This is a genomic window from Streptomyces sp. Je 1-79 (assembly GCF_025195125.1).
In the GTDB taxonomy this organism is placed as follows: domain Bacteria; phylum Actinomycetota; class Actinomycetes; order Streptomycetales; family Streptomycetaceae; genus Streptomyces.
Genome location: NZ_JAMGSL010000005.1, coordinates 283,886 through 395,061 on the forward strand (window position 1 = coordinate 283,886; position 111,176 = coordinate 395,061).

Here is a 111,176-nt window from a genome sequence, read left to right on the forward strand (position 1 = left end):
CCTGGCCGCATGGGCGGGCGTGAACGGGTGGTCGTCCAGGTACCAGGCGGCGTCGTACTCCGCGTGGAGGTGCAGCCGTCCGGGCGCCGCCCGCTCGCACTCCGCCAGCATCCGCCGCAGCCAGCTCTCCGCCTGGGCCGGGGTGATCCGGTCCGGATCGGGGTGCGGGTCGCCGGAGAACTGGTTGATCTCGTTGCCGAGCGTCATGCCCAGGAAGTTGGGGCGGTCGGCGAGGGCCGAGGCGAGGGTGCGCAGATAGGCGGCCTGGCCGTCGAGCACCTCGGGGTCGGTGAAGAGGTTGCGCCGGTGCCAGGTGAGCGTCCACGAGGGCCGGAAGTCGAAGCTGGACAGATGACCCTGCAGTCCGTCGACGGCGACGCCCAGGCCCCGTTCGGCCGCCGCGTCGACCAGGGTGGCCAGCTGGGCGACCGCACGGGGGCGGATCAGGGTGCGGTTCGGCTGGAAGACGGGCCACAGCGGGAAGACCCGGACGTGGTCCAGGCCGAGGGCGGCGATGGAGTCCAGGTCGGCGCGGACCGCGTCCAGGTCGAAGTCCAGCCAGTGGTGGAACCATCCCTGGCTCGGCGTGTAGTTGACGCCGAAGCGCGGGGCGTCGCCCGGAGCGGGCGTGCGCGCAGGAGTCGTGCTCGGCATGGGGTCCTTTCCACAGGTCATCCCTTGATGGCGCCTTCCTCGACGCCCTTGAAGAAGAACCGCTGGAGCGCGGCGAACACGGCCACGATCGGCAGGAACGCGATCATGGTCCCGGCCGCGATCAGCCGCGGGTTGGCGGTGAACGTGCCGTCGAGGTACTGCAGCCCCACGGTGAGGGTGTACCGCGAGGGATCGTTGAGGACGATCAGCGGCCACAGGAAGTCGTCCCACGCGCCGATGAAGGTGAAGATCACGACGACGCTCAGCATGCCCCGTACGTTCGGCAGCCCCACGTGGATCAGCCGCTGCCACACGTTCGCGCCGTCGACCAGCGCGGCGGCGTCGAGCTCGGGCGGGACTGCCTGGAAGGCCGTGTACATCAGCAGGACGTTCAGCATCGCGATCGCCCCGGGCAGCGCCACCCCGATCAGGGTGTCCGTCAGGCCCATGCTGCGGACCGTCACGTACTGGGAGACGATCGTGACCTCCCCGGGCAGCACCAGCGTGGCCACGAACAGGCCGAGCGCGAGCCGCGCGCCGCGGAACCGCAGCCGGGAGAGCGCGAAGCCCGCCAGGGTGGCCCCGACCACGTTCCCGGCCACCGCGATCGCCGCCACGGTCAGCGAGTTCAGCGCGTACGTCCACACCGGGATGGTGTCGGCGACCTGGGCGTAGTTGGAGAAGGTGACGTCGCGCGGCAGGAAGTCCGGTGTACGGGAGTAGACGTCCTCGCCGGGGCCCTTGAGCGAGGTGGACAGCTGCCAGAGGAACGGCCCGATAGTGAGCAGCAGGACCGCGGTGAGCAGGAGGTACCGGGCCGCCTTCGCGGCCGGTCCGGGTGTGCCGAAACCCCGTGACGCTCGTACGGGCATGGTCAGGACGCCTTCCGGTTCAGCCGGGCGAGGAGCAGCATCGGGCCGATGGTGATCACGAAGAGCAGCAGGCTCAGGGCGGAGGCGTAGCCGATGTGGCCGGTGAAGCCGCGGCTGTACATCTGGATGAGCATCACCACCGACATGTCCCGGCCGCCGGGGCCTCCGGTGCCGTGGGACAGGACGTACAGCTCGGAGAAGACCCGCAGTGCGGAGACCGAGATCAGCACGGAGACCAGCATCATCGTGGTCCGTACGCCGGGCAGGGTGACGTGCCAGAACCGGCGCACGGCGGAGGCCCCGTCGACGGCGGCGGCCTCGTGCAGCTCCCTGCCCACGTTCCCGAGCGCGGAGAGGTAGATGACCATGTAGTACCCGAGGCCCTTCCACACGGTCAGTCCGATGGCGCTGAACAGCAGCAGCCAGCGGTCGGTGAGGAAGTCGACGGGCCGGTCGGTGAGACCGAGCTGCCCGAGCAGACCGTTGAGGAGGCCGCGGTCGTCGAGGAGCCAGCCCCAGATCAGGGCCACGACGACGGCCGAGGCGACCACCGGGGTGTAGAAGGCGGTACGGAAGAAGGTGATGCCCGGCAGCTTCTTCTCCACCAGCAGCGCCAGCAGCAGCGGCAGCAGCGTCAGCAGCGGCAGGCAGATCAGCAGATAGACGATGCTGTTGATCAGGGCGTCGGTCAACTGCTCGTCGTCCAGGGCCCGTTCGTAGTTGGCGAGACCGGTGAAGCGGCCACCGCCCAGTGGCTTGGCGTTGGTGAACGACAGGATCACGGTGTTCACGGCGGGCCACAGGTTGAAGACGACGAGCCAGACGACGGCCGGCCCGGCGAGCAGCCACGGGGTGAACCAGCGCCGGTGTGTCATGGGGTGCCTTCCGGGAGTGGGGAGCGGCGCCGGGGGAAGACGGCGCCGCTCCGGGCCGCTTCTCAGTCCTGCAGCATCTGGTTGGCGCGCTCGACGGCCGTGTCCAGCGCCTCCCGGGAGCCGGCCTGGCCGTTGAGGGCGAGGGCGATCTGCTGGTTGATCACCGTCTTGACCGCCTCGTTGGCCTGGACCGGCTCCAGCATCCGGGCCTTCGCCAGCGAGGCGAACGCCGTGACCTTGGCGTCCCCGGCGTTCGTCCCGTCGCTCTTGCTGAAGAAGGCGTCCGATGCCGAGGCCTTGGTCGAGGGGAAGATGCTGGTGAGATGGGCGAAGGCGGCCTGGTTCTCGGCGTTGGTGACCCAGCGGGCGAGCGCGAGCGCGGTGGCCCGGTTCTTGGTCGCCTTGGAGACCGACAGGCCCTGGACGTACAGCGGCGGGGTGCCCATCGCGGGGGAGGAGACCACCTTGGGCGCGAGGCTCGGGTTGTCGGTGGCCAGCGAGGTGATGTAGTTGCCGCCCGCGGTCGTCCAGGCGGCCGTGCCGGACGAGAACAGCTTGGTGTTGCCCGCGTACGTCTCCGTCAGCACGTCCTTGGGCAGCAGCCCTTCCTTGAACGCGCCGCGATAGGTGTCCAGGACCGCGGCGGCCTCCGGGGTGTTGAAGGTGAAGGTCCTGCCGTCGTCGGACATCAGCTTCACCCCGGCGTTGGCGAAGTCCATCAGCCCCGGCTTGCGGCTCATCAGATAGACCGAGCCGCCGGACTTCTCCTTGACGGTCCTGGCCGCCCCGATCAGCTCGTCCAGCGTCGCCGGCGGCTTCTTCGGGTCGAGGCCGTACCGGGCGAGCAACGTGGAGTTCCAGTAGTTGACGTCGGTGTTGAGGTACCAGGGATAGCCGTACGTACCGTCGTGGCCGGCGAAGCGGTAGGCGGCGGTGCCGCCCTCGACGTAGTCGGCGTCCAGCTTCGGATCGGCGCCCGCCACGTCGAGCAGCATGTTCTGTCTCACCAGCGGCAGCGCGAAGTCCGGCGGCAGGTTGACGACATCGGGCAGCGAGCCCCCGGCTGCCTGGCTCAGTACCTTCTCGGAGTAGCCGTCGCCCGGCTGGTCGAGCCACTCCACGTCGACGCCCGGGTGCTCCTTCTCGAAGGCGTCGATCACGCCCTCCATGTACGCGGTGAACTTCGGCTTCAGGGCCCAGGTCTGGAGCGAGACCTTCCCCTTGACCCCGCCCCCGCCGACGGCGCCCGCGTCGTCCGTGGCGTTCGGGTCGCCGAGGCCGCAGCCGGCGAGTGTCACCGCGGCGACCGCGGCCACGGCCGGCCGTATCCAGTGGCTGCTTGTTCGCATATGAGAGGTCTCCCGGTCTGTTCTGGCGAAGGAGGCAGAGCTACTAAACCGGTCTAGCGATGGGGGACTATGCTCCCGCTACACTCCGCTGTCAAGACAGTGCGCGAGACCGAAGGGGCGCCGCGTGGCCAGACCGACGATCGCCGACATCGCCCGCAGGGCCGGGGTGTCGAAGGGCGCCGTGTCCTTCGCGCTCAACGGCCGGCCCGGGGTGAGCGACGCCACCCGCGAACGCATCCTGCGGGTCGCGGAGGAGATGAACTGGCGCCCCCACAGCGCCGCGCGCGCCCTGGGCGGAGCCCGGGCCGGGGCGGTCGGCCTCGTCCTCGCGCGCCCCGCGCGGACCATCGGTCTCGAACCGTTCTTCGGCCACCTGCTCAGCGGACTGCAGGCCGGGCTCTCCGTGCGCGGCACGGCCCTGAACCTGCTGGTCGTCGAGGACACGGCGGCCGAGATCGAGGTCTACCGGCGCTGGACCTCCGAACACCGCGTGGACGGCTTCGTCCTGGTCGACCTCCAGGTCCGCGACCCGCGGATCCCCGTCCTCGAAGAGCTCGGCGTCCCCACGACCGTGATCGGCGGACCCGGCCGGCACGGCAGCCTGCCGAGCGTCTGGGCCGACGACCGCGAGGCGATGGTGTCGATCGTCGACTACCTCGCCGCCCTCGGCCACCGCCGCATCGCGCACCTGGCCGGACTACCCGCCTTCCAGCACACCCAGCGCCGCATCCGGGCCGTGCGGGACAGCGCCAGGCGCCTCGGACTCACCGAGGCCGTCTCGCTGCCGACCGACTTCAGCGACGCCGAGGGCGCCGCCGCCACCCGCGCCCTGCTCGCCCGGCCGCAGCGGCCGACGGCGATCATCTACGACAGCGACGTGATGGCCGTGGCCGGGCTCGGCGTGGCCACCGAGATGGGGGTGGCCGTCCCCGGCGAACTGTCCATCGTCTCCTTCGACGACTCCGCCCTCGCCCGAATCGTCCACCCCTCGCTCACGGCGCTCTCCCGCGACACCTTCGCCCTCGGCGAGCAGGTCGCACGGGCGCTCCTCGCGGTCGTCGACGACCCGGCGGCGGCGCGGGACGTCAAGAACCCGACACCCCGGCTCACGGTCCGCGAGTCCACCGCGCCGCCCGCCCTTGACCCGGCCAACTAAAGCCGTTTAGCCTCCCGGGGCGAGACGGGCGCCGGCCACGCCCGCCCGGGCCCAGCGCCCGGGCGAGGTCGTAACCGCCCGCCGCGCTCCACCGCGCACGCCCGTACGACCGCACCACGGGGCACCTCCGTGCGGGCCGCACGACAGCACCCCGGCACCACCGCGCCCGCCCGCACCCCGCGCCACCCCTGTGCCCGCCCGCACCACCGCACCCTCCCGCGTACCGACCGACCGCGCACGCTCGTACCACCGCACCTTCCGTACGCCCAGCACCCCCACCCCTCCCGCTGGACCGGAGTATCGGATGAGACGACACCTCCCCCTGCTGACGGTCGCGGCGCTCATCGCCGCCCTGCTCGGCCTCGCCCCCCTCGCGCCCGTCACGGCCCTCGCGTCCGAGGCGCACGCGGCCGCCCAGGCCCCGGCGGCCGCGGGCGATCAGCCGTACGCCTCGTACTGGCACCCCCGCACCCTCCTCGACTGGGACCCGGCCACCGATCCCGACGCGCGGTTCAACCGCTCACGCGTCCCGCTGCGGCCCCGCGTCTCCGACCCCGCGCTGAAGGCCAACGCCAACGCCCGCGCGGGTGAGGGGAATATCGCCGCCCTCGTCTCCTTCGGCCCCACCTCGAACAACCCCTCGCAGGGCTCCGCCAACCCGCACTACTACGCCTTCGGCCACTGGCAGTACATCGACAAGCTGGTCTTCTGGGGTGGTTCCGCGAGCGAGGGGCTGATCCTCGCCCCGAACGCGACCGTCATCGACGCCGCCCACCGCAACGGCGTCAAGGTCTACGGCACCGTCTTCTTCCCGCCGACCGCCTACGGCGGCCAGATCCAGTGGGTGCGCGACTTCGCCACCAAGTCCGGATCCACCTACCCGGTGGCCGACAAGCTCGCTCAAGTCGCCCGGCACTACGGCTTCGACGGCTGGTTCATCAACCAGGAGACGGCGGGCGGCGACGCGGCCCTCGCCACCGAGCTGCGGAACGAGATGCGGTACGCCCGCTCCCTCGGGCCCGTCGAGTTCATGTGGTACGACGCGATGACCGAGTCCGGCGCGGTGAGCTGGCAGGACTCGCTGACCTCCGCCAACGACTCCTTCCTGCAGGAAGGTTCGCAGCGCACCTCGGACTCGATGTTCCTCGACTTCGGCTGGAGCGCCTCAGGGCTCGGCTCCTCGCGCTCCCTCGCCCGGAGCCTCGGCCGCAGCGAGTTCGAGCTCTACTCCGGCATCGACACCGAGGCGAACGGCTACAACACCTCCGTCCCCTGGGCCTCGGTCTTCCCCGCCGGGCAGCCGCATGTCACCTCCCTCGGCATCTACCGTCCCGAGTGGACCTTCACCTCGTCCGCCGGACGCGCCGACTCCCACGCCCGCGAGGCCCGTTACTGGGTCGGCGCCAACGGCGACCCGTCGAACACCACGACGACCTCCGCCTGGAAGGGACTCGCCCACTACGTGCCCGAGTCCTCGGCCGTCACCGCCAAACCGTTCGTCACCTCGTTCGGCGCCGGGCAGGGCGACTTCTTCCACTCCGGTGGCGTACGGGTCTCGTCCACCGGCTGGAACAACCTCTCCCTCCAGGACGTGCCGCCCACCTACCGCTGGCTGGTCGCCTCCAGCGGCTCCAGGCTCACGCCGTCCATCGACTTCACCGACGCCTACGAGGGCGGCTCCTCCCTGCGTCTGACCGGCACCCTGGACGCCGCCAACACGGTCCGGCTCTACCAGACGAAGCTGCCGGTCGCCCCCGACACCCGACTGTCCGTCATCCTGAAGACCCCGGCCGCCGGGCCCACCCGGCTCAAGGCCGCCGTCTCCTTCACCGACGCGCCGACGGCTTTCACCACCCTCGACCTCGGCTCGACCACCACCACAGGCTGGGAACGCAAGACGCTCGACCTGTCGGCCTTCGCCGGCCGGACCATCGCCCAGATCGGCCTGGAGGCCGCCGGCTCTGTCCACTCGTACGACATCAGGGTGGGACAGCTCGCGGTCCACGACGGAGCCGTGGACACCGCCGCCGCACCGACCGGGTTCACCGTCCTGGGCGCCACCGACGTCAGCGCCGGCGCCAAGTCCCTGCGCCTCGCCTGGACGCCCTCCGCCTCCGGATCGGTCCACCACTACGAGGTCTACCGGCGGAACGCCGACTCCTCCCGTACCTTCCTCGGCGCCACCCCCAACGACGCCCTCTTCGTGCCCCGGCTCGACCGTGCCGGTACGGAGACGTCGACGACCCTCGACGTCGAGGCGGTCTCCACCGAGTACGGCCGCTCGCCGGCCGCCACCACCACGGTCGCCTGGGCCCCTGGCGGCAGCGAGTCCAACCTCGCCGTCGGCCGTCCGGCGACCGCCTCCGGCCAGTGCAACAGCGGCGAGACCCCGGCCAAGGCGGTCAACGGCTCCGTCTCCGGCGGCACGGCCGACAAGTGGTGCACCACGACCTCGGCGAAGTGGCTGGAGGTCGACCTCGGCGCGGCCCGCGCACTCGACCGGCTCACGGTGAAGCACGCGGCGGCGGGCGGGGAGAACGCGTCCTGGAACACCCGGGACTTCACCCTGCAGGTCCGGGGCTCCACCACGGACCCCTGGACGACGGTCGCGACCGTCACCGGCAACACGGCGGCCACCACCACGCACCCGGTGTCCGCCACGGCACGCTACGTACGTCTGCAGATCACCCGGCCCGCCCAGACGACGGATCCCGCCGCACGGATTTACGAATTCGAGGCCTGGGGGTCTTGACCGGGGAGAAATAAGGAGGAAAATCCCATATACACCAGAAAACCAGAGCGAGCCGCACTCGTCGGCGAAGACGTTCGCCGACCCGCGTGACCCACTCGCTGGCTCTGGCCAGGCCCCCGGCAGATCCTCCCGGAACTCAGGCTTTTCGGCGACGACCGAAATGCCCGAGTGCGGAGACGGACTACCGGGGACTGCATGTGTGGGGGCCTTTTCGAACCGGAGCGGGATCGCGCTTGGCCGGTGTCCCCGCGATCACCGTCAGCCACGCAGCGACTTGCCCTGCTGCTCCAGCGTCTCGGAGATGATGCGTACGGCCTTCGGGCCGACTCCGTGCATGGCCAGGAGCTCGCGCCGCGTGCGCCGCGCCACCTGGTCCAGGGTCTCCAGTCCCGCGCCGAGCAGAGCCCGCGTCGCCGGCCTGCCGATGCCGGGCGGCAGGTCGCCACCGGGTTCGTCGGCCGCGGCCTCCGCGGCGGCCGGCGATGCCGCGAGTCGCTTCGGGGCCCGGCCGAACCAGGCGGCCCGGACCAGGGCGTTCAGGTCCTTGCCGTCGATGTCGGCCAGCGGCACGCGGAAACCGATCGGCCTGCCCGCCCGGGCGAGGTGTTCGCCGGTCGCGTGCGCGGTCAGTGCGGCTTCGGTCTCGTCCTGCGACAGTCGCAGGGTGACGTGGCCGTCCTTCGCCGCCGACACGAAGCCCTTGCCCCGCACGGAGAAGGCGACCCGGCCGCCGGACGTGCCCTCCTCGACCTCCGGGAGGGCCAGCGCGTACGCGCGCAGGTGAGCCAAGGTAGTCACCCGCGCAGTGATCCACGGCCGAGCGGACAGGGGGCTCAGGCGGTCCGGGCGCGGTAGAGGTCTCGTAGCAGCGCGATCTCGGCGCCGTGGTGCAGGACTTCCTGGTTGACCCACCAGACGACGTCCAGGAAGGGGTCCTCCGGATCGCTCCCGTGCGGATACGTGCTGTGTCCGACGGTGTCGAGCGCCGTGTCGTCGGCCGCGAGCAGCGCCTTCCGCCACGCCTCCGCCCCCGCCTCGAACGCCTCGACCGCGCCCGCCGCGTCGCCGCGGCTGCGGTAGTCGTCCCGGGTCAGGCCGTGGGTGCCGGCGGTGTGGTCCGCGCGGAGCGTGAGGAGCTCGCTCAGGTGGCTCAGCCGCCACGCGATCGTGGTGAACGGCGGCGGAGCGGGATGCGGAGGAGGGGTGGCGTCGCGCCCCCAGTCCCCGGCGCCGGTCAGCACGGTCGCCCGCGGGCCGGGCCCGGCCTCGCGGCGACGGACGGACCAGCACTCCGGAACGGGCTCCCAGAGGTACTCCTCGTCCGTCATCGGGACGACCTCGACGTCCGTGCCGTTCCCGCTGTCCACGAACGGCCCCGCCATCCGGTGCCGGAGCCTCTCGCGCGCGAAGTCGAACTGTTCCAGGAGCGGGATCAGGCGGGACGGCAGGGGCATGGAACGTCTCCGGGTGAGAGGGGCGAGGCCGCCCGTACCCTGGCACACCCCGGCCGCGCGGCGCGCCCGGTTTTCCTGCCGTCCGGATTCAGGGGGTGCGCACGGTCAGTTCCAGCCACTCCAGCGCCGCGTCCGCCCGGAACTCCGCCTGCCCGCCCGGGAAGAGCAGATCGGCCGTCCGGAACGCCGGATCGTCGGCCGTCGCCGTCACGTACGGCAGTGCCACGCACCGCATCCCCGCCGCCCGCGCCGCCATGGCGCCGGGCACCGCGTCCTCGAACACCACGCACCGCGCCGGTGTCGTGCCGAGCCGCCGCGCGGCCTCCAGGAAGATGTCCGGCTCCGGCTTGCCGCGCCCGACCTCCTCCGCGGAGACCAGCGTCGTCAGAAACGCGCTCAGGCCGGTGCCGGCCAGGACCGCCTCGATCGCGGCGCGGGACGAACCGGAGGCCACCGCCATGGGTACGCCCGAGGCGTGCAGGCGCTCCACGAAGGTCCGCATCTCCGGGTAGACGGGGGTGGAGGCCCGCGCCAGCTCCAGATAGCTCCGGTTCGTGGCGTCGAGCAGCTCGTCGACGGGCGCGTCGATCCCGTACCGCTCGCCCAGGATCTCCAGCGTCTCCCGGGTCCCCGTCCCGATGAACCGGGTGTGCCGCTCCCAGTCGAAGTCCGTGTCGCCGGCGAACGCGGTCAGGGTTCGCCAGGTGGCCTCGTAGTAGTTCGGCTCGCTGTCCACCAGCGTTCCGTCGAGATCGAAGATGACCGAAGCGGGGGAAGTGCTCATGAGGTCAATCATCTCAATTCGCCCGAGTCGCGCGATCGGCCCGCCGCGAACCGCCCGCCGGGATGGGCCCGCGGGGACGGACCTGCCGGGATGGCCCGCGGGGCGGGCCGGCCGTTCAGCTCTTGCGGGCCGACGCCCGCCCCACCGACTCCACCAGCGGCAGCAGCCGGTACGGCACCCGCTCGCGCAGCGCCATCTCCGTACGCGTCCTGACCACCCCCGGCAGCTGGATCAGCCGCTGGATCACGTCCTCCAGGTGGCCGTTGTCCCGGGCCACCACCCGCGTCAGCAGATCCCCGCCGCCGGTGATCGAGAACGCCTCGACGATCTCCGGCACCGCGGCCAGCGCGTCCCCGACCTCGTCCAGATGGCCTTGGGTGACCTCGATGTGGACGAACGCGAGCACCGGGTGGCCGAGCGCGGCGGGGGAGAGGAACGGACCGGTCGCCGTGATCACGCCGTCCCGCTCCAGCCGGTCGATCCTGGCCTGCACCGTGCCACGGGCCACCCCGAGGATCCGCGCGTACTCGCGCACGCTGGTGCGCGGCTGCTCGATCAGGAGCCGCAGAATCCGGGTGTCGAGCTCGTCCAGCGCCATGGTCCGTTGGCTCCCTTCTGGCCGTCGCCATCCATCGGCGACTGTACCAATGGTCCAGTGTCGCGGCCATCGGTTGAGCCAGTGGGTACCCAGGTGTTTTCCTCTGAGAACAGTAGTGAAGACATGGCGCCGCGCAGGCGCCGGACCGGCGACGAGGCCGGAACCGGACCGCGGCGCCTTTCCCATGTCCCGAGGCCGCCACAAGCAGGCCGGGGCACGAGAAGACGCGAAGAGGGTGTGTGTACGGCAGTGGGGGCGGAACAACCGTCGTGAAGAACCTCCGGGCAGCCGGCCGTCGGCTGGTCACGCTCATGTTCGTGGCCCCCGATCCGGGCCGCGTCCGGCTGCGCGTCTCCTCGCGCGCCGTCCTCGCCATCGGCCTCGCGGTCGCCGCGGCCGAACTCTGCGGGCTGTCCCTCACGGCCTCGATCACCGGCGGCCTCGCCGCCCTGCTCGCGCTCTTCACCGTCGGCGACCCCACCGTGCGCCGCCAGGCCGTGACGACCGCCCTGCTCCCCGCCGTCGGCTTTCCCGTCCTGGCCCTCGCGACCGCGCTGCACGGCGTGCCGCTGCTGCGGGACGCGTCCTGGCTCCTCGTGGTCTTCGCGGGCGTGTACGCGCGCCGCTGGGGGCCTCGGGGACACGCGCTGGGGATCTTCGCCTTCATGATGTTCTTCGTCACCCAGTTCCTGCACGCGCTGCCCGCGCAGCTGCCGGAGCTGTACGCGGCGGTGGGCCTGGCCCTCGGCGCCGCGGGAGCGGTCCGCTTCGTGGCCTGGTGCATCGAGCGGCGCGTCCCGCCGCCGGCCGCCCCCGCCCCGCTGCCCGGCAGGGGCCTGGACCGGCCCACCACCCGTCAGGCGTTTCAGGCGACCGTCGCCTGCGCCGTCGCGCTCGCCGCCGGCCAGTTCCTCTCGCAGGAGCGCTGGTACTGGGCCGTCGGCACCGCTTGGTGGATCTTCGTCAACACGGCCTCCCGGGGGGAGACCCTGGTCCGCGGCTTCCGTCGCGTCGTCGGCACGGTCACCGGCATCGCCGCCGGTTTCCTGATCGCGGTCCCGCTGGCCGGCGCGCCCGCCCCGACGGCCGCGCTGGTCGCCGTGTGCGTCTTCGGGATCTTCTACACGGCTCCGCTCTCGTACAGCTGGATGATGTTCTTCGTCACCGTCATGGCCGGGCTGCTGTACGGGCTCCTCGGCGTGCTGCACCCGGGTCTGCTGGTGCTGCGTTTCGAGGAGACGGCGGTGGGCGCGCTCGGCGCGGCCGTCGGCGTCGCGCTGCTGCCGGTGACCACGCACGCGGCCACCAACGCGTGGATCGAGCGGGCCGTGACCTGCGTGCACGCCTGCACCACCGCGGCGGCGCGGCGGCTCGCCGGTGACCCGCAGGCCGATCCGGCGCCGCTCGCCGCCGAGCTGGAGGTGCTGCTCGGCAGGGTCCGGCTCTCGCTCGCGCCCCTGGTTCACCCGCTGAGCCCGCTGCGGGCCCGCAAGGCACGCGCCCGCCGGGTACTCGCGCTGCTCGACGACTGCGCCCGGGAGATCCGGGGCCTCACGGCGGTCGCCACGGACCCGGACGCCTCGCACGACGCCCGGCTCGCCGCGGCGGCCTGGCGGGTCGAGACCGCCGTCCACGCGCTGGTCCCGCCGGTGGGCCCGGGGCGCCGCGCCACCGCCTCGGCGCCCGGCGCCCCGACCCACCACCCGGGCGCCGAGGCGGCGCTCGGCCACCTCCACGGCCTGGAACAAGCCCTGGTGGCTCTGGCGGCCCCGGTCCGCACGTCCCCCAGCGCCCCCCTGGTCCCGGCAGCCTGAGCCACCTGCGCCGCGGGGTCGCTCCGCGGGCAGGTGCGGCGCGGGGTCGCCCCGGGGGCGGGCGATCGGGCCGCCCGGGGGCACGTGCGGCGCCGAGGCCGCGTGCCCCGGGGCCGGGCGACCGGGTCGCCCCACGCGCGCGTGGGGCGCCGGGTCGCATCCCCCGGGTCGGGCGGCGGCGGGGTCGCCCCCACCGGCGCGGTGCGATGCCCCGGGCCCTGCCCTGCGACGTCGGGTCGCCCCCACCGGCGCGGTGCGATGCCCCGGGCCCTGATTGCCCCGCGTGGCGCTTCGGCGCCCACCGACCTGTGACCTGCCCACGGTGGGCTGTGCGGGCGTCCCAGAAGGGTCCAGGCGGCTTGTGAGGGCCGCCAGCGCGCCCCTGGGGCACCCACCCGGCCTGGAAGGTGCCTGGCGGCCCCTCAGGCCTCCCCGCCCGGCCGGGGGCCTTGTCGCCCTGCCCGGGCGGTCACCCACCGCCTTGAGCACGCCCACGCCACCGCGTACCGACGCTGCCCCGGCCGACGCCGCCGCGTACTCGCGCCGCCCACGCCACCGCGCCGTCCACGCCCCCACGCACCCGCGCCGCCCCGACCCGCGCGACCCCGGCCCGCGCCCCCTCACGCCCCTACGCCCCACGCCCCACGCCACTCGGCCACCTCCCCGCATGATCCAACTTGGTCTAGACCGCCTGCTAACGTCGGCCCCGACTCCGGGGCCGTCGGACGACCGCCCCTGCCGAGAGGGGAGACGCCATGGGCGGGACAGACGTGCGTGAACCGGGACGGGCTTTCATCGGGTCCTTCACCTCCGCGGGGGGCCGCGGCATCCTCGCCGCCGACGTGGACCCGGCCACCGGCGCCCTCACCGTCACCGGTGCGACGGACGTCCTCCCCGACCCCTCCTACCTCGCCCTCGCCGGCCCGCTCCTCTACGCCGTCTCCGAGGCCGAGGAGGGTGCCGTGGCCGCCTTCGACGTCTCCGGTGGCGCACCCAGGCCCCTCGGCGCCCCCGTGGCCGTGCGTGGCGCAGGGCCGACCCATCTCGCCGTCGCCGCGGGTCACGTCCTCACGGCCAACTACACCTCCGGCAGCGTCACCGCCCTGCCCGTCACGGCCGACGGATCCCTCGACGCCGCCGCCGTCGTCGCCCTGCACGAGGGTTCCGGACCCGTCGCCGACCGCCAGAGCGCCCCGCACGCCCACCACGTCCTGCCGGCCCCCGGCGGCCCCTGGGCGGCCGCCGTGGACCTCGGCACCGACTCCGTACGGATCTACGCCCTCCACCCCGTCACCGGGGCGCCGAAGCCGCACGGCGAGACCCCGCTCCGCCCCGGCACGGGCCCGCGCCACCTGGCCTTCCACCCCGCAGGCACCCACGCCTACGTGGTGAACGAGCTGGAGCCCACCCTCACCGTCTGCCGCTGGGATGCCGCGACAGGCACCCTGGAGCCGCTCGGAGAGACCTCCGTGGTCCCCGAGGGGTCCGCAGGGCCCGACTACCCCTCCGAGGTCGTCGTGGCCCCCGACGGCCGCTTCCTCTGGGTCGCCGTGCGCGGCGCCGACACCATCGCCGTCCTCGCCCTCGACCCGGGCGGCGAGAAGGCCGAGTTCCGGGCCGCCGTCCCCTGCGGCGGGCGCTGGCCGCGCGACCTCGCCCTCGGCCCGACGGGGCGGCGGCTGTACGCGGCGAACGAGCGCTCCGGCGACGTGACCTGGTTCGACGTCGACCCGGAGAGCGGCATCCCGCACCGGGCGGGGTCGGTCGACGCCCCGGCGGCCTCCTGCGTGGTCTTCAGCGGGAACGGCCGGCACGGCTGACAAGGCGAAACGGCACGGCTGACACGGCGAAACGGCGAAGGGCCCGCCACCGGACGTGTCCGGTGCGGGCCCTTACGCATCCGCTCAGTGAGCCGGGGCTCCCTGCGGCTGCTGCGGGGCGATGCCCAGCGCGGCCGTGTACTGCGAGAGCACCAGCTTGCCGATCGCCGGGTAGGCGCCCAGCGGCTCGGCGGCGGCGCAGCCCGCCTCCTTGGCGGCCGCGTCGAGCAGGCCGTCGGCCAGCTCGGGGCCGATCAGGTACGGGGCGAGGGCCAGCTGCTCCGAGCCGGAGCCGCGCAGCTGCTCGGCGATCGCGGTGATCGAACCCTCCTGGTCCAGCGCGGCGGCCATCACCGGGACGGCCAGGCGCGCGGCCAGCAGCATGCCGGTGATGCCGGCGGCCTGCACGGCCTCCTCGCCGCCGACCGTGGCGAGCACGATGCCGTCGGCGGCCGTGGCGACCGTGAAGAGCCGCGCGCGGTCGGCGCGGGCCAGACCGGCCTCCGACAGACGCACGTGCAGCGCCTCGGCGAGCAGCGGGTGCGGACCGAGGACGTCCGTCAGCTCGGCAACGTTGCCGCTGTCCATCACGGCCTGGCGGATCCGGCGCATCAGCGCGCTGTCCGGGCCCGCGAGCAGCGGGACGACGACGGCGGCCGGACCCTCGGGGGCGCTGACCTCGCGGCCGGCGGCCACGGCCAGCTGGTACCGCTCGGTGCGCAGGGCCTCGGCCCGCGCCAGCACGCCTCCCAGCGTGGGGTACTCGGCGTCGTCACCGTCCAGGTAGCCGATCGCGGCCTCCAGGCCGGGCAGCTCGGAACGGGCGATGCTCACGACCTCTTCGGCCAGCGAGCGTATGGCGGCCGACGGCACACCGGGGACAGCGAGAACCAGCGCGGGAGCGCCCTCGGGCGCCGCCACGGGTTCGGGGCGACGGTGTCGTCCGGGCTGGCGGGGTCGCGGCATTCGTACAGGCAGGCCGGAAGCAGGCCCAGTGGGGGAGCTCATGCGGCCGCATGCTACTGGTTTTGACCGCCGAGCACTGCGGTGAGGTGCAGCAGAGCGTTATCTGCCCCTCTTTGTCCGAAGCGCCGCTTACGCGGTCACATGCAACAACTTCGGCTCCACGGGCAGCTGTAGCGAATCCGTGGCCAGAGCGGCCGCGAGAGTGAGCGCGCCGGAGAGCGGATCCCCGGCCGCCGACAATTGCCGGGCGTGCGGCAGTTGCTCTGCCAGCTCGGCGCGGAGCGGTACGAGCAGGGGCTCGCCCAGCTTGAACAGCCCGCCGGTCAGAGCCACTTCGTACCCGCCCGGGGCCGGGCACACGGCGGCCGCGGCCTCGGCCACCCGCGCGGCGGCCTCCCGCAGGATCCGCGCCGACACCGGGTCGCCCTCGGACGCGCAGCCGGCCACATCGGGCGCGAAGGAGGCGAGCACCGCGGGCCGGTCGGTCCGGGGGTACAGCGCCCCCGGCAGGCCGGCGGCCGGGCCGAACCGCGCCTGCGCGCGGGTCAGCAGCGCGGGCGAACCGCCACGCCGTCCGTCGTACGCGCGCATCGCGGCCTCCAGGCCCGCCCGGCCGATCCAGGCGCCGCCTCCGCAGTCGCCCAGCAGATGGCCCCAGCCGTCGGCACGGCGCCAGGTCGTCAGGTCCGTGCCGAGCGCGATCAGGCCCGTGCCGCCCGCGACGACCGCGCCCGGCCGCTGGCCGAGCGCTCCGGCGTACGCGGTGACGGCATCGGCCGCCAGCGCCAGGCGCCGTACGCCGACGGCCTGCGCCAGGGCGCCCGGCAGGACCGCCCGCAGCTCCTCGCCGAGCGTTGCCATTCCGGCGGCGCCGACGGCGAGAGCGACGACGGGGCCGGCCCCGGCGCGGCTCCGCAGCGACTCGACGGCGGGCAGCAACTGACCGAGCAGGTGCGCCGCCTCGATCCCGCCGGGACCGGTGCGCACCGGTTCACGGGACGTCACGGTCTCCACGGCGCGCGCGTCCGAGGCGCGTGCCAGGGCGATCCGCAGCCCGGAGCCGCCGGAGTCGACCCCGACGACCCAGCCCTCGGCGGCGGCCGTCACGGCAGCCGCCAGTCCACCTCCTGCGCCCCCTGGCGCAGAAGCAGTTCGTTGGTGCGGCTGAAGGGCCGCGACCCGAAGAAGCCGCGGTCGGCGGACATGGGGGAGGGATGTGAGGACTCGATGGCCGGCAGATCGCCGAGCAGCGGACGCAGATTGCGCGCGTCACGCCCCCACAGCACGGACACCAGCGGCTTGCCGCGGGCGGCCAGCGCCCGGATGGCCTGTTCCGTGACCGCCTCCCAGCCCTTGTCGCGGTGTGCCCCGGGCTTCCGCGGCGCCGTCGTGAGCGCCCTGTTGAGCAGGAGCACCCCCTGGCGGGTCCACGGCGTCAGGTCGCCGTTCGAGGGCCGGGGAAGCCCCAGATCGGTGTGCATCTCCCGGAAGATGTTCTCCAGGCTCGGCGGCAGCGGACTCACCTCCGGCGCCACCGAGAAGCTCAGACCCACCGCGTGCCCCGGAGTCGGGTACGGGTCCTGTCCGACGATCAGGACGCGTACCTCGTCGAAGGGCTGCTGGAAGGCGCGCAGGACGTTCGCCCCCGCGGGCAGGTAGGTTCGCCCGGAGGCGATCTCCCGGCGCAGGAAGTCGCCCATCGCGGCGATGTTGTCGGCCACCGGCGCGAGCGCGTGCGCCCACCCCGGCTCGACGATCTCATTCAGCGGTCGTGCTGCCACGGCCGTCACTCTACTGGCGCAGTGTGACGTCCACTCACCCGATCACCGCCGCCCGCACGCAGAGCACGTCCGGCAGATGGTCGGCGAGGAGGCGCCAGCTGTCGCCGTCGTCGGCGCTCGCGTACACCTCGCCGTTGCGGTTGCCGAAGTAGACGCCCGCCGGGTCGCCGTCGTCCGTGCACATCGCGTCCCGCAGCACGGTGCCGTAGTGGTCGCCCTCGGGCAGCCCCGCGGTGAGCGGCTCCCAGTGCTCCCCGGCGTCCCTGGTCCTGAAGACCCGGCAGCGCCGCTCGGCGGGCACCCGGTCCGCGTCGGCGTTGATGGGGAACACATAGGCCACATCGGCCCGGTGGGGGTGCGCGGCGACCGCGAAGCCGAAGTCGGAGGGCAGACCGGCGCCGATGTCGGTCCACTTCGCCCCCGCGTCGTCACTGCGGTACACACCCCAGTGGTTCTGCAGATAGAGCCGGTCCAGGTCGCCCGCGTCCTGCGCGATCTTGTGCACGCACTGTCCGAACTCCGGGTCGGGATCGGGCAGGAAGACCGCGGACACCCCCTGGTTGGACGGGGCCCAGCTCGTCCCGCCGTCCCGGGAGCGGAACACGCCGGCCGTCGACACCGCGACCGTCACCGCCTCCGGATCCCGCCGGTCGGTCACGATCGTGTGCACGGCCTCGCCGCCCCCGCCGGGAACCCACCGGGACCGGGTGGGATGCTCCCAGAGCGGCCGGACCAGTTCGAACGACTCCCCGCCGTCCTCGGACCTGAAGAGCGCGGCGGGCTCCGTCCCGGCGTAGACGACGTCCGGGGAGTGCGCGGGCGCGGGGTGCAGCTGCCAGACCCGCTCCAGCGAAGCGCCGGTGTCCTGGGGGAACTTGACCGCCGGCTTCGCCGGCTCGGTCCAGGTGGCCCCGAGGTCGTCGGAGCGGAAGACGGACGGACCCCAGTGGGAGCTGTCACCGCCGACGAGCAGCCGCGGGGCCGTGCGGCGGGTGTCGATCGCGACCGAGTAGATCGCCTGCGCGTTGAAGTGGGGTTCGTCGAACTCCCACCGGCCGTCGCGCCTTCGGCCGATGAACAGACCCTTCCGGGTGCCTACGGTCAGTACTACGTCGGGCATGGCCGACACCTCCAGGACGCCGATGTCGCGGATACCGGCCAGTCTGCACCCGGCCACTGACAGTGGCTCCCCGTATGTGCTCCGCCCCAGGTCAGGGGCGTGTTCCGGGCCCGGAGGCGGCCGGTTCAGATCGCCCAGGCGTACGGGGTCGGCGCGTGGGTCTCGGCGCCCAGCTCGCGCGCCGCGCGGCGGGCCCAGGAGGCGTCGCGGAGCAGCTCGCGCCCGAGGAGGACCGCGTCGGCCTCCCCGTTGGCGACGATCTTCTCCGCCTGCTCGCTCTCCGTGATCAGGCCGACGGCCGCGACGGCCAGGCCGGTCTCGGCCTTCACGCGGGCCGCGAACGGGACCTGGTAGCCCGGGCCGAGCGGAATCCGCGCCGGCCCTCCGTTGCCGCCGCTGGAGACGTCCAGGAGGTCGACGCCGTGCTCGCGCAGCAGAGCCGCGAAGCGGACGGTCTCGTCGGCGGTCCAGCCCTCCTCCTCCAGCCAGTCGGTGGCCGAGATCTTGAAGAAGAGCGGCAGTTCCTCGGGCCACACCCCCCGGACGGCGTCGACGACCTCGAGGGCCAGCCGGGTCCGGTTCTCGAAGGAGCCGCCGTATCCGTCGGTGCGGCGGTTGGCGTACGGGGAGAGGAAGCTGCTGATCAGGTAGCCGTGCGCGCCGTGCACCTCGACGACCTCGAAGCCGGCGGCGAGCGCGCGGCTGGCGGCCTCGGCGAACTGGCCGGGGACCTCCGTGATCTGTTCCGTGGTCAGCTCGGTCGGGACGGGGTGGCCCTCGGCGAAGGCGAGGGGGCTCGGACCGACCGGCTGCCAGCCGTGTTCGCCGGAGCCGGCCGGGCCGCGGCCCTCCCAGGGGCGCCGGGTCGAGGCCTTGCGCCCGCCGTGGCCGAGCTGGATGCCGGGCACGGTGCCGTGCTCCTTCAGGAACCGGGCGATACGGCCCAGCGCCTCCGCCTGGGTGTCGTTCCAGATGCCCAGGTCGGCGGGGCTGATCCGGCCCTCGGGGGAGACCGCGGTCGCCTCCAGGATGATCAGTCCGGTTCCGCCGGTGGCGCGGGCGGCGTAGTGGGCGAAGTGCCAGTCGTTCGCGACGCCCGCGAACGGGCCGGCGGGTTCCGCCGAGTACTGGTCCATGGGCGCCATCCACACGCGGTTAGGGATGGTCAGCGACCGCAGGGTGTACGGCTCGAACAGGGCGACGCTCATGACGGAACTCCTCCGGCGAGGGCTTCGGGGTACTCGTACGATACTCATCGTAGTACGGCGCCTGTCAAACTACGGTGATTATCGTACAATGAAGGTTCCCGGATGAAGTGGAGCCGCCGTGACGACCGCGACCAGGACTCGCGCCCTCGACCACCCCGCGCGGGAGGAGATACGCCTGGAGGGCGTGCTGCACGCGCTCTCCGACGCGGTGCGGCTGCGGATCGTCAGCGACATGGCGCGCGAGGACGCCGAGGTGAGCTGCTCGTTCTTCGACCTCCCGGTGACCAAGTCGACGAAGACGCACCACTTCCGCGTGCTGCGCGAGAGCGGGGTCATCCAGCAGGGCTACCAGGGCACGGCCAAACTGAACGCTCTGCGCCGGGACGACCTCGACGCCCTCTTCCCCGGCCTCCTCGACAGCGTCCTCGCGTCGGCGGACGCGCAGACCGCGCGGCTGGGCGCGCGGACCGTCTCCTGACCCGCCGGTTCACCGGCCGCGGCCTCGTCGACGGTCCCGGCCGGCGCACAGGTGCCGGCCTGGTTCCCGCCCGACCTGAACAGCAGGCCCTCGACCGCGCGGAGATCGCGGTTCCCGTACGTGGTCGGCGGGTAGGCGCGCAGGCGCGCGGGTGCTCTCAGCCGCCGTCGGCCGCGGCCTCACGCGCCGCCGCCCGCAGTCCCGCCCAGTCGGGGATCTTCACGCGGCCGCGGCCCAGCGAGTGACCCAGAGCCGACTCCGCGCGTTCGATGGAGAGCCAGCCCGGCCAGGCGACCGGCTCGTGGCCCAGGTCGCGCAGCGCGCCGAGCGGATCGCCGGCCACGGCGCGCGCGGCCAGTTCCTCCGCGTCGGCGAGCAGCGAGGCCACCGTCTCCTTGGCACACGGGCGGTTCGTTCCGATGACGCCCGTGGGGCCGCGCTTGATCCAGCCGGCCACGTACTCGCCGAGCGAGGCGGAGCCGTCCCGCAGCACGCGTCCCGCGTCGTTCGGGACCGTTCCCCGGGACTCGTCGAACGGCAGCCCGGGCAGGGGGACGCCCTTGTACCCGACGGCCCGCAGGACCAGTTGGGCCTCGATCTCCTCGTACCGGCCGGTGCCCCGCACACCCCCCGCGCCGTCCGGTTCGGTCCGCTCGAAGCGGACCGCGGCCACCCGGCCGGCCTCGCCGAGCAGCTCCACCGGCCGCAGGAAGAACCGCAGCCGGATCCCACGCGCCGCGCCGTCCCCGCCGTCGGCCCCGTCACCACCGCCCGCGGCCCAGCCGCGGACGACCTCAAGGTTCCGCCGGTTCACGGCCGGCAGGCCCGAGGAGTCGGCGAACGACGGATCCAGGGCGAGGTCCGCCGGTTCCACGCCCACCCGCACGCCCGGGAGGGCGCCCAGCTCCCGCAGCTCCTTCGTCGTGAACTTGGCCTGCCCTGGGCCGCGTCGGCCCACCATGTGCACCTCGCGCACCCGGCTGGCCTCCAGCGCCCTGAGCGCGTCCTCGGGCACGTCCGTGGGCCGTAGCTCGTCCACGCCACGCGCCAGGATCCGGGTGACGTCCACCGCCACGTTGCCCACGCCGATCACGACCGCGGAACGCCCCTCCAGAGCGTTCGCCGCGCCGGCGAAGCCGTTTCCCGGAGCGTCGGGGTGCGCGCTGTACCAGGAGACGAAGTCCGTCGCCGAGAAGCTGCCCGCCAGGTCCTCGCCCGGCACCCCGAGGCGCCGGTCCCGCGCCGCGCCCACGCAGTACACGACCGCGTGGTACATCTCCCGGAGGCGGGCCGGGGTCAGCCCGCGCGCCCCGATCTCGACGTCTCCCACGAAGGTGATCCGCTCGTCCTCCAGCACGGCCCGGAGGTTCTGCTGGAGCGACTTGATCTTCTCGTGGTCGGGCGCGACCCCGTAGCGGACCAGGCCGTACGGACACGGCAGCCGGTCCAGGACGTCGACCCGTACCCCGGGCACCACCGACTGCTGGACCAGCGACTGGGCCGTGTAGACCCCGCTGGGCCCGGAACCGACGACAGCGACACGAAGCACGTCCGTACTCCTTCCCCGCCGCGGGGATGCCCGCCGAGAGGCTTCCAGCATCCCACCGGAGGCACGCGGAGGGGAGGTGCGCGACAGCACACGCGCCACCCGGAACCCGAACGGACGCGCCCGACGCGCCCGGCGGGCGCTACATCCCCCGCATCCGGTTGATCTCCGCCGTCTGCTGCGCGATCACGTCGTTCGCCATCTCCTCGACGAGCACGTTGTTCCCGTTCCCCAGCACCTCGGTGGCCATCGTCACCGCCCCCTCGTGGTGCGTGATCATCAGCTTCAGGAACAGCTCGTCGAACGCCGCCCCCTTCGCGTTCCTCAGCTGCGCCAGCTGCGCCTCGGTCGCCATCCCGGGCATCGTGTGGTGGTCGTGACCGCTCTGCTCGCGCGCACCGCCGTTGGCCTTCAGCCACCCCTCCATCGCGCCGATCTCCGGCTGCTGCGCCGCCGTGATCCGCGCCGCGACCTTCTTCACCTGGTCCGAACCGGCCCGCTCCGGTGCGAGCGCGGTCATCGTGAGCGCCTGCCGGTGGTGGACGATCATCATCTGCGCGTACGTGTGGTCCGCCGCGTTGGGCCTGTCGTCCGGCAGCAGCTTGGACGCCTCGGCGGGGGATATCCGCCGCGCCGGCTCGCCGGGCTTGCCCGGCGCCACCACCGCGGGCTCCGTGGACCCCTTGCTCTTCGGTTCGTTCCCGCCGGAGTCCGACTCGCAGGCGGCCAGCGCCAGTACGGCGACGGCGCTCAGCGCCACGGAGACGGCTCCGCGGATGCGGCGGTTCGACAAGACGACCTCCAGGGGTGGTTCCGGGGGACTGGGCCGAGGCATGGCCGGGGCACCGTTCCTAGCACGCTTCCACGAGGTGTTGATCAAAAACCTTCATTACATGTGTGTTGCCATCTGTTGAGATGTGCACGCTAAGGACGATACTGCCGAGGTCCATCAACCGTTCAACTGCGAACGGATACAAGGGAGGACGGAGTGACTTCGTTGCGAACCACGAGCATCACGCGTACGCCGCGCGCTCGGATCAGAGGTCTGGGCGTGGCGACCGCCGCTGCCGGACTGCTGGTCAGCCTGCTCGCGGCCGGCCCGGCGGCCGCCACGCCCGACCCGGGTGACGCCGCTCCGCAGGGGACGGTCTCCGCGGAACAGGCGGCCGGCGCCCGGTCGGCCGTCCAGAGCGGCGAGATACCCGGCGTGGACGAGATCGTCCACAGCGCCAACATCCAACACCTCGTGAACATCCCCAAGGACGCGCTCGCGGGCACCAACTCCGACCTGGCCTTCCAGGGCAAGTACGCCTTCGCGGGCAACTACGACGGCTTCCGCATCTTCGACATCAGCAACCCGCGGGCCCCGAAGACGGTCGCGCAGGTCCTCTGTCCCGGATCGCAGAACGACATCTCCGTCTCCGGCAACCTCGTCTTCCTGTCCACCGACTCCTCCCGCAGCGACAACTCCTGTGCCAGCGTCAGCCAGCCGGCCACGGAGAAGGCCTCCTGGGAGGGCATGAAGATCTTCGACATCAGCGACATCCGCAACCCGAAGTACGTCGCCGCCGTCGAGACCGCCTGCGGTTCGCACACCCACACGCTGGTGCCCGAGAGGCGTGACGTGTACGTCTACGTCTCCTCGTACTCGCCCAGCGCCGCGTTCCCGGACTGCCAGCCCCCGCACGACGGCATCTCGGTCATCAAGGTGCCCCGCAAGGCCCCGGAGAAGGCCGCGATCGTCTCCTTCCCCGTCCTGTTCCCCGGTGAGGGCCCGGACGGCGGCGGCAACCCCGGCGGCCCGACCAACCCGGGCGTCTCCAAGACCACCGGCTGCCACGACATCACCGTGCTGCCCGGCAAGGACCTCGCGGCCGGCGCCTGCATGGGTGACGGCATCCTCTTCGACATCGACGACCCGGAGCGCCCGAAGGTCATCGACCGGGTCCAGGACAACGTCAACTTCGCGTTCTGGCACTCCGCGACCTTCAACCAGAAGGCGAACAAGGTCGTCTTCACCGACGAGCTCGGCGGCGGCGGCGCGGCCACCTGCAACGAGGCCGTGGGCCCGAACCGCGGCGCGGACGGCATCTACGACATCGTCGGCAAGGGCAAGCACCGCAAGCTGGTCTTCCGCAGCTACTTCAAGATCCCCCGCCACCAGGCCGACACCGAGAACTGCGTCGCCCACAACGGCTCGCTGATCCCGGTCAAGGGCAAGGACCTCATGGTCCAGGCGTGGTACCAGGGCGGCGTCTCCGTCTGGGACTTCACCGACTCCCGCAAGCCCAGGGAGATCGCCTACTTCGAGCGCGGCCCGCTCTCCACCACCCAGATCAGCACGGGCGGTTCGTGGTCGGCGTACTACTACAACGGCTACATCTACTCGAACGACATCGCCAAGGGCTTCGACGTGCTGAAGCTCGACGACCGTCGTACGGACCCGGCGAAGCGCGTCCGGATGGACGCCCTCAACGTCCAGACCCAGCCCGACTACTTCGACGACTTCGACGACGACTGGGGCGACTGGGACGACGACTGACGCGGCACACGGACCGGTAACACCGAAGCCGTGAACGGCATGCCGTCGGGCGGACCCCCGTCCGGCGGCATGCCCTGCTCCCAGTCGAGTCCGTACCGCTGGAACAGCTCCGCCCGCAGCCGCGTCACCGGCATCGGCGCCCCCGGCAGCAGCACCGCCACGACCGCGCCCATCAGCAGCGCGCGCAGCAGCGGATAGTCCGCGTCCACGTTCGCCGAGCCGTACCGCGTCATCGTGTCCCGCAGCAGGAACGCCAGCCGCTGCTGCTCCGGACACTGGACGAACCCCTCGGCCTGCAGGATGCCCGCCATGTGCGTCCGCATCAGCACCGGATGGTCCACGGCCAGGCCGAGCACCGCGTCGATGGCCCGCGCCATCCGCTCCCGCCCGTCCTGCGTGCGCGGCTCGCGCTCCAGCGCCTCCTCCAGCGTGAGGTGCATCAGACGGTGCACGGCTGACTGCAGGAGATGGCGTTTACCCGGGAAGTAGTACGAGATCAGACCCCGTGCCGAACCGGCCCGCTCGGCGATGTCGCCCAGCGTCGTCGCCTCGTACCCGCGCTCGGAGACGAGCTCGACGGTCGCCTGGAGAAGGCGCTCGCGGGAGCGCCGCCGAAGCTCTTCATTGACCGATGGGCTACGCGGGGACATGCTGGACTCCTGCGTTGACTGGCTCACAGCCAATATACTCAGCGCAGCCTGCTGTCGCGCCTTCGTGGCTGGTCAGTGGGTTTGCCGTCTGTTCTGGGCGACGCGGGGGATCGTCCAGGACAGGCGGCTTCACGTCGTTTCTCCCATTCTGCTCCCGTCCGGCCCCGGAGGGTCCGCCCGAAGGGCGTTCCGCTCGTCCCGGCCGTATCGGCGGTACGTGACGATCGTCACAGAAACGATGAACCAGCCGAGCAGCCAGCCGGCCACGACGTCCGAGAACCAGTGCACGCCGAGATAGATCCGCGTCCACCCCACACCGAGCATGGACACCAGCGCGGCCACGGCGAGCACGCTCCAGCCGCGCCAGGTCTCCCTCCAGTGCAGCGCCGCCACCCAGAGCAGCAGCCCGCAGCCCAGCGTTCCCGTCATCGCGTGCCCGGAGGGGAAGGCCGCGAAGTGTGCGGTGTCGACCGGATCGGGCCAGCCGGGCCGCTCCCGGCCGACCGCCCACTTGACCCCCTGCTGCACGCCCGCCGCCAGCAGGGTCGCCGCCGTCAGCCACAGGGCGAGCCACCGCTCGCGCCGCCACCACAGCACGAGGACCGTGGCGGCGATCAGGACGCGCATCGTCAACGGATCCCACACCCAGTCGCTGAGGATCCGGTTGGCGCGGGTGAAGCCAGGCTCGGCGAGGGCGCTGCGGTGCAGCGCGTCGGCGACCGAGCGGTCCAGGGAGAGGAGCGGGGGCCAGCCCACCACCACCAGCACGAGCAGCAGCACGCCAAGAACACCGGAGACCAGGGCGGAGGAACGCATGGGCCGATCTTCCCCGGTGTTCGCGTCCGCACACCCCCGGCCGCGCTGTCCGGGCTATCCGAGAGCCTTCAGCGCGGGGACGAACGCCACCAGGACGGGCACCACCGGCACCAGCGCCGCGGCGGCCGTCAGGCGCAGCCGCCGCCCGGCGGTGAGCCGGGGTGCGGCCGCGAGGAGCCGGTTCACCCGGCCGGGAAGGTCCGCGCCGGGCGTGGAGCCGGGTCCGAACACCCCGCGCTCCTCGTTCAGTTCCACCAGCGCCAGCGCGATCGTCAGCCGCCCGAACCGCCGCGACGCGACATCGTCCGCGGCCAGCTCGACCAGCCGGTGCATCTGGTCACGGAAGGCCGCGAAGACCGGAATCCCCGGAAAGCCCCCCGCCAACGCGCCCGAGCAGTGCAGCAGCCAGTCGTGGCGCGCCCGGGCGTGTCCCTGCTCGTGGGCGAGGACGGCATCGAGCTGGCGTCCCTTCAGGCGGCGCAGCGCCGCCGTCGTGATCACCAACTGCGGCGTGGTGCCCGGCAGCCACCAGGCGTCCGGGCGTTCGCCCTCCAGGACCACGAGCGGTTCGGTTCCCGGCTCCTCACCGGGCAACAACGGGGAGCGGACCAGCAGTTCGCAGCGCCGCCGCCGGCGGCGGGCGCGTGCCCCGCGGATCTCCCGGGTGAGCATCGCGGCGGTCCACAGCCCGCCACAGGCGAGGATCACGGCGAGCGCCCCGGAATAGGGCTGGTGGGTGCCCAGTTCGTACGCCTCGATCACCCGGCTCGGCGCGCCTGCGAACACATGGCCCCGCACCCCCTGCCAGGCCGCAGCCGCGCTGAACGTCATCGACAGCCCGAAGCACAGCAGTACGGCCGCCACCACGCACTGCCACATCCACAGCGCCACCACGGGCTCGCGTTCCGCCCAGTCCGACCGCGCCAGCAGCCGTGGGGCCACGGCGGCCGTCAGGACGCCGAGCGCGAGCAACGCGAGGGAGACCAACATGCCGCCAGCCTATGAGTCCGCGGAACCCGCGGGTACGGCCGAGCGCGGCAAGTGACGTACGCCACGGAGTCCAAGGCCCGCTGGGTCGCGCTCACAGCGCGGCGAGCATGGCCAGCATCGCGAGGGACATCGACAGCCGGCACACCAGCGTGAACTCGGGCCGTACGACCCACACCGGCGGCGGACCGCCCGCGGGCGCCGCCACCGGGACGGCCACGGAGGCCGCCACCGGGACAAGCCGCGCTCCCGAGCGGAGCACGTACACGACGTAGTAGGTGAGGAGCACCCCCGTCACCAGGGGGGCGCCCCCGCCGCTCCCGTGCCCGTCGTGCGTCCCCTGCCCGGGCCACGCCATGTAGACCATCGCCAGCGACCCGACCAGATGGTGCAGATGGTGACCACCGCGCCGCACCGATCCCAGCGCGTGCAGCGCCGCCGCCCCGAAGACCGCCGCGTACACCGCCCACCACCAGGACGGTGGTGTCACGACCGCGGCCGGCAGCGCCATCGCGGCCATGCCGAAGCCCATCACGGCCTCGCCCGCCGCTGCCCTGCGCTCCTCTCCCGCGCAGCGGCGCGCCCGCAGCAGGCAGTACGCCCCGCTCGCCCCGCACAGCGTCAGCAACAGCCAGGCCCACAAGGCCGGTCCGTGCACGGCACACCTCCCGAGGTCTCCCTCCGGTCGATGCCCGCGCCCGGCCCGGCGCACGCGAGCGCACAGGCGTACGTGGGGGAGCACGCGGCGGGGGCGATACGCTCGGGGGGATCGTCAGCGCCCCCGAGGGGAGACCCGTACAGCATGGACACCGCCACGCCCCAGGACACCGACCGGATCACCTACCGCGACGCGGTGGAGGACGACGTGCCGGCCCTCGTGCCGCTCGTCGAGTCGGCCTACCGCGGTGACTCCAGCCGGGCCGGCTGGACCACCGAGGCGGACATCCTCCAGGGGCAGCGGACCGACGAGCAGGGCGTGCGCGCCGTCATCACCACGCCGGGCAGCCGGATGATGGTGGTGGAGCGGGACGGCGGCATCGTCGCCTGCTGTCAGCTCGAACACCGTGGCGAGGCCGCCTACTTCGGCATGTTCGCCGTCCGTCCCGAGCTTCAGGGCGCGGGCCTCGGGCGCCGCATCATCGAGGAGGCGGAGCGCCGGGTGCGCGAGATCTGGGGCGTGAGCGAGATGCACATGACGGTGATCTCGGTGCGCGAGGAACTCATCGCCTGGTACGAGCGGCGCGGCTACCGCCGTACGGGACGGATGACGCCGTTCCCGTACGGCGACGAGCGCTTCGGCGTCCCGCAGCGGGACGACCTGGAGTTCGAGCTCCTGGTGAAGCCGCTGGCCTGAGGCCGCCGGTCCGGGGCCGGGGTCGCGCGACCCGCGACGGGGCCTTGCGACAGGGCCTTGCGACGGGCGCCGCAGCTCTGGGCGGCGTCCCGGTCAGGCCGTGAATCGGCCGGTGCGACGGATCTCCGGGTAGTCGGTCGTCGCGCCGTCCAGCTCCAGGGCGCGGACCAGTCGCAGGTGGTCCTGGGTGTTGACCACCCAGCCGATCACCCGCAGGCCCTCCCGGTGGGCGTGCTCGACCGTCTCCAGCGTGAGGTGCTGGATGCTCAGGACGAGGGCGCCGGCTCCCACGGCCTTCGCCCGGTCCACGATGTCGTCGTCCCACTCCTCCGCTACGAGCGCGGTGCGGGCCCCCGGGACCAGCCGGGCGACCTCGGCGAGGGCCTCGTCGTGGAAGGAGAGGACCTCCACGCGCGCGACCAGGTCGCGCCGGTTCATCACCTCGGCGAGCGTCCGGGCGGCGGCCACGTCCTTGATCTCGGCCTGGAGCGGGGACCGCACCGCGTCCAGGACCTCCTCGAAGACGGGGACGCGCTCGCCGTCCCCCGCGTCGAGTTCCCGCAGCTCCGCGAGGGTCTTCTCGGCGATCGGGCCGCTGCCGTCGGTGGTGCGGGCGACATCGGCGTCGTGCATGACGACGAGGGCGCCGTCCTTGCTCAGGTGGAGGTCCAGCTCGATGACGTCCATGCCGGACCGTTCGGCGCGGACGAAGGAACGCAGGGTGTTCTCGGGCTCGACGCCCATGACTCCGCGGTGACCGATGGTGAGGAAACTCAAGATCTTCTCGCTTCCGTCGATGTCCGGGCCCAGGTCCCTCCGGGCTCCCGGTGCGGCTCGGGGCGCAGCCTAATGACTTCACCGCAAGAAGGAAGCGCATGCGCGCGTGCCATCGGAAGGAGCCCCTCCGGCGGGCGGTTCACCCCCCTCGGGGCATCCCGGTGCGCCCGTCGGCGACGGGCGCCTTCGACGCCGGCCGCCACCTTGCGCGCTGTGCGGGAGACGGGCCGCCCCGTGTGGGGGATGCGGCGGATGTGATCGCCACAGTCCTGTCGGACAGGAAATTTAGCGGTGACCATGGGGGTGTCGCAGGATAATTTCTCTTACCCCACTTGTCTGGAGGAACCGCAAACGGATACGGTGTTTTGACGCGAGGTTCTCCTGTGGAGGAAGTGACATGACGGAAATTCTTGTGCAGGACGTGACCGGTGGGGGGATATTCACCGCTGCCCCGGTGATCGAGGCCCCTGCCTGGCCCGAGCTCAAGAATGCCGTGGAGGAGATCCGGCCCTGGCAGAGCAAGGACGGGTCCATCGACTTCGAGGCCGAGGGCGCGCCGTCCCGCGCCCTCGCCGAGAGCGCGGTCGAGCGGATCGTGGCCGCGGTCGAGCAGCTCTCCCCGCTGCTCCCGCACGACGCGGTGTACCACCGCGCGCTCGTCGCCGACCTGCGCAAGTGGGTCGAGGGAGGCTTCGAGGTCCCGGACTTCCTGGACTCCCTGCTGGCCTTCCAGCCGGCCGCCGACCGCCGTGACGGGCTCCAGCACCTGGCGCTCTTCCCGATGTACACCCAGAACGGCAACCCGGACCGCAACCTCGAAGCGGTCGTGCTGCGCATGGTCTGGCCGGAGTGGCTCTCCGAGCTGGAGCGCACCCGCTACGACAACCCGCTGTTCTGCGGCATCACCTTCGAGGACTTCACCGCCGGGTACGACACGAACTCGGCCGTCCTCTTCCCCGAGACCATCGCCGTGCGCGAGGCCCCCGAGCGCTTCAGCTGGGGCGGCATCTTCTGCGACCGCGAGGCCGCGCGCTTCCGCAAGGTCACCGAGGCCTCCGTCGACATCCTCGGCATCGAGCTGCCCGAGGACATCGCCGCCATGGTCGAGGACCAGAAGCGCTGCGAGGCCGCCTTCGTGCTGTGGGACATGGTCCACGACCGCACCCACAGCCACGGCGACCTGCCGTTCGACCCCTTCATGATCAAGCAGCGCCAGCCGTTCTGGATGTACGGACTGGAGGAGCTGCGCTGCGACCTCACCGCTTTCAAGGAGGCCGTGAAGCTGGAGGCCGAGGGCAACGCCCACGGCCGCGACGTGCAGTACGCCGTGCTGTTCGACCGGATGTTCCGCTTCCCGGTCACCGGTGACCGCAACCGGAACTACGACGGTCTCGGCGGCCAGCTCCTCTTCGCGTACCTCCACAAGCACGACGTCGTGCGCTGGACCGACAACAAGCTGAAGATCGACTGGCAGCGCGCCCCCGAGGTCACCAACCAGCTCTGCGCCGAGATCGAGAAGCTGTACCGCGAGGGCATCGACCGCCCGAAGCTGGTCCACTGGTTCAAGGCGTACGAGCTCGTCTCCACCTACCTCGCCCCGCACCCCGGATCGCGCTGGGCCAAGGGCCCCGACGCCCTGGACCTGACCCTCCCGCCCCGCAAGCTCGTCGACGACGTGCTTCCGGACGAGTTTCCGCTCAGCATGTTCTATGAGGCCCTGTCCAAGAAGCTGAAGGACGTGATCGCCTCCACCAAGGGCATCACCGCCGCGAACGCTTCGCGGGCCGGGCAGGCTGCCGCGTGAACCCAGTCACGGAGGAGGAGGGGACGACCATGAACGGCAACGGGAACGGCGGGCCGCTGGAGGGTGCCGTCATCGCGGTCGCGGGAGCGGCCGGTCCGGCAGGGCGGGCGACGCTGATGCGCCTCGCCGAGGCCGGTGCCATCGTCGTCGGTGCCGACGCCGACCCGGCCCGCCTGGCCGAGGCGGTCGACGCCGCACGGTACGCCCACGGCGGCGCCACGGTCGTCGGCGACACGGTCGACCTGTTCGACCTCGGCGCGGCCCGGGAGTGGGCCGACAAGACCGAGAAGGAGTTCGGCCGGATCGACGGTCTCGTCCACCTCGTCGGTGGCTGGCGCGGCAGCGCCTCCTTCGGCGAGACCGATCTCGCCGACTGGAACTTCCTCGAGAAGCTCCTCATCCGCACCGTCCAGTCCACCTCGCTCGCCTTCCACGAGCCGCTGCTCCGCAGCGACCGCGGCCGCTATCTGCTGATCAGCGCCGCGGGCGCCTCGAAGCCCACCGCCGGCAACGCGGCCTACGCCGCGGCCAAGGCGGCGGCCGAGGCGTGGACGCTCGCGATGGGCGACGACTTCCGCAAGCAGGGGGGCGACGAGGGCCCCAGGGCCGCGGCTGCCATCCTGGTGATCAAGGCACTGGTGCACGACGCCATGCGCGCCGAGCGCCCGAATGCGAAGTTCGCGGGCTTCACCGACGTCACGGATCTGGCCGAAGAGATCGCCGCCGTCTGGGACCGGCCCGCGCAGGAAGTGAATGGACAGCGTCTGTGGCTGACCCCCAAGCCGTGACCCCGGCCCTGCCCCCGAAGACCGACGCCCGTCGTCACCACGACCCCTCGGTCCGGGGCTTCGCCAGTGACAACTACGCCGGCGTCCACCCGGAAGTGCTCGCGGCCGTCGCGCTCGCCAACGGCGGCCACCAGGTCGCCTACGGAGAGGACGACTACACCGGGCACCTCCAGCGGATCATGCACAGCCACTTCGGTCCGAGCGCCGAGGCCTTCCCGGTCTTCAACGGCACCGGCGCGAACGTCACCGCCCTGCAGGCGCTGACCGACCGCTGGGGCGCGGTGATCTGCGCCGAGTCCGCGCACATCAACGTGGACGAGGGCGGCGCCCCGGAGCGGATGGGCGGCCTCAAGCTCCTCACCGTCCCCACCCCGGACGGCAAGCTCACTCCCGAGCTGATCGACCGGCAGGCCTGGGGCTGGGAGGACGAGCACCGCGCCATGCCGCAGGTCGTCTCGATCACCCAGAACACCGAGCTGGGCACCGTCTACACCGTCGACGAGATCCGCGCCATCGTGGAGCATGCCCACGGCAAGGGCATGAAGGTGCACCTCGACGGCGCGCGGATAGCCAACGCCGCCGCCTCCCTGAACGTGCCGATGCGCGCGTTCACCAACGCGGTCGGCGTGGACGTGATCTCCTACGGCGGCACCAAGAACGGCATGATGTTCGGCGAGGCCGTGGTCGTCCTCAACCCGGACGCGGTCAGCCACATGAAGCATCTGCGCAAGCTGTCCATGCAGCTCGCCTCCAAGATGCGGTTCGTCTCGGTGCAGCTGGAAGCGCTGCTCGCCAAGGACCTGTGGCTGCGCAACGCCTCGCACGCCAACGCGATGGCGCAGCGCCTCGCGGCCGGGGTGCGGGAGGTCGACGGGGTGGAGATCCTCTACCCGGTGCAGGCCAACGCGGTCTTCGCGCGGCTCCCGCACGAGGTGAGCACCCGGCTGCAGAAGCGATTCCGCTTCTACTTCTGGGACGAGGCGGCCGGCGATGTGCGCTGGATGTGCTCCTACGACACCACGGAGGACGACGTCGACGCCTTCCTCCAGGCGCTGAAGGAGGAGCTGGCGCGATAGCGCCCTCCCGGTGGCATAAGTATGCGACCGGCCGGAAAGTCATTGACTTCCGGCCGGTCGTCTTTCTAGGGTCCCCGGCTATGGAGCTGATCCAGCAGGACCCTGAACTCTCCGCCTACCTCGCCGCGGACGAGGTCGTCGACCACGGGCACCCCGTCGTGCGCGAGACGGCCGCCGCGCTGCGCGCCCGTCACCCTGACGTATACGCATACGCCCGCGCGGCCTATGTGTACGTGCGGGACCAGATCCCGCATTCGAGCGACACCGGCGACCCCCGTGTCACCTGGCGCGCCTCCGACGTGCTCGCGCAGGGTACGGGGATCTGCCACGCCAAGGCGCACGCGCTCGCCGCGCTGCTGCGCGCGGAGTCGATACCGACGGCGCTCTGCTACCAGAAGTTCGAGGTGCTGCACGGGCTGGTCGCGATCAGGCTGCCCGGCATGGACAGCTGGCACCGGCAGGATCCGCGCGGCGGCGTACCGGGGCAGGAGGCGGAGTTCTCTCTGGAGGGGGAGCGGCTGGCCTTCCTGCCCGACCCTGAGTTCAATGAAGTGGACTATCCAGTGCTGTATTCTGTACCGCATGCGGGAGTGCTGAGCGCCATGCGAGCGGCACCGGACAGCCCGGAGCTCCTGCGGATCCTGCCGACCGACCTCTGACGCAAGGACGACGATGCCCCTCACCCTGACGGTCTCCGACGAGGTGCGCGACCTCGTGCCCGGCTTCACCCACCTCGCGATCGAGGCTCACGGACTGGTCAACGGGCCCAGTGACGAGGCCAGTTCGGCCCTGCTCGACGACGCCGCCCGCCGTCTCGCCGAACGGCTCGCCGGCCAGGCGCCGGACAAGGACCCGCACATCGCGGCCTGGCGAGCGGCGTACTCCGCGTTCGGCGCCAAGCCCTCCCGTACCCGCAACTCCGCCGAGGCCCTGGCCCGGCGCGCGCTCGCGGACGGTGGGCTGCCCCGGATCAACCGGCTCGTCGACGCCTACAACGCGATCAGCGTCGCGCACCTCGTCCCGGTCGGCGGTGAGGACCTCGACCGCATCCAGGGCGAGATGAGCCTCGTGCGGGCCACCGGCGACGAGCCGTTCGTGACCGTGGCGGGCGGCGAGGAGACCGTGGAGCACCCGGAGCCGGGCGAGATCGTCTGGCGGGACGAGGCGGGCGTCACGTGCCGCCGCTGGAACTGGCGCCAGGGGCCGCGCACCCGGATCGACGACGACACCGTCAACGCGGTCTTCCTGCTGGAGTCCCTCGTGCCCATGGAGCGGGAGGAACTCCTCGCCGCCGGCGCCGAGCTCGCCGAGTCGCTGGAGAAGCTGAGCCCCGGGGCGCGGATCACCGTCCGCGACCCGGAGACCTCGGCCTGAACGGTCCGCCCGTGCCCGGCGGGAGTGACGATTCGGCGCGGTCCGCGCCGGCGTCGCGGACGGCGGTCAGCCGGCGTCCTTGACCTCGGCCGGGGTCGGCGCCGTGCCCCCGAGGTGCGCGGGCACCCACCAGGTGTCCCCGGCGTCCTTGGGGCGTACGGGATAGGCGCGCTGCGCGGCCTCCAGGAGCTCCTGGCAGCGCTCACGCAGCCGCCGGGTGATCGCGCCGGCGTACTGGTCCGTGGGCGCCTCCATCGGCTCGCCCACCCGGATGGTCACCGGGATGTGGCTGCGCCTGAAGTTCCGCGGCCGGCCCTTGGTCCAGATGCGCTGCGTGCCCCAGAGCGCCATCGGGATCAGCGGCACCCCAGCCTCCTGCGCGAGCCGCGCCGCACCCGACTTGAAGCTCTTCAGCGTGAAGGACTGCGAGATGGTCGCCTCGGGGAAGACACCGATGATCTCCCCGGCCCGCAGCGACTCCAGCGCGTGCTTGTACGCGTGCTCGCCCTGGGAGCGGTCCACCGGGATGTGCTTCATGCCGCGCATGAGGGGGCCCGACACCTTGTGCCGGAACACCGAGTCCTTCGCCATGAAGCGCACCAGCCGCTTCTGCGGCAGCGCGGCCAGGCCCGTGAAGATGAAGTCCAGATAGCTGATGTGGTTACTGACGAGCACCGCGCCACCCGTGCGCGGGATGTGCTCCGAACCCTGCGTGTCGATCTTGAGGTCCAGTGCCTTGAACAGGGTCAATGCGGCACCGATGACCGGCCGATACACGAGTTCTGCCATCTGAGACGAACCCCTTCTTCTGTGCCTGGGGAGGGTTCTCCCGGCGGAAGTTACGCAGCCGTAGGTTTTCGGCTTTGGGCAGATCGTGCCCCATGTGGGCCCCCGTGACCAGTCCTGACGGCTTCGTACGGGGAGATAATCGTCACGCCCGGTGGCCGTGACGGGAATGGATCGGCGGACCGGGGCGCTGCACGGGGGAAGCGGTGGGCGACGAGGAACGGCAGGGAGCAGGAGACATGGCGGGACAGCCCGGGACGCCCGGCGAAGACGGACCCGGCGCCGGGTCCGGTACGGGCCCCGACGCGGCACTCGGCACCGAGGCCGCGGTCGAGCTGGGAGAGCGGGCCACGTTGGTCCAGTTCTCCACGGCGTTCTGCCAGCCCTGTCGCGCCACACGCCGGACGCTGGCCGAAGTCGCCGCGATGGTCGACGGCGTGGGCCACGTCGAGATCGACGCCGAGGAACGCCTCGACCTCGTACGGAAGTACGGCATCGTCCGCACCCCCACCGTCCTCGTCCTCGACCGTGCCGGACGAGTCGTCGTCCGCGCCGCGGGGCAGCCCCGTCGCGCCGACGTGATAGCCGCGCTGGGGCGGGCGGTCTGACGCGGTGACACATCTCCCACATCCCGGTACGCACTTGACTGCACCCGCCACCGATCGTCAGTCTGACGACGTGCCTTCAGAACTCCTTCTCCATGGGCGGGCCCACGTCGACCTGGCCCGTCACGCGAGCGCGCGCTGTCCGGGTGTCTGAGAACCCCCGGACCCGTCGAACGCCTCCCTCGCAGAAGGACAACTCCATGACGATCTCGCCCGAACTCCGCACCGTCGGCGCCCCTCGTCAGGCCTCTCCCGACCTCCTCCGTTCCGTCTTCCGGCAGCACGCCGCCGGAGTCGCGGTGATCACCGCCCAGGGCGACCGTCCCGTCGGCTTCACCGCGACCTCCCTCAGCTCCGTCGCGGCCGAGCCGCCCCTGATCTCCTTCGGCGTGGGCACCTCCTCCTCCAGTTGGCCGGTGCTGTCCGAGGCCGAGCACGTCGGCGTCCACATACTCGGCGAGCACCAGCGGGAGCTGGCGGGCACCTTCGCCCGCAGCGGCGCCGACCGGTTCGGCGCCCCGACCCGGTGGAGCGAGGGTCCCGAAGGTGTGCCGATCCTGGACGGCGTCCTCGCCTGGCTCGTGTGCCGGGTGGTGACCCGCGTCCCGGCCGGGGATCATCGGATCGTGATCGCCCAGGTCGTCGCCGGAGACCCCGCCGGGGTGGGCCGCCCGCTGCTCTATCACCAGGGACGCTTCAATGCTCTGCGTGACTGAGGGTTCCCTTCCTTCGGCGTTGTCAAGGTCACACGCCTGAGCGCTTGCTTACTGGTAACGAACTGGGTGTACTGACGAGTAATATTTCGGTCGGAGCGGTCGGACGCCCCGACCGGAAACCCGCCCTTCAGGCGCCTATGCTGCGAGCAACAAGGCAGCCCAGTTATGACGATGCAGTAGGAGAGCCGGCGTGAGCTTGAGGATCGTTGTCTGTGTGAAGTACGTGCCCGACGCCACCGGCGACCGGCACTTCGCCGATGACCTGACCGTCGATCGCGACGACGTCGACGGCCTGCTGTCGGAGCTCGACGAGTACGCGGTCGAGCAGGCGCTGCAGATCGCGGAAGAGGCCGACGACGCCGAGGTCACCGTGCTGACGGTCGGCCCGGAGGACGCCAAGGACGCGCTGCGCAAGGCGCTGTCCATGGGTGCCGACAAGGCCGTCCACGTCGAGGACGACGACCTGCACGGCTCCGACGTCATGGGCACCTCGCTGGTGCTCGCCAAGGCCATCGAGAAGACCGGCTACGACGTCGTCATCGCCGGCATGGCCTCCACCGACGGCACCATGGGCGTGCTGCCCGCGATCCTGGCCGAGCGCCTGGGCGTCCCGCAGGTCACCCTGCTCTCCGAGGTCAAGATCGAGGACGGCAAGGTCACCGGCCGCCGTGACGGCGACACCGCCTCCGAGCAGCTTGAGGCGTCGCTGCCGGCCGTCGTGTCGGTGACGGACCAGTCGGGCGAGGCCCGCTACCCGTCCTTCAAGGGCATCATGGCCGCCAAGAAGAAGCCGGTGGAGTCCCTGGACCTCTCCGACCTCGAGATCGACGCCGAGGAGGTCGGCCTGGAGGGCGCGTGGACCGCGGTCGACTCCGCCGCCGAGCGTCCGGCCCGCACCGCCGGCACGATCGTCAAGGACGAGGGCGAGGGCGGCAAGCAGCTGGCCGAGTACCTCGCGAGCCAGAAGTTCGTCTGAGGCTCGCGCGAGCCACCTGACCCGCCCCCCTTTTCGTTCGCAGGAGATTGAATCCCCATGGCTGAGATTCTCGTCTACGTCGACCACGTCGACGGTGCCGTCCGCAAGCCCACCCTGGAGCTGCTGACGCTGGCCCGCCGCATCGGCGAGCCCGTCGCCGTCGCGCTGGGTGCCGGTGCCGAGGCCACCGCCCCGGCCCTCGCCGAGCACGGCGCGGTGAAGGTCCTCACGGCCGACGCCCCCGAGTTCGCCGACTACCTCGTCGTCCCGAAGGTCGACGCGCTGCAGGCCGCGTACGAGGTGGTCTCCCCGGCCGCCGTGCTCGTGCCGTCCTCCGCCGAGGGCAAGGAGATCGCGGCCCGTCTCGCGGTCCGCATCGGCTCCGGCATCATCACCGACGCCGTCGACCTGGAGGCCGGTGACGAGGGCCCGGTCGCGACGCAGTCCGCGTTCGCCGCCTCCTTCTCCACCAAGTCCCGTGTCTCCAGGGGCACCCCGGTCATCACGGTCAAGCCGAACTCGGCCCCCGTCGAGGCCGCTCCGGCCGCCGGCGCCGTCGAGGCGCTCGCCGTCACCTTCTCGGCCCAGGCCACCGGCACCAAGGTCACCTCGCGCACCCCGCGCGAGTCGACCGGCCGCCCGGAGCTGACCGAGGCCGCGATCGTGGTCTCCGGCGGACGTGGCGTCAACGGCGCCGAGAACTTCGCCGTCATCGAGGCGCTCGCCGACTCGCTCGGCGCGGCCGTCGGCGCCTCCCGCGCCGCCGTCGACGCCGGCTGGTACCCGCACTCCAACCAGGTCGGCCAGACCGGCAAGTCCGTCTCGCCGCAGCTGTACATCGCCTCCGGCATCTCCGGTGCGATCCAGCACCGCGCGGGTATGCAGACCTCGAAGACCATCGTGGCCATCAACAAGGACGCCGAGGCCCCGATCTTCGACCTCGTCGACTACGGCGTGGTCGGCGACCTCTTCGACGTCGTCCCGCAGCTGACCGAGGAGATCAAGACCCGCAAGGGCTGACCTGCGGTTCTGTTCGGTCCGGGGGCCGCGTGGTGATCATCACCACGCGGCCCCCGGCCGTTTCGGACACCCATTGACGCGGGTCCCGACGGACTACTAACTTCGCTATACGGATTGTTGATTCCGTGCAGCGGAAAACAGGAGGATGTGGGATGGGTCAGCAGGAGAAGGTGTCGACGAGCCTCGCCGGAGCGGTCAGCGAGGGCATCAGCGCCTCCCTCGCGGCGGTGGACGCCGAACTCGACCGGCGTTACCCGGGCGACCCGGGCACCCGCCAGCCCGTCCACACCGTCTACGTCCCCGGCAACCTCTTCGACGCCGGAACCATCCGCTCCTGGGGCGACCAGGCGCTCGCCGCACTCGACGAGCACGCCCCGGACGCCGCCTCCTTCGCGGCGGTCCTCGGCCTCTCCGACGGCCTCGCCGAGGACGTGTACGGCCGCGTGCGGGCCAAGCTGGAGCGCGAGCCCATCGAGGACCTGCGGGTCGACTTCGAGGACGGCTACGCGGGCCAGGGCGGGGCAGCCGAAGACGCTGACGCCGCCCGCGCCGCCCGGCTGATCTCGGAGGCGTACGCGAACGGCACGGCCGCCCCGTACATGGGCATCCGGATGAAGTGCATGGAGGCCGCCGTACGCGACCGCGGCATCCGCACCACCGACATCTTCCTCACCGGCCTCCTGGAGCACGGCGGACTGCCCGACGGCCTCGTCCTCACCCTCCCCAAGGTCACCTACCCCGAGCAGGTCTCCGCCTTCGTCCGGCTCCTGGAGGCCTTCGAGAAGGCCCACGGCCTGGACGCCGGCCGTCTGGGCTTCGAGATCCAGATCGAGACCAGCCAGTCCATCCTCGCCACCGACGGCACCGCCGCCGTCGCCCGCATGATCGGCGCCGCCGAGGGCCGCGCGACCGGACTGCACTACGGCACCTTCGACTACAGCGCCTGCCTGGGCGTCTCCGCCGCCTACCAGGCCAGCGACCACCCGGCCGCCGACCACGCCAAGGCGATCATGCAGGTCGCCGCCGCGGGCACCGGCGTACGGGTCTCCGACGGCTCCACCAACGTCCTCCCGGTCGGCCCCACCGAGCACGTCCACGAGGCCTGGCGCCTGCACTACGGCCTCACCCGCCGCGCCCTGGCCCGCGCCTACTACCAGGGCTGGGACATGCACCCGGGCCACATCCCGACCCGCTACGCCGCCGTCTTCGCGTTCTACCGCGAGGGCTTCGAGGCCGCCGCCAAGCGCCTCTCGGCCTACGCCAACCACGCGGGCGGCGACGTGATGGACGAGCCCGCCACCGCCAAGGCGCTCAGCTCCTACCTCCTGCGCGGCATCGACTGCGGCGCCCTCGACACCGCCGAGGTCGACGCCCTCACCGGCCTGACCCGCGCCGACCTCGACCGTTTCGCGGCCCCGCGCCGGGGCGACCTGACGGCCACGGCGCAGTAACGATCCGCAGCCCCCCGCACATCACCGCCACAGGCCGCTGGATCTATCAAGACCGAGGCCGGGCAGGTCGCCGACCTGCCCGGCCTCGCCGCCGTTCCGGTTACGCGGGCGGTGGCGGGATCTCCCCCGATCCGCGGGGGATCAGCCGGGTGTCCAGGACGACACGGGCGGGCTCGTCGTCGAATCCGTCCAGGCGGCGGAAGAGCCGCTCCGCCGCCGTGCGGCCCAGGGCCGCCGCGTCCTGGGCGATCACGGTGATGCCGAGCAGGTCGGCGAGTTCGATGTCGTCGAACCCCACGAGGGCCACCGGGTGCGCGCGGCCGGCCAGTGCGCGGACCGCCGTGACCGTGACCCGGTTGTTGCCCGCGAAGAGCGCCGTGACCGGCTCCGGGCCGGAGACCATCGCCGCCACCGCCTCCCGTACCCGGTCAGGACCCGTCGGCCCCAGCGAGACCCACGACGGGTCGACGGCCAGTCCCGCGTCCTCCATCGCCGCCCGGTACCCGCGCAGCCGCTCCGTCGCCGTGTGGATGCGCGGCTGGTCGCCGATGAAGCCGATCCGGCGGTGCCCGTGGGCGATCAGGTGCGCCACGCCGTCGCGCGAACCGCCGAAGCTGTCCGACAGGACGACGTCGGCGTCGATCCGGCCCGCCGGACGGTCCACGAAGACGGTGGCGACACCGGCCTTGATCTCCGGTTCGAGGTAGCGGTGGTCCGAACCGGCCGGGATGACGATGAGTCCGTCGACCCGGCGGGCGCAGAGCGCGAGCGCCAGCTCCTGCTCGCGGTCCGGGTCCTCCGCGCTGGATCCGTTGATCAGCAGGGCCCCGTGAGCCCGGGCGACCTCCTCCACGGCGCGGCTGAGCGGACCGTAGAACGGGTCGGCGAGGTCTTCGAGGACCAGCCCCACGGACGCGGTACGGCCCTTGCGCAGCACGCGCGCGCTGTCGTTGCGCCGGAAGCCGAGCGAGTCGATGGCCTCCTGCACGCGGCGTTCGGTGTCGGGGGTGACTCCCGGCTCGCCGTTGACGACACGGGAGACCGTCTTGAGTCCGACGCCCGCCAGGGCGGCGACGTCCTTCATCGTGGGCCGATTGCCGTAGCGGTGCTCGGGGCGGCGGGCGGTGTCGGCCACAGTGCGCGAATCTCCTCGGTGTCGTCTCCGTCTCGTCCGAGCATAGGCCCTGGACAACGTTGTCAGGGCAAGAGAGACTGTACGTCACAGCGATCTACACGCTCTCGGCTCTCTGGAGACACCGCGCACATGCAGACTGACCTCGTTGCCGCCCTGGACTTCGGGGGCACCAAGATCGCCGGCGCGCTGGTGGACGGCGCCGGCGGCATTCTCGTACGGGTGCAGCGGCCCACTCCCGCCCGGGAGGACGGCGAGACGGTGATGCGGGCGGTCGAGTCGGTGCTCGACGACCTGGCGGCCTCGCCCCTGTGGGACTCGGCGCACGCGGTCGGCATCGGCAGCGCGGGCCCGGTGGACGCCTCGGCCGGTACGGTCAGCCCGGTCAACGTCCCCGGTTGGCGCGGCTTTCCGCTGGTCGAGCGGGTCCACCGGGTCTCCGGCGGGCGGCCGGTGACGCTCGTCGGCGACGGTGTCGCGATGACGGCCGCCGAGCACTGGCAGGGCGCGGCCCGTGGCCACGACAACGCGCTCTGCCTGGTCGTCTCGACGGGTGTCGGCGGAGGTCTGGTGCTCGACGGCCGGGTACACCCCGGCCCCACCGGCAACGCGGGCCACATCGGCCATATCAGCGTGGACCTGGACGGCGACCTGTGCGCCTGCGGCGGGCGCGGCTGCGTCGAACGCATCGCCAGCGGGCCGCAGATCGCGCGGCGCGCCCTGGAGAACGGCTGGCGGCCGGGTCCCGACGGCGACACCTCCGCGGCCGCGGTGGCAGCAGCCGCGCAGGCCGGGGAGCCGGTCGCCGTCGCGTCGTTCGAGCGCGCCGCACGGGCGCTCGCGGCGGGGATCGCCGCCACGGCGACGCTGGTCGAGATCGACATCGCCGTCGTGGGCGGCGGGGTGGCGGGCGCGGGCGACGTGCTCTTCGAGCCGCTGCGGAGCAGCCTGCGGGAGTACGCCACACTCTCGTTCGTCCGGGACCTCGCCGTCGTCCCGGCGCTCACCGGCACGGACGCGGGCCTCCTCGGCGCCGCGGCGGCGGCCCGCAAGGTCGCCTGACGGCGGGTCACCGGAAGCAGTCGGCTGCTGACGGGCGGGTCACCGGGTGCGGTCGGCCTGAAGGCACCGGCGGCTGGAGGTCACCGGACGGAGTGCGCCTGACGGCGGGTCGCCGGGCGCAGTCGGCTGCTGACGGGCGGGCCGCCGGGCGCCGGACCGCCGGGCGCGGTCGGCCTGGAGGCAGAGTCGCCCGGCGCGCGGCCTGGAGGCGGTTCGCCCGGCGCGCGGTCATATCCTCACCGCCGTCCCCGCCCCTGCCCTCACCACCGCTCCCACGACCGGCCTCGCCGTCTCCGCCGCCCGCTGTCGTACGACCACCAGAAACGTGTCGGACTCCAGGTCCATCACGACCTCCGCCGGAAGCCCCTCGTCCCGGCGCGCGCTCGCGAACTCCTCGGCGGGCCAGCTGCCTCGTGGGCCACCCGCGGGGAACCTCTGCAATACCGTACGGCTCATCTCCGCACCCCCTTGCCTCGCCGGTCCAACGACGGTCCGTACCGAAGTGTTACGCACCGCCCGCACGGGCGTTCGCGCCGGGGGTTTCCATGGCAGGGTGTTGCGGGCAAGCCACTGAGGGCTACCGAAGAGGGGGAATCGTGATCGTCTGGATCAACGGTGCGTTCGGCGCGGGCAAGTCCAGCACCGCGCGCGAGCTGGTCGAGCTGATCCCGAACAGCACCCTGTACGACCCCGAGCTCACCGGCGGCACACTGTGCCGGCTCCTGCCCCGGAAGCGGCTCGACGAGGTGGACGACTTCCAGGACCTGCCGATGTGGCGCCGCATGGTGGTCGACACCGCCGCCGCCCTGCTCGCCGAGGTGGGCGGTGTCCTCGTCGTCCCCATGACGCTGACGCGGCAGGAGTACCGCGACGAGATCTTCGGTGGTCTCGCGGCGCGGCGGATCGAGGTCCGGCATGTGCTGCTCGCTCCAGATGAAACGATCCTGCGGACGCGGATCGACAGCCGCGCGGCGTTCGAGGAGGACAAGGAGGGCGCCGAGCGCGCCCGCCAGTGGTGTCACGACCACGTCGAGCCCTTCCGTACCGCGCTGGGCTGGCTGTCCGGCGACGCCTACACCGTCGACAACTCCACGCTCTCGCCCGTCGAGGCCGCGGCCGCTGTCGCCGAGGCCGTCAACGCCGGCCTCGCCGCCCCGTGCGGGATCGTCCAGACGCCCGAACCCACCGGTGAGACGCTCGCCGCCGGCGTCCTGCTCTTCGACGAAGAGGACCGCTTCCTCCTCGTCGACCCCACGTACAAGCCCGGCTGGGAGTTCCCCGGAGGCGTCGTCGAACCCGGGGAGCCGCCCGCCCGCGCGGGCATGCGCGAGGTCGCCGAGGAGATAGGCATCGAACTCGACGCCGTACCCAGACTCCTGCTGGTCGACTGGGAACGGCCCCAGCCCCCCGGCTACGGAGGTCTGCGCCTCCTCTTCGACGGCGGACGGCTCCCCGCGGCCGACGCGGACCGGCTCCTGCTCCCCGGCGCCGAACTGCGCGGCTGGCGCTTCGTCACGGAGGACGAGGCCGCCGAACTCCTGCCCCCGGTCCGCTACCGCCGCCTCCGCTGGGCCCTGCGGGCCCGCGAACGAGGCACCGTCCTCAACCTGGAGGCCGGCGTACCGGTCGGCTGACCGGGACGAACCCGAGCCACGCCGCCCCGGGGGATGCCGTGCGGCCCATGCCCGCCCGTGCCCACGGCATCCCTCGCATGTCGTGCGGCCTGTGCCCGCCCGCCGGGTCCCGCTCGTGCGCACGGCGTCCCCTAGCGGGCCGCTTCGGCCAGTTGGCGGGCCGGGTCGTCCGTCACCGGGTCCCCGTGGCCGCAGCACAGCACCCGGGGCTTCAGCTCCGCCAGCCGCCGCATCGACTCCATCGCCCGCTCGCGGTCCACATGCATCACACCGAAGGTCACGCCCTGCACCGAGGCAACCGTGTCGCCGGTGAACAGGACGTCGTGCCGCGGAAGATGGACCGCGATCGAACCGGCCGTGTGCCCCGGGATGTGGACGGCCACCGCCCCGTCGCCGAAGCCCAGCTCCTCGCCGTCCTCCACCTCGTGGTCGACCCGGGTGGGCGGCGCCTCGGGCACGGTCAGCCCGTTCTCGTACAGCGGGCGCTCCCAGTCGAGCAGGTCGGGGTCGGGAACCGGGGCCTCCCCCCGGATCACCGGGGCGTCGAGGCGGTGGGCCAGGATCCTCGCGCCGAACCGGTCGGCCAGCTCCTGCGCGGAGCCCACATGGTCGCGGTGGCAGTGGGTGAGCACGATCCGGCGGATACGGGCCGGGTCCAGGCCCACTCCCCGTAGCCCCGTCTCGATCTCGTCCGCCGAGCCCGCCCAGCCGGCGTCGATCAGGGTCAACTCCTCGTCGTCCCGCCACAGATAGGCCTGGCCGATCGAGAAGTGCAGCATGTGCAGTCGCGGGGTGATCTCACTGAGTTCCATACGGCGAACCTACGGATCCCCGCAGGCCCGCCGTACGGTTCTACGCTCTCGGCGAGCTTCGCCGAACGCTTAACCCTGCTTCGAGCGGGCGTAGTTCACCAGGAAGTGCGCCTCCGCCACCGCGAGGCGCTCCAGCTCCTCCGGCGACACCGACTCGTTCACCGCGTGGATCTGCGCCTCCGGCTCGCTGAGACCGATGAGCAGGATCTCCGCCTCGGGGTAGAGCGACGCCAGTGTGTTGCAGAGCGGGATCGAGCCGCCCATGCCCGAGGTCTGCATCTCCTGCCCGGGGTACGCGACCCCCATCGCCTCCGCCATCGAGACGTACGCCGGGCTGGTGACGTCCGCCCGGAACGCCTGGCCCTGGCCGACCTGCTCGAAGGAGACCCGGGCGTTCCACGGCACACGCTTCTCGATGTGCGCGTACAGCAGCTTCGTCGCCTCGGACGCGTCCTGGCCCGGCGGGACCCGCAGGCTGATCTGCGCCCGCGCCGTCGACGGGATCGACGGCGTCGCGCCCGCCACCGGGTGGCAGTCGATGCCGATGACGGTGACGGCCGGACGGGCCCAGATACGGTCGGCCACGGTGCCGTTGCCCGGCAGGCCGACGCCCGCCAGGACCTTCGCGTCCGCGCGGAAGTCGTCCTCCGGGTACTGCAGACCGTCCCACACCGCGTCGGCCGGCAGACCGTCGATGACCGTCGAGCCGTCCTCGGCGCGCAGCGTGTCCAGGACCCGGATCAGCGCGGCCAGCGCGTCGGGCGCGGCACCGCCGAACATGCCGGAGTGCAGGTTGCCTTCGAGGGTGTCGATCTGGACCCGGATCATCGTCATGCCGCGCAGGGTCGCGGTGACCGTCGGCAGACCGAGCCGGAAGTTGCCGGTGTCACCGATCACGATGGCGTCGGAGGTGAGGAGCTCCGGGTGCGCCTCGGCGTACCGCTCCAGACCGCCCGTTCCCTGCTCCTCCGAACCCTCCACGATCATCTTGACCGTGACGGGAACACCGCCGTTCGCCTTCAGGGCGCGCAGCGCGAGCAGGTGCATGATGAACCCGCCCTTGCAGTCGGCCGCGCCCCGCCCGTACCAGCGCCCTTCGCGCTCCGTCAGCTCGAACGGCGGAGTGACCCACGCCGACTCGTCCAGCTTGGGCTGCACGTCGTAGTGCGCGTAGAGGAGGACGGTCGGCGCGCCGACCGGGCCCGGCAGTACGCCGTACACCGACTGCGAACCGTCGGGGGTGTCGAGCAGCGCCACGTCCTGGAAGGACTCGGCGCGCAGCGCGTCCGCCACCCAGTTCGCGGCCCCTTCGCACTCGCTCCGCGGAGCCACGGCCTCGTCCGCCACCGATTCGAAGGCCACGAGCTCCGTGAGCTCCGCCTTGGCGCGGGGCATGAGGCCGGCGACGGTCTCGGCTATCGGATTCGCGGTCATGGGCACGCTCCTGGTGGGTGCGACGTTGTAAGGACGTTGCCGTATGTCGGTTGTACGGCGAACGCATCGCCGATCCTACGGCGCGGGGCCCGGAAGGCCGCGCCGTAGGATGCCCGGAGACTTGGATCATCGGCCGGATCAGGAGCAGAAGCCCATCGTGAGCAGCGAGAACGCAGACGCCGAAGAGGTACGCGCGGAAAAGTCGGAGCAGGCCACGACCGTATGGGACGTGGTGGTCGTGGGCGCCGGTCCGGCAGGCGCTTCCGCGGCGTACGCGGCCGCGGTCGCCGGACGCCGTGTGCTGCTCCTGGAGAAGGCCGAACTGCCGCGGTACAAGACCTGCGGCGGCGGCATCATCGGCCCCTCGCGGGACTCGCTCCCGCCCGGTTTCGAACTGCCCCTGCAGGACCGGGTGCACGCCGTGACCTTCTCCCTGAACGGACGCTTCGCCCGGACGCGCCGCTCGCGCCGGATGCTCTTCGGGCTGGTCAACCGGCCCGAGTTCGACGCGGGTCTCGTCGAGCAGGCGCAGAAGGCGGGCGCGGAGCTCCGTACGGGAGTCACCGTCTCCCGGGTCGAGCAGCACGGCCCGGCCGTGCCGGACCGGCGCACCGTCGCCGTCGTCCTCGCGGACGGCGAGACGGTCCTGGCCAGGGCGGTCGTCGGAGCGGACGGCAGCGCGGGCCGGATAGGAGCTCACGTCGGCGTGAAGCTCGACCAGGTGGACCTGGGGCTGGAGGCCGAGATCCCCGTTCCGGCCTCGGTGGCCGAGGACTGGAAGGGGCGGGTCCTCATCGACTGGGGCCCGATGCCCGGCAGCTACGGCTGGGTCTTCCCCAAGGGCGACACGCTCACCGTCGGCGTCATCTCGGCGCGTGGCGAGGGTGCGGCCACCAAGCGCTATCTGGAGGACTTCATCGCCCGGCTCGGGCTCGCGGGCTTCGAGCCGGCCATCTCCTCCGGGCACCTGACGCGCTGCCGTAGCGACGACTCGCCGCTGTCGCGCGGCCGGGTGCTGGTCTGCGGTGACGCGGCGGGGCTCCTGGAGCCGTGGACGCGGGAGGGTATCTCCTTCGCGCTGCGCTCGGGCCGGCTCGCGGGGGAGTGGGCGGTACGGATCGCCGAGGCGAACGACGCCGTCGACGCGCGCCGTCAGGCGCTGAACTACGCCTTCGCCATCAAGGCGGGGCTGGGCGTCGAGATGGCGGTCGGGCGGCGGATGCTCGCGCTGTTCGAGCGTCGGCCGGGGCTGTTGCACGCGACGATCACCGGTCTGCGTCCGGCGTGGAACGCGTTCACGGACATCACCCGCGGCTCGACCACCCTTGCCGGTCTCGTCCGGTCGAACGGCATCGCGCGGCGGGCGCTCGACGTCCTGGACCGCCGGATGGCGCCGACCGACGGCATGACGCTCCGGGGCGCGGCCCAGTCGGGCCCGACGTCGGCTGACGCGGATGTCTCGGATCCGGCCGAGCTGACGGGTGCGGTGGGGGTGTCGGGCGCCTCGGATCTGTCGGGCCCGGCGGACGCATCGGACGCGTTGGACGCCGCATCGGACGCAGCGGACGTGTCGGCGCCGGACGCGTCGGACGTGTCGGCGCCGGATGCGCCGGGCGGGGCGGATGCGTCGGGCGTGGCGGACGCACCTGACGCCTCGGACGCGCCTGACGCGCCTGACGTGCCGGATTCCGGGGTCAAGCGGTCGGAGTGATCCGGAAGACCGGGTGCTTGGGGGCGATCGCGCGCAGCTCCGCGTCGGTGGAGTCCGGACCGACCCCGCCGAAGAAGATGCCGACCTCCGCCTTCCACCGCTTCAGGTAGGCGCGGAGGAGAGCGGGCTTCTCGTCGTCGGTCAGCTCCACGGCGGTGAAGGGCTGCGCGTGCTTGCCCAGGCGCAGCTCGCCGCCGCCGGCCACGCGCATGTTGTGGGTCCACTGGACGTGGCCGCGCGGCGCCATCAGGTACTGGGCGCCGTCCAGAGTGAGCAGGTTGACGGGCGTGGTGCGCCATTCACCGCTCTTGCGGCCGCGCACCGCGAGGACGCGGGAGCCCCAGACGCTGATGCCCCGGCGGGTCATCCACGCGACGCTCCGGTTGAGTACGTTCACCGTGAACCAGCCGGGCTTCATGACGTGGGCGCTGGGCTGAGCGGACATGGCATCCTCCGAAGGAAACTGTGAGCACTGCTCTCGCTTGAGATCAGTGTGCACGGATCGGCGATCCGAAGCAAGAGCACCGCTCTCGTTTCGCTGCGATGCTCTCGCTTTGATCCGATGCTCTCGTTTCAGTGCAGTGCTCCGGGAAGGTGGCACACTGATCTCCATGACCAGCGTTCAAGGAGCCCGTGCCCGCGCCCGCATCGAGATCACCGCCGCCATCAAGGACGAGGCCCGCGCCCAGCTCGCCGCCGAAGGTGCCGCCAAGCTCTCCCTGCGTGCCGTCGCCCGCGAGGTCGGCATGGTGTCGTCGGCGCTCTACCGGTACTTCCCCAGCCGCGACGACCTCCTCACCGCCCTCATCGTCGACGCGTACGACGCCGTCGGCGGGGCGGCGGAGGAGGCCCTGGCCGCCGCCGAGGCCCGGGGCGGCGACCACCTCGCCCGCTGGACGGCCGTCTGCCGGGCCGTCCGTACCTGGGCCCTCGCCCATCCCCACGAGTACGCCCTGATCTACGGCTCACCGGTCCCCGGCTACTCCGCCCCGCAGGACACCATCGGCCCGGCCTCCCGCGTCGGACTGGTCCTCATCACCATCGCCCGCGACGCCTTCACCGCCGACGGCGTCGCCCCGCCGCCGCTCCCCGGAGAGCTGCGGCCCGAGGCGGAGCGTATGGCCGCCGATCTGGCCCCCGACCTGCCGCCCGCACTCGTCGTCGCCCTGGTCGCCGCCTGGTCGCAGCTCTTCGGGCTTGTCTCCTTCGAGGTGTTCGGCCAGTTCCACCGGATCGTCGAGGAACGGGACGAGTTCTTCACGGCGACCGCCGCCCGCCTCGGCCGCGACATCGGCCTCCTGCCCCGCCCGTGACCCGGGCCGGACGGCTTCGCCCGTGACCGGTCGGTTCCACCCGTGACCGGCCGGCCCCACCCGTGACCGCCCGGCGGCGGACCCGCCCGTGACCGGCCGGACGGCCTCGCCCGTTCCGGCCCGCGGAGGGCCCGGTCGTTCTACTCCCACGGGAGTACGCGTGATCACCACGCCGGGCTGACGCCGATCGGGTCCGACCGCGTCTAGCGTGGCGGACATGGAAGAACAGCGCGGTCAGGGGCCAGGCGATCCGCTCCGGGCGCGCGGCGGTCCGCCGTGGGCGCTGCGCTGGGCCGATCGCGAGCCGGGCGACGGGCTGCCCTGGCGGTCCACCCTCCTCCTCGCCGTCTTCGTGATGGTGGGCTCCGGGTTCGCGGCGAGGAACCAGCCGGACCGGGAGTCCCTGGATGCCCTCGGCCGCGGGCTGCTGCTCCTCGGTTCCGCGCTGCTCCTGCTGCGCCACCGCCACCCGGTCCCGGTGGTCTTCGCGACGTCGGCCGTCACCCTCGGGTACTTCGCCGCCGGCTACCCGTACGGTCCGGTCTTCCTCCTCGTCGCCGTGGCCTGCTTCGCGGCGATCGTGCAGGGCCACCGGCGGGCGGCCTGGTGGGCGCTGGGGCTGGTGTGGGCGGGGCATCTGCTCATCGCGCACTGGCTCTATGCCCACCTCCCCCCGGACGGCGACTCCGCCGCGCCGTGGGGCCAGGAGATCCCGGTCGCCTGCTTCGTCATCGCGATCCTCGCCGCCTCCGAGCTGGTCCGCGTCCGCCGCGAGCAGTGGGCGCAGCAGCGCGCCGAACGCGCCGCGGCCGAGCGGCGCCGTGCCGACGAGCAACGGCTGCGGATCGCCCGGGAGCTGCACGACGTCCTCGCCCACTCGATCTCCGTCATCAACGTGCAGGCCGGCGTCGGCCTCGCCCTGCTCGACAGCGACCCCGAGCAGGCCCGCGCCGCGCTGACCACCATCAAGGCGGCGAGCAAGGAAGCGTTGGGGGAGGTCCGTCAGGTGCTCGACACCCTGCGCGCCCCGGGCGAGGCCCCGCGCACCCCCGCGCCCGGCCTCGACCGGCTCCCCGAGCTCGTCGAGCAGGCGGCGTCCGCCGGGCTGACCGTGGAGACCACGACGGAGGGCGCGCCCGTGGCGCTTCCGCCCGGCGCCGACCTGGCGGCCTTCCGGATCGTTCAGGAGGCGCTGACCAACGTGGTCCGCCACTCGGGGTCCCGCGCCGCGCGCGTCACGATCCGCTACCTGCCCGGCGTCCTGGAGCTCCGTGTCGACGACGACGGACCCGCGACCGGCGGCGACGCCGGTGGCAGCGGCAACGGTCTCGCCGGAATGCGGGAGCGGGCCGGAGGCCTCGGTGGCACGATCGAGGCGGGCACCCGCGAGGACGGCGGTTTCCGGGTGCGCGCCGTCCTCCCCGTCCGACCGAAGGAGACGCCGTGATCCGTGTGCTGCTCGCCGACGACCAGTCGCTGGTACGGGCGGGCTTCCGCGCGCTCCTGGACGCCCAGCCGGACATCGAGGTGGCGGGGGAGGCCGCCGACGGAGAGGAGGCGGCGGGCAAGGCGGGCGAACTCCGCCCGGACGTCGTCCTCATGGACATCCGCATGCCCGTGCTCGACGGTCTCGCCGCCACCCGCCGGATCACCGGGGACCCCGGTCTGGGAGCGGTGAAGGTGGTCATGCTGACCACGTTCGAACTCGACGAGTACGTCTTCGAGGCCATCCGCGCGGGTGCCTCGGGCTTTCTCGTCAAGGACACCGAACCCGAGGAGCTGGTACGGGCCGTGCGCGCCGTCGTCGACGGCGACGCCCTGCTCTCGCCGGGCGTGACGCGGCGGCTCATCGAGGAGTTCGCGGCCCGCTCCAAGCCCCTGGCCGCGGGGTCCGGCCTCGACGAACTCACCGAGCGGGAACGGGAGGTGATGGCCCTGGTCGGCATCGGTCTGTCGAACGAGGAGATCGCCCGGCGTCTCGTCGTCAGCCCGCTCACGGCCAAGACCCACGTGAGCCGCACCATGGTGAAGCTCGGCGCCCGCGACCGCGCCCAACTGGTCGTCCTGGCCTACGAGTCGGGCCTGGTACGCCCCGGCTGGCTGGGCTGACGACCGTACGACGTCACGGGCCACGCGGAGGCGGATTCCGGCGGTCCCCGGCCCCCCGGACCTTCACGACCAGGTGATCGCCGAATTCTCCCGCCAGATCCGGGCCAGCGACGCGTCACCCGCCACGTCGACCGCGCCCTCGGGAAGCCGGTTCCAGAGCGTCAGATAGAGGCGGTCGGCGGGGCCGGTCATCTCACAGTCCGCGGTGACGGGAAGACCGCCCTTGCCGCGGCCCGTCTCGCCCCGTCCCGTAGTGCCGTGTTCCGTAGTCCCATGTTCCGTAGTGCCGTGTTCCTTAGTGTCGTGTTCCGTGCGGGGCGGATCCTGTGACAGCCGTACGGTCCACACGTCACCGGTGTCGGTGGTCCGTACGCGCAGGATCCGCGGCTCCGGTGTACGCACCCGGCTGCGCTCGCGGGCGTGGAAGGCGCGCAGCAGCTCGTCGATCCCGTCAGCGGCGAGTGCGGGGTCCACCGGTCCCGGGTGCCGGTCCGGCAGGGCGGACTCGGCGTCCGCGCGGTGGACGGCCGTCTCGTGCGCCTGCCGCCGCGCCCAGAAGGCCAGCGGGGAGGGGGCGGCCATCAACGTCCAGCACTCCAGGGACTCGGGAGCCGCGCGCAGGGCGTCGACGAGTCGGACATGACCCTCGCGGAAGTGGGCGAGGAGCGCCTCTCCGTCGAGATCCGGCTCGCCGTCGTCGGGGTGGTAGGAGGTGTACCGCTCGGCGACGAAGCCCGTCGCCCAGCGGTGCACCATCGTCGTGTGCCGCAGGAGATCCCGTACCCGCCAGCCCGGACAGGTCGCCACCTCGGCGTCCGAGCCGGCCTCGGCCGCGGTCTCCGCCAGCGCCCGGCCCGCCGTGGCCAGGGCGGCGATGTGCTCGTCGATCGTCATGATCTCCACACGGCGATTCTTCCAGGGGAGGCCCGGAGGCGCGGCGGATTCCCACCGCCGGCCAGGACCCGGCGCCCCGCCGGAATCAGGCTGCTCCACCTGTCGGAGAGGCCTGTGCGTTCCGGACCGCGTACCCGATCAGCGCGGCGCCGGCCGCGAGGACGGCGACGGTGGTGAGGGCGAAGGGCAGGGAGAACCAGTCGGCCAGGAAGCCGATGGAGGGCGGGCCGAGCAGCATGCCGCCGTAGCCGAGGGTGGAGGCGGTGGCCACGCCGCTCGGGCCGGCCAGCGCGCCCGCCCGGGCCACGGCGACGGGGAAGATGTTGGCCAGGCCGAGCCCGGTCACCGCGAAGCCGAGCAGGGCGGCCCAGACGCTCGGGGCGAGCGCGCCGAGCAGCATGCCGGCGGCGGCCGTCGCCCCGCCCGCGACGAGGGTGCGGGTCTGGCCGAGGCGTTCGAGCAGGGCGGTGCCCGACAGTCGGCCGACGGTCATCGTCAGCGCGAAGAGGGCGTAGCCGGCGGCCGCGACGCCGGGGTGCGCGTCGAGGTCCTGTTCCAGGTGGAGGGCGCCCCAGTCGGCCAGGGCACCCTCGCCGTACGCCGTGCAGAGCGCGATGATCCCGAAGACGACGACCAGTCCGCGCGAGCCGGTCCTGCCCCGGCGCCGCTCGGCGGCCGGGGTCGCCTCCGGAGGGGCGGGGGACGGCTGCCGGAGCAGTACGGGACCGGCGACGGCCGTCAGGAGAAGCCCGACCACCGTCAGACCGAGCAGGTGCGCCGTGGGGGACACGCCTCCGGCGACCAGCCCGCCGAGACCCGCGCCGAGCATCCCGCCGAGGCTGAACGCCGCGTGGAAGGAGGGCATCACGGGGCGGCGCAGCGCGGCGACGAGGTCGACGGCGGCGCTGTTCATCGCCACGTTGATGCCGCCGTACGCCGCGCCGAAGACGAGCAGGACGAGGCCGAGGGCGAGCGGGGAACGGGTGAGGGCCGGCAGGGCGATCGAGAGTGAGAGCAGCACTGCCGTGGCGACGGTGACGGCGTGGCTGCCGTGGCGTCGGCAGAGCCGCCCCGTCAGGGTCATGGTGACCACGGCGCCGGCCGACACCCCGAGCAGCGCGAGCCCGAGGTCGCTGGCGGAGGCGCCGGTCTGCTGCTTGATGGCGGGGATGCGGACGACCCAGCCGGCGAAAAGGAAACCGTCGAGGGCGAAGAAGAGGGTCAGGGCGGAGCGGAGGCGGGACAGGGAGGAGGCGGTGTCTCCGCCGGGGCCCCCCGGAACGGCCGTCCGTACTTTGTTTAGTAGCGGCACAAACTCAGGATAGGGGCGAGCCGTACGGATTTCAACCTGCCGACCGGTGGGGGTCGGCCACGCGCCCGGCCGGGGCCGCGTGGACGCGGACGGGCGGCGATGAACCGATCAGGGGTGGCCGACTAGGCTCGATCAGGGCCGATCAGGGACCGCTGCTCAGGGACCGATCAGGGACCGCTGCTGAGGGACTGCTCAGGGGCCGCTCAGGGACTGCTCAGGGACTGCTCAGGGTTCGATCGATCAGGACTCTGCCCCCGAAGCCCGGCCCACCGAGGCGCGGACCAGGGCCGCCGCCACGACCGGCAGCTCCTCCCGGGGCACGGCGCGGGCCAGAGCGGCGGGGTCGGTGGGCAGGCCCGTGCGGCGGGCGCCCTCCAGGACGCGTTCGTCGAGGTAGGGGGCCAGTTCCGGCCAGATTCCCTGGGCTTCGCGCAGAAAGATGTCCGCCCCTGCCGGGCCGATACCGGGGATCTCCTGCAGTGCCGAGCGCAGCTCGTCCACGTCGCCGTGCGCCGCCTCCCGCATCCGGCGCAGATCACCGCCGTACTTCGCCAGAACGAGTTCGGCCTCCTCGCCGAGCTGCGTCGCCGTGCGCTCGTCGTACCGCCGGTAGCCGCCCTCGCCCAGCGCGTCCACCCGCTGCTGCCAGCTCGCCTCGCGCATGCGCCGCGGCGTGCGCATCCCCGCGTCGAACAGTGCCTCCGCCGCCGCGACGGCCGTCTCCGCGCGGATCCTGGCGCTCAGCAGATGGGCCAGGACCAGCAGCTGGTACAACGGCTGCGGGGTGTCCTTCAGTCGTATGCCGGCCTCCTGCGCGTACGTCCGGGAACTCTCCTCCTCCAGCAGATCCCGCACACGGGCCGTCGTTCCGGAGCGCGTCATGACACCTCCCGATCACGCCGCGCCGCTACCCGGACCCGGACCGCGCAAACCGGCACACCGTCCGATCATGGGAGACTCGCCCCCATGAACGGCAAGGCGACCACGACCAAGACACGGCTGGACAGAGGGCGCGGCGCGCTCGGGCCCGCGCTGGAACTGGTGCACACGGGCCGTGCGCCGACCCGTGCCGTGCTCACCGCCGAACTGGGCGTCACCCGTGCCACCGCCGGCGCCGTCGCCGCCGAACTGGAAGCGCTCGGCCTGATCCGCGTCGACTCCAACCCGGGCGCCGCCGCCGGTTCCCAGGGCCGCCCCTCGCACCGGCTCGCCGTCGACGAGAAGGGCCCCGTCGCCCTCGCCGCCCAGGTCCACGCCGACGGATTCCGTGCCGCGCTCGTCGGTCTCGGCGGCACGATCGTCGCCACCGCGCCCGGCTGCGTCACCGTCTCCGCCGACCCCGCCCAGGTGCTCGGCGCCGTCGTCGACGCCGGAGCCGCCCTGCTCCACGAGAGCGGGCGCCGCTGTGTAGGAGCCGGCCTCGCCGCCCCCTCGGCCGTCGCCGAACCCGAGGGCACCGCCCTCAATCCGCTCCACCTCGCCTGGCCGGCCGGTGCGCCGGTACGGGAGATCTTCGCCGAACGCGTCAGGGCGGCCGGGATCCAAGGGCCCGCCTTCACCGGCAACGACGTCAACCTCGCCGCCCTCGCCGAGCACCGCCACGGCGCGGGCCGCGGCGCCAGGGACCTGCTGTGCGTGGCCACCGGCCACCGGGGCGTCGGCGGCGCCCTCGTCCTCGACGGGCGCCTGCACACCGGCAGTTCGGGTCTCGCCCTGGAGGTCGGGCACGTCACGGTCAACCCCGAGGGCCGGCCGTGCCACTGCGGCAGCCGCGGCTGCCTCGACGTCGAGACCGACCCGCTCGCCTTCCTCACCGTGGCGGGCCGCGACCCGGGGCCCGAGGTGTCGCTGCTCCAGCAGTCCCGCGACCTGCTCCGCACGAGCCCCGACGACCCCGGTGTGCGGGCCGCGACGGAGGAGCTGATCGACCGTCTGGGGCTCGGCCTCGCGGGCCTGGTGAACATCCTCAACCCGGACCGGATCATCCTCGGCGGTCTGCACCGCGAGCTGCTCGACGCCGACCCGGACCGCCTGCGCGCGGTCGTCGCCGACCGTAGCCTGTGGGGGCGCAGTGGCGGAGTGCCGATCCTCGCCTGCACCCTCGACCACAACAGCCTGGTGGGCGCGGCGGAACTGGCCTGGCAGCCGGTCCTGGACGACCCACTGGCCGCCCTGGGAAGGCAAGGGGCCTGACGTTCCGCCGGCCGCCCTGGGAAGGCAGGGGGTCTGACGTTCCGGCCGCCCTGGGTAGCTAGGCGTCTGACGTTCCGCCGGCCGCCCAGGGAAGACAAGACGTCTGACGTTCCGCCGGCCGCTCTGGGAAAGGCAGCGGCCTGACGTTCCCCTGTCCGCAAATTAGGTCGGCAGACGGGTCGGGACGAACTAACGTTCCGCCCCATGACTGATTCCGATCTTCCTCCCCGCCTCGGCAGCCTGACCTTCCACGGGCCGCTCTCCCGAGACCGCGCGACCCGCATGATCGAGCGCGTCGCCGACGCCTCGCCGGCCACCGTGCTCGACATCGGGTGCGGCTGGGGCGAGTTGCTGCTCCGCGTCCTGGAGGCCGTACCCGGGTCGACCGGTGTCGGCATCGACATCAACGCCGAGGACCTGGCCAGGGGCCGGGGCCTCGCGAAGGCGCGCGGTCTCGCCGAGCGCGTCACCTTCGTGGAGGAGTCGGCGCTCGGCACCACCCGCGGGCCCGTCGACGCGATCCTCTGCCTCGGCTCCAGCCAGGCCCTCTGCGACCCGGAGCAGCCCCACGACCCGGCCGCCGCCCTGCGCGAGCTGCGCCGCCTCGTACGGCCCGGCGGCCGGGTCGTCCTCGGTGAGGGGTTCTGGGAGCGCACCCCGACCGACCAGGAGCTCGCCGGGATGTGGCCCGGGGCGAAGACCGGCGACCACCTCCGCCTCGGGGCGCTCGTGGACCTCGCGATCGAGGCGGGCTTCCGGCCCGCGTGGATCGAGTCCGCGAGCCGCGAGGAGTGGGAGGAGTTCGAGTCCGGCTACCGTCACGAGACGGAGGTCTGGCTCGCCGCCCACCCCGACCACCCGCTCGCCGCCGAGACCCGGGACCGCGTCGACCGCCAGCGGTCGTCCTGGCTGAACGGCTACCGCGACGTCCTCGGTATCGCCTATCTGACCCTCGTGCCGGTCGGCTGACCCAGCGACGCCCGTTCCGGCGCGGACACGTGGAGCACCTGGAAACGATCGTCCGCTCCGGCCGGCGGCTCGGCCCCCTCCGCCCAGAGGGTGAAGAACAGCAGCTCCCAGTGGCGGGGGTCGATGGCGAGCGCGCTCGCCACCACGCCGTCCGTACGGGCCACGCGCGCGTGCCGGGCGAGCGCCTCCGCCACGGCCTCGGCCGGAGCCTCGGCGTCCCCGAGCCGGACCCTGCGACGCGTCGCGGTCCGCGGCACGGACCCGGACGCCGGGCCCTCCTCGTACGCGAGCCCCGTCCAGTGCTGCACCACCGGCCGTCCGAAGTCGTTCACGATCCCCTGGAAACCGGGGCCCCAGAGGAAGGAGTTCATGCCTTCCGGAGTCGCCCAGAGGTAGAACGGCGCGTACTGGTCGACCGGTGATCCGTCCTCGCGCTCCCGGATCAGATACGCCTTGAGGCCGAGCCCGGCGAAGTCGTCGAGCAGATGTCCCCTGGTCGCGACGCGCCTGCGGATGATCTCCATGTCGTAGTCGGCGGGAAGGGTGATCTCGTACTGCATCGCGTGCATCGGAAGTCTCCGGATTTCTCTGGCGCGTGCTCAGGAGGTACGGGAGGTACGGGGCGACAGCAGGGAGAGCAGGCCGCGGACGGCCGTGTCGAAGGCGGCGGGGGAGCCGGAGGCCCGGGCCAGCACATAGCCGCCCTGCACGGTCGCGACGATCGTGGCCGCCAGCTCGGCCGGATCCAGGGGGCCCGCCAACTCGCCGCTGTCCAGGCCTTCCTGGGCGATTCCGGCGAGCCGCCCGCGCAGCCAGTCCAGGGTCTCGTCGACCGGCGCGCGCAGTTCCTCGCTCGCCATGACGTCCGGGTCCATCGTCAGCCGGCCGACCGGGCAGCCGCGCAACACCGCTCGCTCGCGCAGCAGATACGCCTCCACGCGCGCGTACGCGGACCCGCCACCGTTCAACGCGCCCTCGGCCGTCGCCCGCATCTCCTCCGCGGTGCGGCGGATCGCGGCGAGCGCCAGATCCGGCTTCCCGGCGAAGTGGTGGTACATGCTTCCCTGCCCCGCCCCGGCGGCCTGCTGGATCGCCTTCGGGCTCGTCCCCACGTAGCCGCGCTCCCAGAGCAGCTCACGGGTGGCCTCGATCAGTCGCTCGGACGTCGTCATGCGGCGAGTGTACATACCAGTAGGTACAGAGGTCTACGCCCGGCAGAAGGCTCTGTACTCCCCACGTCGTACGCACGAAGCCGCTGGCCGTACGACGACCCGGGCCCCCTCCCGGGGCGAGGCTCAAGACATCGGCATACGCGACACATGCGCACGAGGAGCTGAGAGACATGAACACCCTCGCCCACGCGGGCCCCGGCCCGTGGGTCCTGTTCTTCCCCCTCGTCTGGGCGGCCGTGATCCTCACCGTGGTCACCGTGGTGCGCCGCACCGGATGGCGCGGCAGGCGCGGCCCCGGCCCGCGTCCCGGCCACGACGAGCAGTCGCCGATCGCGCTCCTCGGCCGCCGGTTCGCGGCCGGCGAGATCGACGAGGACGAGTACTGGCGCCGTCTGACCGTCCTGGAGGAGCAGTTCGGCCGCACCACAGGCCCCAAGGGGCGTACGTCATGACAGTCACCACCCCCGAGACCCTCCCGTCCACGGCCCGTACCGCCGCCCGGGTCGTGGACGCCGTCAAGGTCTACGGCGGCGGGGACACCGAAGTCAGGGCCCTGGACGGGGTGAGCGTCGACTTCCCGGCCGGCCGCTTCACCGCGATCATGGGCCCCTCGGGCTCCGGAAAATCCACCCTCATGCACTGCTCGGCCGGTCTCGACAGCCTCACCTCCGGCTCCGCGTTCATCGGCGACACCGACCTGTCCGCGCTCGACGACCGGCGGCTGACGCTGCTGCGCCGCGAGCGGATCGGGTTCGTCTTCCAGGCGTACAACCTGCTGCCCACCCTCACCGTCGCCGAGAACATCACCCTGCCTCTGGACCTCGCCGGCACCGTCCCGGACCAGGAGTGGCTGGACGCACTCATCGATACCGTCAAGCTGCGCGACCGGCTCCACCACCGGCCTGGTCAGCTCTCCGGCGGCCAGCAGCAACGCGTCGCCGTCGCCCGGGCCTTCGCCGGCACGCCCGACGTCGTCTTCGCCGACGAGCCGACCGGCAACCTCGACTCCCGCTCCGGCGAGGAGGTACTGCGGCTGCTCGGCCGCGCCGTCCGGCAGACCGGCCGTACGGTCGTCATGGTCACCCACGACCCGGTCGCCGCCGCCCACGCCGACGAGGTGGTCTTCCTCGCCGACGGACGGCTCGTCGACCGCATGGCGGCGCCGACCGCCGAACGCGTCCTGGACCGCATGAAGGCCTTCGACGGCAGGTCGCGGACCGAGGCGCCGTCATGAACGCCTCCCTGAAGCTCAGCCTCTCCGCGCTCCGCGCCCCCAAGCGGCGCGATGGCGCTGCCCTTCGCCGTCGGACTCGTCGTCTGCGTCGGCTCGGCCCTGCTGCCCGCCCTGAGGGCGGGGCGGACCGCGCCGCTCGCCGCGCTGCGCGAGACCGCCGTGGACGAGTCGGGCGCCTCGCGCGTACGGGCCCTGGCAGGCACCGGCCTGCTGCTCGCCGCCGTCGCCGCCGTTCTCACCGGCGTCCTCGCGGACCCGTCCCTGTGGCTCGCCTCCGCGGGAGCCGTGCTCGCGCTCGCCGCGTTCGTCGCCCTCGGCCCGGTGGCCGCCTCGAACGCCGTACGGATCCTCGGCGGGCCGCTGCGCGGGGTCAACCGGGGCCTCGCCCGGCGCAACGCCCTGCGCAGCCCCAGGCGGACCGCAGCGACCGCCACCGCGCTGATGATCGGCGTCGCCGTCGTCTCGCTCTTCACGGTCTTCGGCGCCTCGCTGAAGGCGACCATGGACCAGACGGTCTCCCGCTCGTTCGCCGGTGACGTGGCCGTCAGCACGCCGGCGTTCGGCGCCGGAGGCAGCGGGCTCAGTCCGCGGCTCGCCCCGGCGCTCGCGGCGCTGCCCGAGGTCGAGACGGCCGTCGGGCTCGGTCAGGGCGTGGCCGAGATCGACGGCGAGGGCCGGGCCCTGACCGTCACCGACCCGACCGCGCTCGCCCGCTCCTTCGACCTCGGGGAGGTACAGGGATCTCTGGACGGACTCGGCACGGACGGCATCGCCGTCGCCGACACCGAGGCGGACAAGTCCGGCCTCACGCCGGGCAGCACCACCGAACTGGCCTTCACCGACGGCAGCCGGCACACCTTCACCGTCAAGGCCGTCTACGAACAGTCCGAACTGGCCGGGGACTACGTCGTCACCCGCGAGGCCTGGGCCCCGCACCGCGCCCAGGACTCCCACACCCTCGTCGCCGTGAGCTTCGAGGACGGAGTCACGCCGGAGGCGGGCACGGCCGCCGTGAAGGACGTCGCCGCGACGTACGGCAACCCGGAGGTGCAGACGCGTGAGGAGTACGCCGAGTCGTCCGCCGGAGGCATCGACATGATGCTCACCCTCGTCTACGCGCTGCTCGCGTTCGCCGTCCTGATCGCCCTGCTCGGAATCGCCAACACGCTGACCCTCGCGGTCCACGAGCGCACCCGTGAACTCGGCCTGCTGCGCGCGGTCGGACAGACCAGGGCCCAGCTCAGGTCCATGGTCCGATGGGAGTCCGTCCTCGTCGCCGCCTTCGGCACCGTCGGCGGCCTCGCGCTCGGAGGCTTCCTCGGCTGGGTCCTCGTCAGGGCGTCGGACGGCGCGAGCGACAGCGCGTTCGCCTTCGCCGTCCCTCCGCTGCACCTTGCGATCGTCGCCCTGGTCGGCGTCGCCGCCGGCGCGGTGGCGGCCTGGCGCCCGGCGAGCAGGGCGGCCCGCCTGGACGTGCTGCGGGCGATCGCGACGGAGTGACCCCGCGACCGGTGCACACTGCATCGCCGGCGCGCCGCCCCGCAACGGCCCCGCAATCGCCCCGCAGCCGTCCGTCAGCCCGCGAGAGCCGAGGGGGCGACCGCCGGGGCGCGGGCCGGTTCCTGTGGCGTTCCGAAGGGGACGCCCTCCAGGCTCGTGCCGTGTGCGCCGCGGAAGCGGGTGTGGCCGACGAAGGGGCCGTCGGTGGTCGCGCCGTACACGGCGTGCGCGCGCGGCGGGACGGCCACCGCGGGCATGGGCGCCGGCAGGGTGAACCAGACGACCTTGCCGGCGTCGTGCGGACGGATGCCCCAGCTCTCGCTGACGGCCTCGATGATGGCCAGGCCGCGGCCCGAGGTGGCGAACTCCTCGAAGTCGTCGGGGACCGTGCGCGCCGAACGGCCGTCGACGGCCGGTATCCGCGGGTCGTGGTCGTGGACCGAGACGGTGAGGCGGTCGAGCAGCAGCTCGATCTCGACGGTGCACATCTTGTCCGGCTGTGCGTGCCGGTGAACATTGGTCAGGAGCTCGGTGACACCGAGCGCGGCATGGTCGATCAACGCATCGAGATGCCAGTAGCGCAGATGCGCCGATACGATTCTGCGGACCTGACCGATCCGCGACGGCAGGGCTTGGAGCTCCACCGTGCAGTGCCTGCTTGGCTCGCTGATCACGGCTGCGACTCCCCGAAGTTGAGGTCCGGAAGAAGACGAAGATTCGGATCTGACATGCGTACAGCAGGGCGGCGGGCTGGATCACAGCGTCACCGCCGGTGAACCCTCGGTGAGGTGGTTCCAGCGTGAACCAGCCGTGACCGGCCCGCAACTCGCGGAGACCTTCCGCAGGTCACCGTGGTCCTCGGTGCGTCATCGGTCCTTGGTGGCCCGCTTGAGGGCCGCAAGGAAGCCCCCGGGGCCCGAGGCCCGGTCGCGCGGTCCCCGGGCGGGGCCGTCCATGGTCAGCCGGTAGCGGGTCCCGTTCATGGTCGCGACGGTCTCGTCGGGCTTGGCGAACCAGGGCCGCCCGGCGCGCACCGAGGCCACGGGGGCGCTGTCGATCTCGCTGCCGTAACTCGTCAGCAGGGACAGCCGGCCGTCCTCGATCCGGACCTCGCCCGCCCGCGTCAACGAGCGCGGCCAGCGCTCGATCCGTACGCCTGTGGCCGTGAACTCCGGCTCCGCCGTCCCGGGCTCCGCCGCCTCGAGATCCGCCATGTCGCTCCGCCCCCTTCGCGCCGGTTGTTCCCTCCAGTGTGCCGGGCGGGCCGCGAGCGCACCAGAGGCCCTTGCTGCAAGGGACTCCTATGGACCCCCAAAGCGAACGTTTGTGCAGGTCGGGGAGTTATCGTCGGCAGTGGGGGACCTGCTGCGCCGGACGAGGAGAAGGACGCATGAGCACCACGGAGAACACGGCGCGAGCCGCGGTCGCGACCGTCGACGTCGACCACAGCGACCCGGCGTACCGCGCCTGGCTGAAGGAGGCGGTCCGCAAGGTGCAGGCCGATGCCAATCGCTCCGCCGACACCCACCTGCTGCGGTTCCCGCTCCCCGAGTCGTGGGGCATCGACCTGTACCTGAAGGACGAGTCGACCCACCCCACCGGCAGCCTCAAGCACCGCCTCGCCCGCTCCCTCTTCCTCTACGGCCTGTGCAACGGATGGATCCGGCCCGGCAAGCCCGTCATCGAGGCCTCCAGCGGCTCGACGGCCGTCTCGGAGGCGTACTTCGCCAAGCTGATCGGGGTGCCGTTCATCGCCGTGATGCCTCGCACGACGAGCGCGGAGAAGTGCCGTCTGATCGAGTTCCACGGCGGGCGGTGCCACTTCGTCGACGACTCCCGCACGATGTACGAGGAGTCCGCGGCCCTCGCCGAGCGCACCGGTGGCCACTACATGGACCAGTTCACCTACGCCGAGCGGGCCACCGACTGGCGGGGCAACAACAACATCGCCGAGTCGATGTACCAGCAGCTGAGGCTGGAGCGTTACCCCGAGCCGGCGTGGATCGTCGCGACCGCGGGAACCGGCGGCACGTCCGCGACCATCGCCCGCTACGTGCACTACATGCAGCACGACACCCGGATCTGCGTCGCCGACCCGGAGAACTCCTGTTTCTTCGACGGCTGGACCAAGAACGACCCCGACGCCACCTCCGACTGCGGCTCGCGCATCGAGGGCATCGGCCGGCCGCGGATGGAGCCCAGCTTCGTACCCGGCGCCATCGACCGCATGATGAAGGTCCCGGACGCGGCGAGCGTGGCCGCCGTCCGTGCCCTGGAGGGCGCGATCGGCCGCAAGGCGGGCGGTTCCACCGGCACGGGCCTGTGGAGCGCGCTGAAGATCGTCGCCGAGATGGTCGAACAGGGCCGCACCGGCAGCGTCGTGACCCTGATCTGCGACCCGGGCGACCGCTACCTGGACAAGTACTACTCCGACGCCTGGCTCGCCGAACAGGGCCTCGACGTCGCGCCCTACGCCGCCGCTATCGACCGGTTCCTGGCGACGGGTGTCTGGCCGGAGTGAGCCGCCGGTCCAGTCGGCGCATCGCGTCCCGGAAGGACTTGCCCACACCCGGGCGGGCCAGGCGCATCGCGAACAGGCACGGGGCGGCGCCGTCGACCGCCATCGTCCAGCGGACCCTGGTCCCCGAGCCGGCGGGGGAGAGGGACCAGTCCTCCACCATGGCGCCGATGCCGGGGGCGTTGGTCTCGTCGATGCGGTAGGCGTAGCGGGTGCCCGGGTCGTGGGCGAGGATCGTCTCCTGGAACGCGACCCCGCCCCGCAGCCGGACCGCTCGGCCCGTGCCGCCGCCGGTCGGCGTCGCGGAGGCGACCGCGGTGAACCAGGTGGGCATGGAGCCCAGTTCCACCGCTATCGAGCGGAACACGGCCGAGGGCGGCGCCGCGAGTTCGGCCGTGAACACCAGCCGGACGGGCGCCGAATCGGCGAAGTCGAGTTCCACGAGCCTGAGTCGGCGAGCCATGGCCGGTCCCTCCCGAGGCGCTGATCCGAGGCCCGCCACCATAGCTGACGCGCCGTCAGCTGCCCAGTGGTCTGTGTCGGCAGCCGCCCAGCGGTCCGTGTCGTCAGCCGCCCAGGAGTACGCGCCGTCAGCCGCCCAGGAGTCCGTCCAGAGCCCGCCCGAACACCCTCCGCCCCGCCAGGGCCAGTACGGGATCGAGCGCGGCGGGAACCCCCCGTACGCGCAGCTCCTCCTCCCACACCGCGAGGGCGCCGCCACCAGGGCTCTCGTGCACTTCGATCACCGCCCGGCCGAGCACCACGCGCCCCCGCTTCTCCAGCCGGTACCTGCCCGGCCGCCCCGGTGCGGGGGGCTCCCAGGACACGACCTCCATCGGGTCGTCGAACGAGAGCCGCCCGATCCCGGTGCGGGCCACGAACAGGGTCCCCACCCCCGTGGGCCCGGGGGAGAGCACCCGGGTCCGGGTGAGCGGAACCAGGCGGCCGTGCGCGGCGAAGTCGGTGAGCCGCCGCCAGGCCTCCTCCACCGGGAGCGCCGAACGGCGCTCGACGCGGAAGACGCTCACCTCTCGTCGCCCGCCGCTACCCCGTCCCCGTCCTCGCCCGCCACCACGAGGTCCGGCAGGTGTTCCGCCATCTCCTCGCGGGCCCGCGGGGACAGGCCCGCGTCCGTCACCAGCGTTCCCACCTCGTCGAGCCGCGCGAACGAACTCAGCCCCACCGTCCCCCACTTCGTGTGGTCCGCGACCACCACCACCCGGCGGGCCGAGCGCATCAGGCGCCGGTTCGTCTCCGCCTCCGCGAGGTTCGGCGTCGAGAGCCCGGCCTCCACCGAGATTCCGTGCACCCCCAGGAACAGCACATCGAAGTGGAGCGAACCGATCGCCTGGTCGGCCACCGGCCCCACCAGCGCGTCCGAAGGGGTCCGCACCCCGCCCGTGAGCACCACGGTGGCCGCGCCCGGCCGTGCCTCGCCCGCCGCGCCTGCCTGCTGAGCGGTGTGGAAGACGTCGGCGACCCGGACCGAGTTGGTCACCACGGTCAGATCCGGTACGTCGAGGAGATGCCCGGCCAGTGCGAACGTCGTCGTACCACCCGACAGCGCGATCGCCGAACCCGGCGCCACCAGCCGCGCCGCCGTCCGGGCGATCTCCTCCTTCGCGCCCAGCTCGAGCGCGGACTTGGCCTCGAACCCGGGCTCGTGGGAACTCGTCTCGACCAACGGCACCGCGCCGCCGTGCACCTTCTCGACGACGCCCTGGCGCGCCAGCGCGTCCAGGTCCCGGCGGATCGTCATGTCCGAGACGTTGAGCCGCCGCGTCAGCTCGTTGACCCGTACACCGCCACGCCGCCGCACCTCGTCCAGAATGAGGGCGCGCCGCTGCTCCGCGAGGAGATTCTGATGGTCACTCACCACAGGGGCCGGTCCTTCCGAAGGGAACTGGGGGATGGAGGGCGGATTCCGTGAGAGCCCGTGCACCGGCGCACGGCCTCCGCGATCCTGGTTGTCTGCCGTCGAATCCTCCCACCCAGAGAGTGAGACACCGAAGTGTCCCCTGCCACACCCGCCCCGAAGAGCGGCGGCGCGGCGCTCGAACTCCTCGTCCACGGCGTCGGCGGAGCCACCCCCCAGGACATGCTCGGCGACCCGCGTACGGTTCGGGTCACCGGCGACGCGACGGCCGCGGTGCACCGGCGCACCGACGACGCCGACGCGGAGGAGTACCCCGAGCGCTACGCCGAACGGGCCGTTCCGGAGGCGTACGTCTGGTCCAATCTCACCTCCGGCAACGGCGCCCGGGCCCTGTGGCTGCTGCTCCTGCCCTTCATGGTCGTCAACCTCGCCCACTGGATGCGCCCGCCCGCCAAGGGGCACCCGCGTCTGCTCCGGTCGTACGGGATGCTGGTGCGGCTCGTCGCCCTCACGCTCACGGTGCTGCTCACCGCCGCCGCCTGCGAGGTCGCGCTCGACCTGACGGCCTGGCAGTGCGCGGGCTCGGCCGTCTGCGCGGAGGACCGCTCGTGGCTCGGCTTCCTCTCGGCCGAGCGCGGCGGATGGTGGTCCCAGCCGGGCCGCAGGCTCGCCCTCGCCGCGGTGATCCCGACGGTGCTGGTCGGTCTGCTCTGGTACCTCTCCAATCGGACGTGGAGCGCGTACGAGGCCCAGCGCCCGCCCACCGGCTACGACGAGGTCGCGGCCACGGACCCGGCCGACACCCCGGCCGACACCCCTGACAACGCCGACGCCGACGCCGACGCCGACGCCGACGCCGACGCCGACGCCGACGCCGACGCCGACGACGCCGACGCCGACGACGTGAGCGACTCCGACACCGGCCCGGCCCCCGAGGTCCGCCCCGCCCTGGGCCGTCCCGGCTTCTGGTTCGGCCGGCGACTCGTCGCCCGGCTGCGCGCCGCGCACACGGCCGCCGGCTTCCTGACCGTCGCCGCCGCCGTCACCGGTGCCGCCGCACGCCACGACCGCGAGGCCTCCGGCGTCCTGCTCGACGTCCTCGCCCGGTCCCTCCAGACGGCCTACGTGGTCCTCGCCGTCGTCGTCCTCTGGGTCGTCTGCCGCCGCGGCCGCAGCGAGAAGCGCCTCGACATGCAGCTCGAACGCGTCCTGGTCTCCTGGCTCCCCTGCACCTCGCTGCTGCTGCTCGCCCTCGCCGTCCTGCACGCCGGCTGGTCCCGCCCCGGCTGGCGCTCCGCCGGCACGCTGCCGGGCGACGCCACCTTCGGCGTCCTGACGCTCGCCCAGGGCGGTCTCGTCGTGGCGCTCGGCGTGGTCGCGGTCCTCCTCCACCGCCCCGGCTCCGACCCGCGCACCGCCCTTCACGGCCTCGGCGGCCCCGCGGTCGCCATGCTCGCGTGCGCGCTCGGCGGCGTCATGTCCGGCGGAGTTGCCCAGCGCGTCGCCGACTGGCTGGACGGCCCGCCGACACCCGGAATGGGGGCGGGCTCGACCGTCGCCCCGCCCGTGCTGCTCAGCTGGCAGGCGTCCGTCATCCCCGTCCTGCTCCTGCTGCTGCTCGCCCCCGCCGTCTACCTGGTCCTACGCACCGCCCGCGCCGCCCGCCGCCTGGGACCCGTCGTCGAGGCCGACTACGGTACGGACGACCCGGACCCGGTCCGTACGAAACGCATCGCCGCCACCCGCGCCACCGCGTCCCTCACCGACCAGGCCCCCGCCCTCGTCGGCACCGTGTCCGGAGCCACCCTGCTGCTCGGCGCCGGTTCCGTGGCCGGTGCCTGGGCCAGCGGCAACGTGCCGGGCCGGGCCTTCGACGGCGCTCACCCCGCCCTCGCCTCAGGGGCCGCCACCGCCCAGGCCCTCGGCTCCTGGATGATCGGCTTCGGCTTCCTGCTCTTCGTCACCTGGGGCCGCCGCGCCTACAAGGACGCGTCCGCGCGCCGCACGATCGGCATCCTCTGGGACGTCGGCACCTTCTGGCCGCGCGCCGCGCACCCCTTCGCCCCGCCCTGCTACGCCGAACGGGCCGTCCCCGACCTCACCTGGCGCATGAGCTCCTGGACCCGGCACACCGGAGGCCGGCTCGTCATCTCCGGCCATTCCCAGGGCAGTGTGCTCGCCGCGGCCGCCGTCTGGCAGCTGCCGCCCGCCACCCGACGGCGCGTCGCGCTGCTGACCTACGGCTCCCCGCTGGAGCGGCTCTACGGGCGCTGGTTCCCCGCGTACTTCGGCCCCGGACAGCTGCGCGCCCTGTACGGAACGATCCACTGCTGGAGCAACCTCTACCGCGCCACCGACCCCATAGGCGGGCCGGTGCGGGTGCCCGCCGCAGGGGAGAAGCCGGCCGTCGACGGCGCCGCGCTGCTCGACCCGGTCGTCTACGGCAGGACCCCCGCGCACCCGCTGCCCGAACCGATCCTGGGCCATTCCGACTACCAGGCCGACCCGGCTTTCGCCGCCGAACGGTCCGTACTCCTGGACCGGTTGCCGTGCGCCGTGCCGCGCCAGCGCGCCGACGCGCCCGCGGGTCAGGGGAGTTCGGGAAGGTCCTCCGGATAGAGCAGCGTCAGGTCGTCCGTGCTCGCGTCGGCGAGCGCGGCGACCCGGCCGGCATGCCGCTCCACCATCGACTCGAACGTCTGCCGGGCCGTGCGGCCGTTGCCGAACGCGGGCCCCTTGGGCAGCTCGGTGAAGTACTTCCGCAGCGCCTCGTCCGTGCCGGGGGCGAGCCGGTACTCATGGTCGTCCGACTGCTGCTCCACGATCCGCAGCAGCTCGTCCGGTACGTAGTCGCTGAAGGTGATGGTCCGTGAGAACCGGGACGCCACACCGGGGTTGACCGTCAGGAAGCGTTCCATCTCCGCCGTGTAACCGGCGACGATCACCACCACCGCGTCCCGGTGGTCCTCCATCAGCTTCACCAGCGTGTCGATGGCCTCACGGCCGAAATCACGCCCCGAGTCCTCCGGCGACAGCGCGTACGCCTCGTCGACGAACAGGACTCCGCCACGGGCCCGGTCGAAGGCCTCCTGTGTCCGGATCGCGGTCGAGCCGATGTGCTCGCCGACCAGGTCGACACGGGAGACCTCGACCAGATGGCCGCGTTCCAGGACTCCGAGCGAGGCGAGGATCTCGCCGTACAGCCGGGCCACCGTCGTCTTACCCGTGCCCGGATTTCCGGTGAAGACCAGATGGCGGCGGACCGACGCCGCCTTGAGGCCCGCCTCCTGCCGGCGGCGGCCGACCTCGATCATGTTGGTGAGCGTCCGCACCTCGTGCTTGACGCTCTCCAGGCCCACCAGCGCGTCCAGTTCGCCGAGCACGTCCTGGGAGGAGCGCTCGGTGACCGGCGGAGCGGGCTCGGCCGCGGGCGGCGGGGCGACGGAGGCGCGTGGCGGGGGAACGGTACCGAGCAGACCCCCCGACTGCGTCACCGTCAGTACGGTGCCGGTGTCGGCGGGAAGGCTGCGCACCCCGCTCTCGTCGCTCGTGCAGTCCTCCGCGACCGGCCCGTCCTCCGGGAACTCGTACCCCCCGCGCGCGCACCGCTCCGTACGGCACTTGCGCAGGCTGGTGCGGCAGCCGTCCATCACATGGAAGCCGTAGCCGCCGCTCCCGGTCACCCGGCAGCCGTGGAAGGAGCCCCGCCCCTCCGCGGACACGTAGAACCCGGCCTCGGCGGGCGAGGTGACCGTGCACCGCTCGATCGTCGGGTCCGCGCCCTTGGTGACGATCACCCCGGTCTGTACGGCGTCGATCGTGCAGCCGCCGAGCGTCCCGCCGCTGCCGTGGTCCCGGAACCAGGCGCCGGTGGAGGCCTCCCGGATCCGGCAGTCGTCGAGCTGCGCGGTCGCCCCGTCGCTGACCGACACCGCCGTGTTCCGCACCTGCGACAGATCGCTGTCGACGACGTCCACGCGCGAGCCGCGGTCGAGCACGAAGAGGGCGTCCGGCACGTCGTGGACCCGGCAGGCGTCGAGGACCGCGGTGGCGCCGTCGCTGATCCAGACCGCCGGATAGTCGCCCGTACTGTCGTGGATCTCGCACTGGTTGGCGTCCACGCGCGTGCCCGGATCCCACACCGAGAGCCCGTTGCGGCCGAAGCGGCGGACGGTCGAGCGGGTCAGCGTCAGCACCGAGCGGGAGCGCAGGTCGACCGCGTTCTCGGGGATGTCGTGGATGTCGCAGTCGGAGAGGGTGAGGACCGCGTCCGTGTCGAGCGTGATGCCGTCGGCCGAGGTGCGGTGCACCGAGGAGTCGACGAGATGCGCGGTGGCGCGGGCCGCGATCTGGAGACCGGTGCCCTTGATCTCGTACACCTCGCAGCCGATGCCCTCGAGCCCGCTGCCCTCGCCGGTGACGGCGATCCCCGCGCCGGACGCGTGGTGGATCCGGCAGCGCTCCAGGCGCGGATGGCCGCCGCCGCGCACCGAGACCCCGGACTGGCCGGCGGCGACGATCTCGCACTCCTCGAACACCCCGCCCGCGCCGTCGAGTACGGCGATGCCGACGCCCGCCGGATTGTCGACGGTGCAGCGGCGGACGGTGGGGCGGGCGGCGCCGCGCACTTCGAGGCCGGCGGCCGACCGGGTCACGATCCGCAGGTCGAGCAGCTCGGGGGTGCCGTCCTCGACGAGCAGGGCGGGCGCGGCCGAGTCCTGGCCCTCCACATGCAGATCCTGCACGGTCGCGGAAGCGCGCACGGTCAGCGGTACGCCGTCCACGGGCGCGATCCGGACCGAGCCGATCCCGCCCTCGGGGCCGCGCAGGGTGACGGCCCGTTCGATGACGAGGTTCTCCCGGTACGTGCCGGGCGCGACGGTGAGGACGTCGCCGTCCCCCGCCGCCTCCAGGGCCGCGGCGAGGGAGGCGTACTCGCCCGTGCGGCGCCGCCACCGCGATGTGCCGGTGTGCGTCACCTGGACCGTGCCCTGTGCCATGGGTGTGCTCTGCCCCCGCCTCATGCATGCGTCGCTGCTGATCCGATGCCCCACCGTAGCGCGCGCGAAGGCGCCGGGTTGACGGGTCAGCTGCCCGCGCCCGTACGGCCCCAGTCGGGACCGGCCTTGGCCCACGCGCGGTCGAGTCGCTGGTACCGCCGGTGTACGAGCCGACGTACGACAAGCCGCCTCGCCGCCACCACGAACACCGCGACCAGGACCGCCGAGAGGATCCCGACGACGACCGCGTGCGCCTGCGCGGTCTCCGGCCGCATCGGGGCCGCCACCGGTCGCCCGTCGCGGTCGGTCCACAGCCGGAAGGTGTCGCCCGGATCGGACAGCTCCCGCCGGGTGGCCACCGTGCCCGTACGGGATGTGCCGTCGGGGGTCGTCCAGGTCGCCACGACGGAGCGACGGGCCGGCTGGTCGCCCGGGGACTCGGGGTTCCGCAGGCCGGAGGCGGGGGCGTCGGCGAGCCGGACCACCCGGGCCGTCGTGGGCAGCCGCTGGAGGCTCTGCGCCTGGACCGCGCGCTGGAGGGAGGCGTCGGTCCGGGCGCCGGCGATCCAGCCGGCCGCGGGGACGGCGAGCACGAGCAGGACGACCGCGAGGAGCGTGGCCCATGCCTCGATCAGGTCGGTGGTCCGGCGCAGGGGGTTGTGCCGCCAGCGCCAGACTCCGGTGGCTGCGCGCACGCCACACCCCCTCGTCGTCCTGGTCCTCCCAACGAGTCTGCCCCGGGGGCGGGTTCCCCGCCCGCCGGCACGGGAAGTGTGACGCGATCGAGCGGGTTTCCGAGGGCGGTTCCCCGCGCGCTCCGCCCTCAGTCGAGGATCTTGACCTCGTCGCCGACGCGGATCGTGCCGGGGTGCTCCGGGACCAGATTCTGGCCGAAGATCAGCTTGTTGCCGTCCCTGCGGTGGGTGGCGAGCGTGCGCAGCGGCTCCTTGCCGCGCTCGCCGGTGAACTGGTCGACGGTGGTCACGACGCAGCGGCCACAGGGCTTGGCCACCCGGAACATGACCTCGCCGATGGCGAGCCGGGTCCAGCCGTCCTCGGCCCAGGGCGCGGTCCCCTCGACGACGACGTTCGGCCGGAAACGGTTCATGGGCAGCGGGCCCTCGCCGGGGTGATTCCCCTGGGCGATCAGTGAGTTGAGGGCGTCCAGGGAGGAGGTGGTGGTGGCCAGGAGCGGATAGCCGTCCGCGAAGCTCACCGTCTCGCCCGGCAGGGCGTGGGCGGGATCGATCGGACGACGGCGGGCAGGGTCGTCCATGTGGACGAGCCGGGACTCCGTCTCCAGGAACGCGCTGAACCACGCGTCGGCGGCCGGCCCGGCCGGGACCGCGTCCACCGGGGTGTCGAAGACCTCCACCCGGATCGTGGACGACGGCCGCGGCACCTCGATCGAGAGCGCGGGGTGGCCGGACGCGGACACGCGGATGCCACCGCCCGGCAGTGCCTCGGCCGCGGCCGCCGCCATCCGCGGATGACGGCGTTGGGTCACGACCTTGCCCGAGGCGTCCACCACGGCCCAGCGGCGGTCACCGGCCAGTCCCCATGGCTGGACCTCCGCCTCGGCGAGCGCGTACCCGCGCAGCGCCTTGACCGGGTGGACGTGGACGGAGCGCAGGCGAGGAGTGGACATGTCGCCAATCCTGCCAGCCGCTCCGCTCACCCGTCCGTCAGTAGCCCTGGCCCTGGTAGGGGCGGTTGTAGGGGTCCTGGTACTGAACGGGCGCCGGGGCGGGTCGTGCGGCGGGGCGCATCGCCTCGTACCCCGTGGCCGCGGGACGCTGCGGCTGCTGGGGTCCGGGGTAGCCGCGCGGTGCGGCGGGCTGCTGCGGGATGTACGGCGCCGGGGCGTGCTGCAGCGGCACGGGGGCCATCTGCTGCGCCGGCTGGGGGTAGCCGTACGAACCGCCGCCGTAGGAGGGGCTGGGTGCCGCCGGGAGGGCGGGCAGCGCCGCGGGCAACGCCGGCAGATAGCTGTTGCCGGTGTCGTACGCGGCAGGCACTCGGATCGGGGCGATCTGAGGCGTGCCCCGCTCCGCGACCAGGGAGTCGTAGATCGGGGTGTCGGGGAACGACGGCGCGGTGTAGTAACCGCCTCCGTAGGTGGAGCGGGGGGAGGTCATGGCCATAAGTTAAGCCCACGATGTGCTGGTTGGGGAGCCCGATAAGAGGGTTGTTTGACGGGTTCTGAGTGACTGTCGATCCACAATGCGAGCGAACGTGACAAAAACGGTCGCGCCGAGAAGCCCCGAGAGGGCGTCGATCTTGAAAAGGCGAGCTGGGGAGGGGTTACCCACGGGTCGCCCCGACGCGGTCGCGGTGCCCGGCATTAGGTTGACGTAAAGAAATCTTGATACGCGGAAACCGGGGTGGGGTGAGCATGTCCATGCTTAAAGGGGCCAATGTTCCGGTGTCGGCACGCACTGTGCGCGTGGAATTGGGGTGGCGTTCAGGGGATGGGGTCCCGGATGTGGACGCCTCGGCGCTACTCCTTGTGTCGGGGAATGTGCGCTCCGACGCCGACTTCGTTTTCTACAACCAGCCCGTGCACGCCTCGGGGGCGGTGCGGCACGAGGGCAAGACCTTCCCGGAAGGCTCCGACGGCGTCGCCGTATCCGGGGGACCCGTCACCGACGTCCTCGTCGTGGACCTGGAAGGCGTGGAGCCGGAGGTCGAGCGGATCGTCCTCGCCGCCTCCGCCGACGGCGGCGACTTCGGGCACGTGCCGGGGCTCTTCGTACGGGTGACGGACGCGGACGGCGGGGCGGAGCTGGCCCGTTACGACAGCGCGGACGCGACCGTCGAGACCGCGTTCGTCCTCGGCGACCTCTACCGCCGGGACGGCGGCTGGAAGTTCCGGGCGGTGGGGCAGGGATACGACTCCGGTCTCGCGGGGCTCGCCACGGACTACGGCATCTCGGTCGAGGAGCCGGAGGCCGCCGGGCCGGCCGTCGCGCCGCCCGTGACCGCCGAGCCGGTCGCCGCCACGACGGTGGCCCAGACACCGACGGCCGGGGCCCCGCCGGCGCCCGCCGCCGCGGCGCAGCCCGTACGTCTCACCAAAGTCACCCTCACGAAGGAATCCCCCACGGTCTCCCCCACCAAGGGCGCCGGCACGTCCGGCGGCGTGATGCGGGTCCACCTCAACTGGGAGATGCGCGCGGAGAAGGAGGACGACACCCGCACGAGGCGCTGGGGCCTCGGCCGCCGCCGCGCCGCCGGGCCCCAGGCTGGCGGCGGCCTCGACCTGGACCTGTGCGTCCTCTACGAGTTGGCCGACGGCCGCAAGGGCGTGGTCCAGGCACTTGAGGGCTTCGGCTCGCTGACCGAGCCCCCGTACGTCCAGCTCGACGCGGACGACCGCACCGGCGCCCGCGCCGAGGGGGAGAACCTCACCATCAACCTCGATCGCAAGGACGAGTTCCGCCGGCTCCTCGTCTTCGTGGTCATCTACGCGGGCGCGAGCGACTTCGCCGGCCTGAACGCGACCGTGACCCTCACGCCACAGGCGGGCGCCCCCATCGAGTTCTCCCTGGACGAGTGCACCGTGCCGGCGCGGACGTGCGCGCTCGCGCTCATCACCAACGAGGGCGGCGACCTGGTCGTGCGGCGCGAGGCCCGGTTCCTGGTGCACCGGCCCGGGATCTCCATGCAGCAGACCGCCGACGAGACCTACGGCTGGGGCCTCACCTGGACCCCCGCCGTCAAGTGAGTCACCGGTCGGGCGCCGCCTCGGGCCGGGCATAGGTACGCCCCTTCCAGGCGGCGCCCCGGCCCCGGTAGTGCTGCACCGCCGAATCCACCGTCATGAAGAGGTAGAGCAGCGCGGTGAGGGGAAGCGTGGGTGCGAGCCAGAGGGGCTGCCGGTAGTAGCGGAGCATCGGGAGGTACGTCCCCGCCATCACCGCCCACGCCAGCCCGCCCGCCCAGCCCGCGACCGTGTCGCCGCCGAGGAGCCCGGCCGCCACGGCGACCGGGGGAGCCAGATAGACCACGGCGAGCCCGGCGACCGTCCCGGCCAGCAGGAGCGGGTTGTGCCGCAGCTGCGCGTACGCGCTGCGCGAGATCATCCGCCACAGATCGGCGAGGTGCGGGTACGGGCGGACCGAGTCCACCCGCTCGGCGAGCCCCAGCCAGATCCGTCCGCCCGACCGCCGTACCGCCCGGGCGAGCGACACGTCGTCGATCACGGCCTGGCGGATCGACTCCGGCACCCGCGCGCGCTCGGCCGTCTCCGTGCGCAGGAGCACACAGCCCCCGGCCGCGGCCGTCGCCCGCGGACGGGGGCGGTTGATCCAGCGAAAGGGATAGAGCTGGGCGAAGAAGTAGACGAAGGCGGGCACGACCAGCCGCTCCCAGACGCTTGCCACCCGCAGCCTGGCCATCTGGGACACCAGGTCCAGATCGTGGGCGAGCGCCGCTTCCACCAGTCGGCGCAGACTGTCCGGCTCATGGGCGATGTCCGCGTCCGTCAGAAGCAGGAACTCCGGCCCGCGGGCCGAGCTGCGCGGATCCGAGGTGCACGCGTCCGAGCCCTCCATGTCCGAGATGCGCGGATCCGAGGTGCACGCGTCCGAGCCACGCGCGCGTGCGAGGGCGATGCCGTGGCGCAGCGCCCACAGCTTGCCCGTCCAGCCCGGCTCGGGCTCGCCCGGCGAGGTGACCGTCAGCGGCAGCCCGCCGTACCGCAGGGCCAGCTCCTCGGCCAGCTTCCCGGTGCCGTCCGTACTGCCGTCGTCGACGAGCAGGATCTCCGCCTCGCCCGGATAGTCCTGGACGAGCAGCGACGGCAGGCTCCGCGGCAGGACCTCGGCCTCGTCCCGCGCCGGTACGACGACGGCGACCCGCGGCCAGGTATCCGGCTCCACGCGCGCGTGGCCGGACGGCAGGCGCTGATCGGTACGCCAGAAGAACCCCTGACCCAGCAGCAGCCACCCCCAGGCGGCCAGCGAACCCATGGCGATCCAGGCAATGGCGCTCATTCGTCGCAGTCTGCCCCAGATCGGCGGCCGCGCAAGGGTGGTCGGCTAGGGTGACCGGGTGAAGATCGCGCTCATGGACTCCGGAATCGGCCTGCTCCCGGCAGCGGCCGCGGTTCGCCGACTGCGGCCGGACGCGGATCTGGTCCTCTCCAGCGACCCCGACGGCATGCCCTGGGGCCCGCGCACTCCCGAGGACCTCACCGGGCGCGCCCTGGCCGTCGCCCGGGCCGCCGCGGCGCTGGAGCCCGACGCGCTGATCGTGGGCTGCAACACCGCCACCGTGCACGCCCTGCCCGCGCTGCGGGCCGCGCTGGAGCCCCGTATCCCGGTCATCGGCACCGTACCGGCGATCAAGCCCGCCGCCTCGGGCGGCGGCAAGGTCGCCATCTGGGCGACCCCGGCCACCACCGGGAGCCCGTACCAGCGCGGGCTGATCCGCGACTTCGCCGACGGCGCCGAGGTCACCGAGGTGCCCTGCCCCGGTCTCGCCGACGCGGTGGAGCACGGGGACGCCGACGCGGTGCAGCGGGCCGTGGAGGCCGCCGCCCGGCTCACCCCGCGCGACGTCCGGGCCCTGGTCCTCGGCTGCACGCACTACGAACTCGTCGCCGAACGGATCCGCGCGGCCGTGCAGTCGGCCGACCTGCCGCCGGTGATTCTCCACGGCTCCGCCGGGGCGGTCGCCGCACAGGCGATGCGCCGCATCGGCGCCGAGCCCGCGCCCGCGGCGGCCCCGTCCGGCAGCCTGACCGTGATCCTCAGCGGCCGGACCGGAGAGCTGCCGGCCGCCGCTCTGAGGTACGCCGAAGGGCGGCTCCTCCGGGCAGCGGCAGCCGCACGCTGACGGTCCCCGGGACGGCGCCGAGGAGGCGCCGCGCGAGCGGAACGTGAGTAGGCTGCAACGCATGAGGGACGATTCCCGACATCCACGGCATCTCCACCAACGTCGGCCCCTGGACATGTACGCCCCGGTGCCCAAGGTGTGGATCGGCCGTGCCACCAACCGCATGCAGTGGGTCGCGGCCGTCGCCGGCGCGGCCTGCATGGCTCTCGGCATCACCATCGCGGTCGAATCGCCTTGGACCTCCGGCGTCACCGCGCTGCTGATGGCCGTGATCGGCTGTGTGGCGGCGGGCCTGCTGGTGCTCTTCGGCACGCTCGCCTTCGTCCATGTCGAGGTGAAGGTGGACGACGAGGCCATGGAGGTCCGCTGCGGACACATCGGCGTACCGCGCCGCCGCATCCTTCTCGCCCATGTGGTCGACGCCGACTACATCCCGAGGGTCACCCCCCACGAGTGGGGCGGCTGGGGCTACCGCTGGCGCCCCGACAAGGGCAAGGCCGTCATCGTCCGCCGGGGCGAGGCCCTCGTCCTGCGGCTGGACGACGGCCGTACGTTCACGGTCACGGTCGACGACGCCGAGTTCGGCGTACGGGTCATCCGTGAACGCCTCCAGCCGGTGACCCCGCCCGAGCCGACGAGCGCCTGAGCCTCATCGGATGCGCCCGCACGGTGACGGGCCGGCCCTTCGTGCCGCCGGAGCGGCGCGGGCGAGCCGTTCAGTCCGCCGGTGCCGGGGCGGCGCGGGCCGTCGCCAGACCCGCGAGCAGACCGGCTCCCGCCGTCACGGGTGTGAAGCTCAGCGCGTTGCCGACCGCGGCCAGGGCGGCCAGCGCCGTCAGAGTGGCCCCCACCGTGAGGGCGACCGGCGTCGCCCGGGGCGAGGAGCCCAGACCCCACAGCAGCCAGCCGTAGGCGGCGCCCAGCAGCACGACCCCCGGCACCCCTTGCTCCGCGGCCTGCTGGAACACCGCCGAATGGGGCTTTCCGTCCGCGGAGAAGGTCTCACGGGCCGTCGGGCTCAGCGCGCCGAACCGGTCGGGACCGACCCCGAGGACGGGGTTCTCCTTCGCGAGCGCGACCGCGTCCTGCCACAACAGCACCCGGTGCCGGGTCAGCTGGCCCTCCAGCGACACGGTGAGCCCCTCGGGCAGCCGCTCCTCCGCCACCGCCCACGACGCGCCCACGGCCAGCCCCGCCGCCAGGGCGAGCCCCACGAGCCCGAGGAGCCGGCGCCGCATCCGTACGGCGGCGAGCGAACAGAGCAGCACACCCGTCGACGCCACGAAGCCGACGACCGAGCCCAGCGCCAGCGCCGCTCCCGCCACCGCCAGGGCGAGTGCCCGCAGAGCCAGCCGGCCGGAGCTCGTACCCGCGGCGGACGCGGCGCAGCAGGCCGCGCCGGCGGCGAGGACGAGCAGCGCGACGGCCGCTCCCGTATGGCCGGTCGGTACGGCGCCGGCATGCGTGGCGCCCGGGACCCCTGGCGCGGAGGCCAGCGCGAGGCCGAGCGCGGCGAGGGAGGCCACGGCCGCGGCGGACACCGGGAGCAGCGTGCCGGAGATCCGGCCGCAGGCGTAGCCGGCGGTGAGTGCGAGGACGGCGAGGATCACCCCCTCGGGGCGCCCGTCCCGCCCGGTGGCGCTGACGAGCGACCAGACCACACAGGCGCCGAGGATCAGTACCCCGGCCACGTCCGCCGCCCGGCCGCGCTCGCGCACGACGGCCCCCTGAGCCGCAGATGCAGCCATTCCCGTCGACCCCCGCTCTTTCTGGCCGACACCGTAACGGCGCGGCCGGGATTTGGGGAGCGTATGCGCAGAAACGTTGCGGCAGAAGTGAAGGAAGGGTGAGGAGAGCCGGGCTCCGGCGTGCGGGGGAGCCCGGTCGGCGTGCCCGGGGCCGGGCTGCTCGGGCCCCGGTGGGGCGCCGTAGACTCCGCAAGGTGAGCACCACCATCACCCCCGTCGACGCCTCCGGCCCCGCCGCGACCCCCGAGCCCGGCCGAGCAGGCCTGCGACGCCTGGTGCGGCCCGGCGCGGCCGTGCTGTCCGGGGTCCTGCTCTTCCTGAGCTTCCCGCCCCGCCCGCTGTGGTGGCTCGCGCTGCCCGGCTTCGCCCTGCTCGGCTGGACCCTGCGCGGCCGCCGTCCGCGCGCGGGGTTCGGCCTCGGCTACCTCACGGGGCTCGGCTTCCTGCTGCCGCTGCTGATCTGGACCGGGGCCGAGGTCGGCAGGTTCCCGTGGATCGCGCTGTCGGCCGTCGAGGCGCTCTTCGTCGCCGCCGCCGGACTCGGCATCGCCGCCGTCTCCCGGCTCCCCGGCTGGCCGGTCTTCGCCGCCGCGGTGTGGATCCTCGCCGAGGCGGCACGCGCGCGTGTCCCGTTCGGAGGCTTCCCCTGGGGCAAGATCGCCTTCGGACAGGCCGACGGTGTCTTCCTCTCCCTGGCCGCCGTCGGCGGCACCCCGGTGCTCGGCTTCGCCGTCGCCCTCTGCGGCTTCGGACTGTACGAGGTGATCCGCCAGGTCCGCGCCTACCGCGCGACCGGCACCCTGCCCCGCGGCCCGCTCGCCGCGGCCGCCCTCACCGTCCTCGTCCCGGTCACCGGCGCCCTCGCCGCCCTGCCGCTCGTCGACGACGCCGCCGAGGACGGTATGGCCACCGTCGCCGCCGTCCAGGGAAACGTTCCGCGGCTCGGGCTCGACTTCAACGCGCAGCGGCGGGCGGTCCTCGACAACCACGTCGCCCGCACCGAGGAGCTGGCGGAGGCCGTCAAGGCGAAGAAGGAGCCGCAGCCCGACTTCGTCCTCTGGCCGGAGAACTCCTCCGACATCGACCCGTACGCCAACGCCGACGCCGCGGAGGCCATCGACCGGGCCGTGCGGAAGATCGGCGTACCGACCGTGATCGGCGCCGTCGTCGCTCCCGAGACGGGCAAGCTGCGCAACACCCTCATCAAGTGGGACCCGGCCAAGGGCCCGGTCGCCACCTACGACAAGCGGCACGTCCAGCCCTTCGGCGAGTACATCCCGATGCGGTCCTTCGTGCGGATCTTCAACAGCAACGTGGACCGCGTCAGCCGCGACTTCGGCCCCGGGAACGAGGTCGGCGTGTTCGACCTCGCCGGCACCAAGGTCGGCCTCGCCACCTGCTACGAGGCGGCCTTCGACTGGGCCGTGCGCGACACCGTCACCCATGGCGCCCAGCTGATCTCCGTACCGAGCAACAACGCCACCTTCGGCCACAGCGAGATGACCTACCAGCAGCTCGCGATGTCCCGGGTCCGGGCGGTCGAGCACAGTCGTGCCGTCGTCGTGCCGGTCACCAGCGGGGTCAGCGCGATCATCGCGCCGGACGGCCGGATCGTGGAGCAGTCGCGGATGTTCACCCCGGACGTCCTGGTCGAGAAGGTGCCGCTGCGTTCCTCGCTGACCCCCGCGACGCGTATGGGCACGCTGCCGGAGGCGCTCCTGGTGGCCGTGGCGGCGGCCGGTCTCGGCTGGTCGCTGCTGCGTTCGGTCCGCGCCCGCCGCGGCCGCGACGCCTGAAGGCGCGGGGCGGCAGGCCGCGCGGGGTGGCAGGCCGCGCGGGGCGGGTCGCCGCCCGGCGCTCGATCCACGGGCGCTCGATCCACGGGCGCTGGATCCACGGGTACTCGATCCACGGGGCGCTTGATCCACCGGGGCTTAGGGTCGGGACATGGGTACTCCTGACTTCATCCGCGAGATCCGGGTCAGCGCCGGCCATCAGCTGCTCTTCCTGCCGGGCGTGAGCGCGGTCGTCTTCGACGACCGCGGCAGGGTGCTGCTCGGCAGGCGTACCGACAACGGCCTCTGGGCCGTCATCGGCGGCATCGTCGAACCCGGGGAGCAGCCGGCCGCCTGCGCCGTCCGCGAGGTGTACGAGGAGACCGCCGTGCGCTGCGAGGTCGAGCGCGTCGTGCTCGTCCAGACCCTGCGCAAACCCGTCGTCTACCCCAACGGCGACCAGTGCCAGTTCATGGACGTCTCCTTCCGCTGCCGCGCGGTCGGCGGCGAGGCCCGGGTCAACGACGAGGAGTCGACGGAGGTCGGCTGGTTCGACGTGGACGCCCTGCCGGAGATGAAGCGGTTCTCGCACTTCCGGATCGAACAGGCGCTCGCCGACGAACCCACATGGTTCGACCCCATGCCCACCAGCTGAAGTATGGGTTGAGCACACATCGGTTGAGGGTGGGGTGCTTCATAGGGTGCGGAGCATGAGCGCCCCCACCACATCAGGGCCCGTACCGGCGCAGGTACCGGCACCACCCGTCCAGGCTCCCGCCGAGGGCCCCTCCGCGGTTCCCGCTCCCGGCTCCGTCCTGCTCGACCTCGCCGGTCGCACCGCGCTCGTCACCGGTGCGGCCGGAGGCATCGGCCGCGCCTGTGCGCTCCGGCTCGCGGCGGCGGGCGCCCGCGTCAGAGCCGTCGACCGGGCCGCCGAAGGGCTGGAGGCGCTCGCCGAAGCGGCGGACGGACTGCCGGGCGCGGTCGAGCCGCAGACCCTGGACCTCACCGACCTCGACGCCGCCGAGCGGGCGGCCGCCGGCGCCGACATCCTCGTCAACAACGCCGGGATCCAGCTCGTCCGCCCCATCGAGGAGTTCCCGCCGGACGTCTTCCACACGGTTCTCACCGTGATGCTGGAGGCGCCGTTCCGGCTGATCAGGGGCGCCCTGCCACACATGTACGCCCAGGGCTGGGGCAGGATCGTCAACCTCTCCTCCGTCCACGGACTGCGGGCCTCGGCGTTCAAGTCCGCCTACGTGGCCGCCAAGCACGGTCTCGAAGGCCTCTCCAAGACCGCGGCGCTCGAAGGCGCCCCGCACGGCGTCACGTCAAACTGCGTCAACCCCGGCTATGTGCGGACGCCTCTCGTCGAGCGGCAGATCGCCGACCAGGCCGCCGCCCACGGCATCCCGCCGGAGCGGGTCCTGACCGACGTCCTGCTCAAGGACTCGGCGCTCAAGCGGCTCATCGAGCCGGCGGAGGTCGCGGAGGCCGTCCTCTACCTCTGCACCCCCCAGGCCTCCTTCATCACCGGCACCTCCCTGACCCTCGACGGCGGCTGGACCGCGCACTGACGGTTGTCCACAGGGGTGGTGCTCCCACCCGTACGGCAGGTATCCCTGTGTCCATGTCCCAAGAACAGGTCTCCTACCTGGAGCTCCTCACCCGAGGCGCCGCGACGGAGGCGTACGACCGGCCCGTGCTGCTCGCCCGTGCGAGCGGCGCGGGCCCGGAGGCGTTGGCCGAAATCGAGCGGGCCAAGCAGCTCGCCCTGCGCGTCCGCGCCGAGCTGGAGGGCAGGCGGCGCCGCGAGGCGGAGCTCTCCGCGCTCTTCGAGACCGCCCACGACCTCGCGGGACTGCGCGACCTCGACGCGGTGCTCCGCGCGATCGTCCAGCGCGCCCGCTCCCTGCTCGGCACCGAGGTCGCCTATCTCAGCCTCAACGACCCGGCCGCCGGGGACACGTACATGCGGGTCACCGAGGGCTCGGTCTCCGCACGCTTCCAGCAGGTCCGGCTCGGCATGGGCGAGGGCCTCGGCGGCCTCGTCGCCCAGACCGCCCGGCCGTACGTCACCGAGAACTACTTCGACGACCCCCGCTTCCAGCACACCGCCACGATCGACTCCGCCGTGGGCGACGAGGGACTCGTCGCCATCCTCGGTGTGCCGCTGACCCTGGGGAGCCAGGTCATCGGCGTGCTCTACGCGGCCGACCGGCGCGCCCGGGTCTTCGAACGGGAACAGGTCGCGCTGCTCGGGTCCCTCGCCGCCCACGCCGCCGTCGCCATCGACACCGCCAACCTGCTCGCCGAGACCCGCTCGGCGCTGGCCGAGCTGGAGCGCGCCAACGACATCATCCGCGAGCACAGCGGAGTCATCGAGCGGGCCTCCGAGGTCCACGACCGGCTCACCGAACTGGTGCTCCACGGCGGCGGCGTGCACGACGTGGCCGAGGCCGTCTCCGAAGTCCTCGGCGGAAGAGTCGAGTTCATCGAGGGGTTCGGAGACGGATTCACCGCCGACGCCCTCGCCGACGGGCACGCACTGCGCGAGGGCGACCGGTGGGTGGCCGCCGTCTCGGCCGGCGGAGAGTCCTTCGGCGCGCTCGCCCTGCACGACCAGCCCGACCTCGACCCCGTCGATCAGCGCACCCTGGAGCGCGCCGCCCTGGTGACCTCCCTCCTGCTGCTCGCCCGGCGCTCGGCCGGAGAGGCCGAGCAGCGGGTACGGGGCGAACTGCTCGACGACCTCCTCGACGCGCCCGACCGAGACCGCCGCCTGCTGCGCGAGCGCGCCGCCCGGCTCCGTACCGACGTCGACGCGCCCCACGTCGTGCTCGCCGCACGGATCGACCGCGCCGGGGCCGGGGGAGAGGCCGACACCGGCGGCCGGGAGAGCGCCGACCGGCAGCGCCTCTGGTCGGCGGCCTCCCATCTGGCCGCCACCCGGCGGGGCCTGGCCTCCGCGCGCGACGGAGGGACGGTGCTGCTGCTCCCGCTCGGCCCCGGCGAGAGCGCCGCGGAGCTGGCCCGGCAGACCGCCAAGCACCTCGGCGGCGCCCTGCGCGAAGCAGTCACGGTGGGGGCCTCCGCTCCCCTCGCCTCCCCCCTCGCCCGGCCCGGACAGGTCGCCGTCGCGTACGACGAGGCACGCCGCTGCCTGGACGCCCTGGGCCTGCTGCACCGCTCGGGCGAGGGCGCCGCGGCCGAGGACCTGGGCTTCCTCGGGCTGCTGCTCGCCGACACCCGGGACATCGAGGGCTTCGTCGACCGCACCATTGGTCAGGTCGTCGCGTACGACCGGCGTCGCGGCACGGACCTGGTGCGCACGATGGGCGCGTACTTCGCGAGCGGGATGAGCCCGGCGCGCACCAAGGACGACCTCCATGTCCATGTGAACACCGTGGCGCAGCGGATCGAGCGCATCGGCCGCCTCCTCGGCCCCGACTGGCAGTCCCCGTCCCGTGCCCTGGAGATCCAGCTGGCCCTGCGGCTGCACGCCATGTCGGCGGCGGTCGCCCGCTAGTCCCTGTCGTCGAACACGCCGAAGGCGCCGGTCCCGAAAGGGACCGGCGCCTTCGGCGTGCGGGCAGGGATCAGACGTCGGCGCGTACGGGGGCCGGGGCGGGGACGGCGTCCTCGGCGACCTCCGACAGGTCACGGTTGCGGGTCTCGCGGGCACAGGCGATCGCGACGACCGTGAGCAGGGCGGCGGCGATCACGTAGAGGGTGATCGGGGTCGAGGAACCGTAGTCGGCGAGCAGCGCGGTCGCGATCAGCGGCGCGGGGGCGCCGGCGGCGACCGAGGAGAACTGGGCGCCGATGGAGGCGCCCGAGTAGCGCATCCGGGTCGCGAACATCTCGGAGAAGAACGCGGCCTGCGGCGCGTACATCGCCCCGTGCAGGACCAGGCCGACGGTGATCGCCAGCAGCAGCGCACCGAACGTCCCGGAGTCGATGAGCATGAAGAACGGGAACATCCAGGCGCCGACACCGACGGCGCCGATCAGATAGACCGGCCGGCGGCCGATCCGGTCCGACAGCGCGCCCCAGGCGGGGATGACGGCGAAGTGGACGGCGGAGGCGATGAGGACGGCGTTGAGGGCGGTCTGCTTGGAGAGGCCCACTTGGGTCGTCGCGTAGACGAGGATGAACGCGGTGATCACGTAGTACGAGATGTTCTCCGCCATGCGGGCGCCCATCGCGATCAGCACATCCCGCCAGTGGTGCTTCAACACGGCGACCAGCGGCATCTTCTCGACCTGCGCGGCCGAGGCCTTGCGCTCCTCGGCTGCGGCCAGCGCGGCCTTGAACACCGGCGACTCGTCGACCGAGAGCCGGATCCACAGACCCACGATCACCAGCACACCGGAGAGCAGGAACGGTATGCGCCAGCCCCATGCGAGGAAGGCGGAGTCGGAGAGCAGCGCGGTCAGCGCGGACAGCACGCCGGTCGCGAGCAGCTGCCCGGCAGGCGCACCGGTCTGCGGCCAGGAGGCCCAGAACCCGCGCCGCCGGGCGTCCCCGTGCTCCGAGACCAGGAGCACGGCCCCGCCCCACTCGCCGCCGAGCGCGAAGCCCTGCACCAGCCGCAACGCGGTGAGCAGCAGGGGAGCGGCCGACCCGACGGTCGCGTGGGTCGGCAGCAGTCCGATCGCGAACGTCGCCCCGCCCATCAGCAACAGGCTGAGTACCAGCAGCTTCTTGCGCCCGAGCCGGTCGCCGTAGTGCCCGAACACCAGCGCGCCGAGCGGCCGGGCGGCGAACCCGACGGCGTAGGTGAGGAAGGAGAGAAGGGTGCCCACCAGCGGGTCGGACTCGGGGAAGAAGAGCTCGTGGAAGACCAACGCGGCGGCGGAGCCGTAGAGGAAGAAGTCGTACCACTCGATGGTGGTGCCGATGAGGCTCGCGGCGACGATGCGCTTGAGATTCGACTCGGCCGGTGGAGCCGACGCGGGGGAGGCCATGTGCACCACTTCCAGGCGATGAACGGGGACGTTGTGTGTTGCCACACCGTAGAAACACGCAGGTCACCGGCGTATGTGGTGGGACACCATAGTTCTTTGGTCCGAAGTGCGCGTGCTCACCATGTGGGCGGGGCGGGAGCCTCTGCGAGGTGCTTCCCTTCGCCGGGGGAGCGTCAGTGTGTCTTGTGGACCGCCTCAGCGGGCTGGGACCATCCCGGCATGGAATCGCGCGTCGTCGGAATACCCGAGGTGGACGGCACCGAACAGGTGGCCGTTGTCATCGACGTGATGCGGGCGTTCACCACCGCCGCCTGGGCTTTCCACGGTGGGGCGGACAAGATCGTTCTCGCTGCCGACCAGGGCGAGGCGCTGGAGATCAAGGCGTGTCACCCGGGCTGGCTCGCGCTCAAGGACGGCGCACCGGTCAGCGGGTTCGACCTGGTCAACTCCCCTGGCCTGATCCGGGAGGCCGACTTGACCGGCCGCACCGTGATCCAGAAGACCACCGCGGGAACAGTGGGGGCCCTGGCGGTTGTCGAGGCGAAACTGGCACTGTGCGCCAGTTTCGTCGTGGCCGGCGCGACGGCCCGGGCTCTGGCGGATGCGGGCGCCGACTCGGTGACGTTCGTGGCCACCGGCGAGGACGGCCGTGCCGCCGAGGATCTGGCCTGCGCCGAGTACCTGGATCGGCTCCTCGCCGGGGATCGTCGCGACCCCGGCCCCTATCTGCACCGTGCCCGCACCTCCCCAGCCGCGGACGACCTGCGCAGCGGGCGACGCCGAGGCGCTCACCCCACCGATGTGGAGCTGTGCCTGGAGGTCGACCGGTTCGACTTCGCGATGAAGGTCGGGATCGAGGAAGGGCTGACAGTGCTGCGGCCGCTCCGGCCTCGACCACATGCGGTGTCCGCCGTACACCGCGCGCGGTAGCGGCGGCCCTGGCCCGGTCACGGGCGCGTGCGGCCGCCTCGCCGTCCCCGTGGCGCGATGCCACGATGGAGACGGAGAGCGCGAATCGAGGTGCTCGATGAAGGCTCCTTCCGGGAACCGCGCGACGGCGGGCCGTGGCCTCTTCACCGGCCGGGACCGGGCCGTCATCGCGGCAGCGGCCCTGTCGATGCTGCTCGTCCAGATGGACTGGTTCGCGCTCAACCTCACCCTTCCCGTCATCGCCCGGGACTTCCACGAGCCGACCACCGACCTCCAGTGGCTGGTCAGCGGGTACATGCTCACCCTGGGCGCCTTCATGATCACCGGGGGCCGGGTCGCCGACGTCCACGGCCGGCGGGCGACACTCGTCTGCGGACTCGCCGGCTTCGGCCTCGTCTCCATCCTCTGCGGCCTCGCGCCGTCGACCGGATGGCTCGTCGCGGGACGCGTGGTGCAAGGGGTGACCGCCGCGTTCATCTTTCCGGTCGCCGTCGCCGTCGTGACCGCCTACTTCAGGGACGACCGGCAGGGCCGGGCCGTCGGAACGGTGCTCGCCTTCAGCGCCATGGGCACCGCCCTGGGACCGTTCGTGGGCGGCACGCTCGCCGAACACGTCAGCTGGCGTGCCGTGTTCTACCTCAACGTGCCGATCTGCGCCGCCGCCGCGTTCCTGATGCTCCGCTACGTCCCCGAGACCCGCGACACCCACGCCTCGGGGCGGCTCGACCTGCCCGGCGCGGCCGCGATCGCGGCGGGGCTGACGCTGATCATGCTCGGCGTGGACCAGGGAGCCCGGTGGGGCTGGGCCACCCCGGCCACCTGGGGCTGCCTCCTCGCAGGAGCCGCCCTGCTGGCCCTCTTCGCCCGGATCGAGCGGCGCAGCGCGGAACCGCTCCTGGACCTCGGACTGCTGAGGAACGGCCCGTTCGTCACCATCACCCTCGCCGGATCCCTGTCCAACGTCGTCTACTGCCTCGTCGCCGTCCTCTCGGCGCTCTACCTCCAGCAGGCGCGGGGCCTGTCGCCCTTCACCGCGGGGCTGATCTTCCTCGCGCTCTCGGTCGGCGCGGGCACGGCCAGCTACTGCTCGGGGTACCTGGCGCACCGCTGGCGGCCCGAAGTGCTCATGGCCGTCGCCATGTTCCTCAGCGGCGCCTCGCTGCTCGCCCTGACCTGGTCGACGCCGATCGTCCTGTACGCGGCGGTCTTCGCGGTGGTCGGAGCCGGGCTGGGTCTCGGCTGGGCCCTGACGAACGTCGCCACCCAGTCGTACGTACCGGAGACACGGCTCGCCGGCGCGTCCGGCTTCGTCCTCACGTCCCTGGTCCTGCTCGGTGCCCTGGCCGTCGCCGTCGCCTCGACCGTCCTTGAGGCCCTCAGCGGTTCGGCGTCCCGTGCGGCCTCCGACGGCTCGGCGATCGAGCTGGTGCTCCGCGCGGCAGCCGTCCTCGCCCTGCTCGGGGGAGTACTCCTGCTCCACCTGATCCGCGCCCCGAGCCCGCCGAAGCTGGGGGACACCCCTTAAGGGCCGCTCTCGAAGAGCGGGGCGGCTCCCGTTATCTCCAGGAGCCGGGTCACCTGAGGGCTGGCGGCTGTGATGGTCAGAGGATGACGGTCGTCGGCGGCCTGCATGCGGGCGCGCAGCAGAGCGTTCAGGCCGATGGAGTCACAGAAGGTGACGCCGGACAGATCCAGGGCGACTCCAGCGCCGTCGCAGACGGCCAGGGCGTGGAGAAGTGTCGTGCGCAGATGCGTGACGCTGTCGAGGTCGAGCTCTCCGCAGACCTTCACAAGGACGCCACCGCCCGCGGTCGGCGTCACCGACACCGCGATGCGGCCGTCCTCCGCCTCCTGGAGCGCAGGCCGGGCAGAGTCGGGGAGCGGAGCCATGGTGACCACCTCCTGTACGAGAGGACCCAGGACGAGTGTGCCCGTCCCTCGATTACACGTCAACAATTACATGAAATGAAGCTCGTATTTCTGGGGAGGGTCGGGCATGATGCCATGTATGGCAGCGAAGAGTGGCGGCCACGCGGAGTGGACCTTCCTCACCAACCACGCCCGGGTGCTCCTGGCGATCTCCCGAGACCCCGGGGTACGGCTGCGTGAGGTGGCGCTGAGCTGTGGCGTGACGGAGCGGACCGTGCAGGCGATCGTCGCCGATCTCGAAGCGGCCGGATACCTCACACGGACACGCGCGGAGGACGGGCGGCGGAACCGCTACGCCATCCTGCCGGGTGCCGCGTTCCGGCACCCCGCCGAAGCGGGATACGAGATCGCCGGCCTCCTCGAACTCCTCGGCGGGCCCCATGCCCGCATCGGGGTCACCAGCGCGGCGTCCCACTCGGCCGGCATGGCGTGATCGTGCCGGCGACGGGGAAGCGCCTCCTCGGCAGGCGGGCAGGCGGGCAGGCGGGCAGGCGGGCAGGCGGGCAGGCGGGCAGGCGGGCAGGCAGGCGGGCGGCGACGGCTCGGCGCCCGTAGAGTCGTAGCCATGCCGGACCTTACGCTCGACCAGGTCGAGGCGATCGCACGCGAAGGCCACGCCCACCAGAAGGACAAGACGGGACGGCCCTACCTGGAGCATGTCCAGGCCGTGGCTGACGGGGTGCGGAAGCGGGGAGGCTCCGACGAGCAGATTGCCGCCGCCTGGCTGCACGACACGATCGAAGACGATGTCCTCTCCCGCGAATGGCTGACGACCGCCGCACTTCCGGAGCATGTGAAGGACCTGGTCGACGCCCTGACCAAGCGTCCGGACGAGAGCGACGAGTCGTACACGCGACGGATCCTCGCCACACCGGGCGCCCGCCTCATCAAAGAGGCCGACCTCGCCCACAACGCCGACCCTGCCCGGCTCGCCCTCCTCGACGAACCGACCCGGACCCGGCTCGGAGAGAAGTACGCGAGGTTGCGACGGCTGCTCGGTCTCCAGGAGCCGTCGGGATCGCGCGACGGTGCCTCGCCCTGACACCGGCGCTCTCGGGGTATGGCCCTGCTCCAGTCGGGCGGTCTCCCCTCTCATCGAGCGGCAAACCCCTCGCCGAGGGTAGGTAAGGGCTAGGGAGAACCGATTCACCCCCGCCTGCGCTGCTCGGAGGATGGACATGGATGCGATCGTGCGTCTGCGTACGGTCGGTGCAGGCGTCCTGACCGTCGGACTCGCCTGGTCGTTGTCGGGATGCGGCGCGTCGAGCGCGCGGGTGGACGGTGCCGAGGACGCCGGCCGCGCCTTCGAGCAGGCGCTCGTTTCGCGGGACTACCGGGCGGCGTGCGGGCTGCTGGCTCCCGAGACGCGCAAGGCGCTGGCGGAGGGCGAGAAGCAGGCGTGCCCGGAGGCGTTGGAGGGCCAGGACCTTCCCGCGTCGGCAGCGGTGCGCGCCGCCGAGGTCTACGGGAGGCAGGCCCTCGTTCGGGCCGGCGGGGAAACGCTGTTCCTGTCGCAGTTCGCCGCCGGTTGGCGCGTGGTGGCGGCCGGTTGCACGCCCCAGGGTGACAAGCCGTACCAGTGCCTGGTGAAGGGAGGCTGAGCGTGCGTGGTCTCTTCGTCACCTGCCTGGTGGTGATCGTGGGCGGACTCGCCTACTTCACGGCGATCGGGGCGATGCACCGATGAGTCCTGAGCGGGAACGCGGCAGCTTCTGGCGCGACAACAGCCTCACCCTGGCTTTCGGCGCGGCCTTCCTCCTGGTGCTGGTCGGGCAGGCCTTCGCGGGGCACGCCGAGTTCAACGACCAGCTCGCGATCGAGGGTCTCCAGACGATCAGCCTGGGTGAGTACGTGACGTCCTCGGACTTCGCCGTGGATGTCACGGAGAACTGGCAGTCGGAGTTCCTGCAGTTCTTCCTGTTCGTCTTCGGCACCGTGTGGCTGGTCCAGCGGGGGTCGCCGGAGTCCAAGGAACTCCACAAGATCGGTGTCGAGTCCGACCGCGACCAGCGGATCGGCGATCACGCCACAGCGGACTCCCCGCCCTGGGCCCGGAAGAAGGGCTGGCGCCGACGCGTCTACTCGCGCTCCCTGGGTCTTGTCATGGGCGGACTCTTCCTCCTCGCCTGGACTGCCCAGTCCATCGCGGGCGTCGCCGCCTACAACGAGCAGCAGTTGCGCCGACTGCAAGAGCCCGTCGGCTGGGGCACCTACCTGGTCCAGCCGGATTTCTGGGACAGGACACTCCAGAACTGGCAGTCGGAACTCCTGGCCGTGGCAGCGATGGTCATCCTCTCCGTCTATCTGCGCCAGCGCGGATCCCCGGAGTCCAAGCCGGTCGGATCCGCCCACGGCTCCACGGGCGTCGAGGGCTGACGGACTCCGTCGAACCACCCCCGCTCGTGAGTCGCCAAGGTCTGCGGGCATGACTGAGAGCAGAACCGAGGCCTGGCCGGAACCTCCACTCGCCGGCACCGAGGCGGCAGCCGTCCTCGGTGCCCTCGAACGGCAGCGGGCCACGCTGGCCTGGAAGTGCTCCGGCCTGGACGTCCCCGGCCTTCGCGCCACACTCGGCACGTCCACCATCACTCTGGGCGGCCTGCTCAAACACCTGGCGCACGTGGAAGACAGCCACTTCGCCCGGCTGTGGCTCGGTTCGCCCGTCGGTGCTCCCTGGGACACCGTCGACTGGGAGAGCACTCCCGACTGGGACTACCGCTCCGCCGCGGAGGACACCCCCGAGCAACTGCGCGCCCTCTGGCAGGAGTCAGTCGCCCGCTCCCGTGTCATCGTCGACGAGGCGCTCAGCACGGGCGGCCTGGACCAGCTCGGTGCCTACACCACCCGTAGCGGCGAGCGCCCCAACCTCCGTCGCATTCTTCTTGACCTCATCGAGGAGTACGCTCGCCACGCCGGTCACGCCGACCTCATCCGTGAATCCGTCGACGGGCTCACGGGCGAGGATCCGCCGAGGTGACCTGAGGTGCGATGAGCGCCGCCGGCCAGTTCCTAGTCGGTGGGCTCGCCCGGCGCGGGAGTGCCCGGTCCCGCTCCGGGCTCCGCTGCTTCGCGGTGCCCGCCCGAGCTCTTCTTCTCCTCCTCGCCCTCGGTGCCGTCCGCCTTGGCCCCGCCTGACGGCGGAGCTGGAATGTCCGGAGCGCTGGGGTCGGCCGGGGGCAGGTCGGGCGTGACCGCGTCAGGATCCTTCGGTACGGGGTCCGGAAGTTCCGGCTCGGTGGCGCTCTGCATGACCGTCTCCTCACTGGCGTCTTCGTCGGGCTGCACCTCTCGGCTGCCCAGGTCTGCGCCCCGCACTCGTCGACCCAGGGAGAGCGCGCGGCACCGCCCCGCCCGGGCCTTGGTGGGGCCTGGGTGGGGCGGTGCCGTTTCGTGCGGTGGTGGGCCGGGGTCAGAGGAGGACGCGTCGGGTCAGGGAAGGGTCCACTTCTGGTTGGGGCCGGTGTGGCAGGTCCACAGGTGGACCCGGGTGCCGTCGTTCCATGTGCCGCCCTCGGCGTCGAGGCATTTGCCCGACTGCGGGTTGCGCATGGTCGCGTCGCCCTGGGGCTGCCATGCCTGGGCGCCGGTGCCGTTGCAGGTCCACAGCTGGATCTTCGTACCGTCGGCGCTGCCGCCACCGCTTATGTCCAGGCACTTGCCGAGCGCCCGTACCGTGCCGTCGCCGGGCCGGGACCACTTCTGCGCGTTGCTGCCGTTGCAGGTCCACAACTGCACCTGCGTACCGTCGGCACTGGCGCCGTCCGCCACGTCCAGGCACTTCCCGTTCACGCCCTTCACCTCACCCGCGGTCGGCGCCGGCGTGCCGCCGGACGTCTTGACCCGGACGTTGCGGAAGGCGACGGTGTCGCCCTCGCCGTGGTTCTGGAGACCGACGTGGCCCTGGCGCAGGCTGCGCGCGGGGTCGGTGTTGGTGAAGTCGTTGATCTTCCGCCCGTTGAGGAAGATCTCCAGGCGCTCTCCCGTGACCCGGAGCTCGAACGTGTTCCACTCGCCCGGCGGGTTGAGCGCGGCGTCGCGGGCGACCGTGTCCGCCGACTTGAAGCCGTAGACCGCGCCGGTCGTGCGGTCGGGGGAGTCGGTGGCGTCGATCTGGATCTCGTAGCCGTTGTTCACCGCCGACCACGGGTCCGAGGAGGCGGGGAAGCCGAGGAAGACGCCGGAGTTGTCGTCGCCCTCCGCCCGCCAGTCCACCTTGACCGAGTAGTCCCCGGTCAACTCCCGGTCCGCGTGCCAGAGCATCCCGAGCCCGCCCTGGGAGGTCAGTGTCCCGTCGGCGAGCGAGAACGAGCCCGGCCCCGCCTGCTGCCAGCCGCCTGTCCCGCCGCCGTCGAAGAGGGAGGCGTAGCCGGTCTCGGGACGGCAGTCGGCCTTCGTCATCCCGGCTGCCCACCGGACGCCGCCCAGCAGGTGGCGGCGGAACGCCGGTTCGGCGTACGACTCGTCGGTGTGGCCGCCGCCGGTGTAGAACGCCCGGCCTCCCTCGTGGTCCTTGCACCAGGCGATGGGATGGTCCCCGGACATGGTGCCGCCCGAGTAGCTGGACTCGTCCAACGAGGCGAGGACGTGTGCCGTGGTGCGCGGATTGGTGCGGTAGTTGTACCACTCGTCGTACCGCTGCCAGGTCCGGCCCAGGTGCGCGGTGGCGTCGTGGGCCCGGTCCTCGACCTCGACCGTCGCCGTCTGGTTGTGCGGGTGCGAGTGGAACAGCGCTCCGGCGAGCCCCGCGTAGAAGGGCCAGTCGTACTCCGTGTCGGCCGCTGCGTGGATGCCCACATAGCCGCCGCCCGCGCGTATGTACTGCTCGAACGCGGTCTGCTGGGTTCCGTTCAGTACGTCGCCGGTGGTGGAGAGGAAGACCACCGCTTCGTAGCGGGCGAGGTTGGCCGTGGTGAAGGCCGTGGGGTCTTCGGTGGCGTCGACGGTGAAGTTGTTCGCACCGCCCAGTTCACGCAGGGCGGTCACGCCGTCGTCGATGGACGAATGGCGGAACCCGGCCGTACGGGAGAAGACCAGAACCTGGTACGCGGGGTCGGCGGCCGCCCGTGGGGCGGGTGCCGCACTGGTCGGGACCCGGTTCTCCCGGGGGGTGGCCGACGCCGCGGCGGGCAGGGCGCCCGCGCAGATCAGGGCGGTGCCGGCGAGCCAGGAGCCGGCTCGCAGAAGGTTGTTGCGCAGGTGGTGTCGCAGAGGGTGTCGCATGTGGTGTCGCCTCCTTCCTGCTACGGCAGGATCCACTTCTGGTTGGGGCCGGTGTGGCAGGTCCACAGGTGGACCCGGGTGCCGTCGTTCCATGTGCCGCCTTCGGCGTCGAGGCATTTGCCCGACTGCGGGTTGCGCACCGTGGCGTCCGGCTGCTCGGCCCAGCTCTGGGCGCCGGTGCCGTTGCAGGTCCACAGCTGGATCTTCGTACCGTCGGCGCTGCCGCCACCGCTTATGTCCAGGCACTTGCCGAGCGCCCGGACCGTGCCGTCGCCGGGCTGGGACCACTTCTGCGCGTTGCTGCCGTTGCAGGTCCACAGCTGGACCTGCGTACCGTCGGCGCTGGCGCCGTCCGACACGTCCAGGCACTTGCCGTTCACGCCCTTGATCTCGGCGGTGGGCTGGGGGCCGGCCGGGAGGGTGAAGTGGAAGTCGTCGACGTCGAACAGGGACCCGCTGCCGCCCTTGAAGACCAGGAACAGCGTGGTGGTGCCGCTCGGGCGGTTGGTCAGCGCGGTGCTCACCTCCTGGAACGTCTCCCACCCGCCGGTCACGGGCACGGTCGCCGTGCCGAGAAGCGTGCCGGTCGGGGAGCCGGCCCGTACTTCGAGGGTGCCGCCGGTGCCGCCCGACGAGACCCGTGCGGTGAAGCGGTCGGCGTTGGACAGCACGTACGGGGTGTAGGAGATCCAGTCGCCGTTCTCGATGTGACCGACCGTCTTCCCGCCGTGGGCCGGCGCGTGGTCGACGACCTGGACGCCCGAGGAGTTGCCGTAGTGCTCGCCCTGGCGGTGGGTGGGCTGGCTGATGTTCTGGTCGTGGCTGGTCAGAGCGGGCTGCCCGTTCGCCCCCTTGTCGGTGTACTCGGCGTCCCAGACGCCGAAGATGTTGGCGTTCGGGTCGTGCTCGCCGTCCGCGATGGTCTGCACCGTGCCGGAGCATCCGGTGGCGGAGGTCTGCGGGTGGCCGTGGCTGTCGTGCCCGACGATGAAGGTCACCTTCACCTTGGAACAGTCGACGGTCCCGTCCTCGGGGTCGGTCACCGTCACCCGGAAGGGCACCGCGGCGCCGGGGTCGATGATGCTGCCGTCCACGGGCAGTTCGAGCCGCACGGTCGGGGCGGTGTTGCCGACGGTGATCTGGACGGAGGCCGTCGCCTGCTTGCCGGTGGCGTCCGTGACGGTCAGCTCGGCGGTGTAGCGGCCGTTGGCGGTGTACGTGTGCGAGGGGTTGGCGCTCGTCGAGGTCCCGCCGTCACCGAACTTCCAGGCGAAGCCCAGGGCGTCGCCGTCCGGGTCGGAGGAGCCGGCGGAGGAGAACGCCACCGTCAGCGGGGCCTGCCCGGAGGTGCGGTCGGCCTTCGCCTGCGCGACGGGGGAACGGCCCCCGGTGACGTGCTCGATGCGGTAGAGCGCCGAGTTCTCGTCTCCGCTGAAGTAGCCGGTGCCGTAGTCGAGGACGTACAGGGCTCCGTCCGGCCCGAAGGCCATGTCCATCACCTGGGTGCCGGTCCAGGGGAAGGGGTTGATGGACTGGATCGTGCCGGCGCCGTCCTGGGTGATGCGCCGGATCCACTTGCGGCCGAACTCACCGGCGAAGAAGTTGCCGTCGTAGCTCTGGGGGAACTTCACCGCGGAGGTGGACGCGGCGTCGTAGCGATAGACCGGTCCGGCCATGGGCGACTCCGAGCCGCTGCCGAACTCGGGCACCGAGCCGCCGTCGTACGGCAGCCACGCGGGCTGTGCGGGTGGGAGGTCGGTGAGCCCGGTGTTGCGGGGTGAGGTGTTCCTCGGCGCCGCGCAGCTGAACTTCGCGCCCGAGGTCCCGGTGGCGAAGTCGTGGTCGTTGTAGGCGTCGTTGGCGCCGGTGCAGTAGGGCCAGCCGAAGTTGCCGGCCTTGGTGATGCGGTTGAACTCGACCTGGCCCGCCGGGCCGCGGGTCGGGCTCGCGGTCCCCGCGTCCGGGCCGTAGTCACCGAGGTAGACGGTGCCCGTCGGCTTGTCGACGCTCATCCGGAACGGGTTGCGGAAGCCCATGGCGTAGATCTCGGGCCGGGTCTTCGCCGTGCCGGGGGCGAAGAGGTTTCCCGCCGGCACGGTGTACGAACCGTCCGCGGCGACCTTGATCCGCAGGACCTTCCCGCGCAGGTCGTTCGTGTTGCCGCTGGAACGCTGGGCGTCGTAGGCGGGGTTGCGGGAGGCGCGCTCGTCGAGCGGCGAATAGCCGTCGGAGGCGAAGGGGTTGGAGTCGTCGCCGGTGGAGAGGTAGAGGTTGCCCTGCGCGTCGAAGTCGATGTCGCCGCCGACGTGGCAGCAGATCCCGCGGGAGGCCGGGACGTCGAGGACCTTCTTCTCGCTCGCGGTGTCGAGGGTGCCGTCGCTCCGGAGCGTGAAGCGCGAGAGGCGGTTCACGCCGTCGAAGGGTGCGAAGTCGGCGGCCGATCCGTCGCCGGGGGCGTCACCGCCGGGTGTGGTGAGCTTGGGGGCGTAGTAGAGGTAGACGTGCCGGTTGGCGGTGAAGCCGGGGTCCACACCGATTCCTTGCAGCCCTTCCTCGTCGTGACTGTAGACGTCGAGCTTCCCGGAGACCTTGGTGGTTCCGGCCGCGTCGGTCAGCCGCAGGGTGCCGTCGCGCGAGGTGTGCAGCACCGAACGGTCGGGGAGCACCGCCATCGTCATGGGTTCGCCCGTCTCGGCGACCCCCTTGGCGAGCGTGACCTGCTGGAACTCCTCGGCGGCGGCCTCCGCCTCCTGGTGGGCGGCCGCGGGTGCCACCGGGGCGAGCAGTGCGGTGGAGAGCGCCAGCACGATCAGGCCGGCGGTTCTGCGGACACGTAGGGGTTTCTGGCGCACAGATGTCTCCCGAGAGGTGGGGGTGCCGACGGGCCCGAGCGGCCGATCGGGGGAACGCAGGCGTGCGCCGTCACGCCGGCAGGCCCGTCCAGCGGTCAACTGGACTGGCCTGTACGGAAGTTAGCGCCCCGCTCCGCCGCCCGTAAGGTCTTTCGCAGCGGGATCGCCAACTTTTTCCCTCAGCAGGACAAAGAGCCTGGGTGGAGGCCCGGCTCGGCCCGGCGGGCGGCCCCGCGCCGAGCGCGGGGCCGGGGTGCGGGCGAAGTGCGGGTCGCGGGTGGGATGCAGGTCCGGGTCGCGGGCCGGGTCGCGGGTCCGGGTCGCGGGCCCGGCTGGGGGATCAGCGCGGCTGGTGGCGGGTGCGGGCTTCGGCGGCGGCCTTCAGGTCCCGCAGCCATGCTTCGAGGCCCTCGCGGAGCATCGCGGTCGCGGTCGGGACGTCCGCTTCGACCTGGGCGCCGGTGTGGGTCTCCTCGGTGCTCACCCGGACGCCGCCCCTGACCGGGGTGGACGTCCAGACATGGACGCCGTCGATGCGCAGCCCCTCGCCGATCGCGGGGCCGTTCCAGCGGATGCACGAGCCGCGCTCGATCTGCCGCACGGTCGAGGTGATCTCCAGGCTGGTAGCGGGAGTCGGGTTGGGCGGAAGGGGGAGCGTCCACCGGAACGCCGAACCCTTACGGAAGGCGCCGTGGTCGAGGCGGTCCACGGTCTCGACGGGGGACTGCCAGGACGGCCAGCGCTCCACGTCCGTCTGCAACGCCCAGACGGTGCGCAGCGGCGCATGGATCACGATCTCCGACCGGTGCCGGACCAGAGCCTCGGGGTCGACCCCCTTGCCGCGGCAGGTGACGGAGTCGCCGGTACGGGACGCGGGGGCCCCGGCGGCGTCGGCCGGGGCGGCGGCGGTCCCGAGCAGCGCGAGGGCGAGGGGGACGGTGAGCAGAGTGGCGCGGATGCCGGTGCTGCGGATGGCGGTCATGGCGTTCTCCTCCGGACGGCCGGGGCGAGCTCTGCCTGCGCGCCCCGTCGAGATAGAGCCTCACGTGTTCGTTAGAGGTTATAATTCGATGCGCGAGCGTCGGTCAATGGATTGTGTGATACCTTCTCACTGAACCTAGTGGCTGTAACCATCTGGACGGGGGCAGGCGATGGCGAAGGCAGACGTGAGTACCCCGCGAGAGCGCTACCGGGCCCAGGTGCGGGCGGAGATCACGGAACGGGCCTGGGGGCAGATCGCCACGGCAGGGGCGTCCGCCCTCTCCCTCAACGCGATCGCCAAGCAGATGGGCATGAGCGGCCCGGCGCTCTACCGCTACTTCGCCAGCCGCGACGACCTGATCACCGAGCTCGTCCGGGAGGCGTACCGAAGCCTCGCCGAGACCCTCCGTACCGCCTCCGCCAACGGTGCCGACCTGGGCGGGCTGGCACACGCCCTGCGCAACTGGGCCCTGACGGACCCTCAGCGGTACTTCCTCGTCTACGGCACCCCCGTCCCCGGCTATCACGCGCCCGAGGACATCACCGCCATCTCCTCCGAGATCATGACGACCCTGCTCGACGCGTGTGTGGCACACGTCCCCGCCGGGGCCGCCGACTCCTTCGCCACCTACCTGAAGGATCACCGGGAGTGGGCCGCCGGCCACCCCGCGCCGCCCGAGACCCTCCACCGGTTTCTGACGTTCTGGACGCGCCTGCACGGCGTTCTGTCTCTGGAGCTCGCAGGACACTTCACCGGCATGGACCTCGACCCCGCCCTGCTCTTCGCGGCCGAACTGGACGACCTGCTGACCCCTCGCGCCTGAGGCCGGGCGGGCGGCGCGCCGCCCGCCCGGCGTTCAGCGGAGCCCCGGTGCGGGGACGTCGGACTCCGTGTGCGGAGTTCAGCCGGGGTGCTTCTCGGCGACGACCCGCACGGTCCGCAGGCGAGGGTCCGCCGCGTCGGGCACGTTCATCCCCGCGTCGACCCCGGTGCGCAGATAGCGCAGGACCGGCTCGGTGAGCCGTTCTCCGGGAAGGGCCACGGGGATGCCGGGAGGGTAGGGGGTGACCATCTCCGCCGCGATCCTGCCCGCGGCCGATTCGAGGGGGACGTCCTCGGTGCGGGCGAAGTAGGCGTCGCGTGGCAGTCGTGCCTGGTCCATGCGGAGGCTCTCGGGGGCCGGGACCTCCACGCGCGGTGCGGGCCGCAACTCCGGCGCGTGGCTCGCGAGGTCCTTGAGCGCCGTCAACAGGGTGTCCGTGGTGTCGTCGTCATCCGCGTGGGTGATCTGGGCACTGAGCCTTCGGTGATCGAAGAGGTGCATGTCGATGTGGTGGTTCTCGCGCAGCCAGTCGGCGGCGTCGTAACCGGTTATCTCGAGGTCCGACACGTCGATGACCACCGGCAGAGGGTCGAACTCGTAGGCCAGGCCGGGGCCGCAGAAGTCCGCCGCGTCGTTGACGTGCAGCCCGTCGATCCGCTCGATCCCGGCCCGTACACGCCCGGCGAGGTCCAGGGCCCGGGTGAGGAGCCTCCTGCCGTCCCTGACCATCTGGCGGCGCCAGCCGTCGATCCCCGCGTACAGCAGGACGGAGGGGCTCGTCGTCCCCAGCAGGTCGGCCCGCGAGGCCAGATCGGCGGGGTCGATCAGCCCGCCCTGCAGATGGAAGACCGACCCCTGCTCCAGGCCGCTGCCCATCTTGTGGATGCTGGTGACGCAGACGTCCGCTCCCGCGTCCATCGCCCAGGTGGGCAGGTCCGGGTGGAACGGCAGGTGGGCTCCCCAGGCCTCGTCCACCACGAGCGGCCTGCCCCGGCGGTGGCACACCTCGGCGACAGCGGCCAGTTCGGCCGCGGAGCCGTACGGGGTCGGGCTGGTGACCAGTGCGCCGCAGGCGTCGGGGTGGGCACGGAAGGCTTCCTCGTACGCCTCCGCGCTTGGCGCGTGGGCGAGGTGCCGCTCGCGGTCCCAGGCGGGCTCGACCCAGACCGGCTCGATGCCACACAGAATCAGCCCCGCGACGACCGACTTGTGCGCATCCCGGCCGATGAGCAGCTTCTCGTGGGGAGCGGCGACCGTCAGCATCGCGGCCTTGACCGAGAGCGAGCTGCCGCAGGTCGAGAAGAACGTGTGCTCGGCGTGTACGGCTTCGGCCATCAGCCGCTCGGCGCGCTCCAGGACCTGCCCGCGCGTCCGCCGGTCGTCCAGTCCGCCACTGGCCAGTACGTCACCGTGGAACACCGCGTCGCCGAGTACCCGGCGGACGTCAGGGTCGGCGCCACGCGCCTGCTTGTGCCCGGGCGGGGTGAACCCTAGCTCCCCGGTCCGGTGATATCCCTCCAGGGCCTCCAGCACGGGGGCCTGTGTCTGGTCGTCGTTCTGCTGCTCCGAAGTGCTCATGCGTTCACGCCTTCCCCGCGTTCGCGGAATCCCGCCCCCGAATTCCGACGACGCCCGCCCTTCGCGGCCGGGACGGGAGACCGCGTGCCGACGTCCGAAGGCCGCCGGGCCTGTGCCGGCCCGGCGGCCTGGACAGGAGCAGCGGCGGTCGTCAGGAGGACGGCGGGTAGGCCGCACCCTTCAGCAGCCGCGCGAGATGCGCGGTGTTGGCGGCGAGGGTGGCCGTCGTGGCCGCCGTCTTCTCGGGGGTCTTGTCGAGGTCCTGGTAGTCGGTGCCCTGCATGGCCTCGCCGACCCAGTACGTGACGGCGTTGGGGGCGAGGGAGTAACCGACGTCGTTGAGGCCCTGGAAGAGGTCGGCGCTGACCTTGTGGGCGCCGTCCTCGTTGCCGACGACACAGACGGCCGCGGCCTTGCCGTACGTGAGCATGCGGCCCTCGTCGTCGCTCTCTCCCTGCTCGGCGTTCAGCCGTTCGAGGACCAGCTGCGCGACGCTGGAGGGGTGCCCGAGCCAGATGGGCGTGGACAGGACCAGGATGTCGGCGTCCAGGATCGCCGACCGGATGCCCGGCCACGCGTCACCGCCGCCCATGTCCGTCTGCACACCCGGCTTCACCTCGTGGTCGGCGATCCGGATCACGGTCCCGGTGACCCCGTGGTCGTTGAGCGCGGCAAGGGTCTGTTCGGCCAGCAGCTCGGAGCTGGAGGGCGCGGGGGAGGGAGAGAGCGTGCAGACGAGCGCGACGGCGCGGAGGGGACTGGTATCGATGGGATTCATGGTCTCCGGCTACCCGCACATCGCGGACGAATCCCGCGTTTCTCTCCTCCGTGCACCGGATGCCGACCCTCGACCATCTGTGCATGGGATGCCGACCTCGACAGGGCACGCTCGCGTGCGCTCAGTGAAGGCAGAGGCAGAACGGGTGCCCGGCGGGGTCCGCGTAGACCCGCCAGTTGGCCTCCGGTCGAAGCTGGTCCGTCCGTTCCAGCACGGTCGCGCCGAGGGCGAGCGCTCGCTTCTCGTCCGCCTCGAGGTCATCCACGTCGAAGTCGAGGTGGAGCTGCTGCGGGTTCTCCTGGCCCGGCCATGCGGGCGGACGGTAGCCCTCCACGCGCTGACATGCCAAGGGCGTTCCCTCGAACCCGTGGACTTCGACCCAGTCGGGATCCCCCGGTTCGGCGACCACACGGCCGCCGAGCAGCTCCGCGTAGAACTCGGCGAGACGTACAGGGTCGGCACAGTCCAAGGCGACCGCCTGCAGTTTCCGAATCACTCCCGGCACCTCATTCCTCACTTGTCGTTCTCCGCACGAGGGGTACCCCGATCCGCCGGGGGCATGCTGCGGACCGTCCGGCATCCGCTGCCCGATCGTCTCCGCCGGAGCGCCCGGGCATGCGTGGCACGCCGGCCCGGGCATGCATGGCGCGCCGTACACAGGGCACGTGCCTGGCAACAGGAGGGGCCGAGATGCAGAACCTCACTCTGGGTGTAGAGGAGGAGTTTCTCCTGGTGGACCGCCTCACCCGCCGCCCGGTCAGCCGTGCGCCGATGGTGATACGCGACGCCGCCGAAGCGTGGGGCGATCAGGTGCAGACGGAACTCTTCGAGTCACAGATCGAGATCGCGTCCCGCCCGACCGCCGCCTGCCGCGAACTGAGGGACGAGCTGGCTCGGCTCCGTGCCTGTATGGCGCGAGCGGCGCACGCGCACGCATGCCTGCCCGTGGCCTCGGGCACTCCGGTGCTGCCCTCCGAGGGCCCCCTGAGAGTGACCGGCACCGAGCGTTACCAGGAGATGGCCCGGCGCTTCCCGGGTCTCGTCACGGCCAGGGGCAACCCCGTCTGCGGCTGCCATGTGCACATCGGCCCGCTCGACCGCCCCACCGCGTTGACTCTCGCCGCCCACATCCGGCCGTGGCTGCCGGTGCTGCAGGCGGTCACCGCGAACTCCCCCTACGCTTACCGGCGCGATACGGGATTCAACAGCTGGCGCTTCGTCGAGTACGAGGCCTGGCCCACCGTGGGCCCGCCGCCGGTCCTCGACGAAGGGCAGTACCTGCGGCACGTCGCAGGCCTGGTGAACCGGGGAACCGTCCTGGACCGTCGCATGCTGTACTGGTACGCCCGGCCGTCGGAGCACGTACCGACGCTGGAGATCCGCATAGCCGACGTCAACGCCGACCTCGACACCGTGATCCTGCTCGCCGCGTTGACCCGTGCCCTGGGGGCGACGCTTCTGGATGAGATGGCGGCCGGGCCGGGCCCGCCCCGCGTACCGCTGTCGCGGCTGCTCCTGGCCCATGAACTGGCGGCGGCCCACGGCATCTCGGGCATCGGATTGGATCCCGGTGACGGTCGTGAGCGGCCTGCCGTGGATCTCGTGCACGAGCTGATCGAGCGGGCCGCGCCCGGGCTGGACGCGCACGGTGACACCGAGATGGTCGAGGAGCGGTGGCGGCGGTTGCGTCGGCGGGGCATCGGGGCCACGCGACAGCGCGATGCCTTCAAGCGGCTGGGAGGACTCGCCTCCGTGGTGGACGAGCTGGCCGTCCTGACCGCGGCGTCCTGAACGAGCCGGAGCCGGAGCCTGTGGCCAGGCCCGCGGTCCGCGTGCCGGTCAGCCGGTCGGCCCCGGTTGATCCTTCCGCCGTGGGGTAGCGGAGCGGCATGGCCCCCGACAACGCATCCACCACGGCGACCGGCTACGTGCAGCCCGTCATCGACGTACCCGCACTGGCCGCGGTGCTCGACGGCGAGTACGCCGAGATCCGCGACCTCGTCCGGACCAACCTGGCGACGTACGCCTCCGTCCTTGAGGACGCCGAGGAGCTCGGCATCGACGCGTTCCGCGAGCGGGTGCGGGAGGTCGTGGTCGAGATGGCCGCGACAGGGCAGACGGGCATGGGCTTCCCGGCCGCGTACGGCGGGGGCGGCGACGTCGGAGCCTCGATCGCCGCGTTCGAGACGCTGGCCTTCGGTGACCTGTCGGTCCTGGTGAAGGTCGGTGTGCAGTTCGGTCTCTTCGGCGGCGCGATCCTGCATCTGGGCACCGAACGCCACCACGACGCCCATCTGCCCGGCCTGATCACCGGGGAGCTGATGGGATGCTTCGCGATGACCGAGACCGGGCACGGCTCCAACGTCCAGGCGCTCGGCACCGTCGCGAGGTACGACGCCGCGAGCCAGGAGTTCGTCGTCACCACCCACGGCGAGCAGGCGCGCAAGGACTACATCGGCAACGCGGCCCGCCACGCCGAACTGGCGGTCGTCTTCGCCCAGCTGGAGGTGGACGGGCGGTCCGAGGGCGTGCACGCCCTCGTCGTGCCCATCCGCGTCGGCGGCGAGGTGGCGCCCGGGGTCCGCATCGAGGACGACGGCCGCAAGATGGGTCTCAACGGCGTGGACAACGGCCGCATCTGGTTCGACGGCGTCAGGGTGCCGCGCGAGGCGCTGCTCAACCGGTTCGCCGACGTCACTCCGGAAGGCGTCTACGAGAGCTCGATCGAGAACCCCCACCGGCGCTTCTTCACCATGCTCGGCACGCTCGTGCAGGGCCGGGTCTGTGCCGGCGGTGCCGGGGTCAACGTCTCCAAGGTCGCCCTGGCCGTCGCCACGAAGTACGCCGTACGGCGGCGGCAGTTCGAGGCGACCTCGGGCACCGAGGAGCAGGTGCTCCTCGACTACGGCCTGCATCAGCGCCGCTTGCTCCCGCTGATCGCGCGGACGTACGCCTTGCACTTCGCGCAGGACGTCGTGCGTGCGCAGCTGCACGAGGTCTTCTCCGGAATCGAGGGCGACGCGCAGGCGCGGCGCCGGCTCGAGTCACGGGCCGCGGGCCTCAAGGCGCTCGGCACCTGGCACGCCACCCGGGTGGTCCAGGAGTGCCGCGAGGCGTGCGGCGGCGCCGGCTATCTCGCCGTCAACCGGTTCGCCGCGCTCAAGAGCGACAGCGACGTCTTCACCACCTTCGAGGGCGACAACCACGTCCTTCTGCAGCTCGTGGCCAAGGGGCTGCTCACCGATCACGCGAGCGAGTTCGAGGACCTCGACCAGCTCGGCATGGTCCGCTACGTCACCGGCCTCGCCGTCGAGACGCTCATCGAGCGGACCTCCGCCCACAAGCTGCTGGAGCGGGTGCGCGACCTGCTGCCGGGCGGCGACGAGTGGGACCGCGAAGCCGGGCTGCGCGACTCGGAGTACCAGCTCGCCATGGTCCGCTTCCGGGAGGAGCACATGCTCGCCGGCGTAGCCCGCCGGATCAAGCGCGGGATCGACCAGAAGCGCGATCCCGGCGCCGTCTTCTCACAGGTGCAGGACCACGTCATCGCGCTCGCCCGCGCCCACGTCGAGCGGCTGGTGACGGAGGCCTTCGTCGACAAGGTACGCGCGCTGCCCGAGGGCGACGAGAAGGCCGCGCTGGCCTTGCTGTGCGACCTGTTCGCGTTGTCGACGATCGAGGCGGACCGGGCCTGGTTCATGGAGCACGGCCGGCTGACCGTCCAGCGCTCCAAGGCGATCAGCCGCGAGGTGAACGACCTCTGCCGCAAGGTCCGGCCCCTCGCCGTCGACCTCGTCGACGCGTGGGGCATCCCGCCCGAGATGCTGCGTGCGCCGGATCTGGTGGGCTGATCCCTTCTCCCTCGGCAAGCCCCGGCCGCCGGCTTCGGACCGGTCGGGTGAAACACCGTCCTGCGGGTACGGGGACGGGAACCGAATCCCTCACGTCGGAGGAGAAGACACGATGGCGTCCTCACTGCTCGAAGCGGTCGACATCAAGGCACCGGTCGCGGTGAGCTGGTCCCTCTGGGCGGATGTCGAGCGTTGGCCCTCGTTCCTCAGCCACGTCAAGCATGTCGATCGCATCGACGCGACGACGTTCGCCTGGCAGGTGTCCCTGCCGGGCGCCGACAAGAGTTTCGTGGCCGAGCTGACCGAGGTGATTCCGGAGGAACGCATCGCCTGGCGGACGACCGGGGGAGTCCACCACGCGGGCGTCGTCACCTTCCACCGGCTCCATGCGACGGAGAGCCGTGTGACGCTCCAGGTCGAGTACGAACCCAAGGGGTTCGTCGAGCATGTGGGTGCGCTGACGAACCTCGACGCGACCCTGGCCAACTACGACCTGGGCGAGTTCCAGAGGATGGCCGAACACGAGTTCACGCACCACTGACACGGCGAGAACAGGGCGCCGGACCGCGCGGAGAGGGCATCCGTCCGTCAGGGCCGCAGGCCGATCCGCCTGAGCGCGACCTCGCTGAGGTCGGCGATGACGTGCTGGTCCCCCCGGCGCCAGGCGTCGGCGAGTCCGCCCGGAGGGACGGGGAGCGCGGTCAGGTCGCCGGGCGGGCCGGTGAGGGCGCGCAGGGCGAGCAGATCGGCGCCTCCGGGCGCGTCGACGAGGCGTCGGACGGCCGCACTGCGCCGCATCCAGCGCAGGCGCGGGGGGAGCCACAGCAGCAGTACGAAGGCCACCGGAACGACGATCAGCACCGTCGTGGTCAAGGTGGCCACGTGGCTCACGGTCTGCTGCAGCGACTCCCCGGCGTCGGCGAACCCGGTACTGGCGTCGGCCGCTGACTGGAGCGGCTTCCTCAGGAGGCCGCCGACGAACGGCACGTTCGATGCCGCGTCGCCGGCGTTTCCGAGTTCCGTGGCCAGGCTGTCGCCCGAGCTCTCGACCTTCCGCCCCGGCTCGGCCAGAAGCATGATCGTTTCGCGGACGGCGAGGGCGCCCCACACCACCATGGCGATCAGGAGTACGGCGATCAGATCCACGAGCACCTGACGGTTCCGACGTGCTGGTGTCTGAGCGTAGAAGCGCATCGGCTGGCTCCCGTTCGGGTCGTGGCGTCGAAGCGGACGGGCCCGCCGGGCGCGGCTCGGCCGACCGTACGTCTGACGCGACTCTCGCACCTCCCGCACGGGCAGCCGCCCCTGACACGACGGCCCCCGAGTTCGGTGCGGCTTCGTCAGGAAGGGCTGCCCGCAGGGACCGGGGCGAAGGGGTACAGCTCGTCGACGCCGGGCTGAACGACCCGGTAGCTGCTCTCCGGTACTTCGTTCCAGGCGCCGGGCAGGTCGTCGAGGGGTTCGGACACGATGAGGCGCGACTCCTGGGAGATGTCCCGCAGGAACGCGACGTCGGGGTGCAGCCTGCGCAGGTCGTCCACGCGGCTGCTGTAGAACAACGAGCGAGAGGCGTGTTCGCTGGAGTAGCGGAAGGCCCAGAGGCATGCGCCGTCGGTGATCGCAAGGGTCATCTGGAGCGGAAGATCCACCCCGTGGTCGCGTCCGACGCGCTCCACGGCCCCCGCCATCCGGGCCACGGCGCCGGGCGGATCCCGGTCCAGGCCGAAGGTGAGGGTCAGATAGAACATCACCTCGGAGTCGGTCGTTCCTTCGAGGTCGGCGAAGAGCGCGGGGTCGATGAGCAGAGAGAGGTCACGGCGCATCAGGTGGAATCCGGCGATGGCTCCGTTGTGCATGAACATCCAGCGGCCCCGCCGGAACGGGTGACAGTTGGACTGCTGAACCGCCGTCCCGGTCGACGCCCGGATATGGGCGAAGAACAGCGGGGAGCGCACGTGATCCGCCAACTCCCGGAGATTGCGGTTGTTCCAGGCGGGCCCCACGTCTCTGAGAAGCGCCGGGGTGCTGCTCTCGTCGGTGTACCAGCCGACGCCGAACCCGTCGCCGTTCGTCGTCTCCACACCGAGCTTGGCGTTCCGGCTCTGGTCGATCAGTGAATGGGCCGGTTTGTACAGGATCGTATCCAGCAGCACAGGCGTTCCCGAATACGCGAGCCATCGGCACATGCGTGATCACCTGGGTCCCTACAGCACTGCGGGGTCAACGCCCCCGGCGGGGAGCGCCGTGTCTCCCGCCGCTCTGCGGGCGGCTTCGTATGTGAACTCGTCCGATTCTCATTCTCGGCTCCACCCCCGGACGGCGCCACGCGGGCCCACAGCCGGGCGACCGTGGAGGGCGCTGCGTGGCCCTTCCGGCCGCCCGGCTCCCTCGTCAGATACTGCCGCGCCAGGATCCGGTCTCCGCGCCGCGGTCCTCGATGAACTGCTTGAACCGCTTCAGGTCGTCCTTGATCTGCCGGTCGACGAAGCCGAGTTTGTCGCCGATGCTCTCAGCCATCCCCTCGGGGTCGAAGTCCATCATCAGCGTCACCTCGGTGTGCGCAGGATCGATCGGCCGGAAGGTCACGAGTCCCGACTGCTCGGCCTCGCCCTCCACGGTCACCCAGGCCACCTTCTCGTCCGGGATCTGCGCGGTGATCTCCGCGTCGAACTCGCGCTTCACCCCGCCGATCTTCGTCACCCAGTGGGTGAGCGTGTCGGAGCGTTGCTCGATGCGCTCGACGCCGTCCATGAACTGGGGGAACGACTCGAACTGCGTCCACTGGTTGTAGGCCGTCGTCACCGGAACGTCGACCTCAATCGATTCCTTCACCTGCGACATCAGAACGATCCTTCCACCACGATCCGGTCCGCCGACGGCGGTCGGCGTCTGTCGGGTCCATCCCTCCCCCCAAAGCACGCGCTGCCGAGCCTCACAGCCGGGAACCACCCGTCCGAGCACTCCAGGACCGGCGGGATCAGCCGAGGTAGGTCTCCGGGTGGGCCTGTGTCCTGAGCGTCCAGAACTCGCCCGGACAACCGGCCGGCAGAGGCGGGAAGCGGTGCCCCTTCACGTCGGTGCTCCAATGGTGTTCCCCGCCGCAGTCGCATGCGTAGATCCCGCTGCCCGGCACGGTCTCACCCGGATGCCACGCCGTCCGCTCGTCGCTCATGAGCCAGGTCTACATCGGAGGCCGCAGGCCCGCGACTCGTCGGCGTCCGATCGGCCGGACCGGCCGAGGGGTTCAGTGACCGAGGGCGCGCTTGAGCTCCGCCTTGTCCATCTTCGACCGGCCCTCGATGTTGCGCTGCTTCGCCTCGTTGTACAGCTGCTCCTTGGTGGGGCCCTGCGAGCCGCTGTGGGACCGCTGCCCACCCCGCTTGGAGGACGACATGTCCTGGGTCGACGAACGGCTCGCGGTCTTCGACTCTCCGGAGCGGGCGCGCTCCTTGTTGACGGTGCGCGCGGCGATCTCCTTGGCCCTCTTGGTGCTTTCGCCGCGCTCCTCGGCGCTCTCCTTGATGTGCTCGTACTGACGCTCACGCTTGGGGCTGGAACCGCGAGGCATGGTGACTCCTTGACTGGTGTGCGGTCTCGATGACGAATCCGCTGCGGGGCCGGGTCGGGATCCGGCTCAGCGGGATGGAGAGGTCCTGTGGCGGTACGGCGAAGTCCAGGGCCGCCAGGGTGGGGGAGAGGGCGGCCAGCAGGGTGACGGTGATGTCCTCGCCGGGACAGCGATGGCCGGTGCGCGCGTCGCCGCCGCCCTGGGGTATGAGGCTGCCGCGGCCCGGTGCGCGGCCGCCGTGGAAGCGATCGGGGGAGAAGTGGTACGGCCGCCGCCACAGGGCCGGGTCGTGATGGTGCCCGTACACGTCGAGGAGGAGCAGGGTCCCGGCCGGCACGTCGGTCCCCGCGAAGCTGAGGTCGCGGGCGGCCAGGGCTCCGACGAAGGGCACGAACGGGTAGAACCGGCGCACCTCGTGGGCGAATGCCCGCGCTTCGCCAGGACCCTTGTCGAGGAGCTGTTCGCGCTGGTCGGGGTGGCGGTGGAGCGCATGGGCGGCGAAGACGGCGTACCAGGCGATGGCGACCGTCGGGCGGATGATGTTCAGAACTTCGACGGCCGCGGTGTGAGGATCGAGGAGGGTGCCGTCGTGCTCGTGGTGCAGGGCGACGGTCTCCAGCGGTGAACCCGCCTGCCCGGCGTGCCGGGACGGGGCGGAGGGACCGTCCGGGCGCGGTCCGCGTCCACGGATGTCGGTCACCGCCCGCGCGAGGGCCTGTTCCTGGCGATGCCGCGCACGCCGTGCGCGCAGATGCCGGGGGCCTACGGTCGCGAAGCCGTCGACCATCGCCACACAGTCCTCGGCGACTTCCGCGGCCGCGTCGTCCGGGACGGGCAGGCCCACCCATGCGCAGACCGCCCGCGCGAGCACCTTGGCCGCCTCGTCGAAGAGGACCACCTGGCGGCCCTCCCACGAGGTCACGGCATCGCGCCAGCCGCTCTCGACCGCTGCGGTCAGAGCGCCGATGCGCTCCGCCGACATGAGCAGGGACACGAGCATCCCCTTGCGTGTCCGGTGCGCCGTCCCGTCCAGGGTGTGGACGGCCCCCCGCCCGACCAGGGTGTCGAGCACCGCCGAGGGCAGGGCGTCCTGGCGCTGGGTGTGGTCCTCGTCGTAGAAGAAGGCGACAGCCTCGGTCCCGTGCAGGAGCACCGTCGGCCGGCCCATCAGCCGGGTGCGGACCAGTGGGGCTTCGTCATGGGCCCGGCGCAGGTCCGGGGCCCATGCGTAGCCATGAGCCAGCAGGGACAGAGTGCTGTCGCCGAGCGAACCGGACATGCGGCGCGCCTACCCGGGCAATCCGGACACATAAACCTTCTCGCCCTGCGGCGGGGCGGCGTGCTCAGGAGGGGTAGACGTTCGGGGCGGCGGTGCGGGCGAGTTCGCCGGTTCGTTCGGCGCTGCCGTGCCATTCGCAGAGGAGCACGGTGGCGTCGTCGTCGAGAGTGCCGTCGTTGTGTTCGAGGACGGCATGGACGAGGCGGCGGAGCGTTTCGGGGACGGGCAGGCCGGCGGCCTGGTGGCGGATGACGAAGTCGGTGAACCGGTCGACGCCGAACTGGCGGCCGTCGGCGTCCCGCGGCTCGGTGATGCCGTCCGTGTAGAAGAGGACCCGGTCGCCGGGTTGCAGCTGGGTGTGGGAGACGACCAGCGGAAGCCCGAGATCTGTGCCCAGGGGGTGGTGGGCGGGATCGTCCGGGCGGTGGACGCGCCGGTTCGCGCGGATGAAGACCGGCGGCGGGTGGCCGCAGTTGACCCACCGCAGCGTGCCGGTGTCGAGGTCGAGGGTCGCGAGGATTCCCGTCACGTAGCGCTCGTGGTCGAAATGGGCCAGGAGCAGTGCTTCCACGGCGTCGCACATCTCGGCGAAGCCCGCCCCGTGACGCCGGAGGTTGCGGCAGACGGCGAGGGCGAGGTTGGCGGTCAGGCCGGCCGCGGTGTCATGGCCCATGGCGTCGAAGACGGCCAGGTGGACGATGTCTCCGGCGATCGCGTAGTCGTACGCGTCACCGGCCGTCTCGTACGCGGGTTCCATCTGCGCCGCAATCGTGACCCTGTCGTTGACGAAGGTGCGGGCGGGCATGAGCGTCCACTGCATCTCGGCGGAGACGGCCATGCGCCGCGTGCGGGTCAGGCGGGCGTAGGAATCACTGATGGGTCTCTTGGTCACCAGGATCAGACCGAGCAGGGTGGCCAGGTCGTTCATCCCGTCCTGTTCGACCGTGTTCACGGGCATCGAGGGCGTCAGGCGCAGAACGCCCAGACGCTCGGTCCCGTTCAGTACGGGCAGCCAGAAGTCGTCCGTCCCTGCCGTGGTCGTGGACAGGGCCTCCGCGGTGCGGAAGACCCGCCCGCAGAGCGTCGAGTCGATCGCCAGCTCCTGGCCCGCCCGACCCGCGTCCGGTCCTACGCCCGTGACCTCTCGCAGGACGTCCTCCTGCAGGTCGGCCACGAAGAGACGGGCATTGTGCAGCCCCGCACGTCCGGCGTGCAGAGTCAGCAGCTCGGGCAACTGCTCGAAGGTGGCCCGATGCGAGGCGCGCAACAGGGCACGCAGCATGGGGGCGGAATCCAGAGCGGGCATAGGGCGGCTCCCGGGTGAGCCCGCCTCCGCCCGTCACCCGATGGAGCTGGGCCGAGCCTCTGCACGGCAGACGAAAACGAGAAGCGCTGATGCGGTTAAAAACAACACTATGCCCAAAACGTCCCAGCGTAGCTCGCGCGCGCCCCTCGGCCCCGGATCGTGGAGAGAAGCCGGTCCCGCCCCGGCCTCGACGGGCCTCTGTACGGCTATCGCGCGCGTCGCCCCTGTCCTCGGTGCTCCCGGGCGGCCCTGCTCTCGGCCCAGCCTTCTTCCTGGAGACGACGGCCTTCGGCTCGCAGCTCCGCATTCTGCAGCGCCTTGCCGTCGGACTCCTTCACCAGCCCGCGTGCCCGCTTCACGAGCCCGCGCACCAGCGGGGGAGTCGCTTCCGGGAATCCCATCAGATTGACCTCCTGCTCCTCAGCTCCGTCGGACGCGCCGCGGAGACCTCCCGCCGATCAGGTGATTTTCCCCGTCGACCTGGCGGCTTCCGCGACAAATCCGACCTTCTGTGTCTATGTGGCCCATCTGGCGCTTGCTTAACCATTTCGCGGGCCGGAACGTCTCTTCGTCCTGGGTTCTTCGACGGGAGCCACGAGCGCTCAGCCCGAGGAGAGGGCTTCGAGGAGGTCGCCGACCTGCGGGTCGGGCAGGGCGCGTGCGACGTCGGCCTGGGCGACGATGCCCACGAGGACGTGGCCGTCGATGACAGGCAGCCGGCGAACCTGGTGCTCGCTCATCGTGCGCAGGATCTCCTCCACGCCGTCGTCGGCCCCGATGGTCACCGCCTCGCCCTGAGCGAGTTCGCCGGCCTTGACCTGGCCGGGGTCCTTGCCCTGGGCGAGGACCTTCACCACGATGTCGCGGTCGGTGAGCATCCCCTTGAGCCTCTCGTCCAGGCCGCAGATGGGAAGGGCGCCCACATTCAGCTCAGCCAGCTTCTTCGCTGCCTCCAGTACGGTCTCGTCGGCGCCGATGCAGGTGGCATCGGCAGTCATGATCTCCCGGGCAGTTGTCACGGCGTCCTCCTGCTCGCTCTGTGCCGGCTCTCGTGCCGGCGCACATGTTCAGCACGTTCGATGTCCGGCTTGCCGCTTTCCCTCCGGCCATGCGCCAGAACGCCCGGCTTTCGTACATCTGCCGCGCCGGCCGCCGTGGTGTGTCGCGACGACGGACGTCCATGCGTCGGCAGGCACCTCGGCCCCCTCGGATCTAGCGTGGACGTGGAGCCGATCCATCAAGGAGGCAAGGAGGGACTCTGACGTGAACAGCGCCATGGACAAGGCGAAGGGCAAGCTCAAAGAGGTCGCCGGAAAGATCAGCGGCAACGAGCGTCTCGAGTCCGAGGGCAGGACCGACCAGGTGAAGAGCAAGGTGCGTGAGACGGCGAAGAACGTTCGCGAGCGCGCGGAGGGCATCAGGGACTCGCTCAAGCGCGACCGCTCCTGAGCGCCTCGGGGGCGGGCGGCGCCTTCTGCTGCCCGGTCGGTGCAGGGCCCGTCCGGCCGCGGGCTCTGCCCGCCGCGGCCGCGCCTGCTTCTCCCTGTGGGGCTGGCGGTGGTACCGGGCGAACCGCTCCGGATGCCGCACCCGCGACCCACTCCGCCGGGCTGCTCGGAGGCGCCCTGCCGCGCGGGAAAAACGGCGAGCGTCCGCCCCCGGCCGCTGTCACGATGAGGTCCATGCATGTCGAGACCCTCAGTGGTGTCCGAGTGAACCGTGCCGATGCGTCGGACTGGTCCGCGCTGGCCGAGATCGACTCCGTCGCGGCAGGCGGTGACCAGGCGCGACGCGACAGCCTCCGGCGTTGGTGTGAGCACGGCGCGGTGCTCGTGGCCCAGGACGCATCCGGGCCCCTGGGCTACATCGTGCTGGAGTACAGCTTCTTCGAGCAGGGCTTCGTCACGATGCTGATGGTCGCCCCTCATGCCCGCCGACGGGGTGTGGGAGCACATCTCCTCACAGCCGTCGAGGCCGCATGCACCACCGCGAAGCTGTTCACCTCGACCAACGTCTCGAACCACCCCATGCAGGCACTGCTGCAACACGCCGGCTGGCGCCCGGTCGGACTGCTCCACGGCCTCGACGAGGGAGATCCCGAACTCTTCCATCTCTGCCCCCGTACGCGCCTCCGCGACGGCGAGGGAACCGGACCCTGAGGGGCGAGCTCGCAGCAGGTGCCGAGTCGGCGCACACCGTACTTCACCGTCGCCGTTTCAGCGCGCGCGTCATGCGTGGCAGTTCGTCGTTGATCATCCGGCCGCACAGCGCACCGCCGAACACGACGACGCCCACGGCGACGAGCCACGTCTGGATGACCAGGAACGCTCCGAACGGGCCGTAGCTGACCGCGCTGGACGCGATCAGCGGGGAGAAGACGAGCCGGGAGAAGACCCTGAGCCCGAGCAGGCCCAGCACGGTCGCCAGCGCGCCGGGCAGCAGAGCCGTCCACCCGACCCTCCCGCCGAGCAGCAGGCGCTGTGACCACCACACGAACAGAGTGCCGCACAGCAGGCTGATGGGACCGCGGGCCGGGTTGTCGCGCCAGAGGGAGGGGACGGCGATCAGATACAGGAGCCCGATCAGGACGGCGAGCCACAGCACGTGGCGCCACCGTGCCCGCCACCGGGCCGGGGAGAGGTCCCAGACCTTCTCGTAGCCGCTCTGTACCACCGTGCCGAAGGAGAGACCGAACACGGCGAGCAGGGCGAGGCCGAACGCCGTCGTGGCACGCCGTACCTGGCGCGGCAGGGCGAACAACCGCTCGATCTCGCCTCTGGCGGCCTCCGACACGCCCAGGCCGTCACCGAGCCACTGCGCGAACCCCTCCCCGCTGCCCGCCCCTGCCGCGGAGACGACGATCAGGAGCGGTACCAGGGTGAGAAAGCCGAGTGCCGCGAATCCCAGCGAGCGCTGCCACAG

The 111,176-nt window shown here is 72.2% G+C and carries 109 protein-coding genes and 1 pseudogene (2 of these 110 running past the window's edge); 50 read left to right on the forward strand and 60 right to left on the reverse strand.

Features of this window, described 5'->3' with window-relative positions:
• The 4 genes from M5362_RS11785 to M5362_RS11800 all read right to left on the reverse strand — a co-directional run.
• A protein-coding gene (locus M5362_RS11785; protein ID WP_260227400.1) for a glycosyl hydrolase crosses the window boundary here: on the reverse strand, positions 1-654 show its 5' portion. 630 nt of this gene lie to the left of the window's left edge; only the first 654 of its 1,284 coding nucleotides appear in the window; its start codon is at positions 652-654; its stop codon lies beyond the left edge, outside the window.
• 17 nt (positions 655-671) lie between these two features.
• On the reverse strand, positions 672-1,526 hold the full coding sequence (locus M5362_RS11790; RefSeq protein ID WP_260227401.1) for a carbohydrate ABC transporter permease: 855 nt from the start codon (positions 1,524-1,526) through the stop codon (positions 672-674).
• A 2-nt stretch (positions 1,527-1,528) separates the two neighbouring features.
• A complete protein-coding gene (locus tag M5362_RS11795) occupies positions 1,529-2,401 on the reverse strand; it encodes a carbohydrate ABC transporter permease (protein ID WP_260227402.1) in 873 nt (290 codons plus the stop codon).
• Positions 2,402-2,463: 62 nt separating this feature from the next.
• The gene (locus tag M5362_RS11800; RefSeq protein ID WP_260227403.1) at positions 2,464-3,750 is read right to left on the reverse strand and encodes an ABC transporter substrate-binding protein; all 1,287 of its coding nucleotides are present in this window, start codon (positions 3,748-3,750) and stop codon (positions 2,464-2,466) included.
• A 124-nt stretch (positions 3,751-3,874) separates the two neighbouring features.
• Between M5362_RS11800 and M5362_RS11805 the strand changes: the two genes are divergently transcribed.
• Together M5362_RS11805 and M5362_RS11810 are read left to right on the forward strand one after the other, a co-directional pair.
• Positions 3,875-4,906, forward strand: coding sequence for a LacI family DNA-binding transcriptional regulator (locus M5362_RS11805; RefSeq protein WP_260227404.1), 1,032 nt, complete (start codon positions 3,875-3,877; stop codon positions 4,904-4,906).
• Between the two features lie 304 nt (positions 4,907-5,210).
• The gene (locus tag M5362_RS11810) at positions 5,211-7,658 is read left to right on the forward strand and encodes a discoidin domain-containing protein (protein ID WP_260227405.1); all 2,448 of its coding nucleotides are present in this window, start codon (positions 5,211-5,213) and stop codon (positions 7,656-7,658) included.
• Between the two features lie 258 nt (positions 7,659-7,916).
• Here M5362_RS11810 and M5362_RS11815 read toward each other — a convergent pair whose 3' ends face one another.
• From M5362_RS11815 to M5362_RS11830, 4 genes are all read right to left on the reverse strand, one after another.
• Positions 7,917-8,456 carry a helix-hairpin-helix domain-containing protein gene (locus M5362_RS11815; protein WP_260227406.1) on the reverse strand — a complete coding sequence of 180 codons (540 nt, stop codon included), beginning with the start codon at positions 8,454-8,456 and terminating at the stop codon, positions 7,917-7,919.
• Positions 8,457-8,491: 35 nt separating this feature from the next.
• Entirely contained in the window at positions 8,492-9,112 is a 621-nt protein-coding gene (locus M5362_RS11820; RefSeq protein WP_260227407.1) for a DinB family protein, read from the reverse strand.
• 88 nt (positions 9,113-9,200) lie between these two features.
• Positions 9,201-9,896 (reverse strand): HAD family phosphatase, encoded by a 696-nt coding sequence (locus M5362_RS11825; protein WP_260227408.1) that lies wholly within the window; start codon positions 9,894-9,896, stop codon positions 9,201-9,203.
• Positions 9,897-10,011: 115 nt separating this feature from the next.
• A complete protein-coding gene (locus M5362_RS11830) occupies positions 10,012-10,494 on the reverse strand; it encodes an Lrp/AsnC family transcriptional regulator (protein WP_260227409.1) in 483 nt (160 codons plus the stop codon).
• Positions 10,495-10,805: 311 nt separating this feature from the next.
• Here M5362_RS11830 and M5362_RS11835 point away from each other — a divergent pair, with 311 nt between their 5' ends.
• Together M5362_RS11835 and M5362_RS11840 are read left to right on the forward strand one after the other, a co-directional pair.
• Positions 10,806-12,308, forward strand: coding sequence for an FUSC family protein (locus M5362_RS11835; RefSeq protein WP_260227632.1), 1,503 nt, complete (start codon positions 10,806-10,808; stop codon positions 12,306-12,308).
• Between the two features lie 755 nt (positions 12,309-13,063).
• On the forward strand, positions 13,064-14,128 hold the full coding sequence (locus tag M5362_RS11840) for a lactonase family protein (RefSeq protein WP_260227410.1): 1,065 nt from the start codon (positions 13,064-13,066) through the stop codon (positions 14,126-14,128).
• An 84-nt stretch (positions 14,129-14,212) separates the two neighbouring features.
• On the opposite strand, the gene M5362_RS11845 is transcribed toward M5362_RS11840, so the two are convergent.
• The 5 genes from M5362_RS11845 to M5362_RS11865 form a co-directional block, all read right to left on the reverse strand.
• Positions 14,213-15,136, reverse strand: a complete 924-nt coding sequence (locus tag M5362_RS11845; protein ID WP_260227411.1) for a sirohydrochlorin chelatase — start codon at positions 15,134-15,136, stop codon at positions 14,213-14,215.
• An 87-nt stretch (positions 15,137-15,223) separates the two neighbouring features.
• A complete protein-coding gene (locus M5362_RS11850) occupies positions 15,224-16,201 on the reverse strand; it encodes a BadF/BadG/BcrA/BcrD ATPase family protein (RefSeq protein WP_260227412.1) in 978 nt (325 codons plus the stop codon).
• Positions 16,198-16,875, reverse strand: coding sequence for a uracil-DNA glycosylase (locus tag M5362_RS11855; protein WP_260227413.1), 678 nt, complete (start codon positions 16,873-16,875; stop codon positions 16,198-16,200). The genes M5362_RS11850 and M5362_RS11855 overlap by 4 nt, the downstream gene beginning before the upstream one ends.
• 34 nt (positions 16,876-16,909) lie before the next feature.
• Positions 16,910-18,052, reverse strand: a complete 1,143-nt coding sequence (locus tag M5362_RS11860) for an exo-alpha-sialidase (RefSeq protein WP_260227414.1) — start codon at positions 18,050-18,052, stop codon at positions 16,910-16,912.
• A gap of 68 nt (positions 18,053-18,120) precedes the next feature.
• Entirely contained in the window at positions 18,121-19,203 is a 1,083-nt protein-coding gene (locus M5362_RS11865) for an NADH:flavin oxidoreductase/NADH oxidase (protein WP_260227415.1), read from the reverse strand.
• Positions 19,204-19,321: 118 nt separating this feature from the next.
• Between M5362_RS11865 and M5362_RS11870 the strand changes: the two genes are divergently transcribed.
• Positions 19,322-19,681: a helix-turn-helix transcriptional regulator gene (locus M5362_RS11870; RefSeq protein ID WP_260227416.1), complete on the forward strand. Its 360-nt coding sequence runs from the start codon at positions 19,322-19,324 to the stop codon at positions 19,679-19,681.
• Positions 19,682-19,838: 157 nt separating this feature from the next.
• Here the strand turns inward: M5362_RS11870 and M5362_RS11875 are convergent, their stop codons facing one another.
• The gene (locus M5362_RS11875; protein ID WP_260227417.1) at positions 19,839-21,230 is read right to left on the reverse strand and encodes an FAD-dependent oxidoreductase; all 1,392 of its coding nucleotides are present in this window, start codon (positions 21,228-21,230) and stop codon (positions 19,839-19,841) included.
• A gap of 139 nt (positions 21,231-21,369) precedes the next feature.
• The gene (locus M5362_RS11880; protein ID WP_260227418.1) at positions 21,370-22,020 is read right to left on the reverse strand and encodes a DUF305 domain-containing protein; all 651 of its coding nucleotides are present in this window, start codon (positions 22,018-22,020) and stop codon (positions 21,370-21,372) included.
• A 195-nt stretch (positions 22,021-22,215) separates the two neighbouring features.
• Between M5362_RS11880 and M5362_RS11885 the strand changes: the two genes are divergently transcribed.
• Positions 22,216-23,769 carry an LVIVD repeat-containing protein gene (locus M5362_RS11885; RefSeq protein WP_374214444.1) on the forward strand — a complete coding sequence of 518 codons (1,554 nt, stop codon included), beginning with the start codon at positions 22,216-22,218 and terminating at the stop codon, positions 23,767-23,769.
• Here M5362_RS11885 and M5362_RS11890 read toward each other — a convergent pair.
• The 4 genes from M5362_RS11890 to M5362_RS11905 all read right to left on the reverse strand — a co-directional run bounded on the left by M5362_RS11890 (position 23,721) and on the right by M5362_RS11905 (position 26,880).
• Complete coding sequence (locus M5362_RS11890; protein WP_260227419.1) at positions 23,721-24,419, reverse strand: TetR/AcrR family transcriptional regulator; 699 nt, start codon at positions 24,417-24,419, stop codon at positions 23,721-23,723. The two genes, M5362_RS11885 and M5362_RS11890, sit on opposite strands and share 49 nt — an antisense overlap.
• Before the next feature lie 129 nt (positions 24,420-24,548).
• Entirely contained in the window at positions 24,549-25,235 is a 687-nt protein-coding gene (locus M5362_RS11895) for a phosphatase PAP2 family protein (RefSeq protein WP_260227420.1), read from the reverse strand.
• A gap of 54 nt (positions 25,236-25,289) precedes the next feature.
• Positions 25,290-26,225 (reverse strand): M56 family metallopeptidase, encoded by a 936-nt coding sequence (locus M5362_RS11900; RefSeq protein WP_260227421.1) that lies wholly within the window; start codon positions 26,223-26,225, stop codon positions 25,290-25,292.
• 91 nt (positions 26,226-26,316) lie between these two features.
• Complete coding sequence (locus tag M5362_RS11905; protein WP_260227422.1) at positions 26,317-26,880, reverse strand: DUF5134 domain-containing protein; 564 nt, start codon at positions 26,878-26,880, stop codon at positions 26,317-26,319.
• A 144-nt stretch (positions 26,881-27,024) separates the two neighbouring features.
• On the opposite strand from M5362_RS11905, the gene M5362_RS11910 reads away from it, so the two are divergent.
• Complete coding sequence (locus M5362_RS11910) at positions 27,025-27,576, forward strand: GNAT family N-acetyltransferase (protein ID WP_260227423.1); 552 nt, start codon at positions 27,025-27,027, stop codon at positions 27,574-27,576.
• 93 nt (positions 27,577-27,669) lie between these two features.
• Here M5362_RS11910 and M5362_RS11915 read toward each other — a convergent pair whose 3' ends face one another.
• Positions 27,670-28,353, reverse strand: coding sequence for a glycerophosphodiester phosphodiesterase family protein (locus M5362_RS11915; protein ID WP_260227424.1), 684 nt, complete (start codon positions 28,351-28,353; stop codon positions 27,670-27,672).
• Positions 28,354-28,750: 397 nt separating this feature from the next.
• On the opposite strand from M5362_RS11915, the gene M5362_RS11920 reads away from it, so the two are divergent.
• The 5 genes from M5362_RS11920 to M5362_RS11940 all read left to right on the forward strand — a co-directional run bounded on the left by M5362_RS11920 (position 28,751) and on the right by M5362_RS11940 (position 33,395).
• Positions 28,751-30,157 (forward strand): DUF6421 family protein, encoded by a 1,407-nt coding sequence (locus tag M5362_RS11920; protein ID WP_260227425.1) that lies wholly within the window; start codon positions 28,751-28,753, stop codon positions 30,155-30,157.
• A 29-nt stretch (positions 30,158-30,186) separates the two neighbouring features.
• Positions 30,187-30,945, forward strand: a complete 759-nt coding sequence (locus M5362_RS11925; RefSeq protein ID WP_260227426.1) for an SDR family oxidoreductase — start codon at positions 30,187-30,189, stop codon at positions 30,943-30,945.
• The gene (locus M5362_RS11930; protein ID WP_260227634.1) at positions 30,942-32,021 is read left to right on the forward strand and encodes a low specificity L-threonine aldolase; all 1,080 of its coding nucleotides are present in this window, start codon (positions 30,942-30,944) and stop codon (positions 32,019-32,021) included. Before M5362_RS11925 ends, M5362_RS11930 begins: the two co-directional genes overlap by 4 nt.
• Positions 32,022-32,101: 80 nt before the next feature.
• The gene (locus M5362_RS11935) at positions 32,102-32,680 is read left to right on the forward strand and encodes a transglutaminase domain-containing protein (protein ID WP_260227427.1); all 579 of its coding nucleotides are present in this window, start codon (positions 32,102-32,104) and stop codon (positions 32,678-32,680) included.
• A 13-nt stretch (positions 32,681-32,693) separates the two neighbouring features.
• Positions 32,694-33,395 carry a B3/4 domain-containing protein gene (locus M5362_RS11940; protein ID WP_260227428.1) on the forward strand — a complete coding sequence of 234 codons (702 nt, stop codon included), beginning with the start codon at positions 32,694-32,696 and terminating at the stop codon, positions 33,393-33,395.
• A gap of 66 nt (positions 33,396-33,461) precedes the next feature.
• Here M5362_RS11940 and M5362_RS11945 read toward each other — a convergent pair whose 3' ends face one another.
• A complete protein-coding gene (locus tag M5362_RS11945; RefSeq protein WP_260227429.1) occupies positions 33,462-34,184 on the reverse strand; it encodes a 1-acyl-sn-glycerol-3-phosphate acyltransferase in 723 nt (240 codons plus the stop codon).
• A 236-nt stretch (positions 34,185-34,420) separates the two neighbouring features.
• On the opposite strand from M5362_RS11945, the gene M5362_RS11950 reads away from it, so the two are divergent.
• From M5362_RS11950 to M5362_RS11970, 5 genes are all read left to right on the forward strand, one after another.
• Entirely contained in the window at positions 34,421-34,789 is a 369-nt protein-coding gene (locus M5362_RS11950; protein WP_260227430.1) for a thioredoxin family protein, read from the forward strand.
• A 197-nt stretch (positions 34,790-34,986) separates the two neighbouring features.
• Positions 34,987-35,502 (forward strand): flavin reductase family protein, encoded by a 516-nt coding sequence (locus M5362_RS11955; RefSeq protein ID WP_260227431.1) that lies wholly within the window; start codon positions 34,987-34,989, stop codon positions 35,500-35,502.
• A 190-nt stretch (positions 35,503-35,692) separates the two neighbouring features.
• Positions 35,693-36,478, forward strand: coding sequence for an electron transfer flavoprotein subunit beta/FixA family protein (locus M5362_RS11960; RefSeq protein WP_260227432.1), 786 nt, complete (start codon positions 35,693-35,695; stop codon positions 36,476-36,478).
• A gap of 57 nt (positions 36,479-36,535) precedes the next feature.
• Positions 36,536-37,498: an electron transfer flavoprotein subunit alpha/FixB family protein gene (locus tag M5362_RS11965; protein ID WP_260227433.1), complete on the forward strand. Its 963-nt coding sequence runs from the start codon at positions 36,536-36,538 to the stop codon at positions 37,496-37,498.
• Positions 37,499-37,650: 152 nt separating this feature from the next.
• Complete coding sequence (locus M5362_RS11970; protein WP_260227434.1) at positions 37,651-38,949, forward strand: HpcH/HpaI aldolase/citrate lyase family protein; 1,299 nt, start codon at positions 37,651-37,653, stop codon at positions 38,947-38,949.
• 100 nt (positions 38,950-39,049) lie between these two features.
• Here M5362_RS11970 and M5362_RS11975 read toward each other — a convergent pair whose 3' ends face one another.
• Positions 39,050-40,033, reverse strand: coding sequence for a LacI family DNA-binding transcriptional regulator (locus M5362_RS11975; protein WP_260227635.1), 984 nt, complete (start codon positions 40,031-40,033; stop codon positions 39,050-39,052).
• 180 nt (positions 40,034-40,213) lie between these two features.
• On the opposite strand from M5362_RS11975, the gene M5362_RS11980 reads away from it, so the two are divergent.
• Entirely contained in the window at positions 40,214-41,143 is a 930-nt protein-coding gene (locus M5362_RS11980) for an ROK family protein (protein ID WP_260227435.1), read from the forward strand.
• A 228-nt stretch (positions 41,144-41,371) separates the two neighbouring features.
• On the opposite strand, the gene M5362_RS11985 is transcribed toward M5362_RS11980, so the two are convergent.
• Positions 41,372-41,599: a hypothetical protein gene (locus tag M5362_RS11985; RefSeq protein WP_260227436.1), complete on the reverse strand. Its 228-nt coding sequence runs from the start codon at positions 41,597-41,599 to the stop codon at positions 41,372-41,374.
• A 140-nt stretch (positions 41,600-41,739) separates the two neighbouring features.
• Here M5362_RS11985 and M5362_RS11990 point away from each other — a divergent pair, with 140 nt between their 5' ends.
• Positions 41,740-42,777 carry an NUDIX hydrolase gene (locus tag M5362_RS11990; protein WP_260227437.1) on the forward strand — a complete coding sequence of 346 codons (1,038 nt, stop codon included), beginning with the start codon at positions 41,740-41,742 and terminating at the stop codon, positions 42,775-42,777.
• Between the two features lie 131 nt (positions 42,778-42,908).
• Here M5362_RS11990 and M5362_RS11995 read toward each other — a convergent pair whose 3' ends face one another.
• Positions 42,909-43,589, reverse strand: a complete 681-nt coding sequence (locus M5362_RS11995) for an MBL fold metallo-hydrolase (protein ID WP_260227438.1) — start codon at positions 43,587-43,589, stop codon at positions 42,909-42,911.
• A gap of 69 nt (positions 43,590-43,658) precedes the next feature.
• A complete protein-coding gene (locus M5362_RS12000; protein ID WP_260227439.1) occupies positions 43,659-45,023 on the reverse strand; it encodes a dipeptidase in 1,365 nt (454 codons plus the stop codon).
• A gap of 157 nt (positions 45,024-45,180) precedes the next feature.
• Between M5362_RS12000 and M5362_RS12005 the strand changes: the two genes are divergently transcribed.
• Positions 45,181-46,734 carry a geranylgeranyl reductase family protein gene (locus tag M5362_RS12005; RefSeq protein WP_374214445.1) on the forward strand — a complete coding sequence of 518 codons (1,554 nt, stop codon included), beginning with the start codon at positions 45,181-45,183 and terminating at the stop codon, positions 46,732-46,734.
• Here the strand turns inward: M5362_RS12005 and M5362_RS12010 are convergent.
• On the reverse strand, positions 46,718-47,179 hold the full coding sequence (locus M5362_RS12010) for a nitroreductase family deazaflavin-dependent oxidoreductase (RefSeq protein ID WP_260227441.1): 462 nt from the start codon (positions 47,177-47,179) through the stop codon (positions 46,718-46,720). The genes M5362_RS12005 and M5362_RS12010 overlap by 17 nt on opposite strands.
• A 166-nt stretch (positions 47,180-47,345) precedes the next feature.
• Here M5362_RS12010 and M5362_RS12015 point away from each other — a divergent pair, with 166 nt between their 5' ends.
• The 3 genes from M5362_RS12015 (at position 47,346) to M5362_RS12025 (ending at position 50,156) form a co-directional block, all read left to right on the forward strand.
• Positions 47,346-48,047 carry a TetR/AcrR family transcriptional regulator gene (locus M5362_RS12015; protein ID WP_260227442.1) on the forward strand — a complete coding sequence of 234 codons (702 nt, stop codon included), beginning with the start codon at positions 47,346-47,348 and terminating at the stop codon, positions 48,045-48,047.
• A gap of 208 nt (positions 48,048-48,255) precedes the next feature.
• Positions 48,256-49,494 carry a sensor histidine kinase gene (locus M5362_RS12020; RefSeq protein WP_374214446.1) on the forward strand — a complete coding sequence of 413 codons (1,239 nt, stop codon included), beginning with the start codon at positions 48,256-48,258 and terminating at the stop codon, positions 49,492-49,494.
• Entirely contained in the window at positions 49,491-50,156 is a 666-nt protein-coding gene (locus M5362_RS12025; RefSeq protein ID WP_260227443.1) for a response regulator transcription factor, read from the forward strand. The genes M5362_RS12020 and M5362_RS12025 overlap by 4 nt, the downstream gene beginning before the upstream one ends.
• A gap of 63 nt (positions 50,157-50,219) precedes the next feature.
• Here the strand turns inward: M5362_RS12025 and M5362_RS12030 are convergent, their stop codons facing one another.
• The 3 genes from M5362_RS12030 to M5362_RS12040 form a co-directional block, all read right to left on the reverse strand.
• Entirely contained in the window at positions 50,220-51,050 is an 831-nt protein-coding gene (locus tag M5362_RS12030) for a maleylpyruvate isomerase family mycothiol-dependent enzyme (RefSeq protein WP_260227637.1), read from the reverse strand.
• Between the two features lie 85 nt (positions 51,051-51,135).
• On the reverse strand, positions 51,136-52,362 hold the full coding sequence (locus tag M5362_RS12035) for an MFS transporter (RefSeq protein ID WP_260227444.1): 1,227 nt from the start codon (positions 52,360-52,362) through the stop codon (positions 51,136-51,138).
• Between the two features lie 240 nt (positions 52,363-52,602).
• Positions 52,603-53,244: an endonuclease gene (locus tag M5362_RS12040; RefSeq protein ID WP_260227445.1), complete on the reverse strand. Its 642-nt coding sequence runs from the start codon at positions 53,242-53,244 to the stop codon at positions 52,603-52,605.
• 84 nt (positions 53,245-53,328) lie between these two features.
• Between M5362_RS12040 and M5362_RS12045 the strand changes: the two genes are divergently transcribed.
• Together M5362_RS12045 and M5362_RS12050 are read left to right on the forward strand one after the other, a co-directional pair.
• Entirely contained in the window at positions 53,329-54,555 is a 1,227-nt protein-coding gene (locus M5362_RS12045) for an ROK family protein (protein ID WP_260227446.1), read from the forward strand.
• A gap of 204 nt (positions 54,556-54,759) precedes the next feature.
• Positions 54,760-55,524: a cyclopropane-fatty-acyl-phospholipid synthase family protein gene (locus tag M5362_RS12050; RefSeq protein WP_260227447.1), complete on the forward strand. Its 765-nt coding sequence runs from the start codon at positions 54,760-54,762 to the stop codon at positions 55,522-55,524.
• Here M5362_RS12050 and M5362_RS12055 read toward each other — a convergent pair.
• Both M5362_RS12055 and M5362_RS12060 read right to left on the reverse strand, forming a co-directional pair.
• Entirely contained in the window at positions 55,497-56,093 is a 597-nt protein-coding gene (locus M5362_RS12055) for a DUF4865 family protein (RefSeq protein ID WP_260227448.1), read from the reverse strand. The two genes, M5362_RS12050 and M5362_RS12055, sit on opposite strands and share 28 nt — an antisense overlap.
• Before the next feature lie 30 nt (positions 56,094-56,123).
• Complete coding sequence (locus tag M5362_RS12060; protein ID WP_260227449.1) at positions 56,124-56,696, reverse strand: TetR/AcrR family transcriptional regulator; 573 nt, start codon at positions 56,694-56,696, stop codon at positions 56,124-56,126.
• A gap of 170 nt (positions 56,697-56,866) precedes the next feature.
• On the opposite strand from M5362_RS12060, the gene M5362_RS12065 reads away from it, so the two are divergent.
• The 3 genes and pseudogenes from M5362_RS12065 to M5362_RS12075 all read left to right on the forward strand — a co-directional run.
• Positions 56,867-57,148, forward strand: a complete 282-nt coding sequence (locus M5362_RS12065; RefSeq protein WP_260227450.1) for an SHOCT domain-containing protein — start codon at positions 56,867-56,869, stop codon at positions 57,146-57,148.
• Complete coding sequence (locus M5362_RS12070) at positions 57,145-57,930, forward strand: ABC transporter ATP-binding protein (RefSeq protein WP_260227451.1); 786 nt, start codon at positions 57,145-57,147, stop codon at positions 57,928-57,930. Before M5362_RS12065 ends, M5362_RS12070 begins: the two co-directional genes overlap by 4 nt.
• Before the next feature lie 48 nt (positions 57,931-57,978).
• Positions 57,979-59,430: pseudogene (locus M5362_RS12075) on the forward strand (FtsX-like permease family protein); the annotation flags it as partial.
• Positions 59,431-59,504: 74 nt separating this feature from the next.
• Here M5362_RS12075 and M5362_RS12080 read toward each other — a convergent pair.
• Together M5362_RS12080 and M5362_RS12085 are read right to left on the reverse strand one after the other, a co-directional pair.
• Positions 59,505-60,104 (reverse strand): ATP-binding protein, encoded by a 600-nt coding sequence (locus M5362_RS12080; protein WP_260227452.1) that lies wholly within the window; start codon positions 60,102-60,104, stop codon positions 59,505-59,507.
• Positions 60,105-60,296: 192 nt separating this feature from the next.
• Positions 60,297-60,644 carry a hypothetical protein gene (locus M5362_RS12085; protein ID WP_260227453.1) on the reverse strand — a complete coding sequence of 116 codons (348 nt, stop codon included), beginning with the start codon at positions 60,642-60,644 and terminating at the stop codon, positions 60,297-60,299.
• Positions 60,645-60,820: 176 nt separating this feature from the next.
• Between M5362_RS12085 and M5362_RS12090 the strand changes: the two genes are divergently transcribed.
• Positions 60,821-61,951, forward strand: a complete 1,131-nt coding sequence (locus tag M5362_RS12090) for a PLP-dependent cysteine synthase family protein (protein ID WP_260227454.1) — start codon at positions 60,821-60,823, stop codon at positions 61,949-61,951.
• On the opposite strand, the gene M5362_RS12095 is transcribed toward M5362_RS12090, so the two are convergent.
• The 3 genes from M5362_RS12095 to M5362_RS12105 all read right to left on the reverse strand — a co-directional run bounded on the left by M5362_RS12095 (position 61,911) and on the right by M5362_RS12105 (position 63,824).
• Positions 61,911-62,411 carry an SRPBCC family protein gene (locus M5362_RS12095; protein WP_260227455.1) on the reverse strand — a complete coding sequence of 167 codons (501 nt, stop codon included), beginning with the start codon at positions 62,409-62,411 and terminating at the stop codon, positions 61,911-61,913. The two genes, M5362_RS12090 and M5362_RS12095, sit on opposite strands and share 41 nt — an antisense overlap.
• 127 nt (positions 62,412-62,538) lie before the next feature.
• Entirely contained in the window at positions 62,539-62,976 is a 438-nt protein-coding gene (locus M5362_RS12100) for an SRPBCC family protein (RefSeq protein WP_260227456.1), read from the reverse strand.
• A complete protein-coding gene (locus tag M5362_RS12105) occupies positions 62,973-63,824 on the reverse strand; it encodes a DeoR/GlpR family DNA-binding transcription regulator (RefSeq protein ID WP_260227457.1) in 852 nt (283 codons plus the stop codon). Before M5362_RS12105 ends, M5362_RS12100 begins: the two co-directional genes overlap by 4 nt.
• A gap of 135 nt (positions 63,825-63,959) precedes the next feature.
• On the opposite strand from M5362_RS12105, the gene M5362_RS12110 reads away from it, so the two are divergent.
• Positions 63,960-66,443 (forward strand): hypothetical protein, encoded by a 2,484-nt coding sequence (locus tag M5362_RS12110; RefSeq protein WP_260227458.1) that lies wholly within the window; start codon positions 63,960-63,962, stop codon positions 66,441-66,443.
• On the opposite strand, the gene M5362_RS12115 is transcribed toward M5362_RS12110, so the two are convergent.
• The 4 genes from M5362_RS12115 to M5362_RS12130 form a co-directional block, all read right to left on the reverse strand.
• Positions 66,413-68,824, reverse strand: coding sequence for a right-handed parallel beta-helix repeat-containing protein (locus tag M5362_RS12115; RefSeq protein WP_260227459.1), 2,412 nt, complete (start codon positions 68,822-68,824; stop codon positions 66,413-66,415). The genes M5362_RS12110 and M5362_RS12115 overlap by 31 nt on opposite strands.
• 86 nt (positions 68,825-68,910) lie before the next feature.
• A complete protein-coding gene (locus tag M5362_RS12120; protein ID WP_260227460.1) occupies positions 68,911-69,519 on the reverse strand; it encodes a hypothetical protein in 609 nt (202 codons plus the stop codon).
• 128 nt (positions 69,520-69,647) lie between these two features.
• Entirely contained in the window at positions 69,648-70,472 is an 825-nt protein-coding gene (locus tag M5362_RS12125; protein ID WP_260227461.1) for an MOSC domain-containing protein, read from the reverse strand.
• A gap of 37 nt (positions 70,473-70,509) precedes the next feature.
• Positions 70,510-70,962: a DUF6643 family protein gene (locus tag M5362_RS12130; RefSeq protein WP_260227462.1), complete on the reverse strand. Its 453-nt coding sequence runs from the start codon at positions 70,960-70,962 to the stop codon at positions 70,510-70,512.
• 263 nt (positions 70,963-71,225) lie between these two features.
• On the opposite strand from M5362_RS12130, the gene M5362_RS12135 reads away from it, so the two are divergent.
• Positions 71,226-72,551 carry a TerD family protein gene (locus tag M5362_RS12135; RefSeq protein WP_374214455.1) on the forward strand — a complete coding sequence of 442 codons (1,326 nt, stop codon included), beginning with the start codon at positions 71,226-71,228 and terminating at the stop codon, positions 72,549-72,551.
• Position 72,552: 1 nt separating this feature from the next.
• Here the strand turns inward: M5362_RS12135 and M5362_RS12140 are convergent, their stop codons facing one another.
• A complete protein-coding gene (locus M5362_RS12140; RefSeq protein WP_260227464.1) occupies positions 72,553-73,821 on the reverse strand; it encodes a glycosyltransferase in 1,269 nt (422 codons plus the stop codon).
• 58 nt (positions 73,822-73,879) lie between these two features.
• Here M5362_RS12140 and M5362_RS12145 point away from each other — a divergent pair, with 58 nt between their 5' ends.
• Both M5362_RS12145 and M5362_RS12150 read left to right on the forward strand, forming a co-directional pair.
• Positions 73,880-74,665, forward strand: a complete 786-nt coding sequence (locus tag M5362_RS12145; RefSeq protein WP_260227465.1) for a glutamate racemase — start codon at positions 73,880-73,882, stop codon at positions 74,663-74,665.
• A gap of 115 nt (positions 74,666-74,780) precedes the next feature.
• Positions 74,781-75,311, forward strand: coding sequence for a hypothetical protein (locus tag M5362_RS12150; RefSeq protein WP_260227638.1), 531 nt, complete (start codon positions 74,781-74,783; stop codon positions 75,309-75,311).
• A 70-nt stretch (positions 75,312-75,381) separates the two neighbouring features.
• On the opposite strand, the gene M5362_RS12155 is transcribed toward M5362_RS12150, so the two are convergent.
• A complete protein-coding gene (locus M5362_RS12155) occupies positions 75,382-76,413 on the reverse strand; it encodes an O-antigen ligase (protein ID WP_260227466.1) in 1,032 nt (343 codons plus the stop codon).
• A gap of 194 nt (positions 76,414-76,607) precedes the next feature.
• On the opposite strand from M5362_RS12155, the gene lnt reads away from it, so the two are divergent.
• The 4 genes from lnt to M5362_RS12175 all read left to right on the forward strand — a co-directional run bounded on the left by lnt (position 76,608) and on the right by M5362_RS12175 (position 81,717).
• Positions 76,608-78,209: an apolipoprotein N-acyltransferase gene (lnt, locus tag M5362_RS12160; protein WP_260227467.1), complete on the forward strand. Its 1,602-nt coding sequence runs from the start codon at positions 76,608-76,610 to the stop codon at positions 78,207-78,209.
• Between the two features lie 151 nt (positions 78,210-78,360).
• Positions 78,361-78,843, forward strand: a complete 483-nt coding sequence (locus M5362_RS12165) for an NUDIX domain-containing protein (RefSeq protein ID WP_260227468.1) — start codon at positions 78,361-78,363, stop codon at positions 78,841-78,843.
• A gap of 55 nt (positions 78,844-78,898) precedes the next feature.
• A complete protein-coding gene (locus tag M5362_RS12170) occupies positions 78,899-79,765 on the forward strand; it encodes a 3-hydroxybutyrate dehydrogenase (RefSeq protein ID WP_260227469.1) in 867 nt (288 codons plus the stop codon).
• 53 nt (positions 79,766-79,818) lie between these two features.
• The gene (locus tag M5362_RS12175) at positions 79,819-81,717 is read left to right on the forward strand and encodes a GAF domain-containing protein (protein WP_260227470.1); all 1,899 of its coding nucleotides are present in this window, start codon (positions 79,819-79,821) and stop codon (positions 81,715-81,717) included.
• A 70-nt stretch (positions 81,718-81,787) separates the two neighbouring features.
• On the opposite strand, the gene M5362_RS12180 is transcribed toward M5362_RS12175, so the two are convergent.
• Positions 81,788-83,158: an MFS transporter gene (locus M5362_RS12180; RefSeq protein ID WP_260227471.1), complete on the reverse strand. Its 1,371-nt coding sequence runs from the start codon at positions 83,156-83,158 to the stop codon at positions 81,788-81,790.
• 219 nt (positions 83,159-83,377) lie between these two features.
• Here M5362_RS12180 and M5362_RS12185 point away from each other — a divergent pair, with 219 nt between their 5' ends.
• On the forward strand, positions 83,378-84,088 hold the full coding sequence (locus M5362_RS12185) for a 2-phosphosulfolactate phosphatase (protein WP_260227472.1): 711 nt from the start codon (positions 83,378-83,380) through the stop codon (positions 84,086-84,088).
• Positions 84,089-84,185: 97 nt separating this feature from the next.
• Positions 84,186-85,613, forward strand: coding sequence for an MFS transporter (locus M5362_RS12190; RefSeq protein WP_260227473.1), 1,428 nt, complete (start codon positions 84,186-84,188; stop codon positions 85,611-85,613).
• Here M5362_RS12190 and M5362_RS12195 read toward each other — a convergent pair.
• Positions 85,610-85,978 (reverse strand): STAS domain-containing protein, encoded by a 369-nt coding sequence (locus tag M5362_RS12195; protein ID WP_260227474.1) that lies wholly within the window; start codon positions 85,976-85,978, stop codon positions 85,610-85,612. The genes M5362_RS12190 and M5362_RS12195 overlap by 4 nt on opposite strands.
• Positions 85,979-86,096: 118 nt before the next feature.
• Here M5362_RS12195 and M5362_RS12200 point away from each other — a divergent pair, with 118 nt between their 5' ends.
• The 5 genes from M5362_RS12200 (at position 86,097) to M5362_RS12220 (ending at position 88,994) form a co-directional block, all read left to right on the forward strand.
• Positions 86,097-86,450: a helix-turn-helix domain-containing protein gene (locus M5362_RS12200; RefSeq protein WP_260227475.1), complete on the forward strand. Its 354-nt coding sequence runs from the start codon at positions 86,097-86,099 to the stop codon at positions 86,448-86,450.
• A 132-nt stretch (positions 86,451-86,582) separates the two neighbouring features.
• Complete coding sequence (locus tag M5362_RS12205; RefSeq protein WP_260227476.1) at positions 86,583-87,059, forward strand: HD domain-containing protein; 477 nt, start codon at positions 86,583-86,585, stop codon at positions 87,057-87,059.
• 136 nt (positions 87,060-87,195) lie between these two features.
• On the forward strand, positions 87,196-87,618 hold the full coding sequence (locus tag M5362_RS12210) for a hypothetical protein (RefSeq protein ID WP_260227477.1): 423 nt from the start codon (positions 87,196-87,198) through the stop codon (positions 87,616-87,618).
• An 82-nt stretch (positions 87,619-87,700) separates the two neighbouring features.
• Positions 87,701-88,393, forward strand: a complete 693-nt coding sequence (locus tag M5362_RS12215) for a DUF6766 family protein (RefSeq protein WP_260227478.1) — start codon at positions 87,701-87,703, stop codon at positions 88,391-88,393.
• A gap of 49 nt (positions 88,394-88,442) precedes the next feature.
• Complete coding sequence (locus tag M5362_RS12220) at positions 88,443-88,994, forward strand: DinB family protein (protein WP_260227479.1); 552 nt, start codon at positions 88,443-88,445, stop codon at positions 88,992-88,994.
• A gap of 32 nt (positions 88,995-89,026) precedes the next feature.
• Here the strand turns inward: M5362_RS12220 and M5362_RS12225 are convergent, their stop codons facing one another.
• The 4 genes from M5362_RS12225 to M5362_RS12240 form a co-directional block, all read right to left on the reverse strand.
• Complete coding sequence (locus tag M5362_RS12225; protein ID WP_260227480.1) at positions 89,027-89,266, reverse strand: hypothetical protein; 240 nt, start codon at positions 89,264-89,266, stop codon at positions 89,027-89,029.
• A 180-nt stretch (positions 89,267-89,446) separates the two neighbouring features.
• A complete protein-coding gene (locus M5362_RS12230) occupies positions 89,447-91,237 on the reverse strand; it encodes a ThuA domain-containing protein (RefSeq protein WP_260227481.1) in 1,791 nt (596 codons plus the stop codon).
• 20 nt (positions 91,238-91,257) lie between these two features.
• Positions 91,258-94,089 (reverse strand): PQQ-dependent sugar dehydrogenase, encoded by a 2,832-nt coding sequence (locus M5362_RS12235; protein WP_374214447.1) that lies wholly within the window; start codon positions 94,087-94,089, stop codon positions 91,258-91,260.
• 340 nt (positions 94,090-94,429) lie between these two features.
• Complete coding sequence (locus tag M5362_RS12240) at positions 94,430-95,071, reverse strand: SRPBCC family protein (protein ID WP_260227482.1); 642 nt, start codon at positions 95,069-95,071, stop codon at positions 94,430-94,432.
• Positions 95,072-95,240: 169 nt separating this feature from the next.
• Here M5362_RS12240 and M5362_RS12245 point away from each other — a divergent pair, with 169 nt between their 5' ends.
• The gene (locus M5362_RS12245; protein WP_260227483.1) at positions 95,241-95,894 is read left to right on the forward strand and encodes a TetR/AcrR family transcriptional regulator; all 654 of its coding nucleotides are present in this window, start codon (positions 95,241-95,243) and stop codon (positions 95,892-95,894) included.
• 78 nt (positions 95,895-95,972) lie between these two features.
• On the opposite strand, the gene M5362_RS12250 is transcribed toward M5362_RS12245, so the two are convergent.
• From M5362_RS12250 to M5362_RS12260, 3 genes are all read right to left on the reverse strand, one after another.
• The gene (locus tag M5362_RS12250; RefSeq protein ID WP_260227484.1) at positions 95,973-97,472 is read right to left on the reverse strand and encodes an aminotransferase class I/II-fold pyridoxal phosphate-dependent enzyme; all 1,500 of its coding nucleotides are present in this window, start codon (positions 97,470-97,472) and stop codon (positions 95,973-95,975) included.
• A gap of 151 nt (positions 97,473-97,623) precedes the next feature.
• Entirely contained in the window at positions 97,624-98,250 is a 627-nt protein-coding gene (locus tag M5362_RS12255) for a flavodoxin family protein (protein WP_260227485.1), read from the reverse strand.
• A 121-nt stretch (positions 98,251-98,371) separates the two neighbouring features.
• Positions 98,372-98,746, reverse strand: coding sequence for a VOC family protein (locus tag M5362_RS12260; RefSeq protein ID WP_260227486.1), 375 nt, complete (start codon positions 98,744-98,746; stop codon positions 98,372-98,374).
• 194 nt (positions 98,747-98,940) lie between these two features.
• Between M5362_RS12260 and M5362_RS12265 the strand changes: the two genes are divergently transcribed.
• From M5362_RS12265 to M5362_RS12275, 3 genes are all read left to right on the forward strand, one after another.
• Positions 98,941-100,041 carry a glutamate--cysteine ligase gene (locus M5362_RS12265; protein ID WP_260227487.1) on the forward strand — a complete coding sequence of 367 codons (1,101 nt, stop codon included), beginning with the start codon at positions 98,941-98,943 and terminating at the stop codon, positions 100,039-100,041.
• A gap of 98 nt (positions 100,042-100,139) precedes the next feature.
• On the forward strand, positions 100,140-102,101 hold the full coding sequence (locus M5362_RS12270) for an acyl-CoA dehydrogenase family protein (protein WP_260227488.1): 1,962 nt from the start codon (positions 100,140-100,142) through the stop codon (positions 102,099-102,101).
• 112 nt (positions 102,102-102,213) lie between these two features.
• A complete protein-coding gene (locus M5362_RS12275; protein WP_260227489.1) occupies positions 102,214-102,642 on the forward strand; it encodes an SRPBCC family protein in 429 nt (142 codons plus the stop codon).
• A 47-nt stretch (positions 102,643-102,689) separates the two neighbouring features.
• Here the strand turns inward: M5362_RS12275 and M5362_RS12280 are convergent, their stop codons facing one another.
• The 8 genes from M5362_RS12280 to M5362_RS12315 all read right to left on the reverse strand — a co-directional run bounded on the left by M5362_RS12280 (position 102,690) and on the right by M5362_RS12315 (position 109,273).
• Positions 102,690-103,253, reverse strand: a complete 564-nt coding sequence (locus M5362_RS12280) for a hypothetical protein (RefSeq protein ID WP_260227490.1) — start codon at positions 103,251-103,253, stop codon at positions 102,690-102,692.
• A gap of 188 nt (positions 103,254-103,441) precedes the next feature.
• Positions 103,442-104,287, reverse strand: coding sequence for a class II glutamine amidotransferase (locus tag M5362_RS12285; RefSeq protein WP_260227491.1), 846 nt, complete (start codon positions 104,285-104,287; stop codon positions 103,442-103,444).
• Between the two features lie 205 nt (positions 104,288-104,492).
• Positions 104,493-104,942 carry an SRPBCC family protein gene (locus M5362_RS12290; RefSeq protein ID WP_260227492.1) on the reverse strand — a complete coding sequence of 150 codons (450 nt, stop codon included), beginning with the start codon at positions 104,940-104,942 and terminating at the stop codon, positions 104,493-104,495.
• Positions 104,943-105,078: 136 nt separating this feature from the next.
• Complete coding sequence (locus M5362_RS12295) at positions 105,079-105,273, reverse strand: hypothetical protein (RefSeq protein ID WP_260227493.1); 195 nt, start codon at positions 105,271-105,273, stop codon at positions 105,079-105,081.
• 72 nt (positions 105,274-105,345) lie between these two features.
• Positions 105,346-105,669, reverse strand: coding sequence for a plasmid stabilization protein (locus tag M5362_RS12300; protein ID WP_260227494.1), 324 nt, complete (start codon positions 105,667-105,669; stop codon positions 105,346-105,348).
• Positions 105,641-106,948 (reverse strand): cytochrome P450, encoded by a 1,308-nt coding sequence (locus M5362_RS12305; RefSeq protein WP_260227495.1) that lies wholly within the window; start codon positions 106,946-106,948, stop codon positions 105,641-105,643. The genes M5362_RS12300 and M5362_RS12305 overlap by 29 nt, the downstream gene beginning before the upstream one ends.
• A 64-nt stretch (positions 106,949-107,012) precedes the next feature.
• Positions 107,013-108,254 carry a PP2C family protein-serine/threonine phosphatase gene (locus M5362_RS12310; protein WP_260227496.1) on the reverse strand — a complete coding sequence of 414 codons (1,242 nt, stop codon included), beginning with the start codon at positions 108,252-108,254 and terminating at the stop codon, positions 107,013-107,015.
• A 602-nt stretch (positions 108,255-108,856) separates the two neighbouring features.
• A complete protein-coding gene (locus M5362_RS12315) occupies positions 108,857-109,273 on the reverse strand; it encodes a CBS domain-containing protein (RefSeq protein ID WP_260227497.1) in 417 nt (138 codons plus the stop codon).
• A gap of 244 nt (positions 109,274-109,517) precedes the next feature.
• On the opposite strand from M5362_RS12315, the gene M5362_RS12320 reads away from it, so the two are divergent.
• Positions 109,518-109,703, forward strand: coding sequence for a CsbD family protein (locus tag M5362_RS12320; RefSeq protein ID WP_374214448.1), 186 nt, complete (start codon positions 109,518-109,520; stop codon positions 109,701-109,703).
• A gap of 233 nt (positions 109,704-109,936) precedes the next feature.
• Positions 109,937-110,413 carry a GNAT family N-acetyltransferase gene (locus M5362_RS12325; protein WP_260227498.1) on the forward strand — a complete coding sequence of 159 codons (477 nt, stop codon included), beginning with the start codon at positions 109,937-109,939 and terminating at the stop codon, positions 110,411-110,413.
• 43 nt (positions 110,414-110,456) lie between these two features.
• Here M5362_RS12325 and M5362_RS12330 read toward each other — a convergent pair whose 3' ends face one another.
• Positions 110,457-111,176 carry the 3' portion of a YihY/virulence factor BrkB family protein gene (locus M5362_RS12330; protein WP_260227499.1) on the reverse strand. It continues 54 nt past the right edge of the window, so the window shows 720 of its 774 coding nt (coding positions 55-774); its start codon lies off the right edge, out of view; it ends in the stop codon at positions 110,457-110,459.

Bases quoted from the DNA above. Each gene is read 5' to 3' on its own strand.
- M5362_RS11790 (WP_260227401.1), bottom strand. From the start codon at position 1,526: ATGCCCGTACGAGCGTCACGGGGTTTCGGCACACCCGGACCGGCCGCG.
- M5362_RS11795 (WP_260227402.1), bottom strand. From the start codon at position 2,401: ATGACACACCGGCGCTGGTTCACCCCGTGGCTGCTCGCCGGGCCGGCC.
- M5362_RS11800 (WP_260227403.1), bottom strand. From the start codon at position 3,750: ATGCGAACAAGCAGCCACTGGATACGGCCGGCCGTGGCCGCGGTCGCC.
- M5362_RS11810 (WP_260227405.1), top strand. From the start codon at position 5,211: ATGAGACGACACCTCCCCCTGCTGACGGTCGCGGCGCTCATCGCCGCC.
- M5362_RS11820 (WP_260227407.1), bottom strand. From the start codon at position 9,112: ATGCCCCTGCCGTCCCGCCTGATCCCGCTCCTGGAACAGTTCGACTTC.
- M5362_RS11825 (WP_260227408.1), bottom strand. From the start codon at position 9,896: ATGAGCACTTCCCCCGCTTCGGTCATCTTCGATCTCGACGGAACGCTG.
- M5362_RS11830 (WP_260227409.1), bottom strand. From the start codon at position 10,494: ATGGCGCTGGACGAGCTCGACACCCGGATTCTGCGGCTCCTGATCGAG.
- M5362_RS11835 (WP_260227632.1), top strand. From the start codon at position 10,806: ATGTTCGTGGCCCCCGATCCGGGCCGCGTCCGGCTGCGCGTCTCCTCG.
- M5362_RS11840 (WP_260227410.1), top strand. From the start codon at position 13,064: ATGGGCGGGACAGACGTGCGTGAACCGGGACGGGCTTTCATCGGGTCC.
- M5362_RS11845 (WP_260227411.1), bottom strand. From the start codon at position 15,136: ATGAGCTCCCCCACTGGGCCTGCTTCCGGCCTGCCTGTACGAATGCCG.
- M5362_RS11865 (WP_260227415.1), bottom strand. From the start codon at position 19,203: ATGAGCGTCGCCCTGTTCGAGCCGTACACCCTGCGGTCGCTGACCATC.
- M5362_RS11890 (WP_260227419.1), bottom strand. From the start codon at position 24,419: ATGTCCCCGCGTAGCCCATCGGTCAATGAAGAGCTTCGGCGGCGCTCC.
- M5362_RS11895 (WP_260227420.1), bottom strand. From the start codon at position 25,235: ATGCGTTCCTCCGCCCTGGTCTCCGGTGTTCTTGGCGTGCTGCTGCTC.
- M5362_RS11900 (WP_260227421.1), bottom strand. From the start codon at position 26,225: ATGTTGGTCTCCCTCGCGTTGCTCGCGCTCGGCGTCCTGACGGCCGCC.
- M5362_RS11910 (WP_260227423.1), top strand. From the start codon at position 27,025: ATGGACACCGCCACGCCCCAGGACACCGACCGGATCACCTACCGCGAC.
- M5362_RS11920 (WP_260227425.1), top strand. From the start codon at position 28,751: ATGACGGAAATTCTTGTGCAGGACGTGACCGGTGGGGGGATATTCACC.
- M5362_RS11925 (WP_260227426.1), top strand. From the start codon at position 30,187: ATGAACGGCAACGGGAACGGCGGGCCGCTGGAGGGTGCCGTCATCGCG.
- M5362_RS11935 (WP_260227427.1), top strand. From the start codon at position 32,102: ATGGAGCTGATCCAGCAGGACCCTGAACTCTCCGCCTACCTCGCCGCG.
- M5362_RS11940 (WP_260227428.1), top strand. From the start codon at position 32,694: ATGCCCCTCACCCTGACGGTCTCCGACGAGGTGCGCGACCTCGTGCCC.
- M5362_RS11945 (WP_260227429.1), bottom strand. From the start codon at position 34,184: ATGGCAGAACTCGTGTATCGGCCGGTCATCGGTGCCGCATTGACCCTG.
- M5362_RS11950 (WP_260227430.1), top strand. From the start codon at position 34,421: ATGGCGGGACAGCCCGGGACGCCCGGCGAAGACGGACCCGGCGCCGGG.
- M5362_RS11955 (WP_260227431.1), top strand. From the start codon at position 34,987: ATGACGATCTCGCCCGAACTCCGCACCGTCGGCGCCCCTCGTCAGGCC.
- M5362_RS11965 (WP_260227433.1), top strand. From the start codon at position 36,536: ATGGCTGAGATTCTCGTCTACGTCGACCACGTCGACGGTGCCGTCCGC.
- M5362_RS11970 (WP_260227434.1), top strand. From the start codon at position 37,651: ATGGGTCAGCAGGAGAAGGTGTCGACGAGCCTCGCCGGAGCGGTCAGC.
- M5362_RS11975 (WP_260227635.1), bottom strand. From the start codon at position 40,033: ATGAAGGACGTCGCCGCCCTGGCGGGCGTCGGACTCAAGACGGTCTCC.
- M5362_RS11980 (WP_260227435.1), top strand. From the start codon at position 40,214: ATGCAGACTGACCTCGTTGCCGCCCTGGACTTCGGGGGCACCAAGATC.
- M5362_RS11985 (WP_260227436.1), bottom strand. From the start codon at position 41,599: ATGAGCCGTACGGTATTGCAGAGGTTCCCCGCGGGTGGCCCACGAGGC.
- M5362_RS11995 (WP_260227438.1), bottom strand. From the start codon at position 43,589: ATGGAACTCAGTGAGATCACCCCGCGACTGCACATGCTGCACTTCTCG.
- M5362_RS12000 (WP_260227439.1), bottom strand. From the start codon at position 45,023: ATGACCGCGAATCCGATAGCCGAGACCGTCGCCGGCCTCATGCCCCGC.
- M5362_RS12010 (WP_260227441.1), bottom strand. From the start codon at position 47,179: ATGTCCGCTCAGCCCAGCGCCCACGTCATGAAGCCCGGCTGGTTCACG.
- M5362_RS12015 (WP_260227442.1), top strand. From the start codon at position 47,346: ATGACCAGCGTTCAAGGAGCCCGTGCCCGCGCCCGCATCGAGATCACC.
- M5362_RS12030 (WP_260227637.1), bottom strand. From the start codon at position 51,050: ATGACGATCGACGAGCACATCGCCGCCCTGGCCACGGCGGGCCGGGCG.
- M5362_RS12040 (WP_260227445.1), bottom strand. From the start codon at position 53,244: ATGACGCGCTCCGGAACGACGGCCCGTGTGCGGGATCTGCTGGAGGAG.
- M5362_RS12045 (WP_260227446.1), top strand. From the start codon at position 53,329: ATGAACGGCAAGGCGACCACGACCAAGACACGGCTGGACAGAGGGCGC.
- M5362_RS12050 (WP_260227447.1), top strand. From the start codon at position 54,760: ATGACTGATTCCGATCTTCCTCCCCGCCTCGGCAGCCTGACCTTCCAC.
- M5362_RS12055 (WP_260227448.1), bottom strand. From the start codon at position 56,093: ATGCACGCGATGCAGTACGAGATCACCCTTCCCGCCGACTACGACATG.
- M5362_RS12060 (WP_260227449.1), bottom strand. From the start codon at position 56,696: ATGACGACGTCCGAGCGACTGATCGAGGCCACCCGTGAGCTGCTCTGG.
- M5362_RS12065 (WP_260227450.1), top strand. From the start codon at position 56,867: ATGAACACCCTCGCCCACGCGGGCCCCGGCCCGTGGGTCCTGTTCTTC.
- M5362_RS12070 (WP_260227451.1), top strand. From the start codon at position 57,145: ATGACAGTCACCACCCCCGAGACCCTCCCGTCCACGGCCCGTACCGCC.
- M5362_RS12085 (WP_260227453.1), bottom strand. From the start codon at position 60,644: ATGGCGGATCTCGAGGCGGCGGAGCCCGGGACGGCGGAGCCGGAGTTC.
- M5362_RS12090 (WP_260227454.1), top strand. From the start codon at position 60,821: ATGAGCACCACGGAGAACACGGCGCGAGCCGCGGTCGCGACCGTCGAC.
- M5362_RS12095 (WP_260227455.1), bottom strand. From the start codon at position 62,411: ATGGCTCGCCGACTCAGGCTCGTGGAACTCGACTTCGCCGATTCGGCG.
- M5362_RS12115 (WP_260227459.1), bottom strand. From the start codon at position 68,824: ATGGCACAGGGCACGGTCCAGGTGACGCACACCGGCACATCGCGGTGG.
- M5362_RS12125 (WP_260227461.1), bottom strand. From the start codon at position 70,472: ATGTCCACTCCTCGCCTGCGCTCCGTCCACGTCCACCCGGTCAAGGCG.
- M5362_RS12130 (WP_260227462.1), bottom strand. From the start codon at position 70,962: ATGACCTCCCCCCGCTCCACCTACGGAGGCGGTTACTACACCGCGCCG.
- M5362_RS12135 (WP_374214455.1), top strand. From the start codon at position 71,226: ATGCTTAAAGGGGCCAATGTTCCGGTGTCGGCACGCACTGTGCGCGTG.
- M5362_RS12140 (WP_260227464.1), bottom strand. From the start codon at position 73,821: ATGAGCGCCATTGCCTGGATCGCCATGGGTTCGCTGGCCGCCTGGGGG.
- M5362_RS12150 (WP_260227638.1), top strand. From the start codon at position 74,781: ATGTACGCCCCGGTGCCCAAGGTGTGGATCGGCCGTGCCACCAACCGC.
- M5362_RS12155 (WP_260227466.1), bottom strand. From the start codon at position 76,413: ATGGCTGCATCTGCGGCTCAGGGGGCCGTCGTGCGCGAGCGCGGCCGG.
- M5362_RS12165 (WP_260227468.1), top strand. From the start codon at position 78,361: ATGGGTACTCCTGACTTCATCCGCGAGATCCGGGTCAGCGCCGGCCAT.
- M5362_RS12170 (WP_260227469.1), top strand. From the start codon at position 78,899: ATGAGCGCCCCCACCACATCAGGGCCCGTACCGGCGCAGGTACCGGCA.
- M5362_RS12175 (WP_260227470.1), top strand. From the start codon at position 79,819: ATGTCCCAAGAACAGGTCTCCTACCTGGAGCTCCTCACCCGAGGCGCC.
- M5362_RS12180 (WP_260227471.1), bottom strand. From the start codon at position 83,158: ATGGCCTCCCCCGCGTCGGCTCCACCGGCCGAGTCGAATCTCAAGCGC.
- M5362_RS12185 (WP_260227472.1), top strand. From the start codon at position 83,378: ATGGAATCGCGCGTCGTCGGAATACCCGAGGTGGACGGCACCGAACAG.
- M5362_RS12190 (WP_260227473.1), top strand. From the start codon at position 84,186: ATGAAGGCTCCTTCCGGGAACCGCGCGACGGCGGGCCGTGGCCTCTTC.
- M5362_RS12195 (WP_260227474.1), bottom strand. From the start codon at position 85,978: ATGGCTCCGCTCCCCGACTCTGCCCGGCCTGCGCTCCAGGAGGCGGAG.
- M5362_RS12200 (WP_260227475.1), top strand. From the start codon at position 86,097: ATGGCAGCGAAGAGTGGCGGCCACGCGGAGTGGACCTTCCTCACCAAC.
- M5362_RS12205 (WP_260227476.1), top strand. From the start codon at position 86,583: ATGCCGGACCTTACGCTCGACCAGGTCGAGGCGATCGCACGCGAAGGC.
- M5362_RS12210 (WP_260227477.1), top strand. From the start codon at position 87,196: ATGGATGCGATCGTGCGTCTGCGTACGGTCGGTGCAGGCGTCCTGACC.
- M5362_RS12215 (WP_260227478.1), top strand. From the start codon at position 87,701: ATGAGTCCTGAGCGGGAACGCGGCAGCTTCTGGCGCGACAACAGCCTC.
- M5362_RS12220 (WP_260227479.1), top strand. From the start codon at position 88,443: ATGACTGAGAGCAGAACCGAGGCCTGGCCGGAACCTCCACTCGCCGGC.
- M5362_RS12225 (WP_260227480.1), bottom strand. From the start codon at position 89,266: ATGCAGAGCGCCACCGAGCCGGAACTTCCGGACCCCGTACCGAAGGAT.
- M5362_RS12230 (WP_260227481.1), bottom strand. From the start codon at position 91,237: ATGCGACACCCTCTGCGACACCACCTGCGCAACAACCTTCTGCGAGCC.
- M5362_RS12240 (WP_260227482.1), bottom strand. From the start codon at position 95,071: ATGACCGCCATCCGCAGCACCGGCATCCGCGCCACTCTGCTCACCGTC.
- M5362_RS12245 (WP_260227483.1), top strand. From the start codon at position 95,241: ATGGCGAAGGCAGACGTGAGTACCCCGCGAGAGCGCTACCGGGCCCAG.
- M5362_RS12250 (WP_260227484.1), bottom strand. From the start codon at position 97,472: ATGAGCACTTCGGAGCAGCAGAACGACGACCAGACACAGGCCCCCGTG.
- M5362_RS12255 (WP_260227485.1), bottom strand. From the start codon at position 98,250: ATGAATCCCATCGATACCAGTCCCCTCCGCGCCGTCGCGCTCGTCTGC.
- M5362_RS12265 (WP_260227487.1), top strand. From the start codon at position 98,941: ATGCAGAACCTCACTCTGGGTGTAGAGGAGGAGTTTCTCCTGGTGGAC.
- M5362_RS12270 (WP_260227488.1), top strand. From the start codon at position 100,140: ATGGCCCCCGACAACGCATCCACCACGGCGACCGGCTACGTGCAGCCC.
- M5362_RS12275 (WP_260227489.1), top strand. From the start codon at position 102,214: ATGGCGTCCTCACTGCTCGAAGCGGTCGACATCAAGGCACCGGTCGCG.
- M5362_RS12285 (WP_260227491.1), bottom strand. From the start codon at position 104,287: ATGTGCCGATGGCTCGCGTATTCGGGAACGCCTGTGCTGCTGGATACG.
- M5362_RS12290 (WP_260227492.1), bottom strand. From the start codon at position 104,942: ATGTCGCAGGTGAAGGAATCGATTGAGGTCGACGTTCCGGTGACGACG.
- M5362_RS12295 (WP_260227493.1), bottom strand. From the start codon at position 105,273: ATGAGCGACGAGCGGACGGCGTGGCATCCGGGTGAGACCGTGCCGGGC.
- M5362_RS12300 (WP_260227494.1), bottom strand. From the start codon at position 105,669: ATGCCTCGCGGTTCCAGCCCCAAGCGTGAGCGTCAGTACGAGCACATC.
- M5362_RS12305 (WP_260227495.1), bottom strand. From the start codon at position 106,948: ATGTCCGGTTCGCTCGGCGACAGCACTCTGTCCCTGCTGGCTCATGGC.
- M5362_RS12310 (WP_260227496.1), bottom strand. From the start codon at position 108,254: ATGCCCGCTCTGGATTCCGCCCCCATGCTGCGTGCCCTGTTGCGCGCC.
- M5362_RS12325 (WP_260227498.1), top strand. From the start codon at position 109,937: ATGCATGTCGAGACCCTCAGTGGTGTCCGAGTGAACCGTGCCGATGCG.